This is a genomic window from Lelliottia sp. WB101 (genome assembly GCF_003051885.1).
GTDB lineage: Bacteria > Pseudomonadota > Gammaproteobacteria > Enterobacterales > Enterobacteriaceae > Enterobacter > Enterobacter nimipressuralis.
The window spans coordinates 3100574-3214545 of the sequence record NZ_CP028520.1 but is presented as its reverse complement, the minus strand read 5'-3'; the positions used below and the strand labels follow the sequence as shown (position 1 = coordinate 3214545).

The 113972-nt window shown below is 55.2% G+C and carries 103 protein-coding genes and 4 pseudogenes (2 of these 107 running past the window's edge); 53 read left to right on the top strand and 54 right to left on the bottom strand.

Translation table 11 applies throughout. The features are described 5' to 3' along the window. The 3 genes in view from fdnI to fdnG are tightly spaced (at most 11 nt apart) and all read right to left on the bottom strand, a layout consistent with a single transcriptional unit that may run on beyond the window. Window positions 1–326, bottom strand: partial view of a formate dehydrogenase-N subunit gamma gene (gene fdnI / locus DAI21_RS15475; RefSeq protein WP_100780102.1) — the start only. 331 nt of this gene lie to the left of the window's left edge; only the first 326 of its 657 coding nucleotides appear in the window; its start codon is at window positions 324–326; the stop codon falls past the left edge of the window. Continuing rightward, a complete protein-coding gene (gene fdxH / locus DAI21_RS15470; protein ID WP_107703535.1) occupies window positions 319–1203 on the bottom strand; it encodes a formate dehydrogenase subunit beta in 885 nt (294 codons plus the stop codon). Before fdxH ends, fdnI begins: the two co-directional genes overlap by 8 nt. 11 nt (window positions 1204–1214) lie before the next feature. After that, a complete protein-coding gene (fdnG, locus tag DAI21_RS15465; protein ID WP_159075421.1) occupies window positions 1215–4262 on the bottom strand; it encodes a formate dehydrogenase-N subunit alpha in 3048 nt (1015 codons plus the stop codon). 222 nt (window positions 4263–4484) lie between these two features. Between fdnG and yddG the strand changes: the two genes are divergently transcribed. The 3 genes from yddG to DAI21_RS15445 all read left to right on the top strand — a co-directional run bounded on the left by yddG (window position 4485) and on the right by DAI21_RS15445 (window position 7607). Continuing rightward, complete coding sequence (yddG, locus tag DAI21_RS15455; RefSeq protein ID WP_107703533.1) at window positions 4485–5363, top strand: aromatic amino acid DMT transporter YddG; 879 nt, start codon at window positions 4485–4487, stop codon at window positions 5361–5363. 623 nt (window positions 5364–5986) lie between these two features. After that, window positions 5987–7087 (top strand): porin OmpC, encoded by a 1101-nt coding sequence (gene ompC / locus DAI21_RS15450; protein WP_107703532.1) that lies wholly within the window; start codon window positions 5987–5989, stop codon window positions 7085–7087. Window positions 7088–7166: 79 nt separating this feature from the next. Further along, window positions 7167–7607, top strand: a complete 441-nt coding sequence (locus DAI21_RS15445) for a GFA family protein (protein ID WP_100780095.1) — start codon at window positions 7167–7169, stop codon at window positions 7605–7607. Here DAI21_RS15445 and DAI21_RS15440 read toward each other — a convergent pair. Further along, window positions 7597–8535, bottom strand: a complete 939-nt coding sequence (locus DAI21_RS15440) for a LysR substrate-binding domain-containing protein (RefSeq protein WP_107703531.1) — start codon at window positions 8533–8535, stop codon at window positions 7597–7599. The genes DAI21_RS15445 and DAI21_RS15440 overlap by 11 nt on opposite strands. Window positions 8536–8706: 171 nt before the next feature. On the opposite strand from DAI21_RS15440, the gene DAI21_RS15435 reads away from it, so the two are divergent. The 10 genes from DAI21_RS15435 (at window position 8707) to DAI21_RS15385 (ending at window position 18883) form a co-directional block, all read left to right on the top strand. Continuing rightward, window positions 8707–9657, top strand: coding sequence for a branched-chain amino acid ABC transporter permease (locus DAI21_RS15435; protein WP_107703530.1), 951 nt, complete (start codon window positions 8707–8709; stop codon window positions 9655–9657). Window positions 9658–9665: 8 nt separating this feature from the next. Continuing rightward, a complete protein-coding gene (locus DAI21_RS15430; RefSeq protein WP_100780092.1) occupies window positions 9666–10772 on the top strand; it encodes a branched-chain amino acid ABC transporter permease in 1107 nt (368 codons plus the stop codon). Beyond that, on the top strand, window positions 10769–11536 hold the full coding sequence (locus DAI21_RS15425; RefSeq protein ID WP_107703529.1) for an ABC transporter ATP-binding protein: 768 nt from the start codon (window positions 10769–10771) through the stop codon (window positions 11534–11536). Before DAI21_RS15430 ends, DAI21_RS15425 begins: the two co-directional genes overlap by 4 nt. Continuing rightward, the gene (locus DAI21_RS15420; protein ID WP_102103764.1) at window positions 11529–12248 is read left to right on the top strand and encodes an ABC transporter ATP-binding protein; all 720 of its coding nucleotides are present in this window, start codon (window positions 11529–11531) and stop codon (window positions 12246–12248) included. Before DAI21_RS15425 ends, DAI21_RS15420 begins: the two co-directional genes overlap by 8 nt. A gap of 27 nt (window positions 12249–12275) precedes the next feature. Further along, window positions 12276–13433, top strand: coding sequence for a branched-chain amino acid ABC transporter substrate-binding protein (locus tag DAI21_RS15415; protein ID WP_107703528.1), 1158 nt, complete (start codon window positions 12276–12278; stop codon window positions 13431–13433). Window positions 13434–13450: 17 nt separating this feature from the next. Then, a complete protein-coding gene (locus DAI21_RS15410) occupies window positions 13451–13933 on the top strand; it encodes an L-2-amino-thiazoline-4-carboxylic acid hydrolase (RefSeq protein WP_100780087.1) in 483 nt (160 codons plus the stop codon). Continuing rightward, window positions 13930–15156, top strand: a complete 1227-nt coding sequence (locus tag DAI21_RS15405; RefSeq protein WP_107703527.1) for a Zn-dependent hydrolase — start codon at window positions 13930–13932, stop codon at window positions 15154–15156. The genes DAI21_RS15410 and DAI21_RS15405 overlap by 4 nt, the downstream gene beginning before the upstream one ends. 256 nt (window positions 15157–15412) lie before the next feature. After that, window positions 15413–15898, top strand: a complete 486-nt coding sequence (locus DAI21_RS15400; protein ID WP_107703526.1) for an Hcp family type VI secretion system effector — start codon at window positions 15413–15415, stop codon at window positions 15896–15898. A 1636-nt stretch (window positions 15899–17534) separates the two neighbouring features. Next, window positions 17535–18422 carry a hypothetical protein gene (locus DAI21_RS15390; protein WP_107703524.1) on the top strand — a complete coding sequence of 296 codons (888 nt, stop codon included), beginning with the start codon at window positions 17535–17537 and terminating at the stop codon, window positions 18420–18422. Between the two features lie 11 nt (window positions 18423–18433). Continuing rightward, entirely contained in the window at window positions 18434–18883 is a 450-nt protein-coding gene (locus tag DAI21_RS15385) for a hypothetical protein (protein WP_107703523.1), read from the top strand. 52 nt (window positions 18884–18935) lie between these two features. Here the strand turns inward: DAI21_RS15385 and DAI21_RS15380 are convergent, their stop codons facing one another. Beyond that, the gene (locus DAI21_RS15380; protein WP_107703522.1) at window positions 18936–20423 is read right to left on the bottom strand and encodes an MFS transporter; all 1488 of its coding nucleotides are present in this window, start codon (window positions 20421–20423) and stop codon (window positions 18936–18938) included. A 115-nt stretch (window positions 20424–20538) separates the two neighbouring features. Between DAI21_RS15380 and DAI21_RS15375 the strand changes: the two genes are divergently transcribed. The 6 genes from DAI21_RS15375 (at window position 20539) to narI (ending at window position 29431) form a co-directional block, all read left to right on the top strand. Beyond that, a complete protein-coding gene (locus DAI21_RS15375; RefSeq protein ID WP_107703521.1) occupies window positions 20539–21105 on the top strand; it encodes a TetR family transcriptional regulator in 567 nt (188 codons plus the stop codon). Window positions 21106–21316: 211 nt separating this feature from the next. After that, window positions 21317–22708, top strand: coding sequence for a NarK family nitrate/nitrite MFS transporter (locus tag DAI21_RS15370; protein ID WP_107703520.1), 1392 nt, complete (start codon window positions 21317–21319; stop codon window positions 22706–22708). Between the two features lie 69 nt (window positions 22709–22777). Next, the gene (locus tag DAI21_RS15365; RefSeq protein ID WP_107703519.1) at window positions 22778–26518 is read left to right on the top strand and encodes a nitrate reductase subunit alpha; all 3741 of its coding nucleotides are present in this window, start codon (window positions 22778–22780) and stop codon (window positions 26516–26518) included. Next, window positions 26515–28059, top strand: coding sequence for a nitrate reductase subunit beta (gene narH / locus DAI21_RS15360; protein WP_100780080.1), 1545 nt, complete (start codon window positions 26515–26517; stop codon window positions 28057–28059). Before DAI21_RS15365 ends, narH begins: the two co-directional genes overlap by 4 nt. Continuing rightward, on the top strand, window positions 28059–28754 hold the full coding sequence (gene narW / locus DAI21_RS15355) for a nitrate reductase molybdenum cofactor assembly chaperone (protein WP_107703518.1): 696 nt from the start codon (window positions 28059–28061) through the stop codon (window positions 28752–28754). Before narH ends, narW begins: the two co-directional genes overlap by 1 nt. Beyond that, the gene (narI, locus tag DAI21_RS15350) at window positions 28751–29431 is read left to right on the top strand and encodes a respiratory nitrate reductase subunit gamma (protein WP_107703517.1); all 681 of its coding nucleotides are present in this window, start codon (window positions 28751–28753) and stop codon (window positions 29429–29431) included. Before narW ends, narI begins: the two co-directional genes overlap by 4 nt. Window positions 29432–29468: 37 nt before the next feature. On the opposite strand, the gene DAI21_RS15345 is transcribed toward narI, so the two are convergent. The 6 genes from DAI21_RS15345 to DAI21_RS15320 form a co-directional block, all read right to left on the bottom strand. Then, window positions 29469–31865, bottom strand: a complete 2397-nt coding sequence (locus DAI21_RS15345) for an autotransporter outer membrane beta-barrel domain-containing protein (protein ID WP_159075420.1) — start codon at window positions 31863–31865, stop codon at window positions 29469–29471. A 101-nt stretch (window positions 31866–31966) separates the two neighbouring features. Next, complete coding sequence (locus DAI21_RS15340; RefSeq protein WP_107703515.1) at window positions 31967–32881, bottom strand: LysR substrate-binding domain-containing protein; 915 nt, start codon at window positions 32879–32881, stop codon at window positions 31967–31969. Between the two features lie 321 nt (window positions 32882–33202). Beyond that, the gene (nhoA, locus tag DAI21_RS15335; protein WP_107703514.1) at window positions 33203–34048 is read right to left on the bottom strand and encodes an N-hydroxyarylamine O-acetyltransferase; all 846 of its coding nucleotides are present in this window, start codon (window positions 34046–34048) and stop codon (window positions 33203–33205) included. A 72-nt stretch (window positions 34049–34120) separates the two neighbouring features. Then, window positions 34121–35776 carry an iron ABC transporter permease gene (locus DAI21_RS15330; protein WP_107703513.1) on the bottom strand — a complete coding sequence of 552 codons (1656 nt, stop codon included), beginning with the start codon at window positions 35774–35776 and terminating at the stop codon, window positions 34121–34123. Window positions 35777–35815: 39 nt separating this feature from the next. Further along, the gene (locus tag DAI21_RS15325) at window positions 35816–36784 is read right to left on the bottom strand and encodes an ABC transporter substrate-binding protein (protein WP_107703512.1); all 969 of its coding nucleotides are present in this window, start codon (window positions 36782–36784) and stop codon (window positions 35816–35818) included. Then, window positions 36781–37473, bottom strand: a complete 693-nt coding sequence (locus DAI21_RS15320) for an ABC transporter ATP-binding protein (protein ID WP_107703511.1) — start codon at window positions 37471–37473, stop codon at window positions 36781–36783. Before DAI21_RS15320 ends, DAI21_RS15325 begins: the two co-directional genes overlap by 4 nt. Window positions 37474–37610: 137 nt before the next feature. Between DAI21_RS15320 and DAI21_RS15315 the strand changes: the two genes are divergently transcribed. After that, on the top strand, window positions 37611–38183 hold the full coding sequence (locus DAI21_RS15315) for a flavin reductase family protein (protein ID WP_107703510.1): 573 nt from the start codon (window positions 37611–37613) through the stop codon (window positions 38181–38183). Between the two features lie 61 nt (window positions 38184–38244). On the opposite strand, the gene fusA is transcribed toward DAI21_RS15315, so the two are convergent. Continuing rightward, a complete protein-coding gene (gene fusA, locus DAI21_RS15310) occupies window positions 38245–40347 on the bottom strand; it encodes an elongation factor G (RefSeq protein WP_107703509.1) in 2103 nt (700 codons plus the stop codon). Window positions 40348–40507: 160 nt separating this feature from the next. Here fusA and DAI21_RS15305 point away from each other — a divergent pair, with 160 nt between their 5' ends. After that, window positions 40508–40810 carry a helix-turn-helix transcriptional regulator gene (locus tag DAI21_RS15305; RefSeq protein WP_107703508.1) on the top strand — a complete coding sequence of 101 codons (303 nt, stop codon included), beginning with the start codon at window positions 40508–40510 and terminating at the stop codon, window positions 40808–40810. Between the two features lie 42 nt (window positions 40811–40852). Here DAI21_RS15305 and pptA read toward each other — a convergent pair whose 3' ends face one another. The 10 genes and pseudogenes from pptA to DAI21_RS23395 form a co-directional block, all read right to left on the bottom strand. Continuing rightward, the gene (pptA, locus tag DAI21_RS15300) at window positions 40853–41083 is read right to left on the bottom strand and encodes a tautomerase PptA (protein WP_012017474.1); all 231 of its coding nucleotides are present in this window, start codon (window positions 41081–41083) and stop codon (window positions 40853–40855) included. A 34-nt stretch (window positions 41084–41117) separates the two neighbouring features. After that, a complete protein-coding gene (locus tag DAI21_RS15295) occupies window positions 41118–41735 on the bottom strand; it encodes a glutathione S-transferase family protein (RefSeq protein WP_107703507.1) in 618 nt (205 codons plus the stop codon). A 37-nt stretch (window positions 41736–41772) separates the two neighbouring features. Continuing rightward, on the bottom strand, window positions 41773–42660 hold the full coding sequence (locus DAI21_RS15290) for an ABC transporter substrate-binding protein (protein ID WP_107703506.1): 888 nt from the start codon (window positions 42658–42660) through the stop codon (window positions 41773–41775). A gap of 9 nt (window positions 42661–42669) precedes the next feature. After that, a complete protein-coding gene (locus tag DAI21_RS15285; protein WP_100780060.1) occupies window positions 42670–43443 on the bottom strand; it encodes an amino acid ABC transporter ATP-binding protein in 774 nt (257 codons plus the stop codon). Continuing rightward, window positions 43427–44350: an amino acid ABC transporter permease gene (locus DAI21_RS15280; protein WP_100780059.1), complete on the bottom strand. Its 924-nt coding sequence runs from the start codon at window positions 44348–44350 to the stop codon at window positions 43427–43429. Before DAI21_RS15280 ends, DAI21_RS15285 begins: the two co-directional genes overlap by 17 nt. Before the next feature lie 9 nt (window positions 44351–44359). Further along, window positions 44360–44869, bottom strand: coding sequence for a GNAT family N-acetyltransferase (locus tag DAI21_RS15275; protein ID WP_100780058.1), 510 nt, complete (start codon window positions 44867–44869; stop codon window positions 44360–44362). A 9-nt stretch (window positions 44870–44878) separates the two neighbouring features. Continuing rightward, window positions 44879–47141: pseudogene (locus DAI21_RS23270) on the bottom strand (NtaA/DmoA family FMN-dependent monooxygenase). 16 nt (window positions 47142–47157) lie between these two features. Then, a complete protein-coding gene (locus tag DAI21_RS15260) occupies window positions 47158–48279 on the bottom strand; it encodes a M20 peptidase aminoacylase family protein (RefSeq protein ID WP_102103784.1) in 1122 nt (373 codons plus the stop codon). Further along, window positions 48276–49277, bottom strand: coding sequence for an LLM class flavin-dependent oxidoreductase (locus DAI21_RS15255; RefSeq protein WP_107703503.1), 1002 nt, complete (start codon window positions 49275–49277; stop codon window positions 48276–48278). The genes DAI21_RS15260 and DAI21_RS15255 overlap by 4 nt, the downstream gene beginning before the upstream one ends. 324 nt (window positions 49278–49601) lie before the next feature. Continuing rightward, complete coding sequence (locus tag DAI21_RS23395) at window positions 49602–49736, bottom strand: hypothetical protein (protein WP_255409570.1); 135 nt, start codon at window positions 49734–49736, stop codon at window positions 49602–49604. Here DAI21_RS23395 and DAI21_RS15250 point away from each other — a divergent pair. Then, window positions 49735–51270: a methyl-accepting chemotaxis protein gene (locus DAI21_RS15250; RefSeq protein ID WP_107703502.1), complete on the top strand. Its 1536-nt coding sequence runs from the start codon at window positions 49735–49737 to the stop codon at window positions 51268–51270. The genes DAI21_RS23395 and DAI21_RS15250 overlap by 2 nt on opposite strands. Here the strand turns inward: DAI21_RS15250 and DAI21_RS15245 are convergent. After that, window positions 51267–51665 carry a cupin domain-containing protein gene (locus DAI21_RS15245; protein WP_100780052.1) on the bottom strand — a complete coding sequence of 133 codons (399 nt, stop codon included), beginning with the start codon at window positions 51663–51665 and terminating at the stop codon, window positions 51267–51269. The genes DAI21_RS15250 and DAI21_RS15245 overlap by 4 nt on opposite strands. A 111-nt stretch (window positions 51666–51776) precedes the next feature. On the opposite strand from DAI21_RS15245, the gene DAI21_RS15240 reads away from it, so the two are divergent. After that, a complete protein-coding gene (locus DAI21_RS15240; RefSeq protein WP_100780051.1) occupies window positions 51777–52667 on the top strand; it encodes a LysR family transcriptional regulator in 891 nt (296 codons plus the stop codon). 1 nt (window position 52668) lies between these two features. Here DAI21_RS15240 and DAI21_RS15235 read toward each other — a convergent pair whose 3' ends face one another. Beyond that, window positions 52669–53652, bottom strand: coding sequence for an aldo/keto reductase (locus tag DAI21_RS15235; RefSeq protein ID WP_107703501.1), 984 nt, complete (start codon window positions 53650–53652; stop codon window positions 52669–52671). Between the two features lie 429 nt (window positions 53653–54081). Between DAI21_RS15235 and ansP the strand changes: the two genes are divergently transcribed. Next, complete coding sequence (gene ansP / locus DAI21_RS15230) at window positions 54082–55578, top strand: L-asparagine permease (protein WP_100780049.1); 1497 nt, start codon at window positions 54082–54084, stop codon at window positions 55576–55578. Window positions 55579–55694: 116 nt separating this feature from the next. Here ansP and DAI21_RS15225 read toward each other — a convergent pair whose 3' ends face one another. Further along, window positions 55695–56756, bottom strand: coding sequence for a YncE family protein (locus DAI21_RS15225; RefSeq protein WP_107703500.1), 1062 nt, complete (start codon window positions 56754–56756; stop codon window positions 55695–55697). A 269-nt stretch (window positions 56757–57025) separates the two neighbouring features. Between DAI21_RS15225 and pqqU the strand changes: the two genes are divergently transcribed. After that, window positions 57026–59140, top strand: coding sequence for a TonB-dependent receptor PqqU (gene pqqU / locus DAI21_RS15220; protein WP_107703499.1), 2115 nt, complete (start codon window positions 57026–57028; stop codon window positions 59138–59140). A 61-nt stretch (window positions 59141–59201) separates the two neighbouring features. Here pqqU and DAI21_RS15215 read toward each other — a convergent pair whose 3' ends face one another. The 5 genes from DAI21_RS15215 to DAI21_RS15195 all read right to left on the bottom strand — a co-directional run bounded on the left by DAI21_RS15215 (window position 59202) and on the right by DAI21_RS15195 (window position 62830). Next, complete coding sequence (locus DAI21_RS15215) at window positions 59202–59549, bottom strand: hypothetical protein (protein WP_129035244.1); 348 nt, start codon at window positions 59547–59549, stop codon at window positions 59202–59204. After that, window positions 59546–60052, bottom strand: a complete 507-nt coding sequence (locus DAI21_RS15210; protein WP_228483284.1) for a hypothetical protein — start codon at window positions 60050–60052, stop codon at window positions 59546–59548. Before DAI21_RS15210 ends, DAI21_RS15215 begins: the two co-directional genes overlap by 4 nt. A 172-nt stretch (window positions 60053–60224) precedes the next feature. Then, window positions 60225–60893, bottom strand: coding sequence for a GntR family transcriptional regulator (locus DAI21_RS15205; protein WP_100780046.1), 669 nt, complete (start codon window positions 60891–60893; stop codon window positions 60225–60227). Window positions 60894–61151: 258 nt separating this feature from the next. Next, window positions 61152–62189: an NADP-dependent oxidoreductase gene (locus DAI21_RS15200; protein WP_107703497.1), complete on the bottom strand. Its 1038-nt coding sequence runs from the start codon at window positions 62187–62189 to the stop codon at window positions 61152–61154. A 65-nt stretch (window positions 62190–62254) separates the two neighbouring features. Next, the gene (locus DAI21_RS15195) at window positions 62255–62830 is read right to left on the bottom strand and encodes a helix-turn-helix domain-containing protein (RefSeq protein WP_100780044.1); all 576 of its coding nucleotides are present in this window, start codon (window positions 62828–62830) and stop codon (window positions 62255–62257) included. Between the two features lie 148 nt (window positions 62831–62978). Between DAI21_RS15195 and DAI21_RS15190 the strand changes: the two genes are divergently transcribed. Both DAI21_RS15190 and DAI21_RS15185 read left to right on the top strand, forming a co-directional pair. Further along, complete coding sequence (locus DAI21_RS15190; protein ID WP_107703496.1) at window positions 62979–63497, top strand: GNAT family N-acetyltransferase; 519 nt, start codon at window positions 62979–62981, stop codon at window positions 63495–63497. Continuing rightward, window positions 63494–63943 (top strand): DMT family transporter, encoded by a 450-nt coding sequence (locus tag DAI21_RS15185; RefSeq protein WP_102103794.1) that lies wholly within the window; start codon window positions 63494–63496, stop codon window positions 63941–63943. The genes DAI21_RS15190 and DAI21_RS15185 overlap by 4 nt, the downstream gene beginning before the upstream one ends. Window positions 63944–63946: 3 nt before the next feature. Here the strand turns inward: DAI21_RS15185 and DAI21_RS15180 are convergent, their stop codons facing one another. Next, window positions 63947–64180, bottom strand: coding sequence for a YdcY family protein (locus tag DAI21_RS15180; protein WP_102103795.1), 234 nt, complete (start codon window positions 64178–64180; stop codon window positions 63947–63949). A gap of 109 nt (window positions 64181–64289) precedes the next feature. Continuing rightward, window positions 64290–65888 carry an ABC transporter substrate-binding protein gene (locus DAI21_RS15175; RefSeq protein ID WP_107703495.1) on the bottom strand — a complete coding sequence of 533 codons (1599 nt, stop codon included), beginning with the start codon at window positions 65886–65888 and terminating at the stop codon, window positions 64290–64292. Between the two features lie 282 nt (window positions 65889–66170). Here DAI21_RS15175 and DAI21_RS15170 point away from each other — a divergent pair, with 282 nt between their 5' ends. From DAI21_RS15170 to DAI21_RS15160, 3 genes are read left to right on the top strand one after another with little or no spacing between them, the layout of a single operon-like run. Then, window positions 66171–67517, top strand: coding sequence for an SrfA family protein (locus tag DAI21_RS15170; RefSeq protein WP_107703494.1), 1347 nt, complete (start codon window positions 66171–66173; stop codon window positions 67515–67517). A 4-nt stretch (window positions 67518–67521) separates the two neighbouring features. Beyond that, the gene (locus tag DAI21_RS15165; protein ID WP_107703493.1) at window positions 67522–70503 is read left to right on the top strand and encodes a virulence factor SrfB; all 2982 of its coding nucleotides are present in this window, start codon (window positions 67522–67524) and stop codon (window positions 70501–70503) included. Continuing rightward, window positions 70500–72674 carry a virulence factor SrfC family protein gene (locus DAI21_RS15160; protein ID WP_107703492.1) on the top strand — a complete coding sequence of 725 codons (2175 nt, stop codon included), beginning with the start codon at window positions 70500–70502 and terminating at the stop codon, window positions 72672–72674. The genes DAI21_RS15165 and DAI21_RS15160 overlap by 4 nt, the downstream gene beginning before the upstream one ends. 31 nt (window positions 72675–72705) lie before the next feature. Here DAI21_RS15160 and DAI21_RS15155 read toward each other — a convergent pair whose 3' ends face one another. Continuing rightward, window positions 72706–73464, bottom strand: a complete 759-nt coding sequence (locus DAI21_RS15155) for an alpha/beta fold hydrolase (protein WP_107703491.1) — start codon at window positions 73462–73464, stop codon at window positions 72706–72708. An 85-nt stretch (window positions 73465–73549) separates the two neighbouring features. Continuing rightward, a complete protein-coding gene (locus tag DAI21_RS15150) occupies window positions 73550–73723 on the bottom strand; it encodes a GhoT/OrtT family toxin (protein WP_095284283.1) in 174 nt (57 codons plus the stop codon). Window positions 73724–73972: 249 nt separating this feature from the next. Here DAI21_RS15150 and DAI21_RS15145 point away from each other — a divergent pair, with 249 nt between their 5' ends. The 3 genes from DAI21_RS15145 to DAI21_RS15135 are packed head-to-tail and all read left to right on the top strand — an operon-like array spanning window position 73973 to window position 74868. Continuing rightward, complete coding sequence (locus DAI21_RS15145) at window positions 73973–74299, top strand: DUF1971 domain-containing protein (protein ID WP_100780036.1); 327 nt, start codon at window positions 73973–73975, stop codon at window positions 74297–74299. Between the two features lie 28 nt (window positions 74300–74327). After that, window positions 74328–74681: a DUF1971 domain-containing protein gene (locus DAI21_RS15140; RefSeq protein ID WP_107703490.1), complete on the top strand. Its 354-nt coding sequence runs from the start codon at window positions 74328–74330 to the stop codon at window positions 74679–74681. A gap of 4 nt (window positions 74682–74685) precedes the next feature. Continuing rightward, a complete protein-coding gene (locus DAI21_RS15135) occupies window positions 74686–74868 on the top strand; it encodes a DUF1869 domain-containing protein (RefSeq protein ID WP_095282123.1) in 183 nt (60 codons plus the stop codon). A gap of 80 nt (window positions 74869–74948) precedes the next feature. Here the strand turns inward: DAI21_RS15135 and patD are convergent, their stop codons facing one another. The 7 genes and pseudogenes from patD to DAI21_RS15100 form a co-directional block, all read right to left on the bottom strand. After that, window positions 74949–76373 (bottom strand): aminobutyraldehyde dehydrogenase, encoded by a 1425-nt coding sequence (gene patD, locus DAI21_RS15130; RefSeq protein WP_107703489.1) that lies wholly within the window; start codon window positions 76371–76373, stop codon window positions 74949–74951. A 24-nt stretch (window positions 76374–76397) separates the two neighbouring features. Further along, window positions 76398–77203 (bottom strand): annotated as a pseudogene (locus DAI21_RS15125) (ABC transporter permease). Then, complete coding sequence (locus DAI21_RS15120) at window positions 77193–78131, bottom strand: ABC transporter permease (RefSeq protein WP_369804784.1); 939 nt, start codon at window positions 78129–78131, stop codon at window positions 77193–77195. Before DAI21_RS15120 ends, DAI21_RS15125 begins: the two are co-directional and overlap by 11 nt. Window positions 78132–78138: 7 nt before the next feature. Next, window positions 78139–79152: an ABC transporter ATP-binding protein gene (locus tag DAI21_RS15115; RefSeq protein ID WP_100780031.1), complete on the bottom strand. Its 1014-nt coding sequence runs from the start codon at window positions 79150–79152 to the stop codon at window positions 78139–78141. Between the two features lie 17 nt (window positions 79153–79169). After that, window positions 79170–80315, bottom strand: a complete 1146-nt coding sequence (gene ydcS / locus DAI21_RS15110; RefSeq protein WP_107703488.1) for a putative ABC transporter substrate-binding protein YdcS — start codon at window positions 80313–80315, stop codon at window positions 79170–79172. 293 nt (window positions 80316–80608) lie between these two features. Then, on the bottom strand, window positions 80609–82018 hold the full coding sequence (locus DAI21_RS15105; RefSeq protein ID WP_107703487.1) for a PLP-dependent aminotransferase family protein: 1410 nt from the start codon (window positions 82016–82018) through the stop codon (window positions 80609–80611). Between the two features lie 81 nt (window positions 82019–82099). Then, window positions 82100–82291 (bottom strand): cold-shock protein, encoded by a 192-nt coding sequence (locus DAI21_RS15100; RefSeq protein WP_100780028.1) that lies wholly within the window; start codon window positions 82289–82291, stop codon window positions 82100–82102. Between the two features lie 434 nt (window positions 82292–82725). Between DAI21_RS15100 and DAI21_RS15095 the strand changes: the two genes are divergently transcribed. From DAI21_RS15095 to hslJ, 4 genes are all read left to right on the top strand, one after another. After that, entirely contained in the window at window positions 82726–84132 is a 1407-nt protein-coding gene (locus DAI21_RS15095) for a cytochrome ubiquinol oxidase subunit I (RefSeq protein ID WP_100780027.1), read from the top strand. Next, the gene (cydB, locus tag DAI21_RS15090; protein WP_107703486.1) at window positions 84132–85142 is read left to right on the top strand and encodes a cytochrome d ubiquinol oxidase subunit II; all 1011 of its coding nucleotides are present in this window, start codon (window positions 84132–84134) and stop codon (window positions 85140–85142) included. Before DAI21_RS15095 ends, cydB begins: the two co-directional genes overlap by 1 nt. Next, on the top strand, window positions 85142–85270 hold the full coding sequence (locus tag DAI21_RS15085) for a DUF2474 domain-containing protein (RefSeq protein WP_107703485.1): 129 nt from the start codon (window positions 85142–85144) through the stop codon (window positions 85268–85270). Before cydB ends, DAI21_RS15085 begins: the two co-directional genes overlap by 1 nt. A 128-nt stretch (window positions 85271–85398) precedes the next feature. Then, entirely contained in the window at window positions 85399–85812 is a 414-nt protein-coding gene (gene hslJ, locus DAI21_RS15080; RefSeq protein WP_107703484.1) for a heat shock protein HslJ, read from the top strand. Here the strand turns inward: hslJ and DAI21_RS15075 are convergent, their stop codons facing one another. After that, on the bottom strand, window positions 85813–86079 hold the full coding sequence (locus DAI21_RS15075) for a DUF333 domain-containing protein (protein ID WP_100780875.1): 267 nt from the start codon (window positions 86077–86079) through the stop codon (window positions 85813–85815). It abuts the gene before it with no gap. A 577-nt stretch (window positions 86080–86656) separates the two neighbouring features. On the opposite strand from DAI21_RS15075, the gene DAI21_RS15070 reads away from it, so the two are divergent. Beyond that, the gene (locus DAI21_RS15070) at window positions 86657–86992 is read left to right on the top strand and encodes a Rap1a/Tai family immunity protein (RefSeq protein ID WP_107703483.1); all 336 of its coding nucleotides are present in this window, start codon (window positions 86657–86659) and stop codon (window positions 86990–86992) included. Window positions 86993–87042: 50 nt separating this feature from the next. On the opposite strand, the pseudogene DAI21_RS23505 reads toward DAI21_RS15070, so the two are convergent. Next, a pseudogene (locus DAI21_RS23505) lies at window positions 87043–87123 on the bottom strand (hypothetical protein); the annotation flags it as partial. Beyond that, window positions 87105–87200 carry an IS3 family transposase gene (locus tag DAI21_RS23500; protein WP_370447048.1) on the bottom strand — a complete coding sequence of 32 codons (96 nt, stop codon included), beginning with the start codon at window positions 87198–87200 and terminating at the stop codon, window positions 87105–87107. The pseudogene DAI21_RS23505 and the gene DAI21_RS23500, both read right to left, overlap by 19 nt. A 503-nt stretch (window positions 87201–87703) precedes the next feature. On the opposite strand from DAI21_RS23500, the gene DAI21_RS15055 reads away from it, so the two are divergent. The 8 genes and pseudogenes from DAI21_RS15055 (at window position 87704) to ttcA (ending at window position 95133) form a co-directional block, all read left to right on the top strand. Then, window positions 87704–88144 (top strand): DUF3828 domain-containing protein, encoded by a 441-nt coding sequence (locus tag DAI21_RS15055; protein ID WP_107703481.1) that lies wholly within the window; start codon window positions 87704–87706, stop codon window positions 88142–88144. A gap of 191 nt (window positions 88145–88335) precedes the next feature. After that, on the top strand, window positions 88336–91860 hold the full coding sequence (nifJ, locus tag DAI21_RS15050; protein WP_107703480.1) for a pyruvate:ferredoxin (flavodoxin) oxidoreductase: 3525 nt from the start codon (window positions 88336–88338) through the stop codon (window positions 91858–91860). Window positions 91861–92146: 286 nt separating this feature from the next. Then, window positions 92147–92359: a KTSC domain-containing protein gene (locus tag DAI21_RS15045; RefSeq protein WP_107703479.1), complete on the top strand. Its 213-nt coding sequence runs from the start codon at window positions 92147–92149 to the stop codon at window positions 92357–92359. 34 nt (window positions 92360–92393) lie between these two features. Further along, on the top strand, window positions 92394–92519 hold the full coding sequence (locus DAI21_RS23390; RefSeq protein WP_255419397.1) for a hypothetical protein: 126 nt from the start codon (window positions 92394–92396) through the stop codon (window positions 92517–92519). 127 nt (window positions 92520–92646) lie between these two features. Next, entirely contained in the window at window positions 92647–92916 is a 270-nt protein-coding gene (locus tag DAI21_RS15040; protein ID WP_100780021.1) for a hypothetical protein, read from the top strand. Window positions 92917–93319: 403 nt separating this feature from the next. Next, window positions 93320–93796: a ferritin-like domain-containing protein gene (locus DAI21_RS15035; protein WP_100780020.1), complete on the top strand. Its 477-nt coding sequence runs from the start codon at window positions 93320–93322 to the stop codon at window positions 93794–93796. A gap of 136 nt (window positions 93797–93932) precedes the next feature. Then, window positions 93933–94148 (top strand): annotated as a pseudogene (locus DAI21_RS15030) (tyrosine-type recombinase/integrase); the annotation flags it as partial. 49 nt (window positions 94149–94197) lie between these two features. After that, on the top strand, window positions 94198–95133 hold the full coding sequence (gene ttcA, locus DAI21_RS15025) for a tRNA 2-thiocytidine(32) synthetase TtcA (protein WP_100780019.1): 936 nt from the start codon (window positions 94198–94200) through the stop codon (window positions 95131–95133). A 45-nt stretch (window positions 95134–95178) separates the two neighbouring features. Here the strand turns inward: ttcA and dbpA are convergent, their stop codons facing one another. The 3 genes from dbpA to zntB form a co-directional block, all read right to left on the bottom strand. After that, window positions 95179–96552: an ATP-dependent RNA helicase DbpA gene (gene dbpA, locus DAI21_RS15020; RefSeq protein ID WP_107703478.1), complete on the bottom strand. Its 1374-nt coding sequence runs from the start codon at window positions 96550–96552 to the stop codon at window positions 95179–95181. A 58-nt stretch (window positions 96553–96610) separates the two neighbouring features. After that, window positions 96611–96763 carry a hypothetical protein gene (locus DAI21_RS15015; protein WP_157809239.1) on the bottom strand — a complete coding sequence of 51 codons (153 nt, stop codon included), beginning with the start codon at window positions 96761–96763 and terminating at the stop codon, window positions 96611–96613. 265 nt (window positions 96764–97028) lie between these two features. Then, window positions 97029–98012 carry a zinc transporter ZntB gene (gene zntB, locus DAI21_RS15010; protein WP_100780017.1) on the bottom strand — a complete coding sequence of 328 codons (984 nt, stop codon included), beginning with the start codon at window positions 98010–98012 and terminating at the stop codon, window positions 97029–97031. 201 nt (window positions 98013–98213) lie between these two features. Here zntB and DAI21_RS15005 point away from each other — a divergent pair, with 201 nt between their 5' ends. Beyond that, a complete protein-coding gene (locus DAI21_RS15005) occupies window positions 98214–99335 on the top strand; it encodes a GGDEF domain-containing protein (protein ID WP_234419482.1) in 1122 nt (373 codons plus the stop codon). 29 nt (window positions 99336–99364) lie between these two features. On the opposite strand, the gene DAI21_RS15000 is transcribed toward DAI21_RS15005, so the two are convergent. After that, window positions 99365–100519 carry a methyl-accepting chemotaxis protein gene (locus tag DAI21_RS15000; protein WP_234419481.1) on the bottom strand — a complete coding sequence of 385 codons (1155 nt, stop codon included), beginning with the start codon at window positions 100517–100519 and terminating at the stop codon, window positions 99365–99367. A 453-nt stretch (window positions 100520–100972) separates the two neighbouring features. On the opposite strand from DAI21_RS15000, the gene DAI21_RS14995 reads away from it, so the two are divergent. The 3 genes from DAI21_RS14995 to DAI21_RS22975 all read left to right on the top strand — a co-directional run bounded on the left by DAI21_RS14995 (window position 100973) and on the right by DAI21_RS22975 (window position 104649). Further along, a complete protein-coding gene (locus DAI21_RS14995; RefSeq protein ID WP_107703477.1) occupies window positions 100973–103102 on the top strand; it encodes a bifunctional diguanylate cyclase/phosphodiesterase in 2130 nt (709 codons plus the stop codon). Between the two features lie 99 nt (window positions 103103–103201). Then, the gene (locus tag DAI21_RS14990; protein WP_107703476.1) at window positions 103202–104434 is read left to right on the top strand and encodes a sensor domain-containing diguanylate cyclase; all 1233 of its coding nucleotides are present in this window, start codon (window positions 103202–103204) and stop codon (window positions 104432–104434) included. Between the two features lie 74 nt (window positions 104435–104508). Next, window positions 104509–104649, top strand: coding sequence for an Ecr family regulatory small membrane protein (locus DAI21_RS22975; protein ID WP_142503374.1), 141 nt, complete (start codon window positions 104509–104511; stop codon window positions 104647–104649). A gap of 49 nt (window positions 104650–104698) precedes the next feature. Here DAI21_RS22975 and DAI21_RS14985 read toward each other — a convergent pair whose 3' ends face one another. Further along, on the bottom strand, window positions 104699–106315 hold the full coding sequence (locus DAI21_RS14985; protein WP_100780014.1) for an ABC transporter substrate-binding protein: 1617 nt from the start codon (window positions 106313–106315) through the stop codon (window positions 104699–104701). Between the two features lie 184 nt (window positions 106316–106499). Here DAI21_RS14985 and mpaA point away from each other — a divergent pair, with 184 nt between their 5' ends. Next, complete coding sequence (gene mpaA, locus DAI21_RS14980; protein ID WP_107703475.1) at window positions 106500–107213, top strand: murein tripeptide amidase MpaA; 714 nt, start codon at window positions 106500–106502, stop codon at window positions 107211–107213. On the opposite strand, the gene ycjG is transcribed toward mpaA, so the two are convergent. Beyond that, complete coding sequence (gene ycjG / locus DAI21_RS14975; RefSeq protein WP_107703474.1) at window positions 107204–108169, bottom strand: L-Ala-D/L-Glu epimerase; 966 nt, start codon at window positions 108167–108169, stop codon at window positions 107204–107206. The genes mpaA and ycjG overlap by 10 nt on opposite strands. 95 nt (window positions 108170–108264) lie before the next feature. Between ycjG and tpx the strand changes: the two genes are divergently transcribed. Continuing rightward, complete coding sequence (gene tpx, locus DAI21_RS14970) at window positions 108265–108771, top strand: thiol peroxidase (RefSeq protein ID WP_100780011.1); 507 nt, start codon at window positions 108265–108267, stop codon at window positions 108769–108771. A gap of 351 nt (window positions 108772–109122) precedes the next feature. Here tpx and DAI21_RS14965 read toward each other — a convergent pair whose 3' ends face one another. The 4 genes from DAI21_RS14965 to DAI21_RS14950 all read right to left on the bottom strand — a co-directional run bounded on the left by DAI21_RS14965 (window position 109123) and on the right by DAI21_RS14950 (window position 113509). Next, the gene (locus tag DAI21_RS14965) at window positions 109123–109359 is read right to left on the bottom strand and encodes a DUF2543 family protein (protein ID WP_102103823.1); all 237 of its coding nucleotides are present in this window, start codon (window positions 109357–109359) and stop codon (window positions 109123–109125) included. Window positions 109360–109411: 52 nt separating this feature from the next. Next, window positions 109412–110959: a transcriptional regulator TyrR gene (gene tyrR, locus DAI21_RS14960; protein WP_107703473.1), complete on the bottom strand. Its 1548-nt coding sequence runs from the start codon at window positions 110957–110959 to the stop codon at window positions 109412–109414. A gap of 106 nt (window positions 110960–111065) precedes the next feature. Continuing rightward, window positions 111066–112115 carry a YcjF family protein gene (locus DAI21_RS14955; RefSeq protein ID WP_107703472.1) on the bottom strand — a complete coding sequence of 350 codons (1050 nt, stop codon included), beginning with the start codon at window positions 112113–112115 and terminating at the stop codon, window positions 111066–111068. Then, the gene (locus tag DAI21_RS14950) at window positions 112112–113509 is read right to left on the bottom strand and encodes a YcjX family protein (protein ID WP_107703471.1); all 1398 of its coding nucleotides are present in this window, start codon (window positions 113507–113509) and stop codon (window positions 112112–112114) included. The genes DAI21_RS14955 and DAI21_RS14950 overlap by 4 nt, the downstream gene beginning before the upstream one ends. A gap of 153 nt (window positions 113510–113662) precedes the next feature. On the opposite strand from DAI21_RS14950, the gene DAI21_RS14945 reads away from it, so the two are divergent. Beyond that, window positions 113663–113972, top strand: the 5' portion of a protein-coding gene (locus DAI21_RS14945; protein WP_107703470.1) for a LacI family DNA-binding transcriptional regulator. Its footprint extends 701 nt past the window's final position; only the first 310 of its 1011 coding nucleotides appear in the window; its start codon is at window positions 113663–113665; the stop codon falls past the right edge of the window.

Here is a 113972-nt window from a genome sequence, read left to right as displayed (position 1 = left end):
TACTTGCCCACTTTCGCGACTTTGTGCTCGTTGCCTTTCAGCACTTCGACAATCCCTTTCACCCACGGAATATCCTGCTTATCCGGGATGTTGTGATGCACAAAGCGCACGAACATAAACATCAGCACCACGAAAATCAGCACGCCAAAGAACGGGTGCAGAATACGACCCATCTGCGGCGTCCCGAAGGTTTCCGTCAGCCACTGCAGCGTCGGGAAGAAGAAAGAGATCCCGGACACCGCCACCAGAAAGAAGCAAATGACCACCGTCCAGTGACAGGCGCGGTCGACAAACTTGGTGCGCACAATCATCTTCGACTTACTCATGATGTTCATCCTCGTCGTCATCCACCTCTTTGTTTGGCCCGATACCGATGTAGTGATAAATCAAACCGGCAAAGGTGGCGATAAATCCGGCCGCTGCGAGCGGTTTGAGCGCCCCTTTCCACAGGTTGATGGAGGTATCAATCGCCGGATCTTTAGGCAGATTGTGATACAGCTCTGGCTGGTCGTTGTGATGCAGAACGTACATCACATGCGTCCCGCCGACGCCCTGCGGGTTGTAAATCCCCGCGTGGTCATATCCGCGCGCTTTAAGCTTATCGACGCGTTCCTGCGCCACCTCGAGCATCTCTTTCTTGGTACCGAAATGAATTGCCCCGGTCGGACAGGTTTTCACGCAGGCAGGCTCCTGCCCGACGCTGACCCGATCCACGCAGAGGGTACATTTGTATACCCGGTTATCCTCTTTGTTCAGACGCGGCACGTTGAACGGACAGCCGGCGATACAGTAGCCGCAGCCGATGCAGTTATCCTGCTGAAAATCGACGATCCCGTTGGCGTACTGAATAATCGCCCCGGCGGACGGGCATGCCTTCAGACAGCCCGGGTCCTCGCAGTGCATACAGCCGTCTTTACGAATCAACCACTCCAGCTTGCCGTTCTGATCGGTTTCGCTAAAGCGCATTACCGTCCAGGATTTGGCACTGAGATCCGCCGGATTATCATAAACGCCCACGCAGTGCCCGACGTCATCGCGGATGTCGTTCCACTCCGAACAGGCCACCTGGCAGGCTTTGCAGCCCACGCAGGAAGAGACATCAATCAGCTTGGCGACTTCCGCTTTAAAGTCCCGCGCACGAGGCGCGGGAGTCATGCCGTTGGTCGCGGAGCGTTTGATAATGTCTTGTGTTTCCATAGCCATTGAATCGCTCCTTACGCTTTCTCGATGTTGACCAGAAACGCTTTATATTCCGGCGTTTGCGAGTTGGAATCGCCGACGTTTGGCGTCAGGGTGTTGGCGAGGTAGCCTTTTTGCGCCACCCCCTCAAAGCCCCAGTGCAGCGGAATGCCCACGGTCTCGACCTGCTGGCCGTTGACGTGCAACGTCTGCAGACGACGCGTAACCACCGCCACCGCGCGAATAAAGCCGCGTTTGCTGCTGACCTTCACGCGATCGCCGTTGGTGATGCCTTTCGAGCGCGCCAGGGTTTCACTGATTTCGACAAACTGTTCCGGCTGCGCGATGGCGTTGAGCCGCGCGTGTTTGGTCCAGGTGTGGAAATGCTCGGTCAGACGATAGGTGGTCCCGACGTACGGGAACTTATCTTTCTTACCCAGGCGCAGCGCGTCGTCTTCATACAGGCGAACCACCGGGCTGGAAACCACGTTCGGATGCAGCGGGTTGGTGCCGAGCGGCGTCTCCATCGGTTCGTAGTGCTCCGGGAACGGCCCTTCTGCCAGCTTATCGAGCGCAAACAGACGCCCCAGCCCTTCTGGCTGCATGATAAACGGCCCGGTCCCACTGCCCGGCGGCGCGGTGTTGAAGTCCGGGATATCGTTCCCCGCCCACTTCGTGCCGTTCCACGCGATCAGCTTGCGTTTCGGATCCCACGGCTTGCCGTTGATATCCGCCGATGCACGGTTGTAGAGCACGCGACGGTTGAGTGGCCACGCCCAGGCCCAGCCAAGCGTATTGCCCAGTCCTGACGGATCGGCGTTATCGCGGTTGGCCATCTGGTTGCCCTGCTCGGTCCAGCTTCCTGTGTAGATCCAGCAGGAGGAGGCCGTTGAACCGTCATCGCGCAGCAGCGCAAAGCTGTTCAGCAGCTGACCTTTTTTCGCCAGCAGATTGCCGTTGGCGTCATAAAGATCTTCCAGCGCATAGCCGTTGTTCTCTTTCGCGACCTCTTCCGATTCCGGGTGGTCCGGCTGCTTGTAATCCCAGCGCATTTTCAGCAGCGGTATCGCCCCTTTACCATCTGACTGGGCGTACATCTCGCGCAGACGATGGTAAATACCGGCCAGAATTTCGCCGTCGTTACGCGCTTCGCCCGGTGCGTCCTGGCCTTTCCAGTGCCACTGAAGCCAGCGGCCAGAGTTGGCGATGGAGCCATCTTCTTCCGCGAAACAGGTCGACGGCAGACGGAAGACTTCGGTCTGAATCGACGCGGTGTCAACGTCGTTCATCTCGCCGTGGTTCTGCCAGAAGTTGGAGGTTTCCGTCACCAGCGGATCGATCACCACCATGTACTTCAGCTTACTGAGGCTGCGCACGACCTTGTTTTTGTCCGGGAAAGAGGCCACCGGGTTAAAGCCCTGGCAGATGTAGCCTGTGACGTTGCCCTTATCCATCATGTTGAAATACTTGATGACGTCGTAGGCCTGGTCCCATTTCGGTAGCCACTCAAAGCCCCAGTCGTTCTCTTTCTGCGCCGCATCGCCGTAGAAAGACTTCATCAGGCTGACGAAGAACTTTGGATAGTTGCTCCAGTAGTTCACCTGCTCCGGCAGTGTCGCTTTTGGCGTGTTCGCCGCGAGATAGGTCTGTAGATCGGTCTGTTTTTCCGACGGCAGCGTCAGATAGCCGCTCAGGCTGGTGGAGAGCAGCCCCAGATCCGTTAACCCCTGAATATTGGAGTGTCCGCGCAAGGCATTCACGCCGCCGCCCGCCATCCCCATGTTGCCGAGCAACAGCTGAATCATCGCCATGGTACGGATGTTCTGCGCACCAACGGTGTGCTGCGTCCAGCCCAGCGCATACAGGAACGTGGTGGTGCGATCGGCCGCACTGGTCGAGGCCAGCACTTCGCACACTTTCAGGAAGTCCGCTTTCGGCGTTCCGCAGATGTTTTCCACCACGTCCGGCGTGTAGCGAGAAACGTGCTGTTTCAGCAAGTTCCACACGCAGCGCGGATCGGTCAGGGTTTCATCGCGTTTCGCAAAACCGTTTTCATCGAACTGATAGTTCCAGGAGGATTTGTCGTACTGACGTTTTTCTGCGTCATAGCCGCTGAAAAGCCCGTCATCAAAGGCAAAATCGTCCCGCACCAGCAGATTCGCGTTGGTGTAGTGTTTAACGTATTCGGCGTTGATCTTGTTGTTTTCAATCAGATACAGCAGCACGCCAGACAGGAACGTGATGTCCGTACCGGAACGAATCGGCGCATAGATATCCGCCACCGATGCCGTACGCGTAAAGCGCGGATCGACGACGATCAGCGTCGCATCGTTGTTATTTTTCGCTTCCATCGCCCAGCGGAATCCCACTGGATGGGCTTCAGCGGCGTTACCGCCCATCACCACCACGACGTTGGCGTTTTTGATATCAACCCAGTGGTTGGTCATCGCACCGCGACCAAATGTTGGAGCAAGACTTGCTACCGTTGGTCCGTGTCAGACGCGCGCCTGGTTATCGACGGCCAGCATGCCAAGCGAGCGCACAAATTTTTGCGTCAGCATGCCGGTTTCATTACTTGCCGCAGATGCGCAGAGCATTCCGGTGGAAAGCCAGCGGTTCACAGTGACACCCTGCTCGTTCTTTTCAACGAAATTGGCGTCACGGTCGTCTTTCATTAATTTGGCGATGCGGGTAAAGGCATCGTCCCAGGAGATGCGCTGCCATTTATCAGAGCCAGGCGCGCGGTATTCCGGGTAACGCAGGCGGTTGTCGCTGTGGACATAATCCAGCAGGCCTGCGCCTTTCGGGCAAAGTGCCCCACGGCTCACCGGATGATCCGGATCCCCTTCAATATGGTAAATCGCTTCTTTGGCGTTTTTCGCGCCATCGCCCAGGCTATACATCAATAGCCCGCATCCCACGGAGCAGTATGTGCAGGTGTTACGGATCTCTTTGGCGCGCAGCAGTTTATAGTTACGCGACTGAGCCAGCGCGAGTTTAGGCATAAAGCCCAACGCAGCAGCTGTTGTTCCGGCCATACCGCCCGCGCAGATTTTAAAAAACTTTCTGCGGCTGACGTCCATTGCTGTCCTCGTTATCTGTAGGAGACTTCGCGCCGCAAACTAGCAGCAAAGCCCCTGATTTTTTTGCGTCAAATCAATCTCCTCGATCTTCGCCCCCTAAATAGTCCGCTCTGGCGGCTTTGCTTAACCCTTTGTGATTAGCGGTTTGTAGATTGATTCGCGAAAACGCGGGAAAGAGTGCTATAAATTTGCCCCTGAATTTCGTTGGCGTTTGGGAAAGCAATGGACAGAAAAAGAGCAACATTGATTGGGCTGGCCGCGATTGTGCTGTGGAGCACCATGGTGGGATTAATTCGCGGCGTGAGCGAAGGACTGGGGCCTGTCGGTGGTGCGGCAATGATCTACACCCTCAGCGGTTTACTCTGTTTAGTCACCGTGGGATTCCCGACTATCAGACGCTTCTCACCGCGCTATCTTATTGCCGGCAGCGTGCTGTTTGTGAGCTATGAAATATGTCTCGCCCTTTCGCTGGGCTACGCCAGTACCCGTCATCAGGCTATCGAAGTGGGAATGGTGAATTATCTCTGGCCGAGCCTGACGATTGTGTTTGCCATTTTGTTCAATGGGCAGAAATCGACTCTGTGGATTGTGCCGGGATTATTGCTGGCCTTGCTCGGTGTCTGCTGGGTATTAGGCGGTGAGAAGGGTCTGCATATCGACGAAATAACCGCCAATGTGATCTCTAACCCGCTGAGCTATGGGCTGGCGTTTGCCGGCGCGTTTATCTGGGCGGCATACTGCACTGTCACCAGCAAATACGCTAAAGGACAGAACGGCATTACGCTGTTCGTGTTACTCACCGCGCTGGCGCTGTGGCTGAAATATCTGTTCAGCGATCAGCCGGAAATGATATTCAGCGTGCCGGTGGTGATCAAACTACTCATGTGCGGAATTGCCCTCGGATTTGGCTATGCGGCGTGGAATATCGGCATTCTGCATGGCAATGTTTCTGTGCTCGCCACCGTCTCTTATTTCACCCCGGTGCTGTCCGCGGCGCTGGCGGCTGTTCTGCTTAACGCCCCGCTCTCTTTTTCCTTCTGGCAAGGGGCGCTGATGGTCTGCGCAGGCTCGCTGCTGTGCTGGTACGCCACCCGAAAATAATTCCATTCAGGGGGAAATCTCCCCCTTCTGTTTTATCTGCATAAATAAAATGTGATCTTGCGTCAGATTATCTATTTTTCACATAGTGTTTACATTTAAACTCTGTTTATATTCCCCGCGCTCGTAACGTCTTTTTACATTCTTATTGACATAAACTGACACCGTACTGAGATTAATAAACGCCTATTAATCGCCCCGGATATAGCCGAACACGCAATAGTTTATGACTGAATATTTCAGTAATGCTCGCCTGTTCTCGCAGCAAATGACTCATAACCATTTGATTCTTCGTTATCACCCTTCATTAAATTGCGTTAATTCATCTATAATTACGGTTAATTCCTCAATGAAATTAAAACCATCGATAATTATATTGGCAATAACTATAAATATTAGAAAATACTCAATTACCGAATAATAAATAATCAAATCCGCGGAATATTGGCCGTTTTATCAGACACCGGTCACACTAATTGAAATTATCAGCAATAAATTGAAACTTATTATTGAAATGCGGCTACAACATTTCTAAAAATAGCATGCCATTGACGAACGACCTCGTTTAGAAATCGTTTATTAATGGCTCAGGAAATGCCCAAAAGAAAATTATAAGGATTATTAAAATGAAACTTAAATTAGTTGCAGTGGCAGTGACTACTCTGTTGGCAGCAGGCGCGGTAAACGCGGCTGAAGTCTTTAACAAAGACGGTAACAAACTGGATCTGTACGGTAAAGTAACAGGTCTGCACTACTTCTCTGACGACACCGACAATGACGGTGACAAAACTTACGTGCGTCTGGGCTTTAAAGGCGAAACTCAGATCAACGACCAGATGACCGGTTACGGTCAGTGGGAATATGAGTTCAAAGGCAACAACGACGAATCCAACGGCGACGAAGGCAACAAAACTCGTCTGGCGTTCGCGGGCCTGAAATTCAACGAATTTGGTTCTTTCGACTACGGTCGTAACTACGGCGTAGCCTACGACATCGGCGCATGGACCGACGTTCTGCCGGAATTCGGCGGTGACACCTGGACTCAGACTGACGTCTTCATGACCGGCCGTACGACCGGCGTGGCAACATACCGTAACAATGACTTCTTCGGTCTGGTTGACGGCCTGAACTTTGCGGCCCAGTACCAGGGTAAAAACGATCGTACCAACGATAATACCTACGGCGCTGACATCACCAAAGCGAACGGCGATGGCTGGGGTCTGTCCTCAACTTATGAATTCGACGGTTTTGCAGTAGGTGCAACCTATGCAAAATCTGACCGTACTGATGCGCAGGTTCGCGCAGCGGCAATCAACTCTCTGAATGCGTCCGGTGACAATGCAGAAGTTTGGGCTGCGGGTCTGAAATACGATGCGAACAACATCTACCTGGCGACTACATATTCCGAAACGCGTAACATGACGACGTTCGGTAAAGACTACATTTCGAACAAAGCACAGAACTTCGAAATGGTTGCACAGTACCAGTTCGACTTCGGTCTGCGTCCGTCCGTGGCTTACCTGAAATCCAAAGGTAAAGACATCGAAAATTACGGCGACCAGGATCTGGTTGAATACATCGAAGTGGGCGCAACCTACTACTTCAACAAAAACATGTCTACCTACGTTGATTACAAAATCAACCTGCTGGACGACAACAAATTCACCAACGATGCGAAAATCGCGACCGACAACATCGTTGCACTGGGTCTGACTTACCAGTTCTAAGTGTTTGTCTGTTAAAAAAGCCAGCCCTCGTGGCTGGCTTTTTTTATCGCAGTCCACTGGCGTGATAAAGGAGTACGCCATGCACCTCTATACCGGACGCTGCCTGTGTGGAATGAGCCACTTTAGCGTCAACATCGAGGCCCTCGACGTCTATGCCTGTCACTGTACGATGTGTCAGAAATGGTCGGGCGGCATCGCGATGTATCTGGAAACTCAGGGCGAACCCATCGTGGAAGACGGTTCGATCTCCCCTTCGCACTTCTCGTCGTCTGTGCGCGGCGAACGCTGGTTCTGCCCCGGCTGCGGCTGCCCGCTGTGGTTTGAGCTTACCCCCACTGGCCGCTATTTTGTCCCCTGGACGCTGCTTGAGCTGAGTGAAGATGAACGCCGTCGCCTGGTTCTGGCCGCCGAGATCTACACCGAAACGCAGCCCGCATTCTGGCGTCTCACCGGACAATACGCCCGATTCAGTGGCACCGAGATCGAAGCGCTGGATAAAAACTGCTCGTTTACACCGTAGCGCTGACCGCCGCGCGCCTGAGCCAGGCTTGCAGCAACTTGCCATCTTCGGTCATATCCGAATCCTGACGGACGCACAGGTAATAATCGCGCCCGTCATCGATTGGCGCATCAAAGATTTTCACCAGCTCGCCGCTCTCAAGATAGGGCGCGATCAGCGGCTCGCGCATCAACGCGCAGCCCAGCCCGGCCTGCACACCCGCCAGCGTCAGTAAGCCATCCTCAAACAGCGGGCCGCTCTTGCGCGCAGGCCGTTTAACGCCCTGCTGGATAAACCACTGTTGCCAGGTGCTGCGCTCTTCATCGTGCAGCAGGGGCATCTGGAGCAGCTGTTCCGGTGTATCCATATGGCCGTGGACGCGTAAAAACGCCCGGCTGCACACCGGCACCATCTGACCTGAAATCAGTTTTTCACTCTGATACCCCGCCCACTGGCCGTTACCAAAGCGAATCGACATATCCGACGCATCGCTCAGATAGTTGCGATGGTTGGCATACACCACGTTAATTTCCGTCTGCGGATTGGCGCGCATAAACGCAGGCAGGCGCGGAATAAACCAGCCCATACCGAATAGCGGAATCAGGCTGATGGTCACCTGACGGGTTTGGGCCTGCTCCACCAGGTGCTCCGTCGCCTGACGCAGCACGTTGAACGCCGCGCGAATAGAGCGGTAATAGTCGCGTCCCTGCTGGCTCAGGACCAGCCTGCGCCCATGGCGCTCTGTGAGCGGCATTTGTAGATACCCTTCCAGCACTTTGAGCTGATGGCTAACGGCAGACGGCGAGATCGCCATCTCCTGCGCGGCCAGCGTCACGCTCCCCAGCCGGGCAATCGCCTCAAAGGCGCGCACGGCACGCAGGGGCGGATCGTTCGCCAGACGGCTTTCGGCATAAGCAGGCAGCTGTAGTGATTGTTCTGTTTTATTCATATGTTGATTTTAGGGCCGTAATTTCGCTCAGATGACGTTTCACTATTCTCTTTAAAATCATCGCGATAAATCAATCTCGAATTATCATAAGAAATAATATATGCGTATTTTACAATTTAATTCAATTATTGGATGTTACCCGCTGAAAGAGCAATCTGTCGGGTAATAACGTTGGACACACTGATACAACAACTGATTAATGGCGTGATGCTGGGCAGCATCTACGCGCTGATCGCGCTGGGCTATACCATGGTGTATGGCATTTTGCGCATTATTAACTTTGCCCACGGCGACATTTTGATGGTCGGCGCGCTTACCACGCTGTCGGCCCTGAACGCGCTGAACAGCACCTTCCCGCATATGCCTCAGCTGCTACAGCTCGGCTTCGCGCTGGTTGTCGCCATGGCGGTCTGTGCCCTGCTGGCGATGGCTGTGGAGCGCTTCGCCTATCGACGCCTGCGCAACGCGCCGCGTCTGGCGCCGCTGATCTCCGGGATTGGCGTTTCGGTGTTGCTGCAAACCGTGGCGATGATTATCTGGAGCCGCAACCCGCTGATGTTCCCGCAAATTCTGCCGATGGACGCGATTGCCGTCACCTCCGGCAGTGCGAACCATCCCCCGGCGATCATTACCGTCACCGGCATTGTCACGGTATCGCTGGCACTGGCGGTGATGATCGGCCTGTGGCTGCTTGTGGAATACACCCGTCTCGGGCGCGGGATGCGCGCGGTGGCGGAAAACCCGCGCGTGGCCACGCTGATGGGGGTCAATCCCAACGCCATTATCACGCTGACTTTCGCCATCGGCGGCATTTTCGCCGCGCTCGCAGGCGTAATGATGGCGAGTAACTACGGCAACGCCAGTTTTTCGATGGGCTTTTTGCCCGGCATTAAAGCGTTCACCGCCGCGGTTCTGGGCGGAATCGGCAATATTCGCGGCGCGATGATCGGCGGGATCCTGCTTGGGATCATTGAATCGCTGGGCGCGGGCTATCTGGGTGAACTCACCCACGGCGTGTTTGGCAGTAACTACCAGGACGTCTTTGCGTTCATCGTGCTGATTCTGGTGCTGGTGTTCCGCCCGGCCGGTCTGCTGGGCGAACGCGTGGCGCACAGGGCGTAGGGAAAACTATGACAACAACATCATTACAGGCACCCGCCTCGCAGCGCCGCTTCTGGTCCGGCATGACCCTGTTCGTCCTCGCCCTGCTGATCGCCCCCGTGGTGGCAAGCCAGCTCGGCGGCAACTACTGGGTGCGCGTTATCGACTTCGCTCTGCTGTATATCATGCTGGCGCTCGGGCTGAACATTGTCGTGGGGTACACCGGCCTGCTGGATATGGGCTTCATCGCGTTTTATGCCGTCGGCGCGTACCTTGCGGCGCTGCTGGCGTCCCCGCATCTGCTGGAGACGTTCCCCCTTCTCGCCGTCTGGTTCCCGGACGGGCTGCACACCTCTTACCTGCTGATTATTCCGCTGGCGGCGCTGGTCGCGGCGGTGTGCGGGATTATTCTGGGCGCGCCCACGCTCAAATTGCGCGGCGATTATCTGGCGATTGTCACCCTCGGTTTTGGGGAGATCATCCGTATTCTGATGCGTAACCTCGACCGCCCGGTGAACATCACCAACGGCGCAAAAGGCATTACCGGCGTCGATACGCTCAATCTGTTTGGCCTGAAGTTCAGCGGCGTATACCACTGGTTCGGCATGAAAGTCCCGGCCCTGTGGCTGTGGTATTACCTGCTGATGCTGGTGATCGTGCTGATTATTTTTGTCTGCCTGCGCCTGCAACATTCGCGCATTGGCCGCGCATGGCACGCCATACGTGAAGACGAAGATGTGGCCCGCGCGATGGGTATCAACGTGCGTAACTACAAACTGCTGGCCTTTGCGATGGGTGCCTCTTTTGGCGGCGTGGCGGGAGCGCTGTTTGGCGCGTTCCAGGGCTTCGTGTCGCCGGAATCCTTCACCCTTCAGGAATCCATTGCCGTGCTGGCGATGGTGGTGCTCGGCGGGATGGGTCACATCCCTGGCGTGATCCTTGGCGCAGTGCTGCTCACCGCCCTGCCGGAGATCCTGCGCAGCCAGGCCGCACCCGTTCAGCAGGCGCTGTTCGGCACCGTACTGATCGACCCGGAAATCCTGCGTCAGCTGTTCTACGGCCTGGCGCTGGTGCTGGTGATGCTGCTGCGCCCATCCGGGATCTGGCCGGTTCGCCACAAGGAGGTCAAGGCATGAGCCTGCTCACCGTTCGCAATATGTCTAAACGCTTTGGCGGCCTGACCGCCGTGGACGATGTTTCGCTCTCCATCAATCAGGGCGAAATCTACGGTTTGATCGGCCCTAACGGCGCAGGGAAAACCACCTGTTTTAACCTCATTACCGGTCTGTATCCGGCGGACAGCGGCGAGTTTTCGATTGCCGACAAGCCCTATTTTCCGAAGCAGATCGACAAAGTAACGGCTGCCGGGATCGCCCGCACGTTCCAGAACGTGCGTCTGTTCAACGAGATTTCGGTGCTGGAAAACGTGATGGTCGGACGCCATGTGCGCACCCGCAACGGCTTGTGGGCCGCGCTTACGCGTCACAAACGGGCACGCGCCGAAGAAGCGCAAACCCGCGAGCTGGCCTGGCACTGGCTGGAGTACACCGGCATCGCCAGATTCGCCCATTATCGCGCCTGCGATCTGGCCTACGGACATCAGCGTCGGCTGGAAATCGCCCGCGCGCTGGCGACCGACCCGCTGCTGCTGGCCCTCGACGAACCGGCTGCTGGCATGAATGCGGCTGAGAAAAACGCCCTTGGCGAACTGCTCATCCGCATTCGTGACGATGGCAAAACCCTGCTGATGATTGAGCACGACGTGAAGCTGGTGATGGGGATCTGCGATCGCCTGACGGTGCTTGATTACGGCAAAACGCTGGCCGTCGGCACACCCGATACCGTTCGGCGTGACCCGGCGGTGATCGCCGCCTGGCTTGGAGGCAACGCCCATGTCTGAGTTACTGAAAGTCGAACGTCTTGACGTGCATTACGGCGGGATTCAGGCGGTACGCGATGTGTCTTTCACCCTGCAAGAAGGCGAACAGGCGACGCTGATTGGCGCTAACGGAGCGGGAAAAAGCTCAACCGTACGCGCCATCACCGGGCTGGAAAACTTCGGCGGCACTATTGCGTTTAACGGCCAGCCGGTGCGTAAACGCAAAGCCGAAGCACTGCTTCGAGACGGGCTGGTGATGGTTCCGGAAGGTCGCGGCATCTTTGCGCGCATGACGGTGCTGGAGAATTTACAGATGGGAGCCTGGCTGCGTCGTGACACGGCCAATGTGAAAGCCGAAATGGACGAGATTTTCGACCGTTTCCCGCGCCTCGGTGAGCGTCAACATCAGCTCGCTGGGCTGCTTTCAGGCGGTGAACAGCAGTTGCTGGCGCTGAACCGCGCCCTGCTCAGCCAGCCGCGCCTGCTGATTCTCGATGAGCCGTCCATGGGGCTGGCGCCGAAGATGGTCGAGAACATTTTTCAGGTTATTAAAGGGCTGCGTGAGCGCGGCGTGGCCCTGCTGCTGATTGAACAAAACGCCCGGCTGGCGCTGGAAGTGACGGATAGCGCCTGGGTGATGGACAGCGGCAGCATTGTGCATCACGGCGACTCGAAAGCGATGCTCAATGACGATCAGATTGCACAAATTTATTTGGGCGAAATGCCCGTTTAACACACCAACCAACACCAGGGAAATATAATGAAAACCGTAAAAATCAGTGCGCTCAGCGCCGCTCTTCTGCTTAGTGGTTTTGCCTCTTCCGCGTCATGGGCGGCGGAAAGCGAAACCGTGGTCATCGGCCTTGCAGGCCCGCTTACCGGCCCGTCGGCACGTATCGGCAAAGATCTGGAGAACGGCGCGCAGCTGGCGATTGACGATATCAACAAACAGCATCCAACCATCGGCGGCAAAGCAGTGACCTTCAAACTGCAGTCCGAAGATGATCAGTCCGATCCGCGCACCGCGGTGGCTGTCGCTCAGCGTCTGGTCGATAGCGGCGTCGCGGGCGTAGTCGGCCACTGGAATACCGGTACCAGTATTCCCGCAGCGCGGGTGTATCACGATGCCGGTATCGCCCAGGTAGCGCCCGTCGCCACCGGTCACGCCTATACCAAACAGGGTTTTGACACCAGTTTCCGCGTGATGGGCCACGACGATGACGGTGGTCAGTTCGCAGGCGAATACGCGGTGAACACACTGAAAGCCAAGCGCATCGCGGTGATCGACGACCGTACCGCGTTCGGCCAGGGGCTGGCGGATGAATTTATCAAATCGCTGGAGGCGCAGGGCGTGAAGATCGTCGACCGCCAGTACGTTGACGACAAAACCGTGGACTTTAGCGCCGTTTTAACCGCCATTCGCAGCAAAAACGCCGATCTGGTGTTCTTCGGCGGCGTTGATAGTCAGGCCGCGCCGCTGGCGCGTCGTATCAAACAGCTGGGCATGAACGCCACGCTGATGGGCGCAGGCGGTTTTGTCAGCCAGACCTTCCTGCAGCTGGCACAGAAAGAAGGCGAAGGTGTTGTCGCGCTGGAGCCAGGTCTGCCGGTCGATCAGATGCCAGGCGGTAAAGCCTTTGAGCAGGCGTATCAGTCGCGCTACCACACCTATATCGAACTGCATGCGCCGTTCGCCTATGACGCCACCCGCGTGCTGGTTGCCGCCATGGAAAAAGCTAACTCTGTCGATCCGGCTGAATATCTGCCCGCCCTGCGCGCCATCAGCTATTCCGGCGTCACCGGCCAGATCGCCTTTGACGCACAGGGCAACCTGAAATCCCCGTCCTTTACCGTCTACAAAGTGGTCGATGGCAAATGGCAGCCGCAAACCGTTCTGGGCGGCGCAAAAACGAAGTAACGCAGTGAGGCAATGTGATGAGTGATAACAATGAGCTGGGCATTCTCGCCCGCCGCAAAATAGAAGCAGAAATTATTAAACCTATTTACGAAATCCTGGTGCGCGAAATAGGGAAAGCCCGCGCCCAGGCGGTAATTGGGGAAGCCATCGAACAGGCGGCGATTGACGCAGGGGCACATTTTGCCCGTCAGGAGCCGAACGGCGCGGATGTGAAGAGTTTTATCGCCCTGCAATATCTCTGGGAGAAAGACAACGCGCTGGACGTGAAAGTGATCGACGCCGACGACCAGCAGTACAACTATAACGTCACCCGCTGTCGGTATGCCGAGATGTATCACGAAATGGGGCTGGGCGAGATCGGTCACTTGCTGTCGTGCGCCCGCGATGAGAAATTCATCGTCGGCTACGCGCCGGACGTCGAACTGACGCGCACCACCACCATCATGCAGGGCGGAAAATGCTGTGATTTCCGCTACCACACGAAAAAGGACAAAGCATGATCCACATCGATGCGCAGCGGCTTTGGTCCACGCTCGGGATGATGGCGCAGATCGGCGGCACGCCCGCCGGTGGCGTAACGCGTCTGGCGCTGAGCGACGAAGATCGTATTGCCCGCAACCTGCTGCGCGACTGGGCGCGGGAAGCGGGTTTTACCTGCGACGTCGACAGCATGGGCAACATGTTTATTCGCCGCGCCGGGAAAAACCGCGCCCTGCCACCGGTGATGACCGGCTCGCATGTGGATTCCCAGCCACTGGGCGGAAATTACGACGGGATCTACGGCGTGCTGGCCGGGCTGGAAGTTCTGCGCACCCTCAACGATCATCACGTGGAAACCGAGCGCGACATCGTGCTGGTGAACTGGACGAACGAAGAAGGCGCGCGTTTCGCCCCGGCGATGCTGGCATCCGGCGTCTGGTCCGGGCAATTTAGCGAAGAGTACGCCCTCGCTCGTACGGATAACGCAGGCATAACCGTAGGCGAAGCGCTGGAGGCTATCGGCTATCGCGGCACCCTGCCTGCGCGCGCGTTTCCGGTTCACGCCTGCTACGAGCTGCATATAGAACAGGGACCGATTCTGGAAGATGAGGCTATCGATATCGGACTGGTGCGCGCCGCGATGGGCCAACGCTGGTTTACCCTGACGCTGGACGGTTTTGCCGCGCACGCAGGGACGACGCCGATGCACAGCCGTCGCGATGCGTTAACCGCCTTCGCTGAACTGGCGCTGATGGTCGAAGAGATTGGTTATCAGCACAAACCGGACGGCCGCGCGACCATCGGCATGGCGCAGATAACCCCAAATTCGCGCAACGTCGTGCCGTCGCGTGTGGTGTGCAGCGTGGAGTTCCGCCATCCGCAAAGCGACGTGCTGGAAGCGATGGAAGCCGCGCTGCGTGAGGCGGCGCAAGGACTGGCCACACGAGGGGTTACGGCAAAGGTCGAACGAATCTTCGACTACGCGCCTATCGCCTTCGACGAGCAGTGTCTTATGCGCAGTGAAAAAGCGGTCGAAGCCCTCAGCTATTCATCAAAACCGATGGTCTCCGGCGCCGGGCACGACACCTGCTACATCAGCAAAATCGCCCCGGCCAGCATGATCTTTATTCCCTGCGAAAAAGGCATCAGCCACAACGAAGCGGAAAACATTCTGCCGGAGTGGTCTAAGAAAGGGGCGAATGTCCTGTTGCACAGTGTACTGAGTGCGGCGCAGGAGAAATAATTCGTGAAAAAACGCCCGGTAAGCGCAACGCTACCGGGCGTTTTTTATGCCTGCTCAACCCTCTTCCTCTCTATTCCAGCGAAACGCCCCATAACGGTCGCTTTTGATTATGAATGCGGTAGATAAAGCATCTCTCTCATTTATTCTTATTTTATATTGCCTGCCAATAATGAACGGTGAATAATCGCTCAACGTTTCGCTAAAATATACGTAGTGAAACATCTATAAATGGAATGAATATAAAGGGATGAATCATATGGCCGGATTAGTTTATCTGTCGCTTGTCGGCGAAATGCAGGGATTAATTTCTTCAGGATGTTTGAGTCAGGCATCTGTCGGTAATAAAGCGCAAGTTGCGCACAGCGATCAAATTCTTATTTATTCTCTCTCCCATTCCCTTTCTCGGCAAAGAAACGTTAATCATCATCATGTCAGTATCGTTAAGCCACTTGATAAATCCTCGCCACTGCTGGCCAAAGCCATCACGGATAACGAGTCCCTCAGCTGTGTATTCGATTTTTACCGTACCGATAAAGCAGGCCGTATGGAGTGTTATTACCAGTTAAAGCTGACAGATGCGCGGATTGCTGAGCTGGACTTACATATCCCCCACTCAGTCACTCAGAACGGAAAAGAAGCCCAGGAGACAATCTCATTTAGCTATAAATCTATTGGCTGGGAACATATCAATGCTGGGACCAGTACGTACAGCCTTTGGGAAGAAAACATATTCCAGGGATAGCAGTTATATGAACAGTTACGATTCATCAAGAGATACCGGCTGGTCTGGCTATGTGGGAGAACTGCTGCGGGGACAACCGCCCATTAATCAGTTGATCCCCACTCATCCTTATATCGATACCCTACCCCAAATGGAAAAGGTGCTGGAGAGAAACTCCCCATGCTTGAATGAAGTACTGAAGCCTCCATTCAGGTCTAGGCCCTTTTTTTCATGGATTACTAATTAGGTTACTCATGATCATTAAAATATTAAATAAAATAGCATTTACGATAATTTCCATTCTACTCATTATAATACTAGGCTTCCTTTTTTATCTTTCCATTAATATACCGTATCATGACTTCATGTTGTTTTTTAGCAATAGCGATTTTTTTTGGTTTGATGGCCGACATCTGGCAATGATGTCATTCACTCCGTGCCTGATATATGCCATTGTAATGATTTCATGTGTTCCATTTACTAAAGATAATAAGGTGCCTAAGGCATTTAATTATTCAGGAAATCTGCTTGCGTTGGTATCGATAATGTTCTTAGTTCTATTTAATATAATATCATTATTTGTTTATTTTTATATCATCTTCATGAGTTCTTATCAGATATGCAAGGAAACTCCGATGTTGTCCCACTATTTTGCAACTGATCCCGCTATCTGCAAGACTATCGTAAATCATGATTTAAATTATAAATAGACAAGCTCGACAACTATCAAAGAAAAATGAGTTATATTACGGACTTGATTTATTCCGCGTTCAAAAAGGCATGGATGATGAACATTAATATTTTAAAGAGAACATGGTCATTCATTAGATGTATTATTGTGATTACAATCTCGAGTGTGATCATTTCGTACTCCATTGATATACCTTTTCATGATTTGATGCTATTTTTCGGGGGGAATGGTTACTTTTGGTTCGATGGACGGCATCTTTCACTCATATCATCCATACCAGCTTTTATTTACCTTAGTCTAATGATGGCTACAGTTCCATTCACGAAGGATAACCAAATACCAAAATCATTTTATTACTGGGGAAATGTACTGGGACTTATCTCACTCGTAATATTTATGTTGTCTAGCATATTATCATTGATGACCTATTTTTATATTGGTTATTTCACTCCTTACCAGTTGTGTAAGGAACCATCTACGTATTCTCATTACTTTGCCAAAGATCCAGCAATCTGCAAAACCATCGTAAACCGTGAGTTAAATTAACAGATTTTTATTACATAGACTACACCCGGAAATCCTGTTGCCGGGTGTAGTCTTACCCCTGCCCACACAATCATGACAGTATTCGGACACAATTATTACCAGTATTACTACGACGCGACTAAATACCCGCAAGGGAAGCGATGAATGGTAATCAGGATCAGAAGTTAATTCTTCTTATCTATAATAGGTATATCCATAAAAAATATCTTCTTTGATGATTAATGCGGAATATTTATTACCTTATTCATTTTCGATTCATTCATATTGCCAAATAAAAAATCATGATGAATAATTCTGTAGTGTGTTCACAGGAGTATCACTAACCAACGATATATAAATATTGTGAATGGATAAGAATGCATAACATGACTAAGAGCATAGTTTCGCAATAATCAGGAAACATTTTCCAGGGAACAAATTATGAATAATTACGATTCATCACGAGATACTACATGGTCTGGCTATGTCGGAGAACTGCTGCGGGGGCAACAACCGATTAATCAGTTGCTCCCCACTCATCCCTATATCGATACCCTACCCCAAATGGAAAAGTTGCTGGAGAAAAACACCCAATACTTCATGTTGCTGACCATAGAGGAAGCGCGAGGCATTTTGAGCGATCTTATAGGTCAGACGGATGATTTCCTTTCATATAAAATCGGTGCTGGCAATTTCAAAGACATCTGGGACGGAGCATTCAGTAGCAGTAGATTCTCAACTTATCTGAATGAAGCTAACCAGTTACGCTTTAATCTCAAGAGCATAGGGATCAGAGCTAAAACCTGTCGATACGGTGGAGTAACCTATATAAAAATCAGTGGGTACCCGAGCCTGCGTCGCATCCTGAACGGTACCCGCTATCGCGCGAATAATCTGCAACTGCTGGAACTGGGCATTGGTTGGCGTGGTCTAGGATATAACTTGTATCAAGGTGCTAAGTTCTGTGTTTATTTCTCACTTGCTTTCAGGGCAGTAGAGTTAATATTCAAAAACGAATATACGCTGGTGGATTTCTTTGGTGATATTATAGCAGATGCGCCTAAAACAATCATTTCAGCTGTTGTCATTGGTACGATTGGGCTTGTTTTAACATTATCGAGCATTCCAGTAATTCTAACCACCCTATTGCTGATTATCGCAGGAGTATACTTAAATAAAAAATTAAATGAATTAGATAAGCATAATGGATGGTCTGAAAAGTTAAAATTTATGATTAGAGAGGTACTGATACAAGAACAAAAAATACAAGAATGGAATAATATGCATATGAGTTCTGGCTTATCTAATGCATTTCCATTCTCTTATTAAAAGGAAACGTCATGTTTATTAAGGTTATGAAAAAAATTGCCTTTACCATTCCCATACTTTTGTGTATTGCATTCTTTATTGAAATTATCCGCTATTCAATCGTAATCCCTTATCATGACTTAATGCTTTTTTTTAGCGATAGTGATTTTTTTTGGTTTGATGGGAGGCATTTAGCTATGCTTGCAGGTGTACCTGCTTTAGCATATGGGATTATTATAATGGCTTTTGTACCATTCACAAAAGACAATAAAGCGCCTAAGAGATTTGATTACTCAGGAAATCTTTTAGGGTTGGTTTCAATAATATTCCTGGTGTTATTTAATATATCGTCACTATTGATTTATTTGTACATTTCCTTTTTCACCCCTTATCAAATATGCAAGGAGCCTCCAATGTTATCCCACTATTTTGCAACTGATCCCGCTATCTGCAAGACCATCGTAAATCATGATCTAAGTTAATATAAAATATCTAACACAGAAAAACCCGGTAACTCTGTTACCGGGTTTAATGTTACTTCTGCTCCACCCTCGCCAGACTAAACCATATCCCGCACGCCAATATCATCAGCATGGCACCGGCGCTGCCAAGGGCGACGCTGTGCGAGGTGATAAACGCGGCTTTAGCGGCTTCAATCGTCGCGTCTGCCAGCGTCGGCGTGAGTTCTTGCGCAACTTTGACCGCTTCACCAATCGACGAAGAGGCTTTGTCGGCAAGCGTGGCGCTCAGCCCCTGCGGCAGCTCGATAGAGGCCGAGAAGCTGCGGGTAAGCATCAGGCCAAAAATCGCGATCCCAAGACCGGCGCCTAACTCGTAGGACATCGTTTCGATGGCCCCTGCCGCGGCCGCTTTTTCCTTCGGCGCGGCGGCCATGATCGCGGAAGTCGATGCCAGCAGCGCACTCGCAGCGCTAAAACCGAGCAGCACCATCAGGCTCCACGCCTGCCACTGCTGAGTGCTGAAATCGAGCATCGATAGCCCGATAAAGCTCACCGCGCTTAGCCCCATGCCGCCTGCCGCGACCAGTCGCAAACCGAGTTTTCCGACCAGCACGCCCGCAATCGGCCCGCTGAATCCGCTGGCGACCATCAGCGGCAGCATAAACATGCCCGCCTCAAACGGCGTAAAACCGTGCACAAACTGCAGCTCCTGCGCCATCAGCAGTTCAAAGCCCACCAGCGCGATCATCGCAGTCATCGCCATCACCACGCCACTCAAAATAATGCGGTGGCAGAACAGGCGCATGTCGATCATCGGTTTGCTGGCTCGCAGCTGAATACGCACGAAGATGAACAGCATCACCGCACCGGTGAGCAACGTTGTCGCCACGATAGCCGGTGAAAGTGTGCCCTTCAGCGCCGTTTTCGCGCTGTAAACCAGCAGCAGAATTGCCACGATCAGCATTAACGCGTGCGAAATGTTCAGCGTCTGCTCCGGGCGTCCCTGCTGTTTCGGCACAAAACGCGCCGCCAGTGCCACCACGATCACCACGATCGGCACGTTGATCAAAAATACCGATCCCCAGTAGAAGTGCTCCAGCAGCAGGCCGCCCACCAGCGGGCCAAACGCCGCTCCGCCGGAACCGACCGCAGCCCAGACACCTAACGCGATATTGCGATGACGCGCTTCGACAAACAGCGTACGGATCCCCGCAAGCGTCGCCGGGATAATCATCGCCGCACCAATCGCCAGCGTCGCGCGGGCGGCAATCAGCCAGGCCGCGGACGGGGCAAACGCAGCCGCCAGTGACGACAGTCCGAACAGGATACTGCCGAGCATCAGCAGCTTTTTAAAGCCGATACGATCCCCGAGCGCGCCCATCGGCAGCACCATGCCCGCCATCACCAGCGAGTAAATATCAATAATCCACAGCAATTCGTTACCGCTGGCCCCGAGCGTCATACTCAGCGTTGGCGCGGCCACATGCAGTACCGTTGCGTCAATCGCGACCGGAATATACACCAGCACGATAATCACTAACGCTAACCACTTTTGAAACATAAATTTCCCTTTCACACTAATCTGGACACGCGTCCAGGATGCGATCCTACGGAAAGTTGAACGCGTGTCCAGCTTTTTGTTACACTCGTTTCGTCGCCATTGAGAGTGAGAGAACATGAGCTATTTGAGCAAGGATGAACGACGGGAAGATATCCTACAGGCCGCGATGCGCGTCGCGTTAAACGAAGGGTTCAGCGCCATGACGGTGCGGCGCATTGCGGGCGAAGCGGGTATTGCCTCCGGCCAGGTCCATCACCATTTCGCCAGCGCCGGAGAGCTGAAAGCATTGGCCTTCGTGCGTCTGATCCGCGAACTGCTCGATGCCGAGGTGGTGGGCGACTGTCGCCATCGTCTGCGCGCCATGCTTGGCAGCGATGAGGGTGTGTTCGAGCCATATATTCGTCTGTGGCGGGAAGCGCAGATCCTCGCGAGCCGCGATCCGGACATTAAAAGCGCCTATGTGATGACCATGGAAATGTGGCATCAGGATACCGTCGCCATTATCCGTCAGGGCGCCGAAGAAAAGGTATTTACACTCTCAGACCGCCCCGAAAATATCGCCTGGCGATTGATAGGTTTAGTCTGCGGACTGGACGGTATCTACGTGTTAAATATGCCCGAAATGGATGACGACGCATTTAATAAACATCTTGATAAATTAATTTCTCTGGAATTGTTTTAATACTCCTAATTGAGTATTTAAAACCGCGATTTTTTACAATTAGTAACACATAAAGCGAATCATCTCTCATCTCGTAAACTCAGGGATTCGCTTTCTTATCTATCCTTTCAGAAGCATCTGAATAATTCCAAAAACCTTAATCGTATAACGTCAGCCATCTGACTGTTTTCACTTCTCTTTTCTGTTTTTTACGGGTAAGTACGAGGGCGATATGTCACAACAAAGTGAGAAGAATAATCATTATCTTTTAAATAACTGGAAACCGGAAAACGCGGCATTTTGGGAGAATAAAGGTAAACACATCGCGCGACGAAATCTTTGTATATCCGTCGCTTGTCTGCTACTGGCCTTCTGCGTGTGGATGTTATTCAGCGCGGTTGCGGTCAATCTCAATAAAGTCGGCTTTAATTTCACCACCGATCAGCTTTTCATGTTAACCGCATTACCTTCTCTTTCTGGCGCAATATTACGCGTGCCCTATTCCTTTATGGTGCCGATATTTGGCGGACGTTACTGGACAATATTAAGCACCGTTATTCTGATTATTCCCTGCGTGTGGCTGGGGATCGCCGTGCAGAATAGCGCCACGCCCTACTGGGTGTTTATCATCATCGCCCTGCTGTGCGGATTTGCCGGTGCGAACTTTGCCTCCAGCATGGGCAACATCAGCTTTTTCTTCCCGAAAGCAAAACAAGGCAGCGCGCTGGGCATTAACGGCGGGCTGGGTAATCTCGGCGTCAGCGTGATGCAGATGGTGGCTCCGGCGGTGATCTTCCTGCCGATGTTTGCGTTTCTCGGCGTCCATGGCGTACCGCAGGATGACGGTTCCGTGCTGTCGCTGGCTAACGCCGCGTGGATCTGGGTGCCGCTACTGATTATTGCCACTCTCGCCGCCTTTTTCGGCATGAATGATATTGCCAGCTCGAAAGCCTCGATTGCCAGCCAGTTGCCGGTGCTGAAACAGCCGCACCTGTGGTTGCTAAGCCTGCTCTATCTGGCGACGTTTGGCTCTTTTATTGGTTTCTCCGCAGGCTTTGCGATGCTCGCCAAAACCCAGTTTCCTGATGTGAACATTCTCCATCTCGCCTTCTTCGGCCCGTTGATCGGGGCGCTGGCGCGCTCGGCGGGTGGCGTGGTGTCGGACAAACTCGGCGGTGTGCGCGTAACGCTGGTGAACTTTATCCTGATGGCCGCCTTCAGCGCCCTGCTGTTCCTGACGCTCCCCGGCTCCGGTTCCGGCAATTTCACCGCGTTCTATTTGGTGTTTATGGGCCTGTTCCTGACCGCCGGTTTAGGCAGCGGCTCTACCTTCCAGATGATCGCGGTGATCTTCCGCCAGATCACGATTTATAACGTCAAGCTGCGCGGCGGCACGGAAGAGCAAGCCCAGCAGGAAGCGGTGTCAGATACCGCGGCGGCGCTCGGGTTTATCTCCGCCATCGGCGCGGTCGGCGGCTTTTTCATTCCTAAAGCCTTCGGTACCTCGCTGGCGATGACCGGTTCCCCCGTCGGCGCAATGAAGGTCTTTTTGGTGTTCTATATTGTCTGCGTGTTTGTCACCTGGCTGGTGTATGGCCGTCGGCAGAAACACGTCAAATCATAACTATTCCGTTCAACACTTTTGTGAGCAGTGTAACCACGGGGTGGGCGTCGCCCCGTCAGGAGAAACGTCATGAGTAAATTGTTGGATCGCTTTCGTTATTTCAAACAAAAAGGCGACACCTTCGCCGACGGCCATGGGCAGGTGATGCACACCAACCGCGACTGGGAGGACAGCTATCGCCAGCGCTGGCAGTTCGACAAAATCGTGCGATCCACCCACGGCGTTAACTGTACCGGCTCCTGCAGCTGGAAAATCTATGTCAAAAACGGCCTGGTGACCTGGGAAACGCAGCAGACCGACTACCCCCGCACCCGTCCTGACCTGCCCAATCATGAACCCCGCGGCTGCCCGCGCGGCGCGAGTTACTCCTGGTATCTCTACAGCGCCAACCGCCTGAAATACCCGCTGGTGCGGCGGAAATTGATCGAACTGTGGCGCGAAGCGCTGGGCCAGCACAGCGACCCGGTGCTGGCGTGGGACGCCATCATGAGCGATCCGCAAAAGACCAGCAGCTACAAAAAAGCGCGCGGCCACGGCGGTTTTATCCGCTCTAACTGGAAAGAACTCAACCAACTGATCGCCGCCGCGAACGTCTGGACAATCAAACATTACGGCCCGGATCGCGTAGCCGGATTCTCGCCGATCCCGGCGATGTCGATGGTCTCTTACGCCGCCGGTACGCGCTATCTTTCGCTCCTCGGCGGCACCTGCCTGAGTTTTTACGACTGGTATTGCGATTTGCCGCCCGCCTCGCCAATGACCTGGGGCGAGCAGACCGATGTGCCGGAGTCGGCCGACTGGTACAACTCCAGCTACATCATCGCCTGGGGCTCGAACGTGCCGCAGACGCGTACACCGGACGCTCACTTCTTCACCGAAGTGCGTTACAAAGGCACCAAAACCATCGCCATTACCCCTGACTTCTCGGAAGTCGCCAAGCTGAGCGATCAGTGGCTGGCACCGAAGCAAGGCACCGACAGCGCTCTGGCAATGGCGATGGGCCATGTGATCCTCAAAGAGTTCCACCTTGATAACCCGAGCGAATATTTCCTCAACTACTGCCGCCGCTACACCGACATGCCGATGCTGGTGATGCTGGATGCGCGGGACGACGGCAGCCTGGTCCCTGGCAGAATGCTGCGCGCCTCGGATCTGGCCGACGGGCTGGGTGAGGAAAATAACCCGGAATGGAAAACCGTCGCCTTTGATATCGCCGGTGGCCTGGTAGCGCCAAACGGCTCGATTGGTTTCCGCTGGGGTGAAAAAGGCAAATGGAACCTGGAGCCGCTGGCTGCCGGCCAGGAGACTGAGCTGACGCTCTCGCTGCTCATCACCCACGATCAGGTCGCGAATGTGGCGTTCCCCTACTTCGGCGGCAATGAAAACCCGCACTTTCGCAGCGTGAAGCAGGACCCGGTGCTGATCCGCAAAGTGCCGTCGAAAACCCTCACCCTCGCCGATGGCCGTCAGCAACAGGTCGCCAGCGTTTACGATCTGATTCTGGCGAACTATGGACTGGATCGCGGCCTGGAAGATGACAACGCCGTAAAAGATTACGCCGAAATCAAAGCCTACTCCCCGGCCTGGGGCGAGCAGATCACCGGCGTACCGCGTCGCCATATTGAACAGATCGCCCGTGAATTCGCCGATACCGCTCATAAAACCCATGGACGGTCGATGATCATTCTCGGTGCGGGCGTGAACCACTGGTATCACATGGACATGAACTACCGTGGGATGATCAATATGCTGGTCTTCTGCGGCTGTGTCGGCAAAAGCGGCGGCGGCTGGTCGCACTATGTCGGCCAGGAGAAGCTGCGTCCGCAAACCGGCTGGCTGCCGCTGGCGTTTGCCCTCGACTGGAACCGCCCGCCGCGCCAGATGAACAGCACCTCCTTCTTCTACAACCACGCCAGCCAGTGGCGCTATGAAAAACTCACCGCTCAGGAGCTGCTCTCGCCGCTGGCGGATAGCGCCAAATTCACCGGTCACCTGATCGACTTTAACGTGCGCGCCGAACGGATGGGCTGGCTGCCCTCTGCGCCGCAGCTTTCGCTTAACCCGCTGCACATCAAAGCGCGCGCCGATGCCGCCGGGATGTCGGCGCAGGATTACACCGTTCAGGCGCTGAAATCGGGCGATCTGCGCTTTGCCTGCGAACAGCCGGACAACGGTAAAAACCATCCACGCAATTTGTTTGTCTGGCGCTCGAACCTGCTCGGCTCCTCCGGGAAAGGCCACGAGTACATGCTCAAGTACCTGCTCGGCACCGAAAGCGGGATTCAGGGCGACGATCTTGGCTCCACGGACGACGTTAAACCGGAGGAGGTGGAGTGGCAAACGGCCGCCATCGAAGGCAAGCTCGACCTGCTGGTGACCCTCGATTTCCGGATGTCCAGCACCTGTCTTTTCTCGGATATCGTCCTGCCGACCGCCACCTGGTATGAAAAAGACGACATGAATACGTCGGATATGCACCCGTTTATTCATCCGCTTTCTGCCGCCGTCGATCCGGCGTGGGAGTCCCGCAGCGACTGGGAAATCTACAAAGGGATCGCCAAAGTCTTTTCCGACGTCTGCGTCGGGCATCTGGGCACCGAAACCGACGTGGTGTTGCAGCCTCTGCAGCACGACTCCCCGGCGGAGCTGTCCCAGCCCTTTGATATTCAGGACTGGCGCAAAGGCGAATGCGATCTGATACCTGGCAAAACCGCGCCGAATATCGCCGTCATTGAGCGCAACTATCCGGAAACCTACGAGCGTTTTACGTCGCTGGGGCCATTAATGGACAAACTCGGCAACGGCGGAAAAGGCATTTCGTGGAACACTCAGGATGAAGTCGATTTCCTCGGCAAGCTGAACTACGTCAAGCTCGACGGCCCGGCCAAAGGTCGACCGCTGATTGATACGGCCATTGACGCCTCGGAGGTGATCCTCGCGCTGGCCCCGGAAACCAACGGCCACGTGGCGGTGAAAGCCTGGAAAGCCCTCGGCGAATTTACCGGGCGCACTCACACTCATCTGGCGATCAACAAAGAAGACGAGAAAATCCGTTTTCGCGATATCCAGGCCCAGCCGCGCAAAATCATCTCCAGCCCCACCTGGTCTGGCATTGAGAGCGAACACGTCTCCTACAATGCCGGGTACACCAACGTTCACGAGCTGATCCCGTGGCGCACCCTCTCTGGTCGCCAGCAGCTGTATCAGGATCATCAGTGGATGCGCGCCTTTGGTGAAAGCCTGGTGGCCTACCGTCCGCCGATTGATACCCGCAGCGTGACGCACATGCGAGAAATTCCGCCAAACGGCTTCCCGGAAAAAGCGCTGAACTTCCTGACGCCGCACCAGAAATGGGGCATCCACTCCACCTACAGCGAAAATCTGCTGATGCAGACCCTGTCTCGCGGCGGGCCGATCGTCTGGATCAGCGAAACGGACGCCAGAGAGTTAGGCATTGAAGACAACGACTGGATCGAAGCCTTCAACGCCAACGGCGCCCTCACCGCCCGCGCGGTAGTGAGCCAGCGCGTGCCGCCAGGGATGACCATGATGTATCACGCCCAGGAGCGCATTCTGAACATACCAGGATCGGAAGTGACCGGACGTCGCGGCGGCATTCACAACTCCGTCACCCGCGTCTGCCCAAAACCCACGCACATGATTGGCGGCTACGCACAGCTGGCCTACGGCTTTAACTACTACGGCACCGTCGGCTCGAACCGCGACGAATTCATCATGATCCGCAAGATGAAAAACATTAACTGGCTGGATGGCGAAGGTCGGGATCAGGTACAGGAGGCGAAAAAATGAAAATACGCTCACAGGTCGGCATGGTACTGAATCTCGACAAGTGCATTGGCTGTCATACCTGCTCGGTGACGTGTAAAAACGTCTGGACCGGGCGCGAAGGGATGGAGTACGCGTGGTTTAACAACGTCGAAACCAAACCGGGCATTGGCTATCCGAAAAACTGGGAAGATCAGGAGGAGTGGCAAGGCGGCTGGGTGCGTGGCATCACCGGAAAGCTCACGCCGCGCCTCGGTGGACGCGTGGGCGTGCTGTCGAAAATCTTCGCCAACCCGTCGCTGCCGGGCATTGACGACTATTACGAACCCTTCACCTTTGACTATCAGGATCTGCACCGCGCGCCGGAGGGCGATCATCTCCCTACCGCTCGCCCGCGCTCACTGATCAGCGGCAAACGGATGGATAAAATCGTCGGCGGCCCGAACTGGGAGGAGCTGCTCGGCGGCGAATTTGAGAAACGCGCCCGCGACCGTAATTTCGACAAGATGCAAAAGGAGATGTACGGCCAGTTCGAGAACACCTTCATGATGTACCTCCCGCGCCTGTGCGAACACTGCCTCAACCCGAGCTGTGTCGCCACCTGTCCGAGCGGCGCCATCTACAAGCGTGAAGAGGACGGCATCGTCCTGATCGACCAGGACAAATGCCGCGGCTGGCGCATGTGCATCAGCGGCTGTCCATACAAAAAAATCTACTTCAACTGGAAGAGCGGCAAGTCTGAAAAATGCATCTTCTGCTACCCGCGTATCGAATCCGGCCAGCCGACCGTGTGCTCGGAAACCTGTGTCGGGCGCATTCGTTACCTTGGCGTGCTGTTGTACGACGCGGACCGCATCGAAGAAGCGGCAAGCACCGAGCACGAAACGGATCTTTACGAGCGTCAGTGCGACGTGTTCCTGAACCCGAACGACCCGGCAGTGATTGAGGAAGCACTGAAACAGGGCATTCCGCAGAACGTGATCGACGCGGCGCAGCGCTCGCCGGTCTACAAAATGGCGATGGACTGGAAGCTGGCCCTGCCGCTGCACCCGGAATACCGTACCCTGCCGATGGTCTGGTATGTGCCGCCCCTGTCACCGATTCAGTCCTACGCCGATGCGGGGGGGCTGCCCCAGACCGACAGCATTCTGCCTGCCGTCGAAAGCCTGCGTATTCCGGTGCAGTATCTGGCGAATATGCTGAGCGCCGGCGATACCGGCCCGGTGCTGCGCGCCCTGAAACGTATGATGGCGATGCGCCACTACAAACGCTCGCAAACCGTTGAAGGGGTGACCGATACGCGCGCCATCGACGAAGTGGGCCTGAGCGTGGAACAGGTAGAAGAGATGTACCGCTACCTGGCGATTGCGAACTACGAAGATCGCTTCGTGATCCCGACCAGCCACCGTGAAATGGCGCGTGACGCCTTCCCGGAGAAAAACGGCTGCGGCTTTACCTTCGGCGACGGCTGTCACGGCTCCGACACCAAATTCAACCTGTTCAACAGCCAGCGCATCGACGCCATTAATATCTCCGAGGTGCGTGAACACGGGGAGGGAGAGTAATGCGAATTCTTAAAATTATCGCCCTGCTCATTGAATATCCCGACGAGGCGCTATGGGAGAGCCGCGATGAAGCCCTTTCTCTGATCGCACAAGATGCCCCGCCGCTGCTGCCGTTTGCGCAGCAGCATCTTGGCGCGGCGCTGCTGGATAAACAGGCCCAGTGGTGTGAAGTGTTTGAGCGCGGGCGGGCCACCTCTCTGCTGCTGTTCGAGCATGTTCACGCCGAATCCCGCGATCGCGGTCAGGCGATGGTTGATCTGATGAGCCAGTACGAGAAAGCCGGTTTACAGCTCGACTGCCGCGAACTGCCGGATTATCTGCCGCTCTATCTGGAGTATCTGAGTCTTATTCCTGACGATGAGGCGCGCGAGGGGCTGCAAAACGTCGCGCCAATTTTGGCCCTGATCGGCGGGCGGCTAAAACAGCGCGATGTCCCGCAGTATCAGCTGTTCGACGGCCTGCTTCAGCTCGCCGCCAGCAAGCTAACAAGTGACAGTGTCACTAAGCAGGTCGCAACAGAACAGCGCGATGACACTCGCCAGGCGCTGGATGCCGTGTGGGAAGAGGAACAGGTGAAGTTTATCGAAGATAACGCCACGGCGTGCGACAGCTCGCCGATGCAGCAATATCAACGACGCTTTAGCCAGGACGTCGCGCCTCAGTACGTGGACGTCAGCGCCGGAGGCCCGAAATGATGCACTTTCTGAACATCTTCTTTTACGATATCTACCCGTATCTGTGCGGGACCGTGTTTCTGCTGGGAAGCTGGCTGCGCTACGACTACGGGCAGTACACCTGGCGCGCGTCATCCAGCCAGATGCTCGATAAGCGCGGCATGGTGCTGTGGTCGAATCTGTTCCATATCGGCATTCTGGGGATCTTTTTCGGCCACGCCTTCGGGATGCTGACGCCGCACTGGGTCTATTCGTGGTTCCTGCCGATGTCGCAAAAACAGCTGATGGCGATGATCCTCGGCGGCGTCTGCGGCGTGCTGACGCTGGTCGGCGGCGCGGGACTGCTGGTGCGCCGCCTCACTAATCCGCGTATCCGCGCGACCTCGTCCACGGCAGATATCCTGATCCTCTGCGTGCTGCTGGTGCAGTGTATTCTCGGTCTGGCGACGATTCCGTTCTCCGCACAACACCCCGACGGCAGCGAAATGCTGAAACTGGTCGACTGGGCGCAGGCGGTCGTCACCTTCCACGGTGGCGCCTCCGCGCATCTCGACGGCGTGGCCTACATCTTCCGCGTCCATCTGGTGCTTGGGATGACCATCTTCCTGCTGTTCCCGTTCACCCGGCTGGTTCACGTCTGGAGCGCGCCGGTGGAGTACCTTACGCGGCGCTATCAGGTGGTGAGATCGCGCCGCTGAGTAAACTAAACCCTCCCCGTCACTCCAGGCGGGGACATTACCATTTGACGCGCACCCCAATATTCCCGCCGGCCCCGTAGTTATCGGATGGATTATGCGGACTCGCCTGAACGCCCAGGTTGCCGTACACCTCATAGCGCCCGTCATTCCACGCCAGCGTGCCGCCAACGCCCGTCGCAATTTGCGTCCGCGCATCGCGCGATGCGAAGTTGACCTCGGCGACATCCACAGAGCGGCCTTCGCCCAGCTCCTGATACACATCAAGCGTAACTTGCAGCAATGAGCGTGTCCGGGTTTTGTCCTGCGCCTGCCATTCGTCACGACGATCGCCGCTGACACCCAGACGCGCAAGCAGGCTGTTCCCCTCGCTGAGTGACACTTTGCTGTCGAACCTGTCTTCAAAACTGTCGAAATCCACGCGCGACCAGATCAGCTGCGCCTGCGGCGTAACCGCAAAACCGGTGTCGGAATCGAGACGCCAGCCCGTTTCGACGGAGCCTGCATAGCCGTTCCCTTTATTGGACGATGTCAGCGGTTTGCCGATCGTATCGGAATCCAGATCGCTGTCGAAAAACATCATTTGCAGCTGCCCGTCGACATAAAAACCGTTATTGCCGTACCAGGTCAGCGTCAGCCCAGGGCCGTAACCGGTGGTGTTGATACTCCCTTTGCCAGAGTAAGCACGAATATCCGCATCCGCCCGGCCGTAGCTAAAGTTCACGCTGCCCGTCAGCAATCCGTGCGCGTTTTCATGGACTGGCACATCCAGCCCGGTCTGTAGCTTCCAGAGCGTGGTCGTGCGCTGAGCGTCGGTCGTGGATGTGACCGGCTCATTGTGCGTACGCGTACCTTCAATACGCGCCCAGGCGCCAGGTGCGCTTTCTGTTTGCGGCACAACGCCGTCCACCCAGTAGCGATCCCCCACGCGCTGTTGCAGGGTAGGAACGCGATTCAGTTCCGCGAGGATCTGCGGATACTGTTCATACAGGGCCGCCCCGGGATGGTAACGCTGCGGCACATTCTCATCCGGCGTTTCAGGGATGACAGGGAACACCGGTAATCCCGGCGTGACCGGGTTGGGCACAGGGGTTTCGGGATTGGGCACTTCAGGCACCGGCGCGACCGGTGACTGTGGATCGGCGAGATCCGAGGTCAAATACCACCAGCGCCCCTGCCCATACTCCAGCGTGCGAAACGTGTAGGCATACGCGCCATGCACCACCGCCTGTTCACCGTCGGTCGTGGTGAAATCACCGTGAAGCGTAAACGCCTCGCCGTCCGATTGCTGCGCAGCAAAAATCAGGGGAATACCGTTTTCCGTGAATCCCCCTTCGCCACCGAGATTCACGATCTCAACCGTGGTATTGCCCGACGCGCTGCCGGTAATAAGCAGCCGATCTGCGGGGGAATCATCGCCGCCGAGAACACTTTCCATCAGCACTCTGCCGCCGTCGCCGTGATAGTCCCCGTCAATGGTCAGGGTGCCGATGGAGTTGCCCGGCGAAATCGTTCCTGCATTGGTGGTACTCCCGACACGCCCGATACCCTCCAGCGTGCCGCCCGACAGCAGGGACACCGTCGCACCAGACATATCGCCGTTGACGCTCATCACGCCATTTTCCTGAGCCTGTAGCAGCCCGGTAAAATCACCGTGATCGCGATTAAACAGCGTTCTGCCGTTAACAGCGTCAATCGAGATATTTCCGACCAACCCGGTGCCCGCGCCTTCAGCATTATCCAGCCCATCATTCAGGGTGCTGTCGAATACGTAGTCCGTGGCGTTATGATTAAGAATAATATTGCCGGAACCCTCTCCGGCAGTAATCCGATCCCCGACAACGGTGCCCGGCGCACGCGAATTCTCACCTCCGATAATCAGCACCCCGCTTGACCCCGCGTTTTGCCCAAGCGTGACCGTGCGGGAATTGACGACGCCCCCATCAGCGACGATCAAGGTACCCGCCCCGTCGCGGCCAATCCCCAGGCTATTAGCGGTATTCCAGGTGGAGCCCGGCCCGGTGACTTCGACCGTGCCCGATGACATAGCATTAAAACCGATAAAGCCGGTGGAGAGATTCGTTACCAAACCGCCATCACGAATGAGCAAGGTTCCGTTACCCGTATGTCCGACGTAGAGGAAACTGGTGTTATCCCAGTGAGAACCGTCGCCCGTCACCACCACGTGACCTTCTGAATCCGCAGTTGACGCCACAAAGCCGCTATAGCTTTGTACGATGCCCGTCTCACCCCCGCTCACGCCTATATTTAACGTTCCGTTAATATGAAAATTAAGCGCCGTCGCCGGTGAACCTGCATCGCCAGGAACAGTAATAATTTGCCCTTCAGTAATATTATCAATCGCCTGAACAGAAACCGATATCGGAATAATAAGCACGAGAAGCAGGTTTATCGAAAAAGAGATAATAGTCGGCATGCGCGAAGCAGCATTAACCCACCGCGGACGGGAAAAATAGATAAACATAATCTGACCTTTAGTGTGCTGGTGTAAAACGCCAGCAGGAGAAGTAATTATAGCTAACCAGGGAAATATTTTATAAATGCGTGACGGATATCATTCATCAGTAATTTTGCAACGGGTGTGAGCGTTTGTTGTTGGCGGTAGATCAAACTGTATTTTCCGTCGGGCAGGATCTCCTCGACATTTATCCGACATAACTTATCTTTCAGCCACGGAAGCGCCAGCATGGCCTGCGGGCCCACGGAAAGATAGCCCTCGCCCAAAATAAGCTGTTCGGCAATGGTGGTGGAATCGCCATACAGAACAGAGGCTTCAGGGCCTTTGCCATCAGGAAAAACCACGCTCTCAATAGCGCTAAAAAAACCGGCGCTGGCAATGGGGAGATACCATTTCGCATTGCGCAGTTCTGCAAGCGACCGCGCCTGTGACAAGGGATGATCCTTGTGGGCAAAAACACAAAATTTCGCCCTACCCAGCAGCTCTTCGCTGAACTCCTGCAGGGCAATATCGGGGGTGACGATACCGAGAAAAAAGTCCATCCGCCCCAGACGCAGCGATGCCAACAGCTCCGATAGCTGCCCTTCGATCACCGTTAATGTCGCCTGCGGGTAACGGGCCTGAAATCGCTCAATGATACCCGGCATGATCCCGAAGGCTGGCAGATGTGAGCAGCCAAACATCACCACGCCCTGGGCCGCACTCTCCTGCTGGCGAAGCTCATCAACGGCGCGTTCCAGCTCGTTGAGTACGAGGTTCATTCGCGGTTCAAAAATGCGGCCAGCCTCGGTAAGCAAAGCGCCGCGCGCGGTTCTGTCCAGCAGTACCACACCCAGGGTTTTTTCCAGCTCCTGTATGCTGCGGGTCATCGCAGACTGTGTCTGATGATTCGCCTCCGCTGCCGAACGTATGCTCCCGTGCTGAATAACCGCACGAAGATTTTTAAGCTGATTAATTTTCGGCAGATGACGCATCTGAATCCTCAGCAAAGCAACGGATAAGCGTTAAATTATAGCAGCGGATGTATGGTGCTATAGGCTGATACGTCGCCTTTAAATTCACGCCCTTGCATTGAGTGGGGATATTATTTTAATTCTGCGGCAGTGTAAATTGCACCGGTGATGCTTTATTTGCATCGCAATGGCATAAAAGACATACCTTTATTTTATTTTTAATCCAACACACTAAAGTCATTTAAAAATAAATATGGATTATAGACTGCACGAAAATATTACCTGGATAATGGCATAGTGTTTGGCGTCAATTAAAAAAAGGGGCTTTCGCCCCTTTTCAGTCTATTTCCCCGCATCGGGATGCGTATCAAACCCGGCCATCACCGCCGTCAGTTCGGTCAATGAAAAACCGTGTTTCGGATCATCCACGCCCAGCCCAAATCGCTCCTGTATCAGCGTATACAGCGCCTTGGCGTCCGGCAGGTTAATCTGCTCCGCCACACGGGTACCCTGCCAGTGGGTAAAGTGGTAATTGGTCAAAGTCAATTTACCGCCGTCCGGCAGGTGTCGGCACATCAGCAGGTGGTGACGGAAGTGCGACTGTGGCCAGTGAGCAGACCAGAAATTGCCCATCACGTAATCGGTGAAATACTGCGTCGCAAGGTCAAAATGGTACATCGACTGCCAGTGCTCGTGGTGACGGAACTGCAACACCCAGTCGTTGTTCTCGTTCATCAGGCGATAGACGCCGTGTGGCGTGGCCTGCTCTTCTGCGGCAATCAGGCGAATCGGCGCCGTCAGCGTCTGTCCGCCGAATCCGACGTCCGCAATCCAGCGCTCGCCGTTGAGTTCAACCAGCAGCAAACGGTGGGTGCGCGGCGGCATCTGCGGCGGATTCGCCAGCACCACGCGGCCCAGCACGCTGCGCACCTCAAAACCGACTTCGCGCAGCACGCGCTCGAACAGCCCGTTCTGCTCAAAGCAGTACCCGCCGCGACGCGCCGAAACCAGTTTGTCTGCCACGCTCTGATCGTCGAGCTGGATTTCACGCGGCATCACCACGTCAATATTTTCAAACGGGATCGCGCAGTTGTGACTCAAATGCAGCGCCCGTAGGGTGTCGATATCCACGGAAACCGGCTGTTGCCAGCCGATACGGGCAAAATAGGCGCTCAGAAATGGGGACATAGTGAAGTTCCTTGTAGAGATATTCCCTGTTTATAAACTATTTTTGCCTGCCCACTGGTGCAAAAGTGCTTTTTATCGGGCCGCGCCGCGCTGCATGATGCGAAGCGCCGTGAGCATCAGCACCAGCCCGGTCACTAGCGTCAGTGTCGCCATCGCCATCCCTTGCCCCACGGAACCCTGTTCAAACTGACGCCAGATAAACACCGAGACGGTTTGGGTGCCAGCTGGTGCAAGCAGCAGCGACGTTACCAGCTCCCGCGAGGCAATGGCGAAGACCATCAGCATCGCCGCCAGCAGCGCCGGGGAGACCAGCGGCAGCACGATAAAGCGCAGCGCCTGAAACGCCGACGCACCATGCACGCGCGCGGCGGATTCAAGATTGCCGCCCAGCTGGCGCAGCGCGCTCCCGACATAGCGTACCGGCCACGGCAGAAGTAAACAGCAGTAGGAGAGCAACAGGATCACCCAGCTGTTATAGGGTGAAATCACCCAGAACGGCTGGTTCCACAATAGGATCAACCCGACACCGACCACCACACCGGGCAGCGCCGCAGGCATCAGAGAGAGCGCATCGATCAGGCCGCGCCCGGTGATCTTCTGCACCACCACCAGCCACGACGCCAGCAAGCCAAGCAGCCCGGTGATGCAGGCCGCGCCGAACGCCAGGGAAAGGCTGGCTCCCAGCGCTGCCAGGGCATCACCCTGCTGGCTAAACAGCGCGGCATAGTGTGACAACGTCACGTTAGAGAGCGTCACGCCGCCCGATAACGTGCCCAACATCCCCGATAACACCATCGATGCGCCGGGCAATAGCACCGCAATTATCCCTACCAGCGCCATGAATGCCACCATCGGCAGCGTCCAACTCCCCGCCTCCGCGCCCATGTTTTCCGTCGGTTTACCGGTGATACTGGTGACATCATGCTGACCGGTAAGCTTTTTCTGCAATCCCCAGGCGCACAGGGCGATGGCGACTAATACCACCGACAGCATCGATGCCCCCGAAAGATCAATTGGCCAGTCGGCCAGTTTTTTCTCGATGTCGGTGGTCAGCATCACTACGCCCGCGCGCGTTCCCAGCGCCGCCGGAACGCCGAACTCCTCAATCGCCAGGGTAAAGGCCAGCAGCATTCCGGCTGCCAGGGACGGGGAAAGCATCGGCAGAGTGATGTGCCAGAACGCCCTGCCCGCGCTGGCGCCATGAACGCGGGCGACCCGCGCCAGACGCTGACCGCTGGCGAGCAGACTGCGCGAAACGGCGAAGTAAACCACCGGGAAAATATTCAGCGCCATCACCAGCACAATCCCGGTTTTACTGAACAGCAGATCGTTCAGGGAAATCCCGGTGAGTTGCTGCAAATAGCCGTTAGTCTGAAGCACCAACATCCACGACAGCGCCGCAATATAGGGCGGCGTTAAAAAAGGGATCAAGAACAGCAGATCCCACAGGCGCGGCAGCGGCAGATTAAACAGCCCGCGTGCCACGCCGAGGGGAAAGCCGAACAGCGCGCTCACCAGCGCCACGCCGAGCGCAATCTGCAGCGTGCCACCGAGCATGCCGGGGAGCTGTGGCTCAGCTAACAGCGCCTTTACCCCGCCAAACGCGCCGGAAAACGATCCGGCACTGAACTGCGGAAATACCGCCTGAAGGAGAATAAACGCGAGCGGAAACGCCACCAGAATCACCAGCAGCGCCAGCGTCATCACGGATAAAAATCGTTGATTCACGAGACAATCCTGAAGACGGGGTTGCCCCCGTCGAATGAATTACAGGGAGAAAAGCGTGTTGAAGCGCTTGAGAATATCGCTGCGCTCGCTGCTACCCTCGCTTTTGGTCGGCAGGATTTTCAGCTCGTTGAGCAGCGGGCGTTTAGCCTGAACATCGTCGCGCGCGGGCATCAGCCAGGCATCGGCCACCATCGTCTGGCCTTCCGGCGACAATACATAATCGACGAACGCTTTGGCGTCGTCGGCATGGGCGGTGGATTTAAGGATCATCATCGGACGCGGCGCGATCACCGTGCCGCTGGACGGGAAAATGACTTTAAGCGATTCGCCCTGATTGATATTGCCGTAAGAGACATAGTCAACCGCGCCAAATACCGCCGCTTTCGCCCCCTGCATCACCGGCGTCACCGCCTGCGCGTTCGGGCCGCTGACCACCATGCCGTTCTTTTTCAGCTTATCAAACAGCGTCCAGGCGTTGTCGCCCATGCCGTTTTGCAGCCCGATCAACAGGTCGAGCGACGCGCCTGACAGCGCCGGATCGGGCGTGGTGACTTTATCTTTGAACGCATCGGTGGTCAGATCCTGCCACTCTTTTGGCTCCGGGGTGCCGCTTTTGGTGTTCCAGACGATCCCAAGCGCCGACACACCCTGGGCGACATAATCCGTGGATTTCAGAGTAGCCGGCACGTGCTGCGCATTCGCGCTCTGGTACGGTAACAGCCAGCCGCGCTGGTGCAGATCTTCTGCCGTATCCCATGAGGCGGAGATCAAAATATCCGCCTGCGGGTTGGCCTGTTCGGCCTCCAGACGCGCCATGACTTTGCCGGTGGTCGCCTGGAAAATATCCACTTTCACCCCGGTTTTCTTTTCAAACCCGGTTGCCAGATTCTTGGCCAGCGATCCTGGCCCTGCAGTGTAGACGGTCAGCGCATGGGCGCTGGACATCATGACGGAAGATAGCGCCATGGCGAGAAGAACTCCTTTAGTAACGGCAAATGACCTTTTCATGCGAACTCCCCTGAGGATGAAATCAAACGATCGGCAGCCACGCTGCCTGCAGACAAATGCACGATGCGATCGGCCAGAAGTTCAGCCTCCCGACGGTCGTGGGTAACATAGATGGCCGTCGTCCCGAGCTGGCGCAAAAGCGTTGCCATCTCATGACACAGTGATTCGCGCAGTTCGCTGTCGAGATTGGAGAGCGGTTCGTCGAACAACAGCACGCGCGGCTCGGCGACGATCGCCCGGGCGAGTGCCACCCGCTGCTGCTGGCCGCCGGATAACCCCGCCGGTTTGCGGTCGGCAAAATCGCTTAAGCCAACCCGTGCCAGCGCCTGCGCCACGCGCGTGCCGATGTCACGGCGCGGGATGTGGCGCATTTTCAGGGGGAAGGCCACGTTTTGGGCCACCGTCATGTGTGGCCAGAGGGCGTAATCCTGGAAGACCATGCCGATGTCACGGGCCTCCGGCGGCAGCGACCAGCCTGCTTTCGCCACCCGTCGGTCACCAAAGAAGATTTCGCCCTGTGCGGGCTGTGCAAGCCCGGCGAGCAGTCGCAGCAGTGTGCTTTTCCCACAGCCAGACGGGCCGAGCAGCGCGACGACGCTACCCGCATCAATATGCAGATCGAGTTGATTTAACACGGTGTTCGCACCAAACGCGTACGACACGCCGTTGAGCGTGATAGTGCTGTACATCTTGTTATCCTCTTTGGGATTTCGTGTTCGCCACTGTAGGGAGACTGTATGACGAACGCATGACACGCATGTTGCAGCTTGATTTCACCTGCGTTTCAGCCGTTTAATGCCGTATTGCCCCTGTATGAGGAGTTCCTGTGAACCATTTCCGTCCCGTTGAATTAAAACATGCGAGCCGCCTTCTCAATCACGGCCCGACGGTGCTTATCACCAGCCGCGATGAGCAAATCGACAGACGCAACGTGATGGCCGCGGCCTGGTCGATGCCCGTCGAATTCGAGCCACCGCGCATTGCGATTGTGGTGGATAAAAGCGCGTGGTCGCGCGAACTGATTGAGCGCAGCGGCATGTTTGGTATCGTCATTCCGGGCGTCGCCGCCGCAAACTGGACCTACGCCGTGGGCAACGTCAGCGGTCGCGATGAGGATAAATTTAACGCCTACGGCATTCCGGCAGTCAGCGGCCCGGTGCTGGGCCTGCCGGTGATAGAGGAGCGGTGTCTGGCGTGGATGGAGTGTCGCTTACTCCCTGCGACCTCAGCGGCGGAAAAATACGATACGCTGTTTGGCGAAGTGGTGGCTGCGGCAGCGGATTCACGCGCGTTTGTCGCCGGACGCTGGCAGTTTGATGAGGAGAAACTGAATACGCTGCATCACCTGGGGGCGGGAACTTTTGTGACGAGCGGGAAGATCGTAAAAGCGCCGGAATAAATTCCGGCGCTTATTTTGTCGGCCCGGTTCACCGGGCATTTTTCCTGCTTAACGGGCTGCGCTAGCCTTTCGCGCGACTGGCAATAATGTCATCGGCCACATTGCGCGGCGCTTCGGCGTAATGGTGGAACTCCATGCTGTAGGTTGCACGCCCTTGCGACATCGATCGCAGGGTGGTCGCGTAACCAAACATCTCGGCCAGCGGGACGTCAGCGCGAATAATCTGGCTGCCGAACCGCTCTTCCATGCCCTGCACCATCCCGCGACGGGAAGAGAGATCGCCCATGATATTCCCGGCGTACTCTTCTGGCGTCTCCACCTCCACGTGCATCACCGGCTCCAGAATCGCCGGGTCCGCTTTGCGCGCGCCCTCTTTAAAGCCGAAGATCGCCGCCATGCGGAAGGCCATTTCCGAGGAGTCGACGTCATGGTACGAACCAAAAGTCAGGGTCGCTTTCACGTCTACCACCGGATAACCCGCCAGCACGCCGCTGTTCATGGCTTCACGCAAGCCTTTTTCCACGGACGGAATGTACTCGCGCGGCACCACGCCGCCTTTGGTGGCGTCTTCAAATTTAAAGCCGCTGCCGGGTTCAAGCGGTTCAAGGCTTAGCACTACGTGGCCGTACTGCCCTTTACCGCCGGACTGACGGACAAATTTGCCCTCGATCTCTTTCACCGCTTTACGCAAGGTTTCGCGGTAGGTGACCTGTGGACGGCCAATGTTCGCTTCAACGCCAAACTCGCGTTTCATGCGGTCGACGATAATTTCCAGGTGCAACTCGCCCATCCCGGAGATAATCGTCTGGCCGGATTCTTCGTCCGTGTGCAGGCGGAACGACGGATCTTCTGCCGCCAGGCGCTGCAGCGCGATCCCCATTTTCTCCTGATCGGCCTTGGTTTTCGGCTCAATCGCGAGTGAAATCACCGGGTCCGGGAACTCCATACGCTCCAGGGTGATCAGATGATCCGGATCGCTCAGGGTGTCGCCCGTCGTGACATCTTTCAGCCCCACGCAGGCGGCGATATCGCCCGCGCGTAGTTCATCGACCTCATGACGGTCGTTGGCATGCATCTGCACAATACGCCCGATACGCTCTTTCTTCCCTTTCACCGGGTTGTATACCGCATCGCCTTTTCTCAGCACGCCGGAATAGACGCGGATAAAGGTCAGCTGGCCGACGTACGGGTCGGTCATCAGCTTGAACGCCAGCGCCGAGAAGGGTTCGTCGTCGCTCGGGTGACGCTCCGCCGGTTGCCCTTTATCATCCACGCCATCAATAGCCGGCACGTCGAGGGGCGACGGCATCAGTTCGATCACCGCGTCGAGCATGCGCTGTACCCCTTTGTTTTTAAAGGCACTGCCGCACAGCATCGGCTGGATTTCACCTTTGACCGTGCGTATGCGCAGCCCGTCGATGATTTCCGCTTCATCCAGATCGCCCGTTTCCAGGTATTTATCCATCAGCGCATCGCTGGCTTCCGCGGCGGCCGAGACCATTTTTTCTCGCCAGATTTTGGCGGTGCTCAGCAAATCGTCCGGGACCGGCGCATAGCTGAAGGTCATGCCCTGGGTGGCGTCGTCCCATAAAATGGCGCGCATTTTGATGAGATCGACCACCCCGCTGAAGTGCTCTTCAGCGCCAACAGGGATGACAATCGGCACCGGGTTGGCCTTCAGGCGATCAATCATCATCTGCACCACGCGGAAGAAATCGGCTCCCGGACGGTCCATTTTGTTGACGAACGCCAGGCGCGGGACGTGGTATTTGTTCGCCTGGCGCCAGACGGTTTCCGACTGCGGCTGGACGCCACCGACGGAGTCATAAACCATCACCGCACCGTCGAGCACGCGCATGGATCGTTCCACTTCAATGGTGAAATCCACGTGCCCTGGGGTGTCGATAATGTTGATCCGGTGCGGTTCAAAATTACGATCCATACCGGGCCAGAAGCAGCTCACCGCCGCGGACGTAATGGTGATCCCGCGCTCTTGCTCCTGCGCCATCCAGTCAGTTGTTGCCGCGCCATCGTGGACTTCACCCAGTTTGTGGCTCATTCCGGTGTAAAACAGAATGCGCTCGGTGGTGGTCGTTTTACCGGCATCGATATGCGCGGAGATACCGATGTTGCGATAACGCTCAAGAGGGATGGGTCGGGGCATGATAAATCCTTAGTCAGTTTGACTTGAGTAGAACGACCGGAATGGTCGTCTGTGTGTTCGTCTGCTATAATAGTCCTATTGTACGAGTATATACGAACTATATTTTTAAGGATGGGCCTATCATTAAGATAGCTCACCTTCCCGCTAACCCAGGAAGTCTATGATCGCCAACCACCCCGAACCTGAACAAATCACGCTGGAAAATGTGCTGTTAGCCCTCGGTAACCCGCTGCGACTGGAGGTCCTCCGCCTGCTCGCTGATGGCAGTGAAATGAGCTGCAACGCCCTGCGCCCGGAAGACATTGCCAAATCGACCATGACCCATCACTGGCGCGTGCTGCGCGATAGCGGCGTGATCTGGCAGCGCCCGCAGGGACGCGAGAATATGATTTCGCTTCGAAGAGAAGATCTGGATGCCCGCTTTCCGGGGCTGTTGGATACGTTGTTGCGGGTGATGGGCTAGCGTTTTTTGCCGGGTAAGCGCAGACGCCACCCGGCCTAAATCTTACATCGAATACCCAGGCTTTTTGATGAGTTCATCCAGCTTCGGTCCGATTTCCGTATCCCAAACCTGCGCTTTCCAGTCTTCCTGCTGCACCTGATTCAGGGCAACAGAGACTGAACTGTCTTTACTGTTAAAATGACGAATAATCACCTCCGCGATATCCGCCGCCAGGGCGGTTTTTTGTTCATCGTTCAAATCGCGGGGAAAACATTTGATATCAACGTGTGGCATTGCAGGCTCCTGTTGTTGTGAGCATTTCAACTTATCAGATAATTTCGTTCGCCTTTAACACCTTGTGCAGTTCTGGCCGCTGACAGACAGCATCGGCAATGGCGGTGATACGCGGCGTATTGGCGGCAAACCACGCGTGGCGCGGGCCCCAGGTGCGCATTACCGCAACATAGACGTCAATCAGCGTGAGCTGCTCGCCAAGCGCATAGGGCGCGGCTTTAAGATGATTATCCAGCCACAGGTAGAGCGACTTACGCCAGGCGATACAATTTTCACGCAGCTGTTCCGGTGCGTCCGGCGCCCAGCGTTCAGGGTAATCGGCGTAGGTAAACGTAGGATAGACATTGGCCACCAGCCAGATCAGCAGGCGCTGAAACTGCGCCCGGTCGGGATGGCCCACGGGTGGGGCGAGTTCCGGACAACGGTCCAGAATCATCAGGCCGATGGCGGCCGTTTCACTCATCACTGTGCCATTTTCCAGCTCCAGCGTCGGCACCTGGCACAGCGGATTGAGTTTCTCCAGCAGAACGCGCTGCGGGCCGGGCGAATCAAACCCTTCGACGTTGATAAAACGATAGGGAATATCGGCCAGGGTCAGCATCACTTCGCTGATTGCCGAACCCCAGCCGGGTACGCCATACACGTTAATCATACTGCCCCCACTCAGAACAAATTCTAAGTGTAGAACATCAGTAGGTGATGCCCGGCGGATTGACTTCGGAGCGCGCGACGCCTTCGCCCTGCTCACCCCAGCGCGCCAGCACCTGCTGATACTCCCCACGCTGAATCGCCCCATCGAGCGCGGCCTGCAGGGCATACACCAGCTCATTCCCCTTTTTGGTGGTGGTCGCAACATAGGCTTTTTTCGGCCCAAGCCCCACTACCCTGGTTTTGCCCGTCAGCGCCGCTTTATAAGCGGAAACCGACTGCGGGCCGAAAAACACATCCGCGCGCCCGGACTGAATATACAAATTGCCGGAAGCGTCATCCGTCAGATAGACCGGCAGCGCCGCCTCGCGCCCGGCCTTTTTGTTCTCCTCGTTCCAGCCGAGAAGAATGCGCTCCTGATTAGTGCCGGAGCCGACAATCACCTTTTTACCCGCCAGATCTTCGGCGTTTTTGATCGTCTGCACGTCGCTGGTGGATTTCACCGAAAACGCCAGTGAATCGACGCGATAGGTGGCAAAATCAAACTTCTCTTTACGCTGCTCGGTCACCGCAATGTTCACCAGCGCCACGTCGTAACGCCCGGAGCTGATCCCGAGCGGCCAGTCTTCCCAGGCGGTCGGTACCAGTTTCAGTTTTAACCCCAGACTCCCCGCAAGCAGCCGGGCGATATCCGGATCGCTGCCAATGCGGGTGCGATTATCGCTGGCGAGCAACGCCAGCGGCGGCGAATTAAGGGCAGAGATGGCGACCGTCAGCGTACCCGGCTCGACAAATTTATAGCCCTGCGGGATCTTCGCGATCGCCGCCTGATCCACCGTCACCGGCAGCGGCTGTTCGTTAGCCTTTAAATCAATGCTGGCCTGGCTCACTGAAACGACGCCCAGCAGCGCCAGCAATCCGTATTTCATACCCTCTCCTTACAGCACTTTTGACAGGAACTGACGCGTTCGCGCGTGGGACGGACGGTTTAATACCTCGTCGCTACTGCCCTGCTCGACTATTTTGCCATCGACCATGAACACCACCTGATCCGCCACTTCGCGGGCAAAACCGATCTCATGCGTCACCACCACAAGCGTAGTGCCGGATCGGGCCAGTTTTTTGATCACGTCCAGCACTTCGCCCACCAGTTCCGGGTCGAGAGCCGACGTCGGCTCATCAAACAGCATCACCCGCGGGCGCAGGGCCAGCGCACGGGCAATGGCGATGCGCTGCTGCTGGCCACCGGAAAGATGACGCGACCAGGCGTCGGCTTTTTCACGAAGCCCGACCACATCCAGCAGGCCGTATGCCCGCTCTACCGCCGCTTTACGGCTCAGTTGCTTATGCGCAATCGGCGCTTCAATCAGGTTTTCCAGCACCGTGAGATGCGGGAACAGGTTAAAGTTCTGGAACACGTAGCCGACGTTGACGCGCTGCTTGAGGATCTCTTTCTCTTTTAGCTCATAGAGTTTGTCGCCCTGACGGCGATAGCCGATGTAATCCCCGTCAATCTGGATAAAGCCTTCATCGACGCGCTCCAGGTGGTTAATGGTGCGCAACAGCGTCGATTTACCGGAGCCGGACGGGCCGAGGATCACCGTCACCGAACCGGGCGGGATCTCAAGCGAGACGTTATCCAGCGCCTTATGGCGACCAAAGAATTTACTGACGCCGGTAATCGAAATATGTCCTTCAGGAGAGGCTGGCATGGATAGGCTCCTGTGATGGGGTAACGGAACGGGTGCGCTGACTGGCGCGAGACTGATTTACCGCCGAGCGGCGTTCGCTGCGGGCAAGACCGCGCTCCACCACATGCTGAATGACCGACAGCACGGTGGTGATCACCAGATACCAGGCCGCACCAACCATCAGCAGCGGGATCACTTCCTGCGTGCGGTTGTAGATCATCTGAATGGTGTAGAACAGCTCCGGCATGGCCAGGACGTACACCATGGCGGTGCCTTTGGCGAGGCTAATAATCTCATTAAACCCGGACGGCAAAATGGTGCGCAGCGCCTGCGGCAATATAATGCGCACCGTGCGACGCCAGGCCGGTAGGCCCAGCGCGGCAGCCGCTTCGTACTGGCCGTGATCGACGCCTAAAAAACCGCCGCGAATGATTTCGGCGGTGTAAGCGCTCTGCACCAGCGTCAGGCCAACCACGGCGGTTGAAAACTGCCCCAGCACGTTGATGGTCTCAAATTTGCCCCAGGTTATCTGAGTAAAAGGCACGCCGAGGGAGAGCGTGTCGTACAGATACGAGAAGTTGTAGAGAATGATCAGCACCACAATCAGCGGCAGCGAGCGGAACAGCCAGATATAGCCGAACGCCAGGGTGCTTAACAGCCACGACGAAGAGAGTCGCGCCAGCGCTAACATGCCGCCCAGCACCACGCTTAACGCCGTGCCAATTAAGGTCAGCAGCAGCGTTTGCCCGACCCCTTCCAGAATTACCGGATCGAAGAACCAGCGTGCAAACACGCCCCACTCCCAGCGCGGATTAAAGGCCACCGACTGAACGACGACCGCCAGCACAAACAGCGCGGCAATCGCTCCGACGGTGCGCCAGGGATAGCGCGCCGGGACCACTTTGATGGTTTCAACGTTGTTGTTCATCGTCGTTCCTCATGCGGATTTACTGAACGCTTCGCGAACCAGCGTTTTGGTGAAGCGCAGACGCCCGTCAAAGGGTGGCTGGCTGTACTCTTCCGGATCGCGATCGAGATCGAACTGCGGCGCGTAGCCCTGGCTCAGATAGAGCCTCACCGCTTCCGGCTGACGAAAACCGGTAGTGAGATAGATACCGCTGTACCCCGCCAGCACCGCCCTGCGCTCCAGCTCCTGCACCACGCGCGCGGCCAGCCCCTGCTGGCGCAGCGTTTTGTTCGTCCAGATGCGTTTGATCTCGGCGGTGTGCGCGTCAAAGGGTTTGTACGCACCGGTGGCGATGATCTCGCCGTCGCGCTCCAGCACGATAAACAGCCCCTGCGGCGGCAGATACCACTCGGTCAGTTCGATTTCCGCGTCTTTGGAAAAGTAGTCGCCGTAACGGGCGGCGTACTCTCCGAACAGCCCGTCAATGATGGGCTGAAGATCGGCATCTTCCGGCGAAACGTCGCGAAAAAGATCGCTCATGTGACCTCCTTAGTCGCCCAGCCCGGCCGGGTTCACTTCTGAGCTCGGAATACGCTCGACACCTTCGCCCCAGCGGTTGAGCACCTTGTCGTAATCCCCGTTTTTAATCACACCGTTGAGCGCCGTTTGCACCGGTTCAACCAGCCCGGAGCCTTTTTTCAGCGTCACGGCGATGTGCGCCGCTTTCGGCCAGCCGCCATCCACGCTGCCCACCAGTTTGGTTTTGCCGGTCAGGGCCGCTTTCCACGCGCCAATCACATTCGGCCCGAAGAACGCATCAGCCCGCCCGGACTGCAACGCCAGGGTTTGCGCCGCGTCGTCTTTGGTGTAGACCGGGGTAAACGGCTTCAGCCCTTTTTTGAGGTTTTCCGCGTTCCACGCCAGCAGAATCGCTTCCTGATTGGTACCAGAGCCGACAATAATGCGCAGCCCGGCGATGTCTTCAGCCTTCCCAAGGGATTTAATCGGGCTGGTCGATTTGACGTAGAAACCGAGGGAGTCTTTTCGATAGGTAGCAAAATCGAACTTCTCTTTGCGCTCTTTGGTCACCGTGATGTTGCTGATCGCCGCGTCATATTTTCCGGATGCCACGCCGAGCGGCCAGTCCTCCCAGGAGGTCGGCACCACGTTCAGCTCCAGCCCGAGGCTGTCGGCCACCAGACGCGCAACGTCCACTTCGCTGCCCAGCAGCGTTTTGTTGTCATCGGAGAACACGGTAAGCGGCGGCTGGTTCAGCCCCGCCACGGCGACAGTGAATTTACCCGGGACCGCAAAGCGATAATTCTTCGGCAGTAGCGCCACGGCATCGCCGTTTTTGACGGTATTCACCGGCGTTTTATTGGCCTCGATGCTCACACCGGTGCCGTTAATGTTCACATTTTCTGCCCAGACGGCAGGGGTAAAGGCCAGCGCGAGCGCCAGAACGAGCGAGGTTTTCTGCATAGCGTGTCTTCTCTTATTGTTGTGTGAACTGATTTTTTGGCTGGTCTAACCCCAGGCTTTCGCGAAGCGTGGTGCCCGGATAGTCGGTGCGGAACAGTCCGCGGGCCTGCAGGAGCGGCACCACCTGATCGACAAAGCGCGGGAAGGTGTCTGGCGTACCGCCCTGAATGATGAAACCGTCTGCGGCGTAGGCGTCGAACCACTGCTGCAGGCCATCGGCCACCTCTTCCGCGGTGCCGGAAAAACGCGGGCGCGGGGATGCCGCTTCCAGCGCCACCTGGCGCAGCGTCAGGTTCCGCTCGCGGGCGTTACGTTTGATGTCATCGGTGGTACTGCGGAAACTGTTTTGCCCTAATTCGCCGATATCCGGGAAAGGTTCGTCGAGAGGATACTGGCTAAAATCGTGATGCTCGAAATAACGTCCGAGATAATTCAGCGCGTCGTTTATCGACACCAGCGCGGCGGTGGTTTGATACTGTTCTTCCACGTCTGCGGCATCTTTTCCGACAATCACGCTCACGCCCTGGAAAATATGCAGTTCATCAGCGCGGCGGCCATTTAATTCCAGCTGAGATTTCACGTCACGATAAAAGGCTTTGGCTTCGTCCAGGGTCTCGTGATGCGTAAATATGGCGTCGGCATGTTTCGCCGCCAGTTTTTTGCCGTCTTCCGAGGCTCCCGCCTGAAACACAATCGGGCGGCCCTGCGGTGTGCGGCCAATATTCAGCGGCCCGGCGACCTGGAAGAAATCACCGTGGTGATCCAGCGTGTGTAACTTCTGCGGATTAAAGAATTGCCCGCTCGCTTTATTGCGCACAAAGGCATCCTCTTCCCAGGAGTCCCACAGCCCTTTCACGACGTCGAGATACTCATCGGCGATGCGATAGCGCAGAGCGTGCTCGGGGTGTTTTTCGCGGGAGAAGTTTTTCGCAGAGCCTTCCAGCGGTGAGGTCACCACATTCCAGCCCGCGCGCCCGTTGCTCAGATGGTCGAGGCTGGCAAACTGCCGCGCGACGGAAAACGGCTCGCTATAAGAGGTCGACAGCGTTCCGACCAGCCCCAGACGCGAAGTCATGCTCGCCAGAGCGGATAAAACAGTTAACGGCTCAAAGCGATTCAGAAAATGCGGGATCGACTTTTCATTAATATAAAGTCCATCGGCGACAAATAAAAAATCGAGTTTCCCCTCTTCCGCTTTTAACGCCGTCTCTTTGACGAAATTAAAATTAATGCTGGCATCAGCCACGGCTGCCGGATGACGCCAGGCGGACATATTTCCCGATGCGCCATGCAATATGGTTCCAAGACGCAATTGTCGTGTTGCAGACATAGTCACCCCTTACTGGTTAAATTTGATGTAATGCTTTTTCTGCAAGCTGCGAGAAATAGTGCGCGGCGGGTTCGATTAAGGCTTCGTCCGGATTAAAACCCGGATGGTGCAAACCGAAAGGACTGTTGCTACCAATGCTGACGAACGCGCCGGGAATGTGCTGTAAATAGACGGCAAAATCTTCGCCGCCCATGTGCAGCTCTGCGTGCTGCGTTTCGTAACCCGTTTCGCGCGCCACAGAGGTGGCGAAATCGGCCCAGCGTTCATCGTTCACCAGCGCGGTCGGTCCGGCGTACCAGGTGATATCAATCTGCGCGTTAAAGGCGCTGGCAAAGCCGGCGGCGATCTCGCCGACACGGGCTTTGACGTTCTGCTGCACTTCAATGCGATGGGTGCGCAGCGTCCCTTCCAGCTCCACGCTCTCCGGCAGTACGTTCCAGGTGTTGCCGCCTTCGATGCGCGTCACGCTCAGCACCACGGAATCCAGCGTATTGACGTTACGGCTGGCGACACTTTGCAGGGCGGTGACGAGCTGGCTGGCGAGCAGAATGGCGTCGGAGCCTTCGTGCGGACGGGCGGCGTGCGCCCCTTTACCGGTCACGCGGATCACAAAGCGGTCGACGTTGGCGTAAAACGGCCCGCCGCGCGTGGCGAAGGCCCCCACCGGCAAACCGGGTTCGTTGTGCATGCCGAAAATCGCGCTGACATCCTGAAGCGCACCGGCGCGGACCAGGCTTTTCGCGCCGCCAAAATTCTCTTCGGCGGGCTGGAACAGAATGCGCACTCGCCCCGGCAGCGTGGCTTCGCGGGCTTTGAGCTGCAACGCTGCGCCCAGAATCACGCTGGTGTGAATATCGTGACCGCAGGCATGCATTACGCCCGGATTCTGCGAGCTAAATTCCACACCGCTGCGCTCCTCAATCGGCAGCGCGTCGATGTCTGCGCGCAGGGCAATCTGTTTCTGGCCCTGACCAATTTCGGCGACGATCCCGGTCTGGAGATCGTACGGCAGCACGGTGATCCCGGCCCCCGACAGCCACTGGCGCAGACGGGCGGTGGTTTCGACTTCCTGCCCTGACAGTTCAGGATGGCGGTGCAGTTCACGGCGCCAGTCGATCAGCTGTTGTCCGAGGCTCATACCAGCACCTCCCCGGCAAATTTGGCCTGCGCCAGTAAGCGCAGCGATTGCGTGCGGGCGAGTCCGTCCGCCACGGGCGTATCAATAATAAATTCGTCGATGCCCCAGGTCTGGTGCAGGTTTTCCAGTTCATTGAGCACCGATTCCGGCGTGCCTTTGATCAGCGACTGGGCGCGGCGGGCAATGCGCAGCGGTTCGCTTTCGGCCTGTCGCGCAAAGGCATAGGCCTGCTCTTCGCTGGCGACCGTTACCCGCTGGCCGTTCGCCAGCTCAACGCCCCACACTTCCACTTTTTCCGCCAGCGCATCGGCCTGCGCCTGAGTCGGGGCGACGATCGCCTGGACCGCCACGATGACGTTAAGCGCGCTGTGAGTGCGCCAGGTTTCCAGCACGTCGCGCAGGAGATTCACATCCCCGTTGAGATGGGCGGCAAAGACAAAGTTCCAGCCGAGTTTCGCCGCCAGTTGCGCGCTTTCAACGCTTGCGCCGAGCAGGAATTTCTCCGCGGGCGCAGAGGGCAATGGCGTGGCTTTGACGCTGTCGTCCTGCACGTCAGTTGATGGGGTAAGCCAGCGATCGAGCTGGGTCAGCTGATCGGCAAAACTCCCCTTTTCGTTCTGATGCAGCCCCTGTTGCAGGGCGCGCGTGGAGAGCGGCAAACCGCCGGGCGCTTTCCCGACGCCCAAATCGACGCGGCCAGGGGCAATCGACGCCAGCACGTTGAAGTTTTCCGCCACTTTGTACGGGCTGTAATGTTGCAGCATCACGCCGCCAGAACCGACGCGGATGTGTTTGGTTTGTCCCAGAATCCAGGCAATGAGCAGCTCAGGCGAGGGGCTGGCCAGCTGAGCGGTATTGTGATGTTCGGCAATCCAGAAGCGGTGAAAACCCAGCGCTTCGGCCTGTTTTGCCAGACTCAGGGTACGCGCCAGCGCGTCGGCGGCCGTTTCGTTCACCGCCACAGGGCTTTTATCCAGAATGCTGATTCGCCAGGACATGTTGTGTTCTCGTTTGACTTAACATGTCGCCATTATTAAAGGGGGATTTCACCTCTGAGAAACAATTAATTTACATTTAGTTTGCCGGAAATCAGAAATGCATCCCCCTTCTCTTCATAAGCCTATCGCGCAGAACAGATTAGCCGCCGCGTTCTGTCCATGTTAACGAAAGTGTATTTCGGGAGTTCAATTTCTATGGTTTATTCATATTCCACTTTATATTTAACTTAAGGAGAGAATTTCATTCGCCATTAAAAATGGCGGCACTCTTTTTTTTGCAATCTCATTACATAAGCAATGTTTAATAGATAAAAAATAGTTAATTCAGGTGCTTTCTTGTTCACCCTGTTTTGTGGAAGAATGCGCAGGCCGTAATAAACACAACAATAACTTTTGTCTTGCCTGAATATTTTTCGGGCGGCTTTTCTGTTTTTTTGACATCACCATGGAGTTTTTCATGAGAAATAACACTCCTGTTACACAAAGCGAGTATTTGCTTAACGAAGGGTCGACGCTGATGTCGACCACCAATACGCAGAGCCATATTACCTATGCCAACTCTGCGTTTATTGAAGCCAGCGGCTATAAAGAAGAACATCTTATTGGCGAGCCGCACAATGTCATTCGCCACCCGGATATGCCGCCTGACGCCTTTGGGGATATGTGGTTTACGCTCCAGCAGGGCCAGAGCTGGACGGGGCTGGTCAAGAACCGCCGCCATAACGGCGATCACTACTGGGTGCGTGCCAACGTCACGCCGGTGTATCAAAACGAAACGCTGACCGGTTATATTTCCGTAAGAAATATCCCCCCGCGCGATGAGATAGACGCCGCTGAACATCTCTATCAGCGGGTCAGAAATAACCAGCTTACCCGCCATCGTTTTTATAAAGGCTTACTGGTTCGTCGCGGGTTATTCTCTTTTCTTTCACTCTTTAAAAAAATGAGCACGGCGAAAAGAGTCAATTACGGTATTGCCGTTACCGCTCTGCTTTCGTTACTGGTATCCCTTTTATTACCAAAAGGTGTGATGCAAATCGCCGGGCTGATGGCGCTCTTTATTGCGCTGGGGTTATATCTGAATGTGCAGGTTTGCCGCCCTCTTAAAAAGATTGTCCGCCAGATGCAACAGGTCGTTTCCGGGCGAAAACCCGCTTATTTTCATTTTGATCGTGTCGATGACGTGGGCATGATGATGCGCCTGGTCAATCAGTCGGGGCTGAATTTAAATTCTCTGGTCGATGACGTCGGAACGCAAATTGCCGGGATCAGCACCATCAGCCAGCAGGTGGCGAAAGAAGGTGCAGCGTTACAGGCGCGCTCTGAAGAGACGGCTGATGATTTGCAGCAAACCGCTGCCGCCGTGGAGGAGATTGCCAGCGCCGTAGAGCAAACCGCGCAAACTGCCGGGGAAGCAATCCATATGGCCGACCGCACCAGCAGCAGCGCCCACAGCGGCGAAACCGCCATGAAGCAGACCATCGGCATGATGCAGTCGGTCTCAAAAGATAACAGTCAGATTGTCGATATTATCGGTGTGATCGACCAAATCGCCTTCCAGACCAATATTCTGGCGCTCAACGCCGCCGTAGAAGCGGCGCGCGCGGGCGAAGCGGGCCGTGGTTTTGCGGTCGTGGCCGCCGAAGTGCGCAACCTGGCGCAGCACTCGGCCTCGGCGGCGAAAGAGATCAAAACGCTGATCGAGAAGAACGTCGCCAGCGTCAACGCCGGTGTGGCAATGGTCGAACAGACCGAAACCCACCTTACGGCGATGATTGGCAATGTGTTACAGGTGACGTCGCTGATCAAAGAGATCGGCCATGCGACGCAGGAACAGACGCTGGCCCTGACGCTGATCAACGAGTCCATTTCCCGTATCGGCGTGATGACCCACAACAATACGGGGATGGTCGATAACGTCACCCGCGCCGCTAATCACCTGACGGAGCGCACCACACGACTGCAACAGGCGATTGCGGTATTTGGCGGTTAACGCCCCTGATACTCCTCGTCGCTCACTTTTTCCAGCCACTCCACCGGGCTGCCGTTCACGGATTCGGCGATGGCGATATGCGTCATCGCGGTCTGTGAACTGGCCCCGTGCCAGTGTTTTACACCAGGCGGTATCCAGGCGATATCGCCCTGGTTCAGCGCCTCGGCGTCTTTGCCCCACTCCTGTAACCAGCCGCGCCCCTGCGTCACAATCAGAGTCTGTCCCAGCGGATGGGTGTGCCAGGCGGTGCGCGCACCCGGCTCGAAAGTCACCGTCGCGCCGCCGACGGACGCGGGTTCCGTTGCCTGAAACGGCGCATCGATGCGCACGGTTCCGCTAAACCACGCTTCCGGGCCACGGGCTGAGGGTAACGAACCACTTCGGATAATTTTCATGTTGTCTCCTGTTTTGCTGATGCGTTAACAGTAGCGCAAACCTGGGAGCAGCATTAGACTGCATAATCAGAAAGGAACCATGAGCCAAATTCATATATCGGGAGCCTCGCCGTGCTGAAAGACAATTTCAACGATCTGCTGTCGTTTATGGTAGTCGCTCGCGAGCGGAGTTTTACCCGCGCCGCTGCCCAGCTTGGCGTGTCGCAGTCGGCACTGAGCCACGCAATGCGCAATCTTGAAGCGCGCCTGGATATGCGCCTGCTCACGCGCACCACCCGCAGCGTGGCCCCGACCGAAGCCGGCGAGCAGCTTTTTATGCGCTTAAGCCCACACCTGCTGGAGATCGAACAGGAACTGACGGCCCTGCGCGAGATGCGTGACAAACCCGCCGGGAACATTCGCATTACCGCCGGGGAGCACGCCATGTCGGCGGTGCTGTGGCCGGTGCTGAAACCCTTTATGCTGCAATACCCGGATATTCACGTTGAGGTCACCGTCGATAACGGTCTGACGGATATCGTTGATGGTCGTTTTGATGCGGGCGTGCGCCTGGGTGAACAGATCGCCAAAGACATGATTGCGGTGCGCATCGCACCAGATATGCGGATGACGGTGGTGGGCTCGGCAGACTATTTTGCACGCCACGGCATGCCAGAAACGCCGGAGCAGCTGGCAAACCATTCGTGCATCAATATGCGCCTGCCTACCCTCGGCGGGCTGTATGCCTGGGAATTTGAAAAAGATGGGCGAGAGATACGCGTGCGGGTGGAGGGTCAGTTGACGTTAAATAACCTGCCGCAGCGGATTGATGCCGCCGAGGCAGGTCTGGGGCTGGCGTATGTGCCGGAAGATACGGTGCAGGATGCCATTGCGAAGGGCCGACTGATCCCGGCCCTGCAGGCATGGTGCCCGTATTTCGACGGGTACCACCTTTACTACCCGAGCCGCCGCCAGCACACCACCGCGTTTTCGCTGCTGGTCGACGCCCTGCGTAAGACCTAAATTACTTGCCGACGCGCGCCTGAAGGTGCTGCGGGTAGCGATCGCCGACCACATCGATGCTCGCCAGCGCCTGATTAATACGGGCGAGCGCTTCAGGTGACAGTGTCACGTTCACGCTTCCGAGGTTCTCCTCCAGACGATGCAGTTTGGTGGTACCCGGAATCGGCACAATCCACGGCGCTTTCGCCAGTAACCACGCTAGCGCGATTTGCGCCGCTGTCACGCCCTGCTCGGCGGCCAGGCGCTGCACCAGATCCACTAGCTGCTGGTTGGCCTGCCGTGAGGCTTCGCTAAAGCGCGGCACCACGTTGCGGAAATCGCTGCTGTCGAAGGTGGTTTGCGCGTTGATCGCCCCTGTCAGAAAGCCTTTACCCAGCGGGCTGAACGGAACAAAACCGATGTTTAACTCCTCCAGCAGCGGCAGAATCGCCTGCTCGGGCTCGCGCCACCACAGGGAATATTCGCTTTGCAGCGCGGTGACCGGGCAGACCGCATGCGCGCGGCGAATGGTGTCGACGCCCGCTTCTGACAGGCCAAAGTGTTTTACTTTGCCTTCGGCAATCAGATCGGCAATCGTTCCCGCGACCTCTTCCACCGGCACGTCCGGGTCGACGCGGTGCTGATAATAGAGGTCAATCACCTCAGTTTTCAGGCGTTTTAACGATCCTTCAATCGCCGCGCGAATATGTTCAGGGCGGCTGTTAAGTACCTGGCCCGGCTGATCGCAGTCAAAACCAAATTTGGTCGCAATCACCACTTTGTCGCGCACCGGTGCCAGCGCTTCGCCGACCACCTCTTCGTTGATATACGGGCCATAAACTTCGGCGGTATCGAAAAAGGTGACGCCGCGATCTACCGCTGCGCGGATGAGGGCAATGGCCTGCGCCTTGTCCGTCGCCGGGCCGTAACCGAAGCTTAAGCCCATACACCCCAGCCCCAGTGCGGAAACCGTTAAACCGTTTTGTCCGAGTTGTCGCTGCTGCATCTCTTTTCCTCATGGGTTTTCGTGATTAACGCTTTTACTGTAGAGGGATTGGTTCATGAGCACTACAGCGCAGAAAAGCTTGTGCTTATGAATTCAGTTCATCAATGCCATTGCGCAACTATTAAGCACAGCTGATGATTAAAGCAGCAGTTAACGGGTCATTTTCTCTGCAAACTGGTCACTATTCAGCATGTTGTGATCCCCGTCTGCTCTGACCACACCATTTCATTCGATCCGTATCACTTTCAGACCGGTTATATTTTGCGTCGCTTATGGATTGCGGGTAGGATGCTTCGCCATGTTTTGCCTTATCCATACGCAGAATGACTGGAAAGGTGACATCTGGCTGCGCAGAAGCAATCGTTTGGTCTGCTGACAGCCATGTACGGGCATCCCTAAGATGATTCAGACAGGTAAACAGGTATCTCAATGAAAACAAGCAATAAAAACGCAGCCGATCATCACGCTGCGAAACGTCGCTGGTTGAACTCTCACGAAGAGGGCTATCACAAGGCGATGGGCAACCGTCAGGTACAGATGATCGCCATCGGCGGCGCTATCGGTACGGGGCTGTTTCTCGGTGCAGGCGCGCGTCTGCAAATGGCTGGCCCGGCTCTCGCACTGGTCTATCTGGTGTGCGGTATTTTCTCCTTCTTTATTCTGCGTGCGCTCGGCGAGCTGGTATTGCACCGCCCTTCCAGCGGCAGCTTTGTCTCCTATGCCCGTGAGTTTCTCGGCGAAAAGGCAGCCTATGTGGCGGGCTGGATGTACTTCGTCAACTGGGCGATGACCGGGATCGTGGATATCACCGCGGTCGCGCTGTATATGCACTACTGGGGCGCGTTTGGTGATGTACCACAGTGGGTGTTTGCCCTTGGCGCGCTGGCGATTGTCGGCACCATGAACATGATTGGCGTGAAGTGGTTCGCCGAGATGGAGTTCTGGTTCGCGCTGGTAAAAGTCCTGGCGATTGTGATCTTCCTGGTGGTCGGTACGGTGTTCCTCGGCAGCGGTAAACCGCTCGACGGCGGCGCAACCGGCTTCCATCTGATAACGGATAACGGCGGCTTCTTCCCGCACGGCCTGCTGCCTGCGCTGGTGCTGGTTCAGGGCGTCGTGTTTGCCTTCGCCTCTATCGAACTGGTCGGGACCGCGGCGGGGGAATGTAAAGATCCGCAGACCATGGTGCCAAAAGCGATCAACAGCGTAATCTGGCGTATCGGTCTGTTCTATGTAGGCTCAGTGGTACTGCTGGTGCTGTTACTGCCGTGGAATGCTTATCAGGCGGGTCAAAGCCCGTTCGTGACCTTCTTCTCGAAGCTCGGCGTGCCTTACGTGGGCAGCATCATGAATATCGTGGTACTGACCGCCGCGCTTTCGAGCCTGAACTCCGGTTTGTACTCCACGGGCCGTATCCTGCGCTCCATGTCGATGGGCGGTTCTGCGCCTAAGTTCATGTCGAAAATGAGCAAACAGCAGGTGCCGTACGCGGGGATTCTGGCAACGCTGGTGGTGTATGTCTTTGGCGTGTTCCTGAACTATCTGGTGCCGTCTCAGGTGTTTGAGATCGTCCTGAACGTAGCCGCAATCGGCATTATCGCCTCCTGGGCGTTTATCGTGGTGTGCCAGATGCGCCTGCGCAAAGCAATCAAGGAAGGTAAAGCGGCGGATGTGAGCTTCAAGATGCCGGGCGCACCGGTGACCTCGTGGTTGACCCTGCTGTTCCTGTTGAGCGTGCTGGTGCTGATGGCGTTTGACTATCCAAACGGCACCTACACCATCGCCACCATTCCGCTGCTGGCGGTGCTGCTGGTTGCTGGCTGGTTTGGCGTGCGTAAGCGTGTAAATGAAATCCACAGCACCGCGCCGGTACTGGCGGATGATGTGCAGCACGACGCGCCGTTGATTGAAGAGACGTCGCGTTAAGATTTTACAGGCCGGGCCAGGCGACACCGCTCCCCGGCAACAATAAAAAAGGAAGGCCTGGGCCTTCCTTTTTTTTACCCACAGCGCCAGATTTGCGCGGCGCTACCACACACGCTTTACAGCGCGATACGGATCACGTCGTCAGGCTGGGTGGCTTCCTGCTGACGGGTAGATTTCTGTTTCACCGTCACATACAGCGTTTTGCCGTCAGCGGACAGCGCCAGGCTGTTCGGGAAGGTTGGCGTATCGATGGTTTTCGTTACTTTGTAGGTTTTCGCGTCGATCACGCTGACTTTGCCCGCTTCGCGATGCGTCACGTAAGCTTCGTTGCGCGTCGGGTTAAACAGCACCGCCAGCGATTCCGGCGCAGCGATTTTCTCGATCACGCTTGCGTCCTTCAGGTTCACCACCAGCACTTCCGGTTGTTTGGAGTCGGTCAGGAACGCGCGTTGCCCTTTGGTATCCAGGCTCAGGTTCAGGTAGAAATGCTCTTTCCCGTCGTCCTGCACTTTTTTTCGGCTCAGCACTTTGTTGGTGGCCGTATCAATGGTGATCAGCTCGCCGTCTGCGTTGGTGCTGTAAAGACGTTTTGCCGGCGCATCCAGCGCCAGACCCGTGCTGAATGCGCCGGTGTTAGCAATGGTCTCTTTCAGTTTCAGCGTTTCGCCATCCACTACCCAAATCACACTCTCTTTGCCGATACCGGTGATATAGACGGTATTGGTGGTGTCATCGGCCACCAGCTCGCGCGGCTGCAGCGGCTTCACGGTTTCGCTGCGCTTGCGATCGTCAAGCACCAGGCGCCCTTTCACTTCACCGGTTTTGGCGTCGATAGCCGTTACCGCGCTGTTGGTGGTGTTACCAAACCACAGGGTCTGAGTGGCATTGTTGATGGTGGCGCCGAACGGTTTTAAATCGTTATGAATGGCCTGCGTCACTTCAAGTGTGACAGGATCAAGACGGTAAACCACGCCACCTTTATCCGTTTTGCGGCTTTGCGTGGTCGCAACCCACAGGGCATTTTCCTGCTGGCTGACCGCCATTTCGTAAGCGCCTTTACCCACCGCTTTTCGCAGCATCTCTTCTGCAGCATGAACATTAAACGAACCTGCTACCAGCAGTGAACCCAACAGCAGAGAACCACGCAGACGCGGTGAGCACAGATGACGTAATGACATGACGACTCCCTTTGATAAAAAAATGTGTAATGCCGACATTGCTTCCCTGAGACGAAGTCATCGCTTCATCCTGTTTTATTGTTGAGAATAGTAATCATTATTCACCTGAATGTGGAGCCTTAGTTTCCCGTTTCGCGCCCCGCTTCGTTTTTATCTACACTTCTGTTAACGCAACGTGCTGTTAAAGTTTTCAAAACCTTTACAAAAGATTTACCATACGCACATGTGTTCCATTTGGTTCGTTTTCTTCATCAACCGGCTCTTTATTCATGAAAATCATTTCTGCCCGTCAGGCCACGCTCACCCTGTTGTGGATGCCGACGATCTTTGCCCCCGCAGCGGCACTGGCTGCACAAGAACAAACGATGATTGTCAGCGCCACGCCGCAGACCGTTTCTGAACTCGATACCCCTGCCGCGGTTAGCGTCGTGAACGGGGATGACATGCGTCAGGCTGCGCCGCGCATCAACCTTTCTGAATCGCTCGGCAGCGTGCCCGGTTTACAAATTCAGAACCGGCAGAACTACGCTCAGGACCTACAGCTCTCCATGCGCGGCTTCGGTGCCCGCTCTACCTTCGGCGTGCGCGGTATTCGCATGTACGTCGACGGCATTCCGGCGACCATGCCGGACGGCCAGGGGCAGACTTCAAATATCGATCTCTCCAGCATCGACAGCGTAGAAGTGCTGCGCGGTCCGTTCTCTGCCCTGTATGGCAATGCCTCCGGCGGCGTGATCAATATCGCCAGCCAGACCGGCCAGCAGCCACCGACCATTGAAGCGAGCAGCTATTACGGCAGCTACGGCACCTGGCGCTACGGCCTAAAAGCCACCGGCGCAATGGGTGACGGCACCCATGCGGGCGATGTGGATTACACGGTGTCGACGACCCGTTTCACGACGAAGGGCTATCGCGACCACAGCGGTGCGCGTAAAAATCTGGCGAACGCCAAACTGGGTGTGCGCATCGATGATGCCAGCAAACTGACGCTGATTTTCAACAGCGTCGACATGAAAGCTAACGATCCGGGCGGACTGGATTATCAGGAGTGGCGCGACAACCCGCGTCAGTCTCCGCGCGCCGATCAGTACAACACCCGCAAAACTATCAAGCAGACCCAGGCTGGCCTGCGCTACGAGCGCCAGTTGACGGAGCAGGACGATCTCAGCGTGATGATGTATGCCGGTGAGCGTGAAATGACGCAGTATCAGTCGATTCCATATCAGCCGCAGCTCAAAGAGACCCACTCTGGCGGCGTGATCGATATGCAGCGCCACTATCAGGGCGTGGACACCCGCTGGACGCATCGCGGCGAACTGCTGGTGCCCGTGACCTTCACCACCGGGCTGAACTACGAAAACATGAGCGAAGATCGTCGCGGTTACGAGAACTTCGTCATGAACAACGGCGTGCCGGAGTACGGTGTGAAAGGCGATAAACGCCGCAACGAACGTAACCTGATGTGGAACGTCGACCCGTATCTGCAGACCAGCTGGCAGTTGACGCAAAAACTCTCCCTGGATGCAGGCGTGCGTTACAGCTCCGTGTGGTTCGACTCCAACGATCACTACGTGCAAGGCGCCAACGGGGATGACAGCGGCGACGCGAGCTACCACAAATGGCTGCCTGCCAGTTCTTTAAAATACGCCATCACCGATGGATGGAACGTCTACGCTGCGGCCGGCCGTGGGTTTGAAACGCCGACCATCAACGAGCTCTCCTACCGTTCCGGGAATCAAAGCGGGCTGAACTTCGGCCTGAAACCCTCCACCAACAATACTTACGAAGTGGGCAGCAAGACCCGCGTCGGCAATGGTCTGTTGACGGCGGCGCTTTTCCGCACCGATACGGATGATGAGATTGTGGTAGACGCCAGCGCCGGCGGCCGCACCAGCTATAAAAACGCCGGGAAAACGCGTCGTCAGGGCGTGGAGCTTTCCCTCGATCAGCAGTTTGCCGAGAACTGGAAGCTGAAAATGGCGTGGACGTATCTGGATGCAACTTACCGCACCAACGTCTGCTCCGACGCCGACTGTAACGGCAACCGTATGCCGGGCATCGCCCGCAATATGGGTTATGCGTCGTTCGGCTGGCAGCCGGAAGAAGGCTGGTACGCAGGCTCCGATGTGCGCTATATGAGCGATATCATGGCGGACGATGAAAACACCGCCAAAGCCCCTTCCTACACCGTGGTCGGCCTGAATACGGGCTACAAATTTAACTACGGCAACTGGGAAATGGACGTCTTCGGGCGCGTCGATAACCTGTTCGACAAAGAGTATGTCGGATCGGTCATCGTTAACGAATCCAACGGCCGCTACTACGAACCGGCTCCGGGGCGTAATTACGGCGTGGGGATGTCCGTGTCATATCGTTTCGAATAACGGTTAATAGAAACTACACAACAAAAACCCCGCCTGACGAAGGCGGGGTTTCAGAGGCCACTTATTCCTCAACGTAACGGTACGCGGTCACAATCCCTTGATCAGAGAAATCAACCGACAGATATTGTTTCCTGTCGAGGATCACCGGAATGATAAGGTAGATGCGGCGATCGACGATTTTTGAGGTATATACCCAGTGGTTCACTTTGTTGTAATCCGGTGTATTGGCGGGAACGCCGAAGGCAATCAGAACATCTTTGCGGGTGGTCACCTCAGGAGTGATTTTCTGTTTGATCTCTTTTTCAGAATACTGCGCTAAGCTGGTTGCGCCCGTTTTATCGTAATTTGACGCACATGACGCGCTCATTAAGACAAGTAAAACAATTCCTAACGCCTTCGCCGCTCTCATTGCTTAACATCCTTTTCCACATAGATGCCATTGGTGGTATCTAATGCGACTTCCTTCATATACAGCACGCAGTAGCCCGTCTTGTCTGCGTAGCTGATGTGCCCTTCATAGATTTTTTGCTTTTCAGGTACGAATGAAAGGGTGACGTGGCAGCCCTGATACAATGAATGCTCAATGATGGTTTTTTGATTAGGTATTAGCAGCGTTTCAAAATAATCATCTTTGTAACTCTTTCCGGTTATTTTGGGTAAGCCAATATCCTTTGTTGAACCCAGGAAAGGATTCAGGTAACGATTATGCTTTAAAACCCATCCACCCGTTTCTTTACCGGAAGGGTCGTATTGATAAATCCCGTAGCTCATAGGAGGCCCGATAAGACGGATTTTTGCGACATCAGCACTGTTTGCTGGAGGGGTGTACAGTTTTGGCTCTGGGAATAACGTGCTGCAGCCTGATACGCTCAGGGCAACAGGAATCAAAATCCAGCTCAAATATTTCATCATCTATCCTTGTCTAAAAAGGTAGAGTGAATATCGGCATGCCTCTTCAAAACTTGATGGTGAGTTTTTACATCAATAAACATGAAATAATATTCCCGGAAGAGCAATTCCTCCGGGTAATAGTTAAGTAGGGCAATAGTTTTAGTGAAGAAGTAAAAAGGAATTAAACTATTCCTTAACTAAAATACTGCTGCAATAAAAGCGCCGTCGACCCGTCAATGAGTTTATCAATCGCTTTATCACAGGCCACTGCATCGCCGCGCTCAAGCGCATCCAGCAGTTCATCGTAGCGATACGAATATTTTGAAATGTCGTGTACATCTTCGTAGAGATAATTGAAGCAGGGGCCAATACGCACCCAAAGTTGCTCAATCATCGCCGTTAATGTGGGCATCTGGGCGCACTCATACAGCCTGAAGCGAAACGCACGATTAGCATGCAGGGCGCGCTGCGCCTCGCCGTTACGCATTGCAGCGTGGAATTTCTCTGCCAGATCGCGTAATTCCTGCAGCTTGCTGTCTGTCATTTTTTCACAGGCTGCTGCAACCGCCATCGACTCTAATTGCTTACGAATGGCGTTTATTTCTGTATAGCGATCGAGGGTGATCTCCGGCACCAGAAAAGCCTGTGCCGGTGTGGCATGCAGGGCTCCGGCGGAGACAAGCCGTAAAAGTGCTTCGCGAACAGGAGTAATACTGGTGCCTAATTTATCCGCAATCTCTTTGGTAATAAGCCTGGCGCCAGGTTTGAGCGCTCCGGCAATCAACGCCCCTTTCAGGCTCACCTCAACTTGCATCGTAAGGCTCAGGCGTTGTGCTTTTTCTAAATGTTCCAATTCAAGCATGTGCATTTCCTTCAGCTTAAAAAATAAGCGCTATTCATCCACCCGTTTTGACCTGAACGAGTGCCTGTCGATATATCCTGTATCTTCACACTGGTATTGGAATGACGCTAAAAAATTCAAGAACCAAAATTTATGCATTTTTTTGCCCTCGGCTCACCGAATCCGGTATGGCCGATAGCTATGCTGGTATTATTAAAGACATTATAGTCAAACTTTAAGAATATATTATGGCGGGGATTCCCGCCATAATGAGTACCATTAGTTATCCTTCGCGACGCGTATCACCACTTTGCCAAAGTTTTTGCCTTCCAGCAGGCCAATCAGCGCCTGCGGTGCATTCTCCAGCCCGTCGATCACCTGCTCGCGATACTGAATTTTGCCCTCTTTGATCCAACGCCCCATCTCATCCTGAAACTCCTGAATGCGATGACCGTAATCCTGGCCAATAATAAAGCCCTGCATGCGAATGCGTTTCTTGAGCAGCGTCGCCATCAGCAGAGGCAGACGGTCTGGCCCGTCCGGCAGCCCGGTGGCGTTGTACCCGCTCACCAGCCCACACACCGGCACGCGCGCCGAGGTGTTCAGCAGCGGCAGTACCGCGTCGAACACTTTACCGCCGACATTTTCGTAGTACACATCGATGCCTTCCGGACAGGCCTGAGCCAGCTGTTCGGCAAAATCGTCCGCGCGATGATCCAGACACTTGTCAAACCCGAGGACCTCAACCGCGTGACGGCATTTCTCCGCGCCACCCGCAATGCCGACCACATAACAGCCTTTGATTTTGCCGATCTGCCCGACGGTCGCCCCAACCGGGCCGGTTGCCGCTGCAACCACTAACGTCTCACCCTCTTTCGGCTGGCCGATATCCAGCAGCCCCATGTAGGCCGTGAAACCGGGCATTCCTAGCACGCCAAGTGCCCAGGATGGCTGTTTCACCTCATCGCCGAGTTTGACCAGTCCTGTGCCGTCAGAGAGTTCATACTCCTGCCAGCCGCTGTAGCCCAGCACCCACTCGCCCGCTTTGAATTTCGGGTGGTTCGACAGCTCAACGCGGCTGACCGTGCCGCCCACCATCACCGCGCCAATTTCAACCGGCGGCGAATAGGACGGCGCATCGCTCATGCGGCCACGCATGTACGGGTCGAGTGACAGCCAGACGGTACGCAGCAAAACTTGCCCGTCCGCAGGCGTTGGGATCGGTTGCTCTTCTAAACGAAAATTGTCCGCGACCGGCGCACCCTGTGGGCGAGACGCCAGCACCAGGCGGCGGTTTGTGTTTGCAGATTGACTCATGGATCGCTCCTTATTACGCAAATGTCCTTAGAGACTAGCGCCTGTTGCCGACAACTGCCTTATCATTACGAGCCAGACTGATTCAGGCGCACCACCAGATACACGCAGGGATTTTGCGTCTCATTGATAAAGCGGCAGTCGTTAGGTGGCCCCAGCTCCAGACAATCTCCGGCCTGCATTTCATGGCGGGTATCGCCCTCCTGAAACACCAGTTCACCGGACTGTAACCAGATAAGCTGACGCGCCAGCGCGTAGGATGACGCAGGCATCGGCACATCGCTGCCGCCGGGGAGTTCGACCTGAACCAGATCGATTGGCAAATCGGTACGCGGTGAAACGTGGCGGCGCAGATAATGCGTTTGCGGATCGCGCCACACCGGCTGGTTGGCAAAGCGCAGCAGCTTGCCTTCCTGCATCTCAGCGCGGGCGATGAGCGTCGACATGCTGATACCGAACGCCCCCGACAGCCGCGCCAGAAGCGTTGCGGTCGGGCTGCTTTCGCTGCGTTCGATTTTGTGGATCATGGCGCGTGACACGCCTGCCCGCTCAGCAAGCTCGCTAAGCGACCAACCGCGCGATTCGCGTTCCACCCGAATTCGCGCGCTAATCCGTTGATTCATATCGTCTGGCATAGTGTTCATGACGTCATACTATAGTGTATGGACCCGATTTCAATGCCGTTGTCATAACAAAAAAATATGTCTTATGCCGTAGCGGTCTGGCGCGGCATTTGTGTAATATTGTGAGTAATACGTACCACTATAGTGAACAACCGATCCCGAGGTTCCGATGATTATCCGTCACGCCAGCAAAGAAGATTGCGCCGCCATCGGCGAGATTTACAACCACGCGGTGCTGCATACTGCAGCAATCTGGAACGACACCACTGTTGATACGGAAAACCGTATTGCCTGGTTTGAAGCGCGCACGCTGATGGGCTATCCGGTGCTGATCAGCGAAGAAAACGGCGTGGTCACAGGCTATGCTTCCTTCGGCGACTGGCGCGCCTTTGACGGTTTCCGCCACACGGTGGAGCATTCGGTCTACGTTCATCCCGATCATCAGGGTAAAGGCATTGGCCGCGAACTGATGAAAACGCTGATCGTTGAAGCGCGCGCCATCGGCAAACACGTGATGGTGGCGGGCATCGAAGCGCAGAATCAGGCCTCTATTCATTTGCATGAGACCCTCGGTTTTATCATCACCGGGCAGATGCCGCAGGTGGGCACAAAATTTGGCCGCTGGCTGGATCTGACCTTTATGCAGCTCCAGCTCGACGATCGCCACGAACCGGACGCGATCGGATGAATCAATCCCTGACGCTGGTCTTTCTGGTGGCTGCTGGAATCGGTCTGGTGGTGCAAAACACGCTGATGGTGCGCATCACCCAGTCGTCATCGACGATTTTGATCGCCATGCTGCTGAACTCATTGGTCGGTATTGTCTTGTTTGTCAGCATATTACTGATTAAAAACGGCGTGGCGGGCTTCAGCGAGCTGGCGTCCACGATACGCTGGTGGACGCTGATTCCAGGGTTGCTGGGATCATTTTTTGTCTTTGCCAGCATCAGCGGCTATCAGTATGTCGGTGCAGCCACGACGATTGCGGTGCTGGTCGCCAGTCAGCTGATTGGCGGGCTGGTGATGGACGTGCTGAAAAGCCAGGGGATCCCGCTGCGGGCGCTGATTGGCCCGGTCTGCGGTGCGGTGCTGCTGGTAATTGGCGCCTGGCTGGTTGCACGGCGCCAGTTCTGACGTTTACAGAATCGAGCCGCCTTTAGTCAGCTGATCGTGGCGGGCATCGGCCTCTTCTTTATGCTGCTTGCCGTGGTGCGCAATGGTGTTACGCAGACGTTGCTGCTGAGCGTAGCGATCTTCGCGGCTCAGTTCGCTGTCTTCGCTCAGTTCGATGAGCAGTTCATTCATGTGAGTAATGACACTCTCTTCCACCGCGGCATCCACGCGCGCGATCACGTCGTCTAAATGTGACATTGTCACTCCTTGTCATCGAGTCATATCGCCGGGCGGCGGCATTGCCTTACCCGGCTAACACATACACTGTCCAATTGACCCGGTAAGCGCAACGCCACCGGGTACCTGGCTAGTTCAGCTTCGCTTTGGAGAAATCACTGCCCATCAGGCTAACGCTATACCCGGTCACATTACTGCGCGTGGCGTAGAACGTTTTGCCGTTTGCCAGCGCAATCCACGGCGCCTGCTGGTAGAAAATCTCCTGCGCCTGGCTGTACAGCGCCGCACGCTTCGCCGGATCGCTGGTCAGCTTCGCTTTTTGTACCAGGTCATTATACCCTTTGTCACACCAGCGTGCGGCATTCGAGCCGGTCTTGATGCTGTTGCAGCCGAGCAGCACATCGGCGAAGTTGTCCGGGTCGCCGTTATCAGACATCCAGCCAAACAGGGCGCTGTCGTGCTCACCTTTACGCATTCCGGACAGGTACTCGCCCCACTCGTAAGAGACAATTTTCGCCTTCACGCCTACCTTCGCCCAGTCGCTCTGGATCATCTCCGCGATGCGTTTGGAGTTCGGGTTGTACGGGCGCTGAACCGGCATCGACCACAGGGTCACTTCTGCGCCCTTCTCCAGCCCCGCCTGCTTCAGCAGCGCTTTCGCTTTTTCCGGATCGTAACTGTAGTCTTTCAAATCTTTGTTAAAACCGAGCATGTTCGGCGGAATCGGTGATTTAGCGACCGTACCGGAACCCATAAACACGGCGTTAACAATGGCCGTTTTATCCGTCGCGTAGTTCAGCGCCTGACGCACCAGCACGTTATCAAACGGTTTTTTCTCGGTGTTAAACGCCAGATAGCCGACGTTCAGCGCATCAACGGAATGCAGCGTCAGATCTTTATTCTTCTTAATCACGTCAAACTGAACCGGGGATGGCGCAGGGATAATCTGGCATTCGTTGGTTTGCAGCTTCGCGAGGCGCGTTTCGACGTTCGGCGTAATCGAGAAAATCAGATGTTTTGTCGGCACCTCGCCGTCCCAGTAAGTCGGGTTAGCAACGTAGCGGATCAGAGAATCAACTTTATATTGCTGCAGCACGTACGGGCCGGTACCAATTGGCCAGGTGTCGACGTTTTCCGGCGTCCCTTTTTTGAGCATAGCGTCTGCGTATTCGGCTGACAGGATCGAGGCGAAATCCATTCCCCAGTCGGCGAGGAAGGCCGCGTTCGGCTCACTCAACACAAACTGCACATGGTAATCATCGACTTTTTTGACTTCCTGGATCAGCTTATCCAGTCCGACGTCATTGAAATATTCGTAATTACCCTGGGAGACGTTGTGATACGGATGCTTAGGGTCTTTCTGACGCAGCACCGAGAAAATAACGTCATCGGCGTTAAAATCACGGGTCGGTTTGAAGTATTTGTTGCTGTTAAATTTCACGCCTTTACGCAGCGTAAACGTATAGGTTTTGCCGTCCGGAGAGATAGTCCAGGATTCTGCCAGCGACGGAACGGGGGTGTTTTTGACCGGATCAAAATTAATCAGACGGTTATAAAGCACCTGAGAGCTGGCAACGAATGACGGGCCGGAGCTGGCGATTTGCGGGTTAAACGACTCCGGTGACGCCTCAGAGCAGTAAATGATCGTATCTGTGTTTGCCGCCCAGGCAGCGCTTGCCGGTAAGAATGTACTCAGCGCAAGCGCGAGCAGCTTTTTCCCTGTGGTCATGGTTATAAGCCTTTTGATTTTTATATATAGAACGTCAATAACAGCACAGCCCTGAGCGGGTGGCAAATAACGAAACACTATCAGGATATTCTAAAGCCATTAATTTCGCTGGTTTAACAGCCAGCCATCGCCCGGTGATTTGCCTTAAGTGTGCTGTTTCGTCAACCACTAATGCACCTTTCTATCCGCTAAGAAATCGCCGCTTTTAGCGTCTCCTCGTCCGTTTGCTTGCAAAACGATTTCGTTAAAGTAATGGGGTGAAGAAGTCTACAGGACCAAATCGTGGCAAAAACACTTTTACGCAGCGGCAATCTCGATGATTTTCAGGCCGTTGGCGGCGGCGGACAGGCCGTATTTGAATCAGCACTACAAATCCGTGAAGCGCTGCGTCTGCGCAAACAGCAGACGATCGTCGATTGTCTGGCGATTCCGCAGGTCAATGACGGCGGCGACCGTGTCGACTGGTATTCACCGGTGGACGGTGACGTTCTGGGCTGGAATGCCGCCGATGAAGACGCACGTTTTCGCGCCCTGCGCTATCTGGAGAACACCCTCTCAAGCGTTGAATCGCTGAGCAAAAAGAGCCTCCAGTCGCCTAAAACCGCACAACAGCTGTTTGGTTCCCTGCTTTCGAAAGCATTCCAGTTCCCAGGCGAAAATTTCCTGTTCCTCGTCGACGGCAAGCCGGTTATCGCGTTCTGGGGTTTTGTGAACCTCAACGAAAACGCGCGCGAGGATGTTCTGGATTGCCTGCGTGAATCCCTCAAGCCTGAGCCGATGCCTGCGCCAGTTGAAGAGCCTGAGCCTGAAGAACCCGCTCCGGCGATTGTGTTTGAGCAAGCCGACGCGCCGCTCATCGCACCACCGCCTGTGGTTCGTGTGACGGAAGACGACCTCTACTCCGCTGAGCCTGCGCCCGTGGTGATGCCTGAAGTGTCCACGCCCGCAGAACCTGCGCCTGTGGTTGTAGGCAAAAAACGCCGCGTTCCGCTCTGGTCTCTGCCTGTGGCGGCCGTGATTGTCGCGGCCATCGCAACTCCGCTGCTGTGGCCGAAACAGGCGCCTTCGGCCGAGCCTGTCGCAACGCCTGCTCCGACACCGATTGCTATTGCCCCGAAACCGGTAAAACCGGCGGTCGAGATGGCGATGAACCTGCCGCTGCACCAGGCCGAAATTCTGCCGGTTAAAGCCGCAGAACCTGCACCAGCCCCGGTCGCAGAACCGGTGATAATTTCCGCGATCCCTAAAGATGCCATGGTGATGGATGCCGTTCAGGTAAAAACCGGCTCAACGAAATTCCTCAACGGTACCTGGCGCGCCATGCTGGAGGTGAAAGATCCGATCACCGGGAAAGCACCGTCACTGCGTTATCAAATTCAGAACAACAAGGGGACCGCTCGCGTGGTTCAGGGCGATAACGTTATTTGTCGAAGCGACATTTTCTCGGGCCTTCACAGCAACGGCGAACTGATGATTAAGAGCCGTGGCAATGCCCGCTGCACGGATGGTTCGCGCTACCCGATGCCGGAAATCGCCTGTAAAGCCGGGATTAACGACGTGGCGGAGTGTACTGCCCGTTATGATGCCAAAACCGTCGTTCCGCTGACGTTCAAGAAAGCAGGTGCCTGATCCTATGCTGGTAAATCTTTGCGACTACAAACAAAGCGTCACGCTGATTGCGAACAGCGGCGTACAGTTTCTTGATTTTGGCCTGACGCCACAGGACACGGCAAGTCTGGGCCGTTTCGTACGTAAAACCGCCAATGGCCCTTTACTGCGCCTTAATTACGATCTGGTCAATGGCCGCTACACCCTGCCCGCTGCACGCGGCGGTCAACCTGAAGTGGTGAAACCGGAAAGCACGTTCACCCTGCATCAGTCCCTGGCGGTGCTGGATGGCGTCTGGCTTCCGGTGCCTTTTTTACGCTTTAATCCGCCGCGTACCTTTGTCGACGGCCCGGATAACTGGGCGCGCGCACAGGTGCGTAAGCTTGAGACGCCGGACAGCGCGGGTAACACTCACCGTGTCACGTTCGCGCTCGACAGCCAGATAGCCGATCACGCCACGCCGGGCCTGTCACCGGTCGAAAACGATATTCTGAACGGCACCCGGTTTGCGCTGGCCTGGCGCGACGACGAGGTGCTGAGTTTTCTCGATCAGACCTGGATTGACGGCTGGCTGCGCGAGGCATTCAGCGGCTACGCCACCAGCGTCGAAAACCGCTCCGAGCGCGACCTGCACCAGGCGATGCGCGGTTTTGAATATCAGGCCCACTGGCTCAACCTGATGACTATGCTGGGCGAGCAGATCACCGTTCCGGAAGTGAAATTTGTTACTCACACCCTGAGTACGCCCGCCATTCCGGTCGATTTGATCCTCGATGTCGGCAACACCCACACCTGCGGCGTGATCATTGAAGATCACGGCGATGCCAATGACGGCTTACGCCAGACCGCCGAACTGCAGGTGCGATCCTTAAGCGAACCGCAGTTCCTGAATGAGCCGCTGTTTACCAGCCGCCTTGAGTTTTCTGAAGCCCGCTTTGGCAAGCAGCACTTCTCCGTTGAAAGTGGCCGCGAAGATGCGTTTGTCTGGCCTTCTATCGTGCGCGTGGGCGATGAAGCGCGCAAACTGGCAATGCAGCGTCTGGGCACTGAGGGCAACAGCGGTATCTCCAGCCCGCGTCGCTATCTGTGGGATGAAACCCCGACCGTACAGGACTGGCGCTTTAGCAGCATGAATGCCAAAACCCAGCGCGAACCGCTGGCAACCGCCTTCCCGCTAATGAACCTGATGAACGATGACGGGCAGCCGCTGTTCACCCTGCCGCCGGATGAACGTCTGCCGGTGTTCTCGCCGCAGTACAGCCGCAGCACGCTGATGACGCACATGTTGTGCGAACTCCTCGCTCAGGCTCTCGGCCAGATCAACAGCGTCGCCACGCGTCTGCGTTTGGGCTTCCCGGCCTCACCACGCCAGTTGCGTACCCTGATCCTGACCCTGCCCTCGGCGATGCCGAAACAGGAGCGCGAGATTTTCCGCCGCCGCATGTTTGAAGCCATCGCCATCGTCTGGAAAGCAATGGGCTGGCACCCGCAGGATGACGATTTTGCCAGCCGCAAGCAGCAGGATAAGAGCGTGGTTCCGGTTCCCGCTATCCAGATGGAGTGGGACGAAGCCAGCTGCGGACAGCTCGTGTGGCTGTACAACGAAGCCATTTCACATTTCGGCGGCCAGACAGAGGCGTTCTTCGCCTCTCTCGCCCGCCCGGACCGTGAAGTGGAGCCGGGCGCACAGCCTGGACGCTCGCTGCGCGTGGCCTCCATCGATATTGGCGGCGGAACCACTGATATGGCGATTACCCACTATCAGCTGGATGACGGCTCTGGTAACAATGTCAAAATCACCCCGCAGCTGCTGTTCCGCGAAGGATTTAAAGTGGCGGGCGACGACACGCTGCTGGACGTGATCCAGCGCTACGTCCTGCCCGCCCTGCAAACGCAGCTGCAAAAATCCGGTATCGCCGATGCTTCTCTGCTGATGGCTTCGCTGTTTGGCGACTCCGGGCGCATTGATACTCAGGCAGTGCTGCGCCAGCAGACGGCGCTGCAGCTGTTTATGCCGATTGGGCACGGGATCCTCGCCGCCTGGGAGAGCAGCGATATCGACGATCCGCTGGCGGGTTTACACGCCACCTTCGGCGATCTGCTAAAACAGCAGCCGACCCGCAACGTGATGAACTATCTGCAACAGGCGATCGACCACGCGCTGCCAGCCGGTTCGGCACCGTTCGATCTGTTTGCGGTTCCGCTGCATGTGAACTTCCAGGAAATGCAGGACGCGATGCTGGCGGGCCAGTTTACGCTGGCCGCTCCGCTGCATGCCGTGTGCGAAGCGATTTCCCATTATGCCTGCGATATTTTGCTGATCACCGGGCGTCCTGGCTGTCTGCCTGGGGTGCAAGCGCTGATTCGCCACCTGCAGCCGGTGCCGGTCAACCGCATCGTCTGGCTGGATAAATACCGCGTACATGAGTGGTATCCGTTTAGCCAGCAGGGTCGTATCGGTAATCCAAAATCTACAGCTGCCGTCGGCGCGATGCTGTGCAGCCTCGCCCTGGATCTGCGTTTGCCGCGCTTTAATTTCAAAGCTGCCGACATCGGTGCCTACTCCACCGTGCGTTATCTCGGCGTGCTGGATAATACGGTCAACACGCTGCGCGAAGAGAACGTCTGGTATCAGGACATCGACCTCGATAAGCCGGGCGCGAAGCTGGATGCGCGACTGCACTTCCCGCTACGCGGTAACGTGACGCTCGGCTTCCGTCAGTTGGCTAACGCCCGCTGGCCCGCCACTCCGCTCTATACGCTGAGCATTAACTCAGCAGAGCTGGCAAAAGCCATCGCCGGAGACGGCGTGCTGAACGTGCGCCTGCAGCTGCGCGGCGGAACGAAACACGAAGGCCCGGAGTCGTTTGAGCTGAGCGACGCCTGGCTCCAGGACGGGACACCGGTGCCGCCTGACGCCTTAACGTTTAAACTGAATACCCTGGCCGACCGCCGTCATAGCGGAAGCCACTACTGGATCGACAGCGGGAGCGTATATCTCAAATGACAGCGATGACTGCCACCTCTCAGGCGTTAATCGAGTGGATCAACGACACGCGCCTGCATGCCCCGATGCTGGATAACGATGCTGACGCCCTGCTGGCCCGCCTCACCTGCGCGCAGGCACGCGGACAGGCGCTTGACCGCGCCCTGACCGGACACAGCAGCATTGGCCTTTACGGCCATTCGCAGGCTGCCAAAGCGCACCTGCTGGCGTCACTGTGCGGCAGCGGAAACGGTCGGCTGGATGTTTCTCCCGGCCAGCGCACCTTTGACTATTTTTCCCATATCAACCCCGGCCATGCCCTGACCAACATGGCCGTGCGTTTCACGCCGCGCTCCAGTGATGTCAGCGACGATGCCTTCCCGCTGCGCCTGAGCCTGGTCACGGAAGCCGAGCTGGTCCAGCTGTTTATTGCGAGTACCACGCTGCATACGCTGATTCGCCCGGTAGAAAAATCGGTGATTGAAGCGCGCGTCGAAAAATGGCGTGCCCTGCGCCAGCCGCAAGGCGTTCCGGGGATTACCGCCCAGGAAGTGGCGACCATTGCCCGCTACTGGCGCAGCACCGTTCCCGCGTCTGAACAGCTGATGGACGATAGCCTGTGGCATCAGTTCGCGCAGCTGATCCCCTCCCTCGATTTAAGCACTCGCGCCAGCGTCTGGTCGCTGCTGTGGGGTGAGCAGCAGGAACTGACCCAACAGTGGCTGAAACTGGCCCACGTGCTGCATCAGACCAGCCACGCCCGCCAGCTGGCGGCACCGCTGAGTTTGCTGGTCGATAATTTCGGCCTGCCCAGCGAAGGATTCCTCACTCGCGCAGAGTTCACCGCGCCGGACGCACAGGAAGCCGTGCTGCACCCGCTGAATAATGGCGAGATGTTGAATGCCATTAGCATTCCCGTCGATGTGCTGGCATTCCTGACACGCGAACTGGTCCTGCCCGCTGAAAACGGTGTGCTGGATAACGTCGATATCATTGATATTCCCGCACCATCGGAGACCGATCTCTCGCCGCTTGCAGAAGCCAAATGCACATGGCTGCTGGAACATTATCGCCAGCAGATGCAGCCCGACGTGCTGGTGATTTGCAACGCTACCGCCCGCCACGAGCAAACGGCAAAAACGGCGAAAACCTTGCTGAACTGGGTGAAAGATACCCAGACGACGGAAGAGTCCGCCCTGCCTGGCCTGGTATGGGCCATTACGCCGCACGACGCGCGTTTCCTCACCAAACAGAATCTGGATGAGGCGGTGCAGCACCTGCTCGGCAAACCGGGCCAGCGCTGGGGAACATTGCAGGCTCTCGACACGCACAGCATGCAGCGCGTGGTGGAGTGGCTGTCGCAGGCGACGCTTGCCACACAACGCCAGTCTCGCCTGCAAGCGCTGAAGAACACTCAGCAACGCGAGCTTCGTGCATTGATGCAAAGCTATCTCGCGCCGATGGCCGTTGAGCCTGATGCACTACGCACTCAGGCTGAAGCGATGGTGCGCACGCTACAATCCAGCGCAGCCCGCCATGGCGAATTGCTTGAAGGGCTGCTGCCACCGCTGAAAGCCTTCGAAACGCTGCTTACCGTTCAGCAGCCCCGCGAAGAGCAGGTTAACGGTTTGTTCACCGACGCGATTGATCTCTTTGCCGACAACGCTAGCGAAGGCCATGAGGTCTTCCAGACCAAAGATAAAGCGCGTCTGGCGCATCGTGTCTGGATCAACCATCTGCGCCAGTGGAGCCGTAACGAAGCCGCCGCGAACAGACTGGGGCTGGACGTTGCTGCACTCCCCCAGATTGCCGATACGCTGGTGATCAGTAGCTACCGCCTGAATCTGCCGCAACAGTTACAGCGCATCGTAGAAGCCGATAAAAGCAGTGCCGCACAGCTGCATGCGGCCATCGGTAACTTCATCGGCTGGCTAGGCTACGCTGAAACACCTGCGGCGACTCGCCCCGCAAGCCGCGTGCGTAAAGGCCAGGCCATCTTCGTGACGCCTGTCGTCAGCAGCGCAACGCCAAGACTGACGCAACTGGGTGAGCTGCCGGTTCACGCCGCCACGGTGTACGTGTACGACTGGCTGGTCGCGCTTTATACCCGCGCGATTGAGAACATTGGCTACCAGCACCCGCATGATATCCAGCCCGGCGCACGTCAGGCGTTACAAACGATATTGCGTTAACCCTAAGGACAGCCTGCAAAGGCGCGGGCTGTCACTCTTCTGAGACACAATCTGAAAGCGCGCGCGCCAGCGCGGAAGGATTTTCCCACGACATGGAATGCCCGGCGGCAGGGATCACCAGAATCTGGACACCCTGCTGACGCATCTCTTCGGCCTCGGCGTCTGGCAACGAGAGCTCGCCAAACAGCAGCGTGACCGGACATTTCAGCGCCAGAAAGCGTGCGCTCCAGTCAGGGGTAACGCCCGCAACCAGAGACGCGGCACCGCGCCAGACGGCATAAGGTGCATTACTGCGCAGACACCCCGCCCACGCAGACGCTTCGGCGGCAAGCATAGTGTGATAGCCAGTTTCAATAAATGAGGCCTCACTCTGCGCGGCAATTGCGCGGCTAAACATGCCTCCTCCGGCATGAAAGTTGGGTTCAGAGACAATCAGCCCGCGAATTCGGTTTTCGGTAAGCCCGGCGGTTTCGATAGCGATGCTGCCGCCCATGCTGTGGCCATAGAGCCAGAATGCGTCAATATTGAGATGGTTCAGAAGTTCGACAACGACCTTCGCCTGATCGCTGGTGCGATAGAGAAAGTGTTCAGGTTTGTCGCTATAGCCACTGCCGGGAAGGTCGATAAGAATGGCCCGACGCGCACCAAACTGCGGGTCGCAGACGACGCGGGGATATTCATACGAAGAGGCGCAGCCGAGGCCGTGAATAAAGACCACGGGATCGCCAGAACCAGGGAGGTCCTGCCAGCGCACATTGCAGCAGGCTTGCTGCGAGTAAAAACTGTTCATAAGCACTCCTTTGTTGATGCACTGTGTATTTATACAGTCACCTGTAACGGAATGCTATTTTGTCTTTAAATTTTGGAAGCGTGCTTCAGAAAAGCGAGATCAACAGTGCCACAGGAAAGCTCATCGGCCAGGTCGAGCCCACCAGAAACGCGCTCAGAAACCGAATGCGTTTACGGTCTTTCGACAGGAACCAGGTAATCAGGGCGCAAATCGCTGCCATGACTGCGTAAAACACCAACATCTTTTGATAAAGCGTCATTCTGTGCACTCGATCGATAAATAACCGCGCGCAATATGCGTCATATATTGATACAGATCAAGTTTTAATGTTACAGATTAACCACTAAAATCACATGGTTAATAACAATGAAGTATTTCGTTGACGTTAATTCCCCGCCTGAGTTACCCCTTTTCCTACCCCTTTAAAGTTGCATCTTATATGCACATTTTGCACAATGATTGCGCCCGAAAAGTGGTGTAATAACAGCAGGCTTTAGAGGGAGAAACTATGCTACGCATTCCGCAGAGTTGTATTCATACCCGTTCCACCCCTTTCTGGAACAAGGACACCGCCCCTGCTGGCATTTTCCAGCGCCATCTTGATAAAGGCACGCGACCGGGCGTTTATCCCCGTTTGTCGGTAAGTCAGGGAGCGATACGTTACTTAGGTTATGCCGACGAGTTCACGCCGGTCCCTGACAGCGAACTCATCATCAAGGCTGGCCATTTCGGCGTGTTTCCGCCTGAAAAATGGCATCACATTGAAACGATGACTGACGATACGATTTTTAACGTCGATTTCTTTGTTGAACCGGAAGTTTTGAAATCTCTTTGAGCATTTAAACGCCCGTAAGGAACTTATTATGCTACGTATTCCTGAAAATTTTGTTCACACCCGCGCCACTCCATTCTGGAACAAAGACTCCGCACCGAAGGCCCTGTTCACGCATCACAACACCAAAGCGGGCGTGTATGGCCGCCTGTCTGTTATGCAGGGCGCGGTGAAATATTTTGGATTCCCGGATGCGCAAGCCACTGAACCCGATATTGAACTGATTATCGAAGCGGGTTCTTTTGGCATTTCGCCACCGCAAAAATGGCACCGCATTGAGCTTCTGACCGACGATACCTACTTCAGTATTGATTTCTTCGCCGATCCGCAGGCAAATCTTGAAGGCGCGGGCCTGGGAAAAGTCGTTAATACACATAAGGGGTAAGAAGATGGGCAAGGCAACGTATACCGTCACCGTCACGAATAACAGCAACGGCGTATCGGTCGATTACGAGACACAGGCCCCAATGGAGCTGTTAATTCCCGATGTCGCAGCCGATGTTGTGAAAGATTTGGTCAATACCGTGCGCGCGTATGACACGGAAAATGAGCATGATGTCTGTGGCTGGTAGACACTGCCGGGTGGCGGTGACGCCTGACCCGGCAACGATTTAAGCCCGGTAAGCGCAGCGCTACCGGGCGTTAAACAGCGCTAGTGTTTAATCATGACGTGCCTGACCACGGTGTAATCCTCCAGGCCATACACCGACATATCTTTGCCGTAACCGGATAGTTTCATGCCGCCGTGCGGCATTTCGCTGACCAGCATGAAATGGGTATTCACCCAGGTGCAGCCGTATTGCAGCTGAGCGCTGAGTCGATGCGCGCGGCCCACGTCTTTCGTCCACACCGATGACGCCAGACCATACTGCGAGTCATTGGCCCAGGCCAGAACTTCCTCTTCATCGCTGAACTCCGTCATGCTGACCACCGGGCCAAACACTTCGCGCTGGACGATGGCGTCTTCCTGTTTTGCTCCCGCCAGCAGCGTGGGCTGGAAGTAATACCCTGCGCCGTCCACTTTATTGCCCCCGGTCACCACGTTGACGTGCCCAAGCGCTTTGGCTGCATCCACCGCCTGGCAAACCCGCGCCAGATGCGCCGCAGAACTGAGCGGCCCCAGTTCGGTGGATTCATCATCCGGCGCGCCGGTTTTCAGCGTGGCCACCGCCGCACCGAGCTTTTCCACCAGGGCGTTGTAAATGCCTTTTTGCGCGTATATCCGACATGCGGCGGTACAGTCCTGGCCCGCGTTATAGAAACCGAAGGTCCGCACGCCCTCGACAACCGCGTCGAGGTCAGCATCGTCAAAGACGATGACTGGCGCTTTACCGCCCAGCTCCATGTGGGTGCGTTTAATCGACGACGCCGTGTGGCCGATTATATGCTCGCCGGTGGCAATTGAACCGGTCAGGGAGACCATGCGTACTTTTTCATGCCCCGTCAGCGGGTCGCCAACGGTTTTGCCGCGACCGAACAATACATTTAATACCCCTGCCGGGAATATCTCTTTCGCCAGTTCGCCCAGTTTGAGTGCGGTCAGCGGCGTGATTTCAGAAGGTTTGATCACCACGCAGTTACCGGCGGCCAGCGCCGGAGCCAGCTTCCACGCCGCCATCATCAGGGGATAGTTCCACGGCGCGATGGACGCCACTACGCCCACCGGATCGCGGCGAATCATGGAGGTATGGCCGTCGAGGTACTCTCCCGCCGCCAGTCCATTCAGCGTACGAGCGGCACCTGCAAAGAAACGGAACACATCCACGACTGCGGGGATTTCGTCGTTGATGACACAGTGCAGCGGCTTGCCGCAGTTTTGCGATTCGAGGCGCGCGAATGTGTTGGCATGTTCCTCAATCATATCGGCCAGTTTCAGCAGGCATTCGGAACGCGCTTTCGGCGTGGTTCGGCCCCATTCTGAAAAGGCGCGGTCGGCGGCTCGCACGGCAGCGTCGACCTGTGCGGCAGACGCTTCGGCGATCTCCAGCAGTACCTCGCCCGTGGCAGGATTGTAAACCGGCTGGTTTTCGCCTTCGCCGGTGACCAGTTCACCATTAATCAGCAGTTGAGTTTGCATAGAATTATCCTGTTGAAATCAACGTTATTTCCCGCTTTCGACCACGTTTTCGTTGTCGCGGGTTAGCCACCAGGCCCCCAGAATCGGAATGGTCGTTACCAGCATCACCAGCAGCGCAACCACGTTAGTGACGGGCACGTCACGCGGGCGACCAAGCTGATTGAGTAACCACAGCGGTAACGTACGCTCATGTCCCGCCGTAAATGTCGTGACGATGATTTCGTCGAACGACAGTGCAAACGCCAGCATTCCCCCGCCAGCAGTGCAGAGCTTAAATTCGGCAGCACGACGTAGCGGAAGGTTTGCCAGCCGTCGGCACCTAAATCCATCGACGCTTCGACCAGGCTCCACGAGGTGCGCCGGAAGCGAGCGATGACGTTGTTGAACACCACCACCACGCAGAAGGTCGCGTGGCCGGTAACGATGGTGAAAAAGCCCGGCTCGAGATTGATGGTTTTAAACGCCGTCAGTAGCGCCAGACCGGTGATGATCCCCGGAAGCGCAATCGGCAACAGAAGCAGCAGCGAGATGGCGTTTTTGCCGAAAAACTCGCTGCGCCAGAGTGCCGCCGCCGCAAGGGTCCCCAGCACCAGCGCAATGGCCGTGGAGAGCGACGCGATCTGAAGTGACAACGTCACTGAATCGATAATATCGCTTCTTGATGCCGCCACGCTAAACCACTTCAGAGTCAGCCCTTTCGGCGGAAAGCTGAACGCCGCATCCTCTGTATTAAAAGCATAGATGGCGATAATCAGAAGTGGGAAGTGAAGGAAGATGACCCCGCCCCAGGCCGCCACTTTCAGGAACACGTTCGCGCGTTCAGAGTGCATCGAACGCTCCCAGACGTTTCACGAACGCCAGATAGAGTGAGATAAGCACAATCGGCACTAAGGTGAACGCCGCTGCCATCGGCATGTTGCCGATCGCCCCCTGCTGCGCATAGACCATGTTGCCAATGAAATAACCCGGCGGGCCGACCAGCTGCGGCACGATAAAATCGCCCAGCGTTAGCGAGAAGGTAAAAATCGAACCGGCCGCAATGCCAGGAATGGCCAGCGGCAGCACCACGTAGCGGAAAGTCTGGCGCGGGCGCGCGCCCAGATCGGCTGACGCCTGTAACAGCGAGGGCGGCAGGCGTTCCAGCGCCGCCTGAACGGGCAAGATCATAAACGGCAGCCAGATATAGACAAAGACGAGGAAGCGCCCCAAGCCGGACGTCGACAGCGTGTTACCGCCAATTGCGGGCAGCGTCAGCACTGACATCAGCAGCGGCTCCAGCCCCATATAGCCGAGAAACCACTGCGCGACGCCATCTTTTGCCAGCAATAGCGTCCACGCGTAGGCCTTAACGATGTAGCTCGCCCACATCGGCAGCATCACCGCGATATAGAAAAAAGCTTTCCATTTACCGCGCGTGTAGCGCGCCATGTACCACGCCATTGGAAAGGCCAGAATCGCGCTGGCAATCGTGACGGCAATGGCCATCAGCAAAGTGCGCAGGATGATGTCGTAATTGGCAGGGTTGAAAAGCGCCAGTATGTTCGCAAAGGTCAGATCCGGCGTCACCGACATGGTGAAATCGTCGAAGGTGTAGAAACCTTGCCACAGCAGGGTCAGCAGCGAGCCGAGATAGACAATCCCGAACCACATCAGTGGCCCAAGCAGGAGCAGGAACAGCCCGAGCGACGGTTTGCGCCAGAGCAGCGTCGTGATCCGGCTGACCGGGCCACGGGAGGACGGTGCAGGCGAAACGCTCATGTCCATCTCACCTTTCCTCATGCAGCGGCACCATTGCCTCGCGCGACCAGGAGGCCAGCACCTGCTGCCCTGGGGCAACATCCACAGGGATATTCGCGCCGCTCAGATTGGCCTGGCTCACCAGCAGTTTTGCGCCATCGGCGAGACGCAGCTCAAACCGGGTTGCCGCGCCCTGATATTGCACCGCCTGCACCACGCCCTGTACCTGAACATCGCCGCTCTGATTGAGGCGAATATGTTCCGGGCGCAGCGAATAAATTCCTTCCATGCCGCAAACCTGTTTTGCAACGGCGGCATCAAACACGTTGGATGTGCCGACAAAGCTGGCGACGAATGGCGTGCGCGGGCGCATATAAAGCTCGCGCGGCGTATCGACCTGTTCAATTCGCCCGTTGTTAAACACGGCGACGCGATCGGACATCGACAGCGCTTCGCCCTGATCGTGGGTAACGAAAATAAAGGTAATCCCCAGCTCCTGCTGAAGTTTTTTCAGCTCGAACTGCATCTGCTCGCGCAGCTTCAGATCCAGCGCACCGAGCGGTTCGTCGAGCAAGAGTACACGCGGCTCATTGACCAGCGCGCGGGCGATAGCCACACGCTGGCGCTGCCCGCCGGAAAGCTGAGAGGGCTTACGCTTTTCCGCAAACCCTAACCCCACTTTCTCCAGCGCGTCACGCGCCTGCGCCTGACGTTTCTTTTTATCGACGCCTTTTACCATCAGCCCGTAGGCAACGTTTTCAATGATCGACATATGCGGGAACAGAGCGTAATCCTGGAACACGGTGTTCACATCGCGTTCCCACGGCGGTAGCTCGCTCGCCTCTTTGCCAAAGATTTTGATCGCCCCGCCGCTCAACTGCTCGAACCCGGCAATCAGGCGCAGACAGGTGGTTTTGCCGGAGCCAGAAGGCCCCAGCATGGAGAAAAATTCGCCGTCGCGAATGCCTATGGTTACACCGTCCACCGCCCGTACGTCGCCGTACAGACGGGAGACGTCGTTAAACTCAACTGCATACGTCATGGTCTGCTCCCGGGCGATTAACGGCCACCCATGATGGCGATGTAATCCTGCGTCCAGCGGCTGTACGGGACATATTTTCCGCCTTCTGCAATCGGGGTTTTCCAGAACATGATTTTGTCGAATTCGTTATAGCCGTTGGTTTCGCAACCTTTTTCGCCGAGCAGCGTGCTGGCTTTACAGCCTTCAGCCACCACCGGCAGGGAGCCGAACCACGCCGCCAGATCGCCCTGCAGTTTTGGTGTCAGCGACCAGTTCATCCACTTGTAGGCGCACATCGGATGTTTGGCTTCGGCGTGCAGCATGGTGGTGTCTGCCCAGCCGGTTACCCCCTCTTTCGGGAAGACCGTGGCGATGGGCTGGTTTTCCCCTTTCAGGGCGTTAGCCTGATAAGGCCATGCGCTCGATGCCACCACGCCTTCGTTTTTGAAGTCGCTCATCTGAACGGTGGTGTCGTGCCAGTAACGGTGAATAAGCGCGTGCTGGTCACGCAGCACTTTCAGTACGGCTGCGTATTGCGCTTCGGTGAGCTGATACGGGTCAGTAATGCCGAGCTGCGGCTGCGTGGCTTTGACGAACAGCGCGGCATCAGCAATGTAGATCGGGCCATCATAGGCCTGCACACGGCCTTTGTTGGTTTTGCCGTCCGGGAGATTTTGCTCTTTAAAGATCACCGCCCAGCTGTCCGGCGGTGTCGGGAAGGTTTTCGTGTTGTACATCAGCAGGTTCGGTCCCCACTGATACGGCGTGCCGTAGACTTTGCCGCCAACGTTAAACCATTCGCCTTTCACGATGCGCGAATCAATGGTTTTCCAGTTGGGGATCAGATCCGGATTAATGGGCTGGACGCGTTTCCCCATAATCAAACGTAACGAGGCATCGCCGGAAGCGGTGACCAGGTCATAGCCCCCTTTAGCCATCAGGCTGACCATCTCATCGGAGGTAGCTGCCGTTTTGACGTTTACCGCACAGCCGGTCTCTTTTTCAAACTGGGTGACCCAGTCGTAATTTTTATCCGTCTGGCCGCGTTCGATGTATCCCGGCCAGGCGATGATATCCAGCCTTCCCTCGCCTTTGCCGATCTCTTTAGGCGGCTCTGCGGCTTGCGCAGTCATGATGGTCATGCCGAGCGCGCACAGGCTGCTGCGGGCAAATTTTTTGCTCATTTGATTTACTCCTGTCGCAATGAAATTTGGCGGCAGCCGTGCCGTAAAAATATCTCCCTTAATAAACGTAGACTGCGCAAATGCGCCGCACCCTGCGGGCTTTGGAAATTTCATCAGGTTGTGACAGAGGGCGCATTCCCTGTTAAGTGGATTATAGACAAGGAGTTAGCGGCGAGCGGCGGTATGCAGATTTCCTATGACCGGCAGTCGGGAATAAACCCGGCGCCGGTCACAGGATAAGCATTGTTTATTTATACGAGGATTTTACGTCTGCGGTAAATAAGCCTTTTCGCTTATTTCAGCATGACGCTTATTAATTTCGCCAGCTGGATTACAGCATGTTCTTCTCGCTCCCCCCACGCCCAGGAGGTATTAAAGCGAAAGAACGGCGTCCAGACGTCGGAGGTAGAAAACATTTTGCCCGGCGCGATGCTGATATGGTGTGCCAGCGCCTGCTCACTGAGCAGCCCGGCGTCCAGCTGTGCAGGCAGTTCCAGCCACAAAAAGTAGCCGCTGTCGTTGTGGTGAATTTTCACTTCCGCCGGCAGATGGCGCATTAACGATTGCCACGCCTGCTGCTTACGCTCGGCCAGCGTGCGGCGCAGACGGCGAAGATGAGCGTCATAACGTTTGGTGGCGAGATAATCCACCAGCGCAAGCTGCATCGGGGAGCTGGTCGAAAGCGTGCTCATCAGTTGTAATTGCTGGATGCGGCGCGCGTGTTTGCCTGCAGCGACCCAGCCGATACGAAAACCGGCAACCAGACATTTCGAGAAGGATGAGCAGTGTAATGTCATATCCTGGCGGTCCCAGGCTTTTGCGGGCAGCGGTTTTTCACGCCCAAAATAGAGCTCGCTGTAGACGTCATCTTCGATCAAGGTGACGTTATGTTTCGTCAGCAGCGCCACAAGATGGGCTTTTTTCTCGGCGCTGAGGGTAAAGCCCAGTGGATTTTGGCTGTTAGTCATCAACCAGCAGGCTTTCACCGGATAGTCGTTCAGCGCCTGCTCAAGGGCGTTGAGATCGATCCCTTCACGCACGTCGGTGGCGATCGACAGCGCCTTGAGCTTTAACCTTTCCAGCGCCTGAAGTGCACCGTAGAAACAGGGGTTTTCGACAATCACCCAGTCACCGGGTTCGGTCACGGCCTGGAGACTCAGATTGAGGGCTTCCAGCGCACCGGCGGTAATCACAATCTCTTCCGGCGAAATATTCATCCCCTGCTGCGCGTAGCGGCGGGCGATGGCGTGGCGGAGATCGACGTTACCCGGCGGCAGGTTTTCAATCACGCTCATGGCGGTTGCGGTTTTGCTGACGTTGGCAAGGGATCGGTTTAACTGCTGAAGCGGGAAAAGCCGCGGGTCGGGAAATGCGGAGGCAAAGGGTAAAACAGAGGGGTCGCGGCTGGCCTGCAGGACATCAAAAATATAGGTATTGATATCGACCACTTCGTCGCGCATCACCTGCGCCGGTGGCGCAGGCTGCTGCTTTATCGGGCGTGGAGCAACGTAGTATCCCGACTGTGGGCGAGCAACGATTCGCCCCTGACTTTCCAGCGTTTGATAGGCATGACCGACGGTCATGAAACTCATGCCGCTGCTGGCAACTTGCTCACGCAACGACGGTAGTTTATCTCCCGGCAACCATACGCCAAGTTCGATTTGCGAAATGATTTGCTGCGCCAGGCGCTGGTATTTTTTCATCGTTCTCTCCTTGCTTCACACCATAGTATATCAGCAGGAGAAAATTGGCAGTTTTAATGAACTGTTATAGCTTACGCGGTGTTATGACGGACGATGACTGAGGTGTGCACGCTCAGATGGCGCGGATGTTGCCAGATGGTCAAAGGTCATCATGGACGATTTGCAGAAAATGCATTTCGCACCGTGCGGGTTTTTTTCAGACACATCAAAAACGGATGTGCGGTATTGCGAGCCATGACAGCATGGGCAGCGAAAATGGATATAAGAAACCATATGAATCTCCAGAACACGTAAATACGTGAATAACAAATTGGGCCTTTCAAGGCAATGATGGTCTGAGACAAAACTAATCGGAGTGTCAGAGTGTAAAGAGAAGACCCAAGAGGCTGCGGAGAGGCACAACGTGATGAGAAATGCTTTGAAACGACGTCAGATATTTTTTTGGGTATCAAACCGAGGGGCCATTAACGCATGACTGAGAGAACAAAACAACCCCTTTAATGAAGAAAACTCATAAAAATAAAATTCTTATGCTCTGAACGTTTAACGGCTTTATGCGTTAGTCGCGCTTAACTGTTCACTATATCAGATGACTAAAGCCTATCTATTTCGCAAACTGTTATACATAAATTTCAAATTTCTGCCTCTGATAGTTCGATTCCGCCCCCTATACCATAACACCACACCGATTGACATTGAGGCTGTGCATGTTTGGTTTAGATGCTTTTCATCTGGCGCGGATACAGTTTGCCTTTACCGTATCCTTCCACATTATTTTCCCGGCGATCACCATTGGTCTCGCCAGCTATCTGGCGGTGCTGGAAGGGCTTTGGCTGAAGACCAAAAACCCCGTATGGCGCTCGCTGTACCATTTCTGGTCCAAAATTTTCGCCGTCAACTTTGGCATGGGCGTGGTGTCCGGGCTGGTGATGGCCTACCAGTTCGGGACCAACTGGAGCGGATTTTCGCAGTTCGCGGGGAGTATTACCGGCCCACTGCTGACCTACGAAGTGCTGACCGCCTTCTTCCTCGAAGCCGGTTTCCTCGGGGTGATGCTGTTTGGCTGGAACAAAGTCGGGCCGGGGCTGCACTTCTTTTCCACCTGCATGGTGGCGCTGGGCACCATTATTTCGACCTTCTGGATCCTGGCGTCCAACAGCTGGATGCAGACCCCTCAGGGGTATGAGATCGTCAACGGCGTGGTGGTCCCGGTCGACTGGTTCGCGGTGGTGTTTAACCCCTCCTTCCCTTACCGCCTGTTCCATATGTCCATTGCGGCATTCCTGAGCAGCGCCCTGTTTGTGGGTGCATCTGCGGCCTGGCATCTTCTGCGCGGTAACAATACGCCCGCTATTCGTCACATGTTTTCCATGGCGCTGTGGATGACGCTGATTGTTGCGCCAATTCAGGCGATGGTCGGTGATATGCACGGCCTGAATACGTTAAAACATCAGCCCGCCAAAATTGCGGCGATTGAAGGTCACTGGGAAAACCCACCCGGTGAACCGACACCGTTATTGTTGTTTGGCTGGCCAGATATGGAGCAAGAGCGCACCCGCTATGGGCTGGAAATCCCGGCGCTCGGCAGCCTGATTCTGACGCACAGCCTGGATAAACAGGTGCCAGCGCTGAAAGATTTCCCGAAAGAGGATCGCCCGAACTCGACCATCGTCTTCTGGTCATTCCGCATCATGGCGGGGCTGGGAATGCTGATGCTGCTGTTAGGCGTTGTCGCCGTCTGGCTGCGCTACAGGCAGCGCGTTTATACCTCGCGTCCTTTCCTGTGGTTCGCTTTGCTGATGGGACCGTCCGGCCTGATCGCCATCCTTGCCGGTTGGGTCACCACCGAAGTGGGTCGTCAGCCATGGGTCGTTTATGGTCTGCAACGCACGTCAGATGCGGTATCTGCCCATGGCGATCTGCATATGAGCGTAAGCCTGTTGGCCTTTATTGTCGTCTATACCTCGGTGTTCGGCGTTGGTTACAGCTACATGGTGCGACTTATCAAAAAAGGTCCGCAGGAACACGAATCCTTCCCGACCGAAAACGATGGCCGTCCGGCTCGCCCGCTCTCTGCCGCCAGCACTGAATTTGTGATTAAGGAGAAACCATAATGGGCATCGATCTTTCCATTATCTGGTTTGTGATTATCGTATTCGCCACGCTGATGTATATCGTTATGGACGGCTTCGATTTAGGCATCGGCATTCTGTTTCCGACCACCCGCGACGCAGACGATCGCGACGTGATGGTTAACAGCGTGGCCCCCGTCTGGGACGGGAATGAAACCTGGCTGGTGCTCGGGGGGGCGGCGCTTTTCGGTGCGTTTCCACTGGCTTACGCAGTGATTATCGATGCCCTCACCATCCCACTCACGTTGATGCTGATCGGCCTGATTTTCCGCGGTGTGGCGTTTGAGTTTCGTTTTAAAGCGACGCCCGCACACCGGCCTTTCTGGGACAAGGCTTTTATTGGCGGCTCCATTCTTGCCACCTTCAGCCAGGGCGTGGTGGTTGGCGCGGTGATTAACGGTTTTTCGGTGACCGAGCGCGCCTACAGCGGCGGCCCATTTGACTGGTTTACGCTGTTTAACCTGTTCTGTGGCGTGGGTCTGACGGTGGCGTACGCCCTGCTCGGCGCGACCTGGCTGGTGATGAAAAGTGAAAACCCGCTGCAGGGGAAAATGCGCGGGGTATCTAAAAAGCTGCTGCTGACGCTGTTAGCGGTTATCGCGGTCATCAGCCTGTGGACGCCGCTGGCCCACCCGGCAATCGCCGAGCGCTGGTTTACCCTGCCCAATCTGTGGTTCCTGCTGCCGGTGCCATTGCTGGTCCTCGTACTGAGCGGTTGGGCCTGGAAAAAACTGAACGATAGCGACAGCCACAATGCACCGTTTGTGCTGACGTTGGGGCTGATTTTCCTCGGATTTAGCGGGCTTGGGATCAGCATCTGGCCGTACATTATTCCGCCGTCCATCACGATCTGGCAGGCCGCAGCACCGCCACAAAGCCAGGGCTTTATGCTGGTCGGCGCCCTGCTGATCATCCCGATTATTCTGGTCTATACGTTCTGGAGCTACTACGTGTTTCGCGGAAAAGTGCAACATGGGGAGGGGTATCACTGATGCAACAGCCGGTCTGGAAACGCCTGATGTGGTTAGTCATTATTTGGGGAGGCAGCGTGCTGGCACTGGCTGCTGTGGGGATGTTCTTCCGCATCCTGATGACTGCCGCAGGCTTTAAATCGCACTAACGTTTTGATAGCCGGGTGGATATCCCTGCCCGGCTTTCGGCACTTTCAGATAAACACCCATGACAAACGGGAGGGTATCGTTAAAGATATTCACATATATTTATCGGATTTATAGTTTGAGAAGCAATATGAAAAAGCTCGTGGCGTTAAGCCTGATGACCCTGGCGCTGGCAGGTTGTGTTAATCCCGGAAAGGCGTCTGTCCAGGCAGGCCAACTCGAAGGGCACCGTTTTGTGCTGGAGAGCGTAAACGGTGCGGCGGTCAAACCCACCGCGGTGCCACCGGAATTACGCTTTGGCGAGAAAATGGCTGTTTCCGGCGTGATGTGCAACCGCTTTAGCGGCGAAGGCAAATTATCGGAAGGCGAGCTGAAGGTCAAAGCCATGGCGATGACGCGCAAACTCTGCACGGATCAGCAGCTTAACGAGCTGGATGCAACAATAGGCGATATGCTGCGCAAAGGCGCGCAGGTCGATCTGACGGAAAATCAGTTGACGCTGGCGACAGCAGATAAAACGCTGATGTTTAAACGCGCAGACTAATCAGTAATTACCGCATGACCCTACGGCAAGCGACTGCTCACTGCAGCGTTTGCCATTAGGCAACGCACACATCCCGACAGCCGAGCCATCAAGCTGGCGAGCGACAGACAACGATCCGCCCACCATTGCGCAACTGGCCTGCCCGGAGCTGGACATTGCCGCTTTCATTCCCGGTGAAACATGTGCCGCTGTCGCCTGCTGAACCGGCTCATTGCTGCACGCAGACAACAGTAATGCCGCACACCCTACCCAAAACGCTGAACGCATTCTCTCTTCCCCATACAAATTGCGAAACCTAAGCATAATAGGCACCCTGCGCCGCCCCGTCGAGAGCGGAACTGCGTATTTATGCACCTGAGAAACAAATTCTTGCGATTTTTTTGCGAATGGTGATCCATGTGGTGAGTTTGGGAAGGCTAGCGATGCTAAGAGTCTGTTGTGATTTTGGCTTTCTCTGCAGAAATCATCCCCTTCATCTGGCCTGCCATGACAAAAACGTATTTATGGAAAGGTTATTACCCTAAGGAGGTTTATCTTTAAGAAAACTTCATGAATCAACCACGAAAAATTAAAGGACTCATTTTCTCAAAGACTCTTTCATCAACATTTTTATTTACGATGTGAAATTTTGCGTTTTCGCAAGGTTTCATATCATCAGAGTTTATAAATTATTAGTCGAAGTCTGGCCCTAACAAATGTATTGATTTTTTAAATCAGAATTAATGAATCATTCAAAGTATGAATCAATGACAAAAAATTTATGCTCCGCCCTACTGAACACAGAATCTACGCAAGCTTGACAGATTTGGACTCTTGCGACAGATAAAAATACAGGTATTTATATATGAAGAAACTAAAAGCCTTAGCGACAATCCTGCTCTTAGCGTCCCCCTCGTTCGTTCTTGCCGAATTTGATGGTAATTACTTGTACAAAGGCTATAAAGATTACAATCGAGAATACAACAGTTATGATGCCTTTGGGTATATGGGGTTTGTGCGAGGAGTAACCGCAATGCTCATTATCGATAAGAAAATTTGTGTAGATGACAACTTTGCATTCAGTCAGGCCTTCGATACCGTAGGGGAGTATTATAAAACACATCCTAAATCACGTACGATTGCACCTGTACTTCCTGTTGTTCTGGCGCTGACGCATGAATTTCCGTGCCCAGCCAACTAATTATTCGCCAGACGAATGTGGACTGACCCCATAAAGTTGAACTGTTCATGTTAAGCAGTCTTCAGAGCCTGGGTTCGGTATTCTACCGGACTCAGTTCTTTTAATTTCAGGCTTAATCGTTGTTGTAATAATGGATATAGGTCTCTATACCCTTCCTTAGCTCGCTGACACTGCTGAACTGACTCAGAGAAATTACTCCAGCAATCATGACACTCATAAATACAATTCTATCTTTCATTTACTTTAGTTATATTTGTTAACTTACGCTCATGAATAATTACAAAATTACTAAAGCGGCAGGTGCAAAATATGTTTTTATTTTTTTAATTGAAATAGGAACAAGCGAATGTCATGGGATAAACACAAAGCAGTCACTTACGCGCGTCAACATGCTGGTGCCAATAGCCAGAGCAAATGCGCACATTATGTTTCAAATGCTATTCGTGCTGGTGGAGCAGATATCCGAAACACGCCAGAGGCAAGAGATATGGGTTCAAATCTTATCGCTGTTGGGTTCAAAAGAGTCTATGGAGAACCTCAGGAGGGCGACGTAGCTGTTATCCAACCCATCCCTGGGCATCCCCATGGACATGCTTGTATCTATGATGGTTCCGGAACCTGGTATTCTGATTTTCAGCAGAGGAGTATGTACCCTGGAAGCCGTTACAGAGAACTGCAACCCACTTACGCTATATACAGACGGGATTAACCATGAAAAAAAAATTCATTTTTTTAGTATTATTTCCATCTCTCGCTATCGCATCATTTCCTCCATCAGAGGCGGAATCAGCATCGCTTCAATTTAATAAATGGTACGTAAGCCAGCTGTTAAAGAATAAAGAACCACTTCATAATTATGTCGGCCTAAAACGCTATGTAACCACCAGGACGATAAAATCACTCAAGGCACTGTATTCAGCAGATCCAAATGAAGCTGATATTCCTGACGCAGATATGTTCATTAAATCACAAGATTTTGACGAAGACTGGCAACAAGTCACAGTAGTTGCTTCAGATTTCGATGCTGTTTGCACCCAAGTCTACGTAACGTTTGGTTTTAACAAAAAACATACAGTTATAGATTGCATGGTTCAGGAAGGCGGAGTCTGGAAAGTCCAATCTGTTGCCGAGAATGTCACCCTTAACATGTAAAAAAACCATTAAAATTAGTAACTACAGTCAATTATCATCGATACCACTTATCGTTTTTGTGGATCAATTTGTGCACTCGAAAGCCTTATAACTTCAATGGAATACCCGCACATCCTATACTATTAGGATAACTATCAGGACTCGTCGACGTTTCACGGGTCCCTCTTTTTTGCGCAATGTAAGGGTGTCACATGATCACTATTGACGGTAATGGCGCGGCCGCGTCCGTCGCGTTCCGCACCAGCGAAGTTATCGCCATCTACCCCATTACACCAAGTTCGACCATGGCGGAACAGGCTGATGCCTGGGCGGGCAACGGGCTAAAAAACGTCTGGGGCGATGTTCCCCGGGTTGTCGAGATGCAGTCGGAAGCCGGTGCTATCGGCGCGGTTCACGGCGCACTGCAAACAGGTGCGCTCTCGACGTCGTTCACTTCATCGCAGGGTCTGCTGCTGATGATTCCCACGCTGTACAAGCTCGCCGGGCAGTTAACGCCGTTCGTGTTGCATGTGGCAGCGCGTACCGTTGCCACCCATGCTCTGTCGATTTTCGGTGACCACTCGGATGTGATGGCGGTCCGTCAGACGGGCTGCGCCATGCTGTGTGCCAGTAATGTGCAGGAAGCCCAGGACTTTGCGCTGATTTCCCACATCGCGACGCTAAAAAGCCGGGTGCCGTTTATTCATTTCTTCGATGGTTTCCGCACTTCTCACGAAATTAATAAAATCGTCCCGCTGTCGGACAACACGATTCTGGAGCTGATGCCGCAGGACGAGATCGATGCCCACCGCGCACGCGCGCTGAATCCTGAGCATCCGGTTATTCGCGGCACTTCCGCAAACCCTGACACCTATTTCCAATCCCGTGAAGCCACCAACCCCTGGTACAATGCGGTTTACGATCACGTTGAACAGGCGATGAGTGATTTCTCGGCTGCCACCGGGCGTGAATATAAGCCGTTTGAATACTATGGCCACCCGCAGGCCGAGCGCGTTATCGTGCTGATGGGCTCTGCGATTGGCACCTGTGAAGAGGTCGTCGACGAGCTGCTTTCCCGCGGCGAAAAGGTCGGTGTACTGAAAGTGCGCCTGTACCGTCCCTTCTCTGCGAAGCATCTGCTGTCCGTGTTGCCGGAAAGCGTCCGTTCCGTTGCGGTACTCGATCGCACCAAAGAACCGGGCGCGCATGCAGAACCCCTCTATCTGGATGTGATGACGGCCCTGGCCGAAGCCTTCAACAGCGGTGAGCGCGAAACGCTGCCGCGCGTCATCGGCGGACGCTACGGTTTGTCGTCGAAAGAGTTCGGGCCTGACTGCGTGCTGGCAGTGTTTAATGAGCTGAGCGCCGCAAAACCGAAACCGCGCTTTACGGTCGGTATTTATGACGATGTGACTAACCTGTCGCTGCTGCTGCCAGAAAACACCCTGCCGTCGACGTCGAAGCTGGAAGCGCTGTTTTACGGTCTGGGCAGTGACGGTAGCGTCTCTGCCACCAAAAACAATATCAAAATCATCGGTAACTCCACGCCATGGTATGCCCAGGGCTATTTCGTCTATGACTCCAAAAAGGCGGGCGGCCTGACCGTCTCGCACCTGCGCGTCAGCGAAAAACCGATTCGTTCCGCCTATCTGGTTGAGCAGGCCGATTTTGTTGGCTGTCACCAGCTGCAGTTTATCGACAAATATCAGATGGCCGAACGCCTGAAACCGGGCGGAATTTTCCTGATTAACACGCCGTACAATGCTGACGAAGTATGGTCGCGACTGCCGCAGGAAGTGCAGGCGGTGCTGAATCAGAAACAAGCCCGCCTGTTTACCGTCAACGCAGCGAAAATTGCCCGTGAATGCGGCCTGGCGGCACGCATTAACACCGTTATGCAGATGGCCTTCTTCCACCTGACGGATATTCTGCCGGGCGACAGCGCGCTGACCGCGTTGCAGGGCGCCATTGCCAAAAGCTACAGCAGCAAAGGGCAGGATCTGGTGGAGCGAAACTGGCAAGCGCTGGCTCTGGCACGAGAGTCTATTTCTGAGATCCCGCTTCAGCCGGTGAATACCGCCAGTGCAAACCGGCCACCAGTGGTGTCTGATGCGGCGCCTGATTTTGTTAAAACCGTGACCGCTGCAATGCTGGCGGGTCTGGGCGATGCCCTGCCCGTCTCCGCCCTGCCGCCGGACGGCACCTGGCCGGTGGGCACCACCCGCTGGGAAAAACGCAACATCGCCGAAGAGATCCCGATCTGGAAGGAAGATCTCTGTACGCAGTGCAACCATTGCGTTGCGGCCTGTCCACACTCGGCCATCCGCGCAAAAGTGGTTTCTCCGGAAGAGATGGAACACGCCCCTGCCAGCCTGCACTCGCTCGATGTGAAATCCCGCGATATGCGTGGGCAGAAATACGTGTTGCAGGTCGCACCGGAAGACTGCACAGGCTGTAATCTGTGCGTCGAAGTATGCCCGGCGAAAGATCGCCAGAACCCGGAAATCAAAGCCATCAATATGATGTCGCGCCTGGAACACGTGGAAGAAGAGAAAGTGAATTACGACTTCTTCCTCGGCCTGCCAGAAATTGATCGCAGCAAGCTCGAACGTATCGATATCCGTACCTCCCAGCTGATTACGCCGCTGTTTGAATACTCGGGCGCCTGCTCCGGCTGCGGTGAAACGCCCTACATCAAGCTGCTCACCCAGCTGTACGGCGACCGCATGCTGATCGCGAACGCCACCGGTTGTTCGTCTATCTACGGCGGTAACCTACCTTCTACGCCGTATACCACCGATGCCAATGGCCGTGGCCCGGCTTGGGCAAACTCTCTGTTTGAAGATAACGCCGAGTTCGGACTAGGCTTCCGTCTGACGGTCGATCAGCACCGCGCCCGCGTGATGCGTCTGCTGGAACAGTTTGCCGATAAGCTTCCTGCTGAATTAAATGCAGCGCTGCACAGCGACGCCACACCAGAGGTGCGTCGCGAGCAGGTGGCAGAACTGCGTCAGCATCTTCAGGGCGTGGAGGGCGCACAACAGCTGTTAACCGACGCCGACGCGCTGGTCGAAAAATCGATCTGGCTGATTGGCGGTGATGGCTGGGCGTACGACATTGGTTTCGGCGGGCTGGATCATGTTCTGAGCCTGACGGAAAACGTGAACATTCTGGTGCTCGATACTCAGTGTTATTCCAACACCGGCGGTCAGGCGTCTAAAGCCACCCCGCTGGGTGCCGTCACCAAGTTTGGTGAGCACGGTAAACGCAAAGCGCGTAAAGACCTGGGCGTCAGCATGATGATGTACGGTCATGTGTATGTCGCACAGATTTCTCTTGGCGCGCAGCTCAACCAGACGGTGAAAGCGATACAGGAAGCGGAAGCCTATCCAGGGCCGTCGCTGATCATCGCTTACAGCCCTTGCGAAGAGCACGGTTACGATCTGGCGCTGAGCCACGATCAGATGCGCCAGCTGACGGCGACCGGGTTCTGGCCGCTGTATCGCTTCGACCCACGTCGTGCCGATGAAGGGAAACTGCCGCTGGCACTGGACTCACGTCCACCGTCTGATGCGCTGGCAGAAACGTTGATGCAGGAGCAACGCTTCCGTCGTCTCAACGCCCAACAGCCAGAAGTGGCCGAGCAACTGTGGAAGGACGCGGCGGCCGATCTGCAAAAACGCTATGACTTCCTGGCGCAGATGGCAGGAAAAGGCGAGAAATCGACCAGCGAGTGATAAAAAAAAGCCCGGAGCATCAGTTCCGGGCATATCCTGTCAATTCTGGATGATAGCTCAGTAAAACACTCTCAGTGCATTAACGGATGAAGAATCATAAAGGCATATAACGGTTTAAAGTTTACCCTCAACTAACAGGAAAGAATAATTTTTAATTCATATAGTTCAATGAATTACATTCATTGTAATTATTTTTCCACGCCGTGTTACGCGTCACCCACTTGCACCCTCGCCCCTGCTGTTAGATGATAAATCTCCTGTTTTATGCTGTAAGGGACAAATCATCATGGTCCATCATCCTGTAAGGTCTTCACGTATCGCCTCCATTGGCTATGATGAACGCAGCGCCACGCTGGAAATCCGCTTTCTCGATCGTCGGACGCTGCGGTATCAGCACGTTCCGGTACGCATCTATAACGATTTTTTGCAGGTCGTATCAAAAGGTCGCTTTTATGATGGCGTCGTAAAGGGGAAGTTTAAGGAAATCACCGTATACTGAGCCTTATCCCTATCCACGTGAAAGGATTTCTTCCGTGCTTACCCGCTTAACATTGGCTGCTCTGATTTTGCTAACCTGTCTGTGGATGGCATTAATTTTTGATTTCGGCGATATCGTGCGTCATCTCAGTGAATTACTGCAGGCACTGGATGCGGATTAACACGCCTTTTATTGTTAGTTTTAATAGATATCAGACATTGGCTGTCTCTTTCTCCGCTTAGGCTAAAATTGAATGTGTATGCGCACATTCAATTGAACACCGGCCTTCTCGATAATCAGGAGATCAAATGACTGACTTAAACGAACGCGTTGAAACCCTTGAGCAGACAATTAATGAGCTACAAATAGACCTTCACGCATCAAAGATTGCCATCACTGTTTTATCCTCGGTAATTAATAACATGAGTGGCAATCCTGGCCTTCTTTCAAGTTCATACGAGGAGGAAAAAAGCTCGGCACCACTGGTTAAGTTCAACCATCCCGAGCAGGAAGGATATGAAGATAAGGTGACGGAGAGAGTTTTAGCACTGCTGGCAAAATCAGGCCAGGTGGGGTAAGCAACGCTGCTTTGCTTTACGATGCTTGCGGGATAACGCCGTCATTATGCGTCTGCTCATGGTGATGGCCTTAAAAACACATGCCGGTGATCCAGCAAATTGATGTGACTTCAGCGCTTACGTTTTATTTATCACTGTCGATAGCCTCTGAGTGATTGTTAATTCAGCCTTTATTATCCCGGCAGAGACTGTCATTTCACCAGTGGTATTTCCCCCTCAAATGTTAGCATATAATATATTTAACATTCTCCTGTTTTTGAATTTACGCCTCCGCCAGGAAGTTTCTCATTTTATTGCTAAATCCTTTCTATGCGCCCCCTACCCTAAATATCAGCTACCCTTAAAGACTGCGTGAATGATGCGCATCACTTTTTCACAAGTCGAATTGTGAGAGGAGTATTTAATGACAATCAAGACTCTCGAAGATTTATTCATTCATGACCTTTCTGATATTTACAGCGCAGAAAAACAAATCACCCGCGCGTTACCTAAAATGGCGCGGGCGGCGACAGATCCCAAACTGATTGCTGCTTTCAATCAGCACCTTGAAGAAACGCATGGTCAAATTGAACGGCTTGATCAGTTGGTTGAGAGCACAGAAGGTGTGCGAATCAAGCGCATGAAATGCCATGCCCTTGAAGGGCTGGCAGAAGAAGCGCAGGAAATCATCGACTCCGTCGAAGCGGGGCCGGTCCGCGATGCGGGTCTGATTGGCGCCGCCCAAAAAGTGGAACACTATGAAATCGCCACTTACGGCACACTGCATGCACTTGCGAAAAAGCTGGGATACAAAGATGCGGCAAGGCTGCTGGAAGAAACCCTCAAGGAAGAAAAAGCCACTGACGAAAAATTGACGGTGATTGCTGATCAGCAGCCCTAAATTCGTTTGTTGGTAAATAACCGGCCTGCCGCCGTGCGTTGAGCACGCATGCAGGCCTTTTTTTGGCCTGAGGTTTGGTATGGCTTGGTACTCAGAAACCCCACTCCTCACGGGCCGTATCGGGGCGCGATGACCTTCTGCTGCAAAACGTGCTGGCATTCGTCGCCGCAATCCGTACCATACACGGCACACTTTCGCATGCTGGTTGCTATCAGCAGGCGCTAACCCGTCTTCTATTGCCAATCAGATGGGGCACGAAAATGCGCAGAGGGTGTATGAAATCTATGCTTCATGGACAGAAGTAGTGAACAGCGAGCAGGTCGAAATGCGCCTCATGACGCTGGCGCGTTAAAATGGTTTTGTCCCACTGGTGCCCCATTTGATATTTGAGTAAAGTATAAATGCAAGATAATCAATCAGTTAATAAGAAAGAACAATACAACCTGAATAAACTGCAAAAGCGCCTGCGCCGCAACGTCGGTGAAGCCATTGCAGACTTCAACATGATTGAAGAAGGCGACCGCATTATGGTCTGCCTGTCAGGCGGTAAAGACAGCTACACGATGCTGGAGATCCTGCGCAATCTGCAGCAAAGCGCACCGGTGAACTTTTCCCTGGTGGCGGTCAACCTGGACCAGAAACAGCCCGGCTTCCCGGAGCACATCCTGCCGGAATACCTTGAGCAACAGGGCGTCGAATATAAGATTGTCGAAGAGAATACCTACGGCATCGTGAAAGAAAAAATTCCGGAAGGGAAAACCACCTGTTCACTGTGTTCCCGTCTGCGCCGCGGTATTCTGTATCGCACCGCCACCGAACTGGGCGCGACGAAAATCGCTCTCGGCCATCATCGCGATGATATCCTGCAGACCCTGTTCCTGAACATGTTCTACGGCGGCAAAATGAAAGGGATGCCGCCGAAGCTGATGAGCGACGACGGCAAACACATCGTCATTCGCCCGCTGGCCTACTGCCGTGAAAAAGATATCGAACGTTTTGCGCAGGCACGCGAATACCCGATCATCCCTTGTAACCTGTGCGGCTCCCAGCCGAACCTGCAGCGTCAGGTAATTGGCGATATGCTGCGCGACTGGGATAAACGTTATCCGGGCCGCATTGAGACCATGTTCAGCGCGATGCAAAACGTTGTGCCTTCTCACCTGTGTGATACTGAACTGTTCGATTTCAAAGGCATTAAGCACGGCGCGGAAGTGGTGAACGGTGGCGACCTGGCGTTCGACCGCGAAGAGATCCCGATGCAGCCTGCGGGCTGGCAGCCGGAAGAAGATGAGTCTCAGTTGGATGAAATGCGACTGAACGTTCTGGAAGTGAAGTAATACTCTGGCGTCTCAGAGACTCTCTGAGACGCTTTTCTTTGTGCCTTATTTCAGCAAACGCACCTTACAGGTTTTGCCTTTAATCTTCCCGCCCTGCAGCTGTTTCCACGCTTTATTCGCCACTTTCTGACGCACCGCTACATAGACGTGTGCCGGATGCACCACAATTTTGCCGATATCCGCACCCTCGAGTCCGATATCCCCGGTCAGCGCGCCTAATACATCCCCGGGACGCATTTTGGCTTTTTTGCCGCCGTCGATGCACAAAGTCGCCATTTCAGCGGCCAGTGGCGTGATACTGACGCTGCCCAAAGCGGGCATCCAGTTGAGTTTCAGCTGCAGCATTTCAGACAGAATGTTGGCGCGCTGCGCCTCTTCCGGCGCGCACAGGCTGATCGCCAGACCGCTGTTGCCCGCGCGCGCTGTACGACCAATACGGTGTACGTGGACTTCCGGGTCCCACGCCAGCTCGTAGTTAACCACCAGCTCCAGGGATTTGATGTCCAGGCCGCGCGCTGCCACGTCCGTTGCCACCAGCACGCGCGCGCTGCCGTTAGCGAAACGCACCAGCGTCTGATCGCGGTCGCGCTGTTCCAGATCGCCATGCAGGGCGAGCGCACTCTGCCCCGCCTCTGCAAGCGCGTCACAGACGGCCTGGCAATCTTTCTTCGTATTACAGAACACCACGCAGGAGACCGGCTGATGTTTGCTCAGCAGCTTTTGCAGCAGCGGAATTTTGCCGTTTTGCGAGGTTTCGTAAAACTGCTGTTCGATGGACGGCAGCGCATCCACCGCGTCGATTTCAATGGTAGCCGGGTTGTTCTGCACCCGTCCGCTGATGGCCGAAATCGCTTCTGGCCAGGTCGCGGAAAACAGCAGCGTCTGGCGCGTCGCGGGCGCAAAACGAATCACTTCATTGATGGCATCGGTAAAGCCCATATCCAGCATGCGATCCGCTTCATCCATCACCAGCGTTTGCAGGGCATCCAGCGAAACGGTGCCTTTTTGCAGGTGATCGAGCAGACGGCCAGGCGTGGCGACAATAATGTGCGGCGGATGCTGCAGCGAGTCGCGCTGCGCACCGAACGGCTGGCCGCCGCAGAGGGTCAGAATTTTAGTGTTAGGCAGGAAGCGCGCCAGACGACGTAACTCCCCTGCCACCTGATCCGCCAGCTCGCGCGTCGGACAGAGCACCAGGGACTGCGTCTGGAACAGGCCCGCATCAATCTGCTGGAGCAATCCCAGGCCAAAAGCGGCCGTTTTTCCACTGCCGGTTTTAGCCTGCACCCGAACGTCTCGTCCTTCCAGAATCGCCGGAAGCGCGGCAGCTTGTACAGGGGTCATCGAGAGATATCCCAACTCGGTAAGATTGTCGAGTTGGGCGGCAGGCAGAACGTTCAGCGTCGAAAAAGCGGTCACAATGTACTCTCAAGGTAAAAAATCACAGTCAGTTGGCGCGTATCCTCGCAGATCTGCGCTACCGATGCGACAATTTAATCGGTTCTTCATCCGGCGGCGGGTCGGGCATTGGCTGCGGACGGGGGATCGGATCGGGGACAGGCACCGGATCGATGGGTATCGAGTCAGGTACCGACAATTGCGTGTAAAGCAGTGAAAGCAGATAGCTCATGTTTCCCTCCAGTTTATCGGGGTGACCCTTTTAGGGTAGACGCTGAGATTCTGGAGGCAAAAAAAAGCCGACTAATTTAGTCGGCGTCGTACGAATCAATATGTGCTATGCAGTAATTCAAAAAAGGAAGTAAGACAATATGGAGCGCAACGCCCATCGCTTGACGTTGCATTCACCTGCGGGAGTAATACTGCACCGAACGGGGTAGCCATTTATTGACTTCGCTCAAACAAAAACGCGTTTTGAAGCCAGAAAATGTGTAAATTTACAGCCATTTACTGCGATGCAACCACCACGCAACACCACCAATCAAAACAACTAACATGATGCAAAAAGCGGAAAAGCCGAACCGGTACGCCCCGCCCGGTATGCCCCCGAGATTCACACCGAACAGCCCGGTCAAAAACGTGCTGGGTAAAAAGACCATCGCCATTAACGACATGGTATACGTCCGGCGCGAAAGTGACTCCTGCATCACCGTTGCGATTTCATCGGTCATTACCGCCGTTCGCGCAATACAGGAGTCGATCTCATCCAGCCCACGCCCGAGCCGGTCGGCGATATCCTGCATACGACGTCGCTGATCGTCGTTCATCCACGGCAGACGTTCGCTGGCGAGTCGCGCGTAGACATCACGCTGCGGGGTCATGTAGCGACGCATCACAATGAGCTGTTTACGCAGCAGGGCAAGATAACCGCGCGGCGGAATTTGCTGATCGAGCAGGTTATCTTCGAGATCGATAATTTTGTCGTGCAGCTCTTCGATAAATTCACTGGCGTGATCCGTCAGCGCATCGCAGGCATCGACCAGCCACGCGCCGCAGTCGACCGGCCCGGTCCCCTCTTTCAGATCGTTGACCACATCATCCAGCGCCAGCACTTTGCGCTGCCGGGTGGAGACAATCAGACGTTCATCCATATAAAGACGCATGGCGACCAGCTGATCCGGTCGCTCGTCGGTGCTGCCATTGATGCAGCGCAGCGTAATCAGCGTGCCCTCCCCGAGACGGCTGACGCGCGGTCGTAGGCTCTCCCCGGCCAGCGCGTCGCGCACACTGTTTGGCAGCAGCGGCGTCGATGAAAGCCACTGCGCACTGTCCGGATGGGTGTAGTTCAGATGCAACCAGCAGGGGTGCTCGCTGTCGATAATATCGTCATCTTCAAGGGGTCGCGCCCCGCCTTTACCGTCCAGCAGCCACGCAAATACCGCATCCGGAACATTAACGTCCGATCCCTTAATGCCTTCCACAGTGACTCCCCCTTTTTGTCATGAACATCGTCAGTCTAGCCTTCCCGAAAGGTTATTCAACATCTACCGACAGCATAGCGCTGAATTTGCTCATGAATTAACCCTTTTCCTACTCTAACCACTGGACAGAAAGATGCAAAACAGTAGAGTTACAGAAATGCTGCCATTTTGTTTTTAAATGTATCTTTTACGAGTGTGACGATGAAAAAGCCCTGTGTGGCCTTCGATGTTCGTCTTGCAGAAATGCGGACCATTGCCATTAAAACCAGTGTGACATGGTTCCTGTGGGTAAATATGTTGTTCTCCTCTTTCATCCTGGGGCGTAACTATTTCTCCGCCTTCGAGTCAGAGGTCCTTTTCCACCACCCCGCGGCGGTGCTGGAAACCATGATGGTGGCCGACCTGACCCTCTCCGCCGCCGTGTTATTCATCATGCGGATGGCACCCCTACAAAACGCACAGTGGCTCGGTACGTTAGCAAAGTGGACCGTGGTGGCCCTCAGTCTGTGCTGGGCGGGCTGTTTCTTTGTCCTGATCGTCAGCAACGATCTGCGCATCATCTTCCCCTCTGCCGCATTACTGCTGTTTACCGCGTTGATCTCACTCTACTTTGATCCCAAAGTCCTGCTGAGCTTTATTCTGCCGGTCTGGCTGACGATTCTTGTCACCTCACTTTTTTACCGCAACGGCCTCACGGTCATGAATGGATTGCAGTGGATTTTGCTGGCGGGACTGATTGAATCAGGCCGACGTATTCTCAACAGCTGGTTTCTGCTCGCCCTGCGCCGCGAGCAGGAAAATGCGGATTTGATTCAACGCCTGGGCCTGCTGGCCAACAACGACCCGCTCACCGGGATTGCGAACCGTCGGTCATTTGAAGCGCAGATGGATCAGGCCATCCTGCGCCATCAGCAGGATGGAAACAGCTTTGGGCTGATCATGCTCGATGTCGATCACTTTAAACTTTATAACGATTATTACGGGCATCAAAAAGGCGACCTGTGTCTGATGGCCATCGCCAGGGCGCTGGAATCCGCTGCGCTGACCTCAAGCGGCATTGTCGGGCGTTTTGGTGGCGAGGAGTTTGTTTTGCTGCTGCCCGATGCGGATTCGCAGGCGTTACAGTCGGCTGCACAGAATATTGCGGCGGTACTTCAGGCGCAGAATATTCCTCACGCGGGTTCTCCCGTCAGCGACCGCGTAACGGTGAGCCAGGGGCTGGCGTTATGGAAACCCGGCGTGACCGCGCGGGAACTGATAGCGAGGGCGGACAAAGCGCTGTATCAGGCGAAGCAGGCAGGACGAAACCGCTACAAAGTATAAAGCCTGGCGAACCAGGCTTTTTTAGTCAGTCAGTATGAGTGTTCTGCGTGGCGGGGAAAGGCGCTGTGCTCCTTGCGCACACTCTCCTGCCAGTCTGGTTGCGAGCCGCCCTCCAGCCTGAAATTCCGGGTGCGCGTCTGAAGCTCAATCACCTGGTTTTTCAGCACATCGGAGGAGCCTGACAGTTCATCCACCATTGCCACGTTGCTTTGCGTCACACGCTCCAGCTCAGACAGCGCCTGAGTGATTTGCGAAATCCCTTTTTCCTGTTCAGACGTACTCGCCGAAATCTCATCCATCAGCTTGCTGACATGCCCGGAACCGTTGACGATTTCGTGCATATTTTTCTCGGCTTCCGCGACCACCGTCACGCCCTGCGTCACGTTATTGCTCGTCACGTCGATCAGAGACTTAATGCTTTTCGCCGCTTCTGCACTGCGATGGGCAAGATTACGCACTTCACCGGCGACCACGGAGAAACCTTTGCCGTGATCCCCAGCCCTTGCCGCCTCGACCGCCGCGTTCAGCGCCAGAATATTGGTCTGGAACGCGATGCCGTCGATCAGTGAGATGATCTCGGTCATTTGCTGCGCGCATTCCGTAATCGACTGCATATTATTTGCCACTTGCCCCATCAGCTCGCCACCTTTGCGCGCCTGCACCGTCGCGTGGTTCGCACGCTCGCTGGCAAGACGGGTGTTATCGGCGTTGTTACGGGTGCTGGCCGCCATCTGCTCCATGCTGGCGGCGGTCTGAATAAGTGAAGCGGATTGCTGCTCTGTCTTCACCGACAATTCCGCGCTGCGTGAGGAGAGTTGTTCTGACAGGGTCATCGCGGTTTGCGACGAGGCGCGTATTTCCCGCACCAGCGTGGCGATGTTACTGGATAAGCTGTTGATCCCAGGAATTAAACGCCCTGCACAGTTGTTGCCAAACTCGGGGATAGAAACGGCAAGATTGCCTGAGGTGACCTCTTCGATACTTTTTTTCACGGTGTTGATCGGCGTCACAAGATATTTTGTCATGTAGGACCACAGCAACATGACCGCAAGCACATTAATAATATTTACTGCGATAAAAAGCGTTGTACTTTCCGATAAAGTCCAAACTAAACCATCAATGATTAAAAGCACGACCAGCAGAAAATATATAATAAAGGTTCTTACGCTAATATTTCTAAGCATAATTAATCCCATACAACAAGTCGGAGGAGGTATATTGGTTATAGCATTCGCATTTTCTTTTTCCACCACATTTTAAGTGGCATTTATTATTCACCTTCGGATGCCGTAAATTTAACTTAAGTCAGGACACACAATCAACCTAACCTCTATTATTGGAGAGTTATTCTTTTCACCCCTATTTTCTTTGTGACAACAATAGTTAGCAAACAGATGATTAAATATTAACGTAAAGTTTATTAAGAGCGAATGCTACTGCTGATTAAAATCATGTAGCGCTACTTAAGTCATTAATGAGAGAATATATCTTTGATGCTTTCCTGCATGTAAAAATAACGCGTTTGTTGTTGATTTTTGATAAGCAACTAATCTTGGAATTAGTTAGAGTAAGCCACGGCGGTGATGAGTCACGCACCGGATGAACTCAATAACGACTTTTTAGCGTGGGATTGCATAATGCTCGATGTGTCCTGGGACCCCGTTCTCATTGCCATCTCATTCCTGGTGGCGTTTATCGCTTCATTTGTGGCGCTCGACAGCGCCGGCAAAATATCGGGTGCCAGCCGCAAAGCCGCTCTCTGGTGGCGCATGGCCGGGGGCGTCACGCTGGGGATATGTATCTGGTCAATGCATTTCATCGGTATGCTGTCGATGAAAATGCCAATCGACATGAGCTATCACGTCTGGCTTACCGTCGGCTCACTGGGCATCGCCATTGTCGCGGCCACCAGCGCCATTAATATTGCCGTTCCGGGTGATTCTCTCTCCTTTTTTCGCTGGTTGTTTTCCACGCTGATCCTTAGCGCAGGCGTCGTGGCCATGCACTACACCGGGATGGCGGCGCTGATGCTAAGTGATGACATTCGCTGGAACATGACCCTCGTGACGATCTCCGTCGCGATCGCCATTGTCGCCTCGGGTGCCGCCCTCTGGCTTGCCTTTCACCTGCGCCGTCGGCACAAAGGCGTGTTTATCAACCGCGTCGCCGCGGCCGTGGTGATGGGCGTTGCCATTTGCGCGATGCATTACACGGGAATGAGCGCAGCCAATTTTCAGCACGCCGCGCACATGATGCCGGGCGGAGTGAGCGAGTTAGGGCTGTCGATTTGGGTCTCCACCACCACGCTCGTGCTACTGGGTATCATGCTGATTATCTCGCTGGTGGACTCCCATTTTCGCACTCATCGCCTGACGGAAAACCTGCGCCAGCTCAACACCCAGCTGGAGCGTAAAGCACGCTTTGATGCCCTTACCGGGCTTGCCAACCGTACGCAAATGGATCTCAGCCTGCAGGATTGCCTGCACGGCTCACTGCTGAATAAAAAACAGTTTGCGGTAATGTTTCTGGATATCGACCATTTCAAACTGGTGAACGACGCCTGGGGGCATCAGGTTGGCGATGAGCTGCTGGTAAGCGTCGCGCAGCGCATTACCGCCCGGCTGACGCCGGGAATGAGCCTCGCCAGGCTCGGCGGCGATGAGTTTATCCTGCTGCTGCCCGACTGCGATGACGAGAAAATTACCGAACTCTCCACGACCCTGCTCGACGATATTCGCCGCCCTTTCGCCATTGGCGGCCACGCGCTGAATATCACCTTAAGCCTTGGCGTGAGCCTTTATCCTCAGCACGGTGAAACCCTCCACGAACTGAAATTTAAAGCCGATGCCGCGATGCATCACATTAAACAAGAAGGGCGCAACGGCTGGGCGATTTATCGCCCGGAGATGTCGAAAAGCATCTCGGCAGAGCCGTCTTTCCTGCAGGATCTCACCCAGGCGCTGGAGCGCGAGCAGTTTGAGCTTTGGTACCAGCCCACCTACCACGCCGCAGTGAATGAGATCCACGGCTTTGAAGCCTTGTTGCGCTGGCACCATCCTGAACAGGGTGTTCTGCTGCCGAACGTATTCCTGCCATCGCTGGAAAAAACAGGATTAATCATTCCGGTGGGGGTGTGGGCCATTGATCAGGCCTGCAGACAACTGCGCTTCTGGACGGAGCAAGGATTCAGCCAGTGGACGCTGTCGTTTAATTTGTCCCCGATTCAGTTTGAGCAACAGGATATATTCGAGGTGATTTCCGGCACCATGCAGAAATACAATCTCGAACCTTCACGACTGATCCTCGAAGTCACCGAAAGCACGGCCCTGAAAAACCTGGAACGCAGCATTGAATTATTAGATATGTTTAACCACGCCGGTTTTACCGTTTCCATCGACGACTTTGGCACCGGATACTCTAACCTGCTGATGCTGAATGTGCTTCCGGCCAAAGAGCTTAAAATAGATAAAAGTTTTATTGATAGCATGCGGGAAAACGATAAAAGCAAAAAGATTGTCGAAACCATTATCCACGTTGCCCGGACCATGGATATGGTGGTGGTCGCCGAAGGTATTGAAACCCAACAGCAGCAGCAAATGCTGGCAAATCTGGGATGTGATTATCTGCAGGGCTATTATTTTTCCCGCCCGCTTCCTGCAGAACAGGTGCCGTGGCTGGTATTACAGAATAAATCTGATAAACAAATTATTCCAATTGGTAAAAATCAAATAGAACCCCCACTTCATTCACAAAAAAATCATGCCTGATGTGATGAAGTGGAGTATGTTTTGAAATATGCCCACGTGTGTATAACCGTGATACCGCAAATTTCATGAGCGTTGGCTGCCGATGACTGGGAAGACTCTATGTTGCCACACAGCTTTGATGCGCTGAATTTCGTCAAAACACCGGTTTGGTTAGTCTCACCCGTCTCTGAGCAGGTTATTTTCGCCAATAGTGCGGCGAGCGACATGATGCGTAATAAAACGCTGAATGACATGCGTCAGGGCGCTTATTCCGCCAGTGCACAGCAGCAGCTGGCAATGTACGTTCCTGATCTCAAATCCGAGCTGGAAATTGTCGAAATCTGGACCGTCTGGCGCAACGATCAGGAAACCACGCTGAGCTGTCGCTTGTCCCTCACCGTGCATGAAAGTGCGGGTGAAATCATTGTGTTTGAAGGGCTGATTTCCCAGGCCCCCTCCGGCCTGAAAGCGAGTCGCTCTGCCAACTACCAGCGTAAAAAACAGGGTTTCTACGCCCGCTTTTTCCAGACTAACAGCGCGCCCATGCTGCTCATAGATACCGCGCGTGACGGGCAAATTGTCGACGCGAATCTGGCGGCCCTCAATTTTTACGGTTACAGCCACGATGACATGTGTACAAAACACACATGGGAAATTAACACCCTGGGGCGCGATATCCTGCCGATTATGACGGAGATCGCCCGTCTTCCCGGCGGGCATAAACCCCTTAATTTTGTCCACCGGCTGGCCGATGGGTCTACCCGCCACGTGCAGACGTACGCGGGTCCGATTGAAATTTACGGCGACAAATTAATGCTGTGCATCGTACACGATATCACCGAGCAAAAAAGGCTTGAGCATGAGCTGGAGCACGCCGCCCTGCGGGACTCCATGACCGGCCTGCTAAATCGTCGACAGTTTTATCTTCTCACTGAACAGACTCATCCGTCCCATTTGCCCGCCCAGCAGCAGTTCAGCCTGTTACTGGTCGACATGGATCATTTCAAGAATATCAATGACGTATTTGGCCATTCCAGGGGCGATGAGGTGCTGATTTCCCTGTCGCGTATGCTCGAAGCCTGCAGCCGTAAAGATGATTTTGTGTTCCGCTGGGGCGGCGAAGAGTTTGTGATCCTGCTGCCGCGTACCACGCTCGAGGCTGCGATGCAGGTGGCCGAAACCATTCGTGCCGAAGTGGCGCGCATTGTCATCCCCGGCCTGCCCCGCTTTACCGTGAGTATTGGCGTCGCGCGACATAATCCGGACGAGAGCATCGACGATCTGTTAAAACGCGTAGACGACGCCTTATATCGCGCCAAAAACAATGGCCGCAATAAAGTGCTCGCCGCCTGAAAACTGGAGTATTGATTAAAGCCCCGCTACAATGCCCCCTCGAATTAACAGCGGTCAGGTGGGTCACTTTTGCTATGGGGAAAACAGAAGTCATACTCATCCTAATTATTCTCAGCGTTATTATATTTGGCTTATGGTTTATTTTTAGCGGTGAGATGTGGCACCTGGTGGGGTATCTGGAAAGCAGCCTCTACCCGGCGATTGACGCGCCCTGACTGGCGAATCAAAAAAAGGCCCGTTCTCAGACGGGCCTTGTTATTCATATTAATGCTTTTCGATATACATCGTCCGGCTATACGCCACATCTTCCGCGTTATTTATCGGATACCCTTTCACCCACGGCTTAATCAGGCGACCGTTGGTATATTGATAAATCGGCGCGATCGGGGCTTTTTCGGCAAGGATTTTCTCAGCCGCGTTGTAATCCGCATTGCGCGCTTTCGCCGTCGTTTCCAGCGTCGCCTGGTTGATAATCTTGTCGTACGCCGGATCGCTAAAGCGCGAAATATTGCCGCTGTGTGTGGATGTTAACAGTGACAGGAAAGTGGACGGCTCATTGTAATCCCCCACCCAGGAGGCACGGATCACGTCGAAGTTGCCGGTATTGCGGCTATCAATATAGGTTTTCCACTCCTGATTCTGCAGCTTCACATCCACGCCGAGGTTTTTCTTCCACATCGACGCCACCGCAATCGCGATTTTCTGATGGTTTTCTGAAGTGTTATAGAGCAGCGTCAGTTTCAGCGGTCGCTGCGGGCCGTATCCGGCAGCCTGTAACAGCATTTTGGCCTGCGCATTCAGCTCCGCCTGCGACATCTGCTCGAACGGTGACTTTTCTGGCGTAAAGCCTGCAGTCACATCCGGCGTAAAGTGCCACGCCGGTTTCTCGCCCGTTCCGAGCACCTTCTCCGCCATAATCCGACGATCGATGGTCATGCTCAATGCCAGTCGCACACGCTGATCGGCCGTTGGCCCTTTCTGAGTGTTAAACGCGTAATAATAGGTGCCCAGTTGCGGCGGCGTATAAACCTGCCCCGGAATATCTTTGAGCAGCTTCTGATAGAGATTTTTTGGGAAGGATTCGGTGATATCAATATCCCCCGCCAGATAGCGTTTAGTGGCCGATGACTCCTGGTTGATCGGAATAAAAGTCACTTTTTTCAGTACCGTCTGGGCGTTGTCCCAGTAGGACGTATTCGGCTCAACCACCAGCTTCTCATTCACCACGCGATCTTTCAGAACATAGGCACCGTTGCCAACCAGTGCGCCTGGGCGAGTCCACTCTTTTCCGCTCTCAACGTTGGCTTTCTGCACCGGATAAAAAGCAAAGCTGGCGGTCAGATTGGCGAACCAGGGCAGCGGTTTATCGAGCTGCACGCGAAGGGTTTTGGCGTCCACGGCGGTGATACCGAGCGTATTAGGCTGGGCTTTGCCGTCGATAATGCTCTGGGCATTAGTGATCCCCGCCAGCGCCGCAAACCAGGCAAATGGCGACGTCGTTTTCGGGTCCACCAGGCGCTGCCAGCTGTAGACAAAATCTTGCGCCGTCACCGGCGTACCGTCTGACCACTTCGCGTTGTCGCGTAAGGTAAATGTCCAGATACGGTTGTCATTGCTCTGCCACTTTGTCGCGACACCAGGGACGAGTTCGCCCTTTTCATTCTGATTCACCAGCCCTTCGAACAGATCGCGGATCACCTGAATTTCCGGTAAGCCGACGGCTTTCGCCGGATCGAGCGAGGCGGGTTCGTCCTTGATATGGCGGACCAGTTCCTGTTTTTCCGCCAGCTTCGTTCCCTGAGGAATATCAGCTGCATAAGAAACAGAGGTGAGTCCACACAGCCACAGCGCAGTACAGAGCAGCGAAACAGGATGCTTCATGAGATCCCCTTTGGAATGATGGGTAACAAGCAGATGCGTAATTATTTGTTTCAGAACAGCGAAATGCAAACACCTTCGCGCGGAAAGTTGAGATCGGATCAGTTTCTCCGGCCCGTGAAACTATTTGATTAAGCGCGTGTTTTACACAACACTGGCTATAAAGAACTCGCTATCAGGATTTCATATGTCACTTACCCGCCCAAGAACGGAACGTGGCGCTTTCCCGCCCGGAACGGAACATTATGGCCGCTCATTTCTGGGTGCCCCGCTGATCTGGTTTCCTGCCCCGCAGGCCGACCGCCACAGCGGGCTTATCATCGCCGGGACGCACGGGGATGAGAACTCCTCCATCGTCACCCTCTCCTGCGCGCTGCGCACGCTGGCGCCCGATCTGCGTCGTCATCACGTGGTGTTAACGGTCAATCCGGACGGGTGCCAGTTAGGGCTGCGGGCCAACGCGCGCGGCGTCGATCTGAACCGCAATTTCCCGGCGGCCAACTGGCGAGCGGGAGAGACGGTTTATCGCTGGAACAGCGCGGCGGATGAGCGTGACGTGGTGCTCCTCACCGGTGAAAAACCCGGCTCAGAGCCTGAAACCCAGGGGCTGTGCCAGCTCATTCATCATCTTCAACCGGCGTGGGTGGTGTCGTTTCACGATCCGCTGGCCTGCATCGAAGATCCACGCCACACGGAGTTAGGCGAGTGGCTGGCCGACGCCTTCGCGCTGCCGCTGGTCACCGGCGTCGGATACGAAACGCCAGGCTCGTTTGGCAGCTGGTGTGCAGACCTCGGCCTGCACTGCATTACCGCCGAGTTCCCGCCCGTCTCCTCTGATGAAGCGAGCGAGAAATACCTGAAAGCGATGACCGGCCTGCTGCGCTGGCAATCTCAGAGGTGAAGGGTCCCGGTAGTAAAATTCAGCGCAGGTGAGACATCCACGGCGAGCCAGGTGGGCCCATCAAGATCGGCGTAGCTCACCTGCTCTGTCAGCGGCAGTGCGGCGCTGATGGCTCTTGAGGTGCAGAGCATACAGCCAAGCATCAGCGCGAACCCGTCAGCACGCGCCTGTTTCGCCAGCGCCAGCGCTTCAGTTAATCCACCCGTCTTATCAAGTTTGATATTCACCATCTCGTAGCGCCCTTTCAGCCCGGCCAGGCTGTCACGCGTATGGCAGCTCTCATCGGCGCAGATAGGCAGCGGGTGGATAAAGTTTTCCAGCGCGGCGTCTTGTGCCGACGGCAGCGGCTGCTCCAGCATCGCCACGCCCAAATCAGCCAGCAGCTGACAGCGTGCGGCCAGCCCTTCACTCTTCCAGGATTCGTTGGCGTCGACAATGAGGGTCGCTTCCGGAACCGCGCTGCGGATCGCCACCATCCGCTCGCTAATCAAATGATCGTCCAGCTTCACTTTCAGCAACCGCGCCCCGGCCTCATACAGCGCTTTCGCACTTGACGCCATCTGCGCAGGCTCGCCGATCACCACCGTTTGCGCCGTTACAATGGTCTGCGGCAGCACCACGCCAAGCGAGTCGCTGATCGTGTGATTCTGCCGATGCGCCTCCAGCGACCACAGCGCACAGTCGACCGCATTACGCGCCGCCCCCGCCGGCAGCGCCTGTTGCAGCGCTTCGCGTGTCAGCCCCTTTTCCAGTTCAGGAACGATAGTCATGATCTGCGCCATCACCGACGCGAGACTCTCGCCGTAGCGAGGATAAGGTGTGCATTCGCCCGCGCCTTTTACACCGTCTTCTTCAATCTCGACGACGACTACGCTGGCTTCGCTACGGCTACCGCGAGAGATCACAAACGGGGTATGCAGTGGCCACGCTTCTTCATAGACCTTGACGGTTCTCATCACTCACTCCTGTAGGGAAAAATAGGTTTGCCGTGTTATCCGCTGTTGTCATACACTAGCCGCGACGTTAACTATATGTAAACAGGAAGATATCTATGTCACAACTCGTTCATTTCCAGGGCAACCCGGTTTCTGTTGCAGGTTCCATTCCGCAGGCAGGCAGCAAAGCACAGGCTTTTACCCTCGTGGCAAAAGATTTGTCTGACGTAACACTGGGTCAGTTCGCCGGTAAACGCAAAGTCCTGAACATTTTCCCAAGCATCGACACCGGCGTTTGCGCTGCGTCCGTGCGTAAATTCAACCAGCTGGCGACCGAAGTCGACAACACCGTGGTGCTGTGCATTTCCGCGGATCTGCCGTTCGCCCAGTCCCGTTTCTGCGGCGCAGAAGGTCTGAGCAACGTTATCACGCTTTCTACCCTGCGTAGCCCTGATTTCCTCGAAAACTACGGCGTAGGTATCGCGGAAGGCCCACTGAAAGGTCTGGCTGCCCGTGCAGTCCTGGTGATCGATGAAAACGACACCGTGATCTTCAGCGAGTTGGTCAACGAAATCACCAACGAGCCAGACTACACCGCTGCGCTGGATGTGCTGAAAGCGTAACGACATCGCTCAGTGCTCAGATATTCAAAGCCTCGCTTATGCGGGGCTTTCTTTTATCTGACGTCTGCCCAGCAACGACACTCTTTGTCCCTGTGCACACAATCGAACGGTTGCGAGATGAACTTAACGATGGAGCAGGCGTGGGGGATAATTCTGGAACTGTATAATCCGTTTGGTAACAGGATTCGGTTTTGCAAGGCGTGAATGATAAAATCTAAAGAGGATGTAAATCTTTCTGAGCCGCATCTCGCTCATTGAGATGACTCCCCTGAGCGAAATGCGGATGTCCGACGCCAGCGTCGCGCAGCATGCGGACATCGCACTCAATACGGCGATATCAGAACGCGATCGTCACCAGGTATTCAAAAACTCCGCGATCTCATCGATCCGCGTTTCATCGATTCCGGCTTCCCGGGCCATCTCACTCTGCGCCTCTTCGCTGATTTCCTCGTTATTCATTAAACGCGTGATCAGCGACTGGAAATAATAGGCCACCGCGTCGCGCTCTGCTTCGCTGACGGGCTTTGCGGATTCCTTTGAATATTCATCCGCGATGTCATAAAACTTTAAAGGTATTTCATTGCTCATACGTTAAGCCTTAATGTTTGGATAGCAAAAACCCCGCCCGCGCGGGATTTTCTCAGTTCTGGTCGTCCGCTTTCTTCTGATTCAGACCGTACTCACGCAACTTATTGGCGATGGCCGTGTGCGACACACCCAGGCGTTTCGCCAGTTTACGGGTGCTCGGATAGTTGCGATAAAGTTGGGTCAACACCGAGCGCTCGAAACGACTGGTGATGTCATCCAGCGAGCCTTCCATCGCCTCTTCGCCAACCGACACGGTTCCCGCATCGTAATCCGGCAACAGAATGTCCTGCGAGCGCAGTTCGTAGCCTTCCAGCTGCGTAAGCGCACGGTAGACGGCGTTTTTCAACTGGCGGATGTTGCCCGGCCAGCCGTAGCGCGTCAGCATCGACCCCAAATCCGCCGAGAGCTTCGGACGCGGCACGCCCTGCTCGTCGGCAAAACGCGCCACGAACAGTTCGGTCAGCGGCATAATGTCCTGCGGACAGTCGCGCAGCGGCGGAATATTCAGGGTCAGTACATTCAGTCGATAATAGAGATCTTCCCGAAATACGTCCTTTTGCACCAGTTCGACGAGGTTTTTCTGCGTCGCGCAAATGACGCGCACATCGACGTGAACCTCGTGATCTTCCCCGACGCGGCGGAAAGTGCCGTCGTTGAGGAAGCGCAGCAGTTTAGCCTGCATGCGCGGCGACATCTCGCCAATCTCATCCAGCAAGACCGAGCCGCCGTTGGCCTGCTCGAAGAAGCCTTTTTTGCCTTCCGGCGCGTGGCCGAACAGCTCGCTCTCAACGGCATCTTCCGGAATAGACGCGCAGTTCAGGGCCAGATAGGGTTTTGCCGCTCGTGGGCTGGCGGTATGAACCGCATGTGCCAGTAAATCCTTGCCGGTTCCCGTTTCGCCGGTGATCAGCAGCGGCGCGGTGAGATTCGCAAGCTTACGCGCCTGGTCCACCACATGCTTCATTTTCGGGCTAACGGCAATAATCTGGCTGAACGCGCCGACATCCTGGTTGGAGAGATTCTGCAGCTGGCGCCCCATACGGATGGTCGAACGCAGCATGATCACCGCACCGGTCAGCACGCTGACGTCATTCTCACCGCGCAGATGCACCGGAGTGATCTCCATCAGGAAGTTCTGGCCGCCGATCACCACATGTTCGCTGTGCGTGCCCTGCGGATTGCTGTCGAGCCAGCGCTGGAAATTGAAACCGGCGATCAGCTGCGCCGCGTGATGGTTGCTCAGTTTTTCCTGACTCTGGCCGAACAGCTGGCAGCTCGCCTGGTTGGTGCGCTCCACTTTGCCTTTCAGATCGAGGGATAAAAACGGTTCAGGCATCGCTTCGAGCAGCGCACTTAACGCCAGATGCTCTCGCTCTGACGGCATCCACGGCACGGTACGCACATCCGTAACGCCAGCGATACGGCGGATTTCCGCCATCAGGCTGCTAAAGGTATTAAATTCGATTTCGGCAAAATTGAGATAAATTCGCCCGATAGGGTCGATATCGATGCCGCGCAAATCAATGTCACGCAAAACAAGGAGATCGAGTAATTCGCGGGTCAGGCCGATACGGTCCTGACAGAACACTTCCAGACGCATGGGAAATTCACTCTTTAGCCAGTAACCTTAAAATGATATGTCAGATATCGTCTGGCTGGAAGCTCGCTGTCAACAAATATTGACAGCGAGGTGAATTCTTCAGCGTTTACTGCGGTTTTTTGCTCAATGTCTCTTTCAACTGGCCAATCAGTTCGCGACGGAAATCCCCGAGACGCGGTTTATCGTCATTCATCCATGGCAGGGGGCGGCATAATTCCATGGCTTTGATCCCCAGACGCGCGGTTAACAGACCCGCACCGATCCCCTGTGCCGCGCGGGTGGACAGTCGCGCGGCAAGATCCTGAGACATCCAGTCCATCCCCACTTCACGGACCAGTTCACTGGCGCCGGCAAAGGCCATGTTCAGCAGAACCAGGCGGAAAAGGCGCAGACGGCTGTAATAGCCCAGTTCGATGCCATACAGCGTGGCAATGCGGTTGATAAGCCGCAGATTTCGCCACGCGATAAAGGCCATATCCACCAGCGCCAGCGGGCTGACAGCAATCATCAGCGTCGACTCCGCCGCCGAGCGGCTAATCTCACGCCGAGCCTGCGAATCAAGCACGGGCTGAACGATACTCGCATAGAGACTCACGATTTCACGGTCGTTTTGCGTTTCATGGATCGCCGCGTACCAGCGCTGCAGAGCCGGATGGGACTGGTCAATCCCGGCCTGGCTCGCCAGTTTTTCACAGAATGCGCGCCCTTTTCCGGTGGCATGACTGTGCAACAGATCGCGCGCTTCGTCGCGCTCATGGGCGCGCTGGCGCAGTCGCCACAGACGACGCCACTCGGTCGCAATCGACCCAACGCCCGCCCCGACGATAAGCGCACCGGCCGCGCAGCCCCCAAGGGCCACCCAGTCCTGGGTCTGCCAGGCATTCATCGTCCACTGCACGCCCTGACCGACCACGCTCACACCAAAGAGCGTCAAACCGGCGGTAACCATTTTGCGCCACAGGCTGCGTTTAGGCCGCAGGGCGGCCTCAACAACAGCTTCGGCCGGCCCTTCGTCCGACAGCAGTTCGTCAGTAACGACAGGCGCAAATTTCTCGGCCTCCGGGCCACTGAAAGCCTGGGCGGATTTAAAGGCTTCGTCGCGCGCCTGCTCAAGCGTGCCGGTAAAATCGATGCGTGGCTTTAAGGGTTCGGTCATCGCAGTTTATCTCCTATTAAAAACTCCAGCGCCGCGTCCAGGCGAATATGCGGTAACGGCTGATCGACGTTCATCGCCTGAGGGCGAAACGCTTCAAACTGAAAACCCTGCTTTTCCCAGAACGCCTGCCCCGGCAGACGGGCGGGCACTTCCCCAGGATAAACCGTCAGCGGCTCGCCGTCGCTCAGACGATTACCACGCAGGGCCGGGATTTTCTCATCGTTGACATCAATCAGCCCGCTCTGCGTCGCCTGCACCGCGGCCAGCCCCAGACAGTCCATGCTAATCCCTTCAAACGCCGCATTTTGCCAGGCGTCCTGCACCAGCTGTTGCAGCAGCGATACCATATTCGCGTGCTGATCGACCGTGACATGATCGGCTTTGGTCGCCGCAAACAGCAGTTTGTCGATCACCGGTGAAAACAGGCGACGGAACAGAGTGCGCTGTCCGTAATGGAAACTTTGCATCAGCTGCGTGAGGGCGAGGCGCATATCGTTGAAAGCCTGCGGCCCGCTGTTCAAGGGCTGCAGACAATCCACCAGCACAATCTGGCGATCGAAGCGCAGGAAGTGATTTTTGTAGAACCCCTTCACCACCTTCTCGCAGTAGTAGTTAAAGCGATCGCGGAGCATCCCGACGTTGGTGTGTTTATCCGCCATCGCCAGTTTTGATTCGCCCCAGCTATCGACATCTGGCCACGGGAAGAACTGTAACGCAGGCGCACCCGCCATTTCGCCCGGCAGGACAAATCGCCCAGGCTGGATAAAATGCAGCCCCTGCTGTTTACATTGATGCAGGTAATCGGTCCAGGCCTGCGCAATTGCCGCCAGACGGTTCTCGTCGGCCGGAGCCAGCGGGTCTAACCCGGCGCACAGCTCACGCCATTTTGCCGACCACTCCGCGCGCAGCCCCTGCAGCAGCCCGGTCATTTGCCGCGACCAGCTCAGGTAATCCTGGGCCAGCATCGGCAAATCGAGCAACCACTCACCGGGATAATCGACAATTTCCAGATAGAGCGTGGACGTGTCTTTAAAATGGCGTAATACGGATTCGTTAGAACGAAAGCGCAGCGCGAGACGGATTTCACTCACACCGCGCGTCGGCGTCGGCCAGGCGGGTGGCGTGCCGTACAGCTGTGCCAGCCCTTCATCATAGGTAAAACGCGGGATGCCAAAGTCGCGCTGCGGTACACGCTTCACGCCGAGCAGGCGCTCTTCGCGCGCGGCACTCAGCAGAGGCAGGCGCGCTCCGGCGTGTAAATTAAGAAGCTGGTTGACCATCGCGGTGATAAATGCGGTTTTGCCGCTGCGGCTAAGTCCCGTCACCGCCAGACGCAAATGGCGGTCTACGCCACGGTTAACCAGTGAGTTGAATTCGTTTTTAAGTCGCTTCATCGCCATCCTGTTTTGCCCCGAAGACCGCTGATATCAGCTTCAGAATACAATAAATTGGGGCAGATCGTTGATTTTCAATTCATTGTCACTGTCATTCCCGTTTTTTCTCCCGTAATATAATCCCACTACCGCTATCATGGAGTTGTAAGGTGTATGTCACCCACCATTTATGATATTGCACGTGTTGCTGGCGTATCAAAATCAACCGTGTCCAGGGTTCTAAACAAGCAAACAAATATCTCCCCGGAAGCACTTGAAAAAGTGCAAAAAGCGATTGATGAATTAAATTATCAACCCAACAAGCTGGCCCGTGCCCTGACCTCTTCAGGTTTTGACGCGATCATGGTTATTTCCACGCGTTCAGCCAAGACCACAGCCGGTAATCCTTTTTTCTCTGACGTGTTACATACCATTACGGAAAAAGCCGAAGAGGAAGGTTTTGACGTTATTCTTCAAACGTCGA

What these genes read in the sequence shown, in the direction of transcription:
- DAI21_RS15250 (WP_107703502.1), top strand. Translation starts at nt 49,735, where the DNA reads ATGAGAAATAACACTCCTGTTACACAAAGCGAGTATTTGCTTAACGAA.
- DAI21_RS14995 (WP_107703477.1), top strand. Translation starts at nt 100,973, where the DNA reads ATGCTCGATGTGTCCTGGGACCCCGTTCTCATTGCCATCTCATTCCTG.
- mpaA (WP_107703475.1), top strand. Translation starts at nt 106,500, where the DNA reads ATGTCACTTACCCGCCCAAGAACGGAACGTGGCGCTTTCCCGCCCGGA.
- DAI21_RS22975 (WP_142503374.1), top strand. Translation starts at nt 104,509, where the DNA reads ATGGGGAAAACAGAAGTCATACTCATCCTAATTATTCTCAGCGTTATT.
- yddG (WP_107703533.1), top strand. Translation starts at nt 4,485, where the DNA reads ATGGACAGAAAAAGAGCAACATTGATTGGGCTGGCCGCGATTGTGCTG.
- DAI21_RS15290 (WP_107703506.1), bottom strand. Translation starts at nt 42,660, where the DNA reads ATGAAATACGGATTGCTGGCGCTGCTGGGCGTCGTTTCAGTGAGCCAG.
- DAI21_RS15370 (WP_107703520.1), top strand. Translation starts at nt 21,317, where the DNA reads ATGTCACAACAAAGTGAGAAGAATAATCATTATCTTTTAAATAACTGG.
- DAI21_RS15210 (WP_228483284.1), bottom strand. Translation starts at nt 60,052, where the DNA reads ATGATGAAATATTTGAGCTGGATTTTGATTCCTGTTGCCCTGAGCGTA.
- ansP (WP_100780049.1), top strand. Translation starts at nt 54,082, where the DNA reads ATGAAAACAAGCAATAAAAACGCAGCCGATCATCACGCTGCGAAACGT.
- ompC (WP_107703532.1), top strand. Translation starts at nt 5,987, where the DNA reads ATGAAACTTAAATTAGTTGCAGTGGCAGTGACTACTCTGTTGGCAGCA.
- pptA (WP_012017474.1), bottom strand. Translation starts at nt 41,083, where the DNA reads ATGCCACACGTTGATATCAAATGTTTTCCCCGCGATTTGAACGATGAA.
- DAI21_RS15380 (WP_107703522.1), bottom strand. Translation starts at nt 20,423, where the DNA reads ATGTTTCAAAAGTGGTTAGCGTTAGTGATTATCGTGCTGGTGTATATT.
- DAI21_RS15235 (WP_107703501.1), bottom strand. Translation starts at nt 53,652, where the DNA reads ATGCAGCAGCGACAACTCGGACAAAACGGTTTAACGGTTTCCGCACTG.
- DAI21_RS14955 (WP_107703472.1), bottom strand. Translation starts at nt 112,115, where the DNA reads ATGACCGAACCCTTAAAGCCACGCATCGATTTTACCGGCACGCTTGAG.
- DAI21_RS15280 (WP_100780059.1), bottom strand. Translation starts at nt 44,350, where the DNA reads ATGAACAACAACGTTGAAACCATCAAAGTGGTCCCGGCGCGCTATCCC.
- DAI21_RS15275 (WP_100780058.1), bottom strand. Translation starts at nt 44,869, where the DNA reads ATGAGCGATCTTTTTCGCGACGTTTCGCCGGAAGATGCCGATCTTCAG.
- DAI21_RS23395 (WP_255409570.1), bottom strand. Translation starts at nt 49,736, where the DNA reads ATGAAAAACTCCATGGTGATGTCAAAAAAACAGAAAAGCCGCCCGAAA.
- DAI21_RS15390 (WP_107703524.1), top strand. Translation starts at nt 17,535, where the DNA reads ATGAATAATTACGATTCATCACGAGATACTACATGGTCTGGCTATGTC.
- DAI21_RS15375 (WP_107703521.1), top strand. Translation starts at nt 20,539, where the DNA reads ATGAGCTATTTGAGCAAGGATGAACGACGGGAAGATATCCTACAGGCC.
- DAI21_RS15120 (WP_369804784.1), bottom strand. Translation starts at nt 78,131, where the DNA reads ATGAGCGTTTCGCCTGCACCGTCCTCCCGTGGCCCGGTCAGCCGGATC.
- DAI21_RS14950 (WP_107703471.1), bottom strand. Translation starts at nt 113,509, where the DNA reads ATGAAGCGACTTAAAAACGAATTCAACTCACTGGTTAACCGTGGCGTA.
- DAI21_RS15105 (WP_107703487.1), bottom strand. Translation starts at nt 82,018, where the DNA reads ATGAAAAAATACCAGCGCCTGGCGCAGCAAATCATTTCGCAAATCGAA.
- DAI21_RS15035 (WP_100780020.1), top strand. Translation starts at nt 93,320, where the DNA reads ATGACAATCAAGACTCTCGAAGATTTATTCATTCATGACCTTTCTGAT.
- DAI21_RS15215 (WP_129035244.1), bottom strand. Translation starts at nt 59,549, where the DNA reads ATGAGAGCGGCGAAGGCGTTAGGAATTGTTTTACTTGTCTTAATGAGC.
- DAI21_RS15245 (WP_100780052.1), bottom strand. Translation starts at nt 51,665, where the DNA reads ATGAAAATTATCCGAAGTGGTTCGTTACCCTCAGCCCGTGGCCCGGAA.
- narH (WP_100780080.1), top strand. Translation starts at nt 26,515, where the DNA reads ATGAAAATACGCTCACAGGTCGGCATGGTACTGAATCTCGACAAGTGC.
- DAI21_RS15070 (WP_107703483.1), top strand. Translation starts at nt 86,657, where the DNA reads ATGAAGAAACTAAAAGCCTTAGCGACAATCCTGCTCTTAGCGTCCCCC.
- fusA (WP_107703509.1), bottom strand. Translation starts at nt 40,347, where the DNA reads ATGCCCCGACCCATCCCTCTTGAGCGTTATCGCAACATCGGTATCTCC.
- DAI21_RS15085 (WP_107703485.1), top strand. Translation starts at nt 85,142, where the DNA reads ATGCAACAGCCGGTCTGGAAACGCCTGATGTGGTTAGTCATTATTTGG.
- DAI21_RS15190 (WP_107703496.1), top strand. Translation starts at nt 62,979, where the DNA reads ATGATTATCCGTCACGCCAGCAAAGAAGATTGCGCCGCCATCGGCGAG.
- DAI21_RS15055 (WP_107703481.1), top strand. Translation starts at nt 87,704, where the DNA reads ATGAAAAAAAAATTCATTTTTTTAGTATTATTTCCATCTCTCGCTATC.
- DAI21_RS15445 (WP_100780095.1), top strand. Translation starts at nt 7,167, where the DNA reads ATGCACCTCTATACCGGACGCTGCCTGTGTGGAATGAGCCACTTTAGC.
- patD (WP_107703489.1), bottom strand. Translation starts at nt 76,373, where the DNA reads ATGCAAACTCAACTGCTGATTAATGGTGAACTGGTCACCGGCGAAGGC.
- hslJ (WP_107703484.1), top strand. Translation starts at nt 85,399, where the DNA reads ATGAAAAAGCTCGTGGCGTTAAGCCTGATGACCCTGGCGCTGGCAGGT.
- DAI21_RS15135 (WP_095282123.1), top strand. Translation starts at nt 74,686, where the DNA reads ATGGGCAAGGCAACGTATACCGTCACCGTCACGAATAACAGCAACGGC.
- cydB (WP_107703486.1), top strand. Translation starts at nt 84,132, where the DNA reads ATGGGCATCGATCTTTCCATTATCTGGTTTGTGATTATCGTATTCGCC.
- DAI21_RS15345 (WP_159075420.1), bottom strand. Translation starts at nt 31,865, where the DNA reads ATGCCGACTATTATCTCTTTTTCGATAAACCTGCTTCTCGTGCTTATT.
- ydcS (WP_107703488.1), bottom strand. Translation starts at nt 80,315, where the DNA reads ATGAGCAAAAAATTTGCCCGCAGCAGCCTGTGCGCGCTCGGCATGACC.
- DAI21_RS15015 (WP_157809239.1), bottom strand. Translation starts at nt 96,763, where the DNA reads ATGAGCTATCTGCTTTCACTGCTTTACACGCAATTGTCGGTACCTGAC.
- DAI21_RS15425 (WP_107703529.1), top strand. Translation starts at nt 10,769, where the DNA reads ATGAGCCTGCTCACCGTTCGCAATATGTCTAAACGCTTTGGCGGCCTG.
- DAI21_RS14990 (WP_107703476.1), top strand. Translation starts at nt 103,202, where the DNA reads ATGTTGCCACACAGCTTTGATGCGCTGAATTTCGTCAAAACACCGGTT.
- DAI21_RS15075 (WP_100780875.1), bottom strand. Translation starts at nt 86,079, where the DNA reads ATGCGTTCAGCGTTTTGGGTAGGGTGTGCGGCATTACTGTTGTCTGCG.
- DAI21_RS15185 (WP_102103794.1), top strand. Translation starts at nt 63,494, where the DNA reads ATGAATCAATCCCTGACGCTGGTCTTTCTGGTGGCTGCTGGAATCGGT.
- DAI21_RS14965 (WP_102103823.1), bottom strand. Translation starts at nt 109,359, where the DNA reads ATGAGCAATGAAATACCTTTAAAGTTTTATGACATCGCGGATGAATAT.
- pqqU (WP_107703499.1), top strand. Translation starts at nt 57,026, where the DNA reads ATGAAAATCATTTCTGCCCGTCAGGCCACGCTCACCCTGTTGTGGATG.
- DAI21_RS15325 (WP_107703512.1), bottom strand. Translation starts at nt 36,784, where the DNA reads ATGAAAAGGTCATTTGCCGTTACTAAAGGAGTTCTTCTCGCCATGGCG.
- DAI21_RS15415 (WP_107703528.1), top strand. Translation starts at nt 12,276, where the DNA reads ATGAAAACCGTAAAAATCAGTGCGCTCAGCGCCGCTCTTCTGCTTAGT.
- ttcA (WP_100780019.1), top strand. Translation starts at nt 94,198, where the DNA reads ATGCAAGATAATCAATCAGTTAATAAGAAAGAACAATACAACCTGAAT.
- nhoA (WP_107703514.1), bottom strand. Translation starts at nt 34,048, where the DNA reads ATGTCCCCATTTCTGAGCGCCTATTTTGCCCGTATCGGCTGGCAACAG.
- DAI21_RS15145 (WP_100780036.1), top strand. Translation starts at nt 73,973, where the DNA reads ATGCTACGCATTCCGCAGAGTTGTATTCATACCCGTTCCACCCCTTTC.
- DAI21_RS15385 (WP_107703523.1), top strand. Translation starts at nt 18,434, where the DNA reads ATGTTTATTAAGGTTATGAAAAAAATTGCCTTTACCATTCCCATACTT.
- DAI21_RS15100 (WP_100780028.1), bottom strand. Translation starts at nt 82,291, where the DNA reads ATGGTTTCTTATATCCATTTTCGCTGCCCATGCTGTCATGGCTCGCAA.
- DAI21_RS15000 (WP_234419481.1), bottom strand. Translation starts at nt 100,519, where the DNA reads ATGCTTAGAAATATTAGCGTAAGAACCTTTATTATATATTTTCTGCTG.
- DAI21_RS15005 (WP_234419482.1), top strand. Translation starts at nt 98,214, where the DNA reads ATGAAAAAGCCCTGTGTGGCCTTCGATGTTCGTCTTGCAGAAATGCGG.
- DAI21_RS15160 (WP_107703492.1), top strand. Translation starts at nt 70,500, where the DNA reads ATGACAGCGATGACTGCCACCTCTCAGGCGTTAATCGAGTGGATCAAC.
- DAI21_RS15305 (WP_107703508.1), top strand. Translation starts at nt 40,508, where the DNA reads ATGATCGCCAACCACCCCGAACCTGAACAAATCACGCTGGAAAATGTG.
- DAI21_RS15410 (WP_100780087.1), top strand. Translation starts at nt 13,451, where the DNA reads ATGAGTGATAACAATGAGCTGGGCATTCTCGCCCGCCGCAAAATAGAA.
- ycjG (WP_107703474.1), bottom strand. Translation starts at nt 108,169, where the DNA reads ATGAGAACCGTCAAGGTCTATGAAGAAGCGTGGCCACTGCATACCCCG.
- DAI21_RS15365 (WP_107703519.1), top strand. Translation starts at nt 22,778, where the DNA reads ATGAGTAAATTGTTGGATCGCTTTCGTTATTTCAAACAAAAAGGCGAC.
- tpx (WP_100780011.1), top strand. Translation starts at nt 108,265, where the DNA reads ATGTCACAACTCGTTCATTTCCAGGGCAACCCGGTTTCTGTTGCAGGT.
- DAI21_RS15405 (WP_107703527.1), top strand. Translation starts at nt 13,930, where the DNA reads ATGATCCACATCGATGCGCAGCGGCTTTGGTCCACGCTCGGGATGATG.
- DAI21_RS15150 (WP_095284283.1), bottom strand. Translation starts at nt 73,723, where the DNA reads ATGACGCTTTATCAAAAGATGTTGGTGTTTTACGCAGTCATGGCAGCG.
- narI (WP_107703517.1), top strand. Translation starts at nt 28,751, where the DNA reads ATGATGCACTTTCTGAACATCTTCTTTTACGATATCTACCCGTATCTG.
- DAI21_RS15420 (WP_102103764.1), top strand. Translation starts at nt 11,529, where the DNA reads ATGTCTGAGTTACTGAAAGTCGAACGTCTTGACGTGCATTACGGCGGG.
- DAI21_RS23500 (WP_370447048.1), bottom strand. Translation starts at nt 87,200, where the DNA reads ATGATTGCTGGAGTAATTTCTCTGAGTCAGTTCAGCAGTGTCAGCGAG.
- DAI21_RS15285 (WP_100780060.1), bottom strand. Translation starts at nt 43,443, where the DNA reads ATGCCAGCCTCTCCTGAAGGACATATTTCGATTACCGGCGTCAGTAAA.
- DAI21_RS15115 (WP_100780031.1), bottom strand. Translation starts at nt 79,152, where the DNA reads ATGACGTATGCAGTTGAGTTTAACGACGTCTCCCGTCTGTACGGCGAC.
- DAI21_RS14985 (WP_100780014.1), bottom strand. Translation starts at nt 106,315, where the DNA reads ATGAAGCATCCTGTTTCGCTGCTCTGTACTGCGCTGTGGCTGTGTGGA.
- DAI21_RS15295 (WP_107703507.1), bottom strand. Translation starts at nt 41,735, where the DNA reads ATGATTAACGTGTATGGCGTACCCGGCTGGGGTTCGGCAATCAGCGAA.
- nifJ (WP_107703480.1), top strand. Translation starts at nt 88,336, where the DNA reads ATGATCACTATTGACGGTAATGGCGCGGCCGCGTCCGTCGCGTTCCGC.
- DAI21_RS15195 (WP_100780044.1), bottom strand. Translation starts at nt 62,830, where the DNA reads ATGAACACTATGCCAGACGATATGAATCAACGGATTAGCGCGCGAATT.
- DAI21_RS15180 (WP_102103795.1), bottom strand. Translation starts at nt 64,180, where the DNA reads ATGTCACATTTAGACGACGTGATCGCGCGCGTGGATGCCGCGGTGGAA.
- DAI21_RS15200 (WP_107703497.1), bottom strand. Translation starts at nt 62,189, where the DNA reads ATGAGTCAATCTGCAAACACAAACCGCCGCCTGGTGCTGGCGTCTCGC.
- DAI21_RS15340 (WP_107703515.1), bottom strand. Translation starts at nt 32,881, where the DNA reads ATGCGTCATCTGCCGAAAATTAATCAGCTTAAAAATCTTCGTGCGGTT.
- tyrR (WP_107703473.1), bottom strand. Translation starts at nt 110,959, where the DNA reads ATGCGTCTGGAAGTGTTCTGTCAGGACCGTATCGGCCTGACCCGCGAA.
- DAI21_RS15205 (WP_100780046.1), bottom strand. Translation starts at nt 60,893, where the DNA reads ATGCTTGAATTGGAACATTTAGAAAAAGCACAACGCCTGAGCCTTACG.
- DAI21_RS15255 (WP_107703503.1), bottom strand. Translation starts at nt 49,277, where the DNA reads ATGTCCTGGCGAATCAGCATTCTGGATAAAAGCCCTGTGGCGGTGAAC.
- DAI21_RS15430 (WP_100780092.1), top strand. Translation starts at nt 9,666, where the DNA reads ATGACAACAACATCATTACAGGCACCCGCCTCGCAGCGCCGCTTCTGG.
- DAI21_RS15440 (WP_107703531.1), bottom strand. Translation starts at nt 8,535, where the DNA reads ATGAATAAAACAGAACAATCACTACAGCTGCCTGCTTATGCCGAAAGC.
- DAI21_RS15155 (WP_107703491.1), bottom strand. Translation starts at nt 73,464, where the DNA reads ATGAACAGTTTTTACTCGCAGCAAGCCTGCTGCAATGTGCGCTGGCAG.
- DAI21_RS15175 (WP_107703495.1), bottom strand. Translation starts at nt 65,888, where the DNA reads ATGACCACAGGGAAAAAGCTGCTCGCGCTTGCGCTGAGTACATTCTTA.
- DAI21_RS15165 (WP_107703493.1), top strand. Translation starts at nt 67,522, where the DNA reads ATGCTGGTAAATCTTTGCGACTACAAACAAAGCGTCACGCTGATTGCG.
- DAI21_RS15140 (WP_107703490.1), top strand. Translation starts at nt 74,328, where the DNA reads ATGCTACGTATTCCTGAAAATTTTGTTCACACCCGCGCCACTCCATTC.
- DAI21_RS15320 (WP_107703511.1), bottom strand. Translation starts at nt 37,473, where the DNA reads ATGTACAGCACTATCACGCTCAACGGCGTGTCGTACGCGTTTGGTGCG.
- narW (WP_107703518.1), top strand. Translation starts at nt 28,059, where the DNA reads ATGCGAATTCTTAAAATTATCGCCCTGCTCATTGAATATCCCGACGAG.
- DAI21_RS15225 (WP_107703500.1), bottom strand. Translation starts at nt 56,756, where the DNA reads ATGTCATTACGTCATCTGTGCTCACCGCGTCTGCGTGGTTCTCTGCTG.
- DAI21_RS15400 (WP_107703526.1), top strand. Translation starts at nt 15,413, where the DNA reads ATGGCCGGATTAGTTTATCTGTCGCTTGTCGGCGAAATGCAGGGATTA.
- DAI21_RS15045 (WP_107703479.1), top strand. Translation starts at nt 92,147, where the DNA reads ATGGTCCATCATCCTGTAAGGTCTTCACGTATCGCCTCCATTGGCTAT.
- DAI21_RS15260 (WP_102103784.1), bottom strand. Translation starts at nt 48,279, where the DNA reads ATGAGCCTCGGACAACAGCTGATCGACTGGCGCCGTGAACTGCACCGC.
- fdxH (WP_107703535.1), bottom strand. Translation starts at nt 1,203, where the DNA reads ATGGCTATGGAAACACAAGACATTATCAAACGCTCCGCGACCAACGGC.
- DAI21_RS15095 (WP_100780027.1), top strand. Translation starts at nt 82,726, where the DNA reads ATGTTTGGTTTAGATGCTTTTCATCTGGCGCGGATACAGTTTGCCTTT.
- DAI21_RS15040 (WP_100780021.1), top strand. Translation starts at nt 92,647, where the DNA reads ATGACTGACTTAAACGAACGCGTTGAAACCCTTGAGCAGACAATTAAT.